Raw genomic sequence first — 104,115 nt, 5'->3', positions numbered from 1 at the left:
ACATTCTAAATAACTTTTCCATACCCCTATTATACTACCAAATTAATCCACATGTCTATATATGTCTATATTTATTGAAACTGCTAAAAACCCTTTTCGCATCTATTATTTCAAATTTTCAACTTTCTCCTCTTTTGTGTAACACCAACCTTAAACTAGGAACAATAATAACACTAGTGCTTCCATCTTATTTAGGCGTGTGCTACTCGTTGCTTTGTTTTCTTGAAGATATGGACGCTATTGCAGAATCATTGAATCCTTTCATAATGAGCCATACTGCTAAAATCATCTCATTGGCTGCTACGGGCAGTGCCAAAATAGCACCCCAAACAGAAATTTGTTGAATGACACCGAACATAACTAACAAGGAACAAAGAAAAACAAGTGCTGCACCTGTCATACCCAAGATAGGGATAAACCTGGGTACGAGCTTGGATTTATAAAATATATAACTGTACATCATTGTATTGATGCCTAGCATGAAAAGAGGACCAAGCATAAATGTCCAGTCATGTATGGCTTTTAATAAAATTCCTGAAGCCTGAAAAGAGGAGGAATCCGGGGCACCGGCTGCAGCAAATTCCTGGCTTAAGGTCAAAAGGGACATTACGCTGATTATGCCAACAGTAATGATAATTGCTTCAAGAAACCTGAAGCAAACATGCCATAGAGCGATCGTTTCATTATATTTTCTTAAAATGGGAAACATCGTCGTTGCCGTACCAATCGCTGAAACGACAAGCATTAACTCCATAACCGCTCCCAATATCACTTGGTTGGCGTGTTTGGAGCCATTAATCAAGTAATCGGGACCCTTTAGGATCGGATCATATAAGGTAAGACCAATTACCGCCGTAACGGCTGCAAGTAAAAACAGGACTCCGACAATCCTTGCTGCTTTTTTCACAGATAGGGAGGTATAACCTTTCCTATCACGCATAAGTGCAACTACGCCTCTGTCTTCGCCTAACGGCTCGCCAATCTGCATGTTTTCTTTATTTGAATTCATCTTTTTATCCCCTTTTTAATAAGGCTGTGTTAAAGAATATTGTTGATTTTGAACACAATGTTGATTGGAGTGGAAGGCGCGAGACTCCTGCGGGAGCAGCGGGACAGGTGAGACCCCGCAGGCGCTTTAGCGCCGAGGAGGCTCACCGCCCGCCCCGCGGAAAGCGAAGCGCCTGGAACGGAAATCAACAGCCAAGTTTAACAGAGCCTTTAATAAATTCAAAAACGGTAAAGCAAAAAACAATCCGAGTTCTTACTTCTTGGTGTTTTCTCCATAAAAGAATACCTCTTCCAACGGTAAGTTAAAGGCGTGTGCTATCCGAAAAGCCAATTCTAGAGATGGGGAGTAGTTTCCCTTTTCGAGAGCCACGATTGTTTGTCTTGTTACACCTGCCTTGTCAGCCAATTGCTGCTGAGTCATTTCATCATGGTTGAATCGTAATTTTCTGATATGATTGCCGACAAGATTTTTTCCCATTGTTAAACTCCTTTCCGATAGTGATAAAGTTTTGTAACGGAGCCAGTCACATCGGATACGAATCCTGAAGTGATTAAAATTAAGAACATCAACTGTGATGGCTGAGAGATGACCAGCGATCCCATTGCAAGAAGAAAGCCGATGATAAACATAAAAAAGGAATTTCTATTCGCTTTCAGAGCAATTAACTTATCCAGTTCATCTTCAAAAGATGGTTTTTTCTCATTGGTCGTTATTCTAAAGACGATGTTAAAAATAATGCTGATGATGATGTGAGCGACGATTGAAACCAAAGTCAAGATGAGGACGAAGGAACCCCAAAAGCGATAGGTTTCGGTCGCATCCAGCCCCCCTTGGGGATAATGCGGGTACATGTATAAACAAAAAGATCCGAAAATGAGGATAGCACTGATCAACGATACGATGCTTTTCTTTTCTTGATAAGTCATTTTCCACACCCTCTTTCCATTTACTTTCACTTAGAGTGAAGTTTGTTATACATAATGTAAAATAAACTATACATCAAGTCAAGTATAATTTACAAAAATGGGCAGAATATCATTTTAGAGCATATAGTGCCGACCTTTGAAGAGATGTGGCTGATTTTAAATATATTGAATATTGAAAATGAACCTCATGTCATTTATTATTATAGATAGAGAATTCATTGATAGGAAGTGATAGGGTTATGCCGAAAGTGTCCGATGAACACAAGGAGCTTCGGATTCAACAAATTCTGCTGGCAGCATCTGCGGTATTCAAAAGTAAAGGGTATGAACGAGCGACATTGAAGGATATTGTTGAGGAAGCAGGGATGAGCCGGGGATGGATCTATTTATATTTCAAGGATAAAACAACTATTTTCCTTGCTTTAATTGATTATTTAGATGCGCAGCTAGAGGAGCGGATATCGACCTTATTAAAAGAAAATAAAGGGACCGCCTACGGGGCATTAATAAGTTATTTTCAAGAGACTAGCCAATCGATTGATCGTCTTGAAGACAGCGTTGTACCTGCCATCTATGAGTTTTGTACCACAGGCTGGAGAGAGCAGCGAGTGCGTGATTATTTTGAGAAACGATATATTCGTGTGACTGCGATATTTATTAATGTAATTAGTAAGGGGGTGGAAAATGGGGAATTCAAACCAACCCGATCTGTCGATGAAATTGTGAAATATATGATTTCTAGTCTTGACGGTATTATGCTGCATAGTTTGGCGTTTGGTTCACAACAAATTAATGCGGTGCAGCAAGTTAACCTCTTGATTAATCAGTTAATGGAAATGCTCTCAGTAAATTTTTTAAAGATAATGGAAAAAAATTCTTGAAAATGAACTCCGTGCCATTTATGATTAATGACATGGAGTTCATTTATTTTTTTCGGGTAGTGATTGGTAAAGGGGGTTTTTGATATGGCAAATGACATCATTAAAGTGGAAGGTTTATGTAAAGAAATGAAAGGCAAGGAAATCGTGAAAAATGTATCATTTTCAGTGAAGGAGGGAAGTATCACAGGACTTCTCGGTCCAAACGGATCTGGAAAAACAACCATCATCCGATTGTTAAGCGGGGTCATTGAGCCTTCAAGTGGAGACATCCGGGTAATGGGTCACAATCCATTAACAAATGGGGAGGAAATTAGGAAGAATTCAGGCATTGTCACTGAAACTGCTAATTTATATGAAGAAATGACAGCTTGGGAGAATCTAATGTTTTTCTCTAAAATTTACGGCGTCCATGATTCAAAAAGAGCAGAAGCACTGCTGATAGCGTTCGGTATGTGGGAGCATAAGGACAGTACGATAAGTACCTTTTCTACAGGAATGAAGAAACGTGTTACCCTTGCTAAAGCTCTGCTTCAAAAACCAAGAATCCTATTTTTAGATGAGCCTACAAACGGACTGGATCCCGAAGGAATTCATCTCGTTCTCAGCTATCTGAAAGCACTGTGTGAGAAAGAAGGTGTTACGGTAATTATCTGTTCCCACGTGCTGCAACAACTCGAGGGTATTTGCGATACGTATCTGTTTATCAAACACGGTGTATTAATGGAAGGCGGTTCGATGGAAGAAATTGAAAAGCGCCACCTCAAAAAAATACGTGTAGACGTCGTAACGGGGTTAACGGTGAAGGAAACAGTCTTCGCTGGTTATCCGTTTCAAACAATCCGAAAGAATACATTAAGATTTGAGCTGAATAGCAAGGAAGACATCTCTCCACTACTTGCTGCATTGCTTAAAAGGACATGGGTTTATAGTTGCACACTTATAAATAATACGTTAGAAGATTATTATTTTCTCATCGGAGGTGGAATCAATGAATAAGGAAATGATCAAGGCAATTGCTCTTAAAGACATAAACATAGTAATGAAAAGCTCGAAAACATGGGTGCCGATCTTTGTCGTTACATTTTTATTTTGTGTCCTGTTTCCTGCCATTCTTGCCTATCTTGGTTTTCGTACTGAGATTATTTCAGGAGAAACCGATGGGGATATTAAGAAAATGACCGAAAAAGTAATGGGAATGCTGTCGGCCGGGGAGATGAAGGACACGTTGCTCGCGCTGGGCAGCACAGGAAAACAGCTCTCGTATTACTTTTTAAATTTCACTTTTATCTCATTATTTTTAATGGTTGCAGTCATAAATTCCACAGTGACTTCAACCAGTAGTTTTGCGACGGAGAAAGAGAGAGGGACGCTGGAAACTTTGCTGTTTTCGCCTATTTCTATTCGAGATCTGTTTATCGGGAAAACGATGGCTTCGTTTCTCCCAACACTTGGAATCACTTATGCGGCCTATATTGTATGCGTTGTCATTGTCAATGCCATTACCTATCCGGTATATTCCAAACTAATTATGTTCAATGAGATGTGGTTTGTGATGATGTTCTGGGTCACCCCGGCTCTCATTTTACTCGTCATTTTGTTCAATGTGTTGGTTTCAGCACGATCGAAAACACTGCAAGAAGCCCAGCAGCTTGGAGGAATCATTATTCTTCCCGCAGTAGGTTTCGTTATTTCTCAAACGGCTGGTCTTTTTTTACTAACGGTATGGATTTGTTTTCTGATTGGCTTGTTTTTGTTTGGCATGGTCGCCCTTTTGTTAGTCTTAACCGCTAAATACAATAATCGCAATGTCTTGTTTGAGAGTCAAATTCGATAGAAAAGGAGCATGTATATGGATACGCAACGAGTAAGGTACCCAAACCAACGAATAGCCGGTCTTTGGTTTATCTGGATGTTGCAGGGACATTCGTTATCATGTTCGTTGGTCTTTTCATGAGGATTTAATAATATAAATAGTAGTATTGTACTAGATAAAAAGAAGTGTATTGAAAAAAGTAGGAAGCGGAGGTAAACGCATTGGCTGATGAAAAAATTGTAATAGGCTCTGAAACCAAGTACCCACTCAATGGAATATTGACAATTCCTAATGAAATGAATGGTTCAGTGCCTGCCGTTGTATTGGTTCACGGATCTGGTCCAAGTAATATGGACGGGAAAGTCGGGAATAACTTCCTTTTTAAAGAATTTGCCAACGGTTTGTCGGAAAAAGGTATTGCCGTGCTGCGTTATGACAAGAGAACATTTGTATACGGTAAAGAGATGAAAAACGATACTGGATTATCAGTTAAAGAAGAAACAATTGAAGATGCCGTCCTTGCAGCAAACTTCTTACGAAATGATTCGCGTATTGATTCGACCAAAATATTTATTATCGGTCATAGTTTTGGAGGGATGTTAGCTCCCCGTATTGATGCAGAAGGTGGAAATTTTACAGGAATTATCATTATGGCCGGCTCTCCACGAAAATTAGAAGAAATTATGATGGACCAAAATAACGATGTTATAAACTCGGTGAATAAATTGGTGAAAATAATCGCTAAGAAACAGGTAGCAGCTTTATCGTCCAAGTTTGATAACATTTATAATCTAAGTGATGATGAGGCACAATCTACTAAAGTTTTGGGGAAAAACCTCAGAGCTTACTATTTTAAAGAAATGGGTGAACATCCATCCAGTCATTATCTTAAAGATTTAGAAAAACCGGTTTTAATCATGCAAGGCGAAAAAGATGTCCAATCAACAGTGGAAAGGGATTTTGAAGTTTACAAAAATATCATGGATGGAAAGCCAAATGCAACATTTAAACTTTATCCTAACTTGAATCATTTGTTTATGCCATCTATTTATGGTGAAATCCTAAAAGTTCAAAAAGAGTATAAGGTTGCACAAAATATCGATAGACAAGTGATAAATGATATGTGCGAATGGATCCTTTCAGTTTAGTTATAGATCGTTTCAAAATCAAAAGGTAGAAGAGTGCTTTCCGCTCTTCTACCTTTTTTTATGTTATGGAACTTAATAATCCTCTTCTCACGGTAACCAGTCTTGGTATGTGCGTTCGTTAATTTCTGATTAGATAATCGAATGCACCTAAGGCTGCGGTAGCACCTGAACCCATTGAAATAATGATTTGCTTATAGGCGCTATCTGTACAGTCACCTGCAGCAAACACACCAGGGATGGTGGTAGCTCCATGCTTATCGACCACGATTTCACCCATTCTCGTGCGTTCAATCGTTTCGTCTAACCAATCGGTATTTGGTACAAGACCAATCTGAACAAATACACCTTGTAATTCAATATGATGCCCTAAGCCTGTTTCACGGTCAATGTAGGTAATACCGTTTACTTTGTCGGTACCGGTAATTTCTTTTGTTTGAGCATTCTTGATGACCGTTACATTTGGAAGGCTGTAAAGGCGATCTTGCAGGACAGAATCAGCTTTCAATTCTGGGGCAAATTCAATAACCGTTACATGCTTCACAATGCCTGCGAGGTCAATAGCTGCCTCAATACCGGAATTACCGCCGCCAATAACGGCTACATGCTTTCCTGTAAATAGCGGACCGTCACAGTGAGGACAGTAGGCTACGCCTTTGTTCTTAAACTCTGCTTCGCCAGGAACACCGACATTACGCCAGCGGGCACCTGTTGAAAGGATAACGGTTTTGCTTTTTAGAACAGCGCCGTTTTCCAATTCGATTTCGATGAGATCCTTCTTTTCTAAGCGCTTGGCACGCTGTAAATTCATGACATCAACAGCATATTCTTTTACATGTTCTTCAAGGCTTGCTGCAAGTTTTGGACCTTCTGTTTGCTTTACGCTAATAAAGTTTTCGATGCCGAGAGTATCCATAACCTGACCGCCAAAGCGTTCAGCCACGATGCCTGTACGAATGCCTTTACGTGCTGCATAGATGGCCGCACTTGCACCCGCCGGCCCGCCGCCAACCACAAGGACATCAAATGGATCTTTATCAGCAAACTCTGATGCATCCGGAGCACTGCTGACTTTTGCAAGAATTTCCTCGAGTGACATCCGGCCGCTGCCAAATGAATCCCCATTTAGGAACACCGTTGGTACTGCCATGATGTTTTTACTCTCTACTTCTTCTTTAAAAGCCGCTCCATCAATCATGGTATGGGTGATGTCAGGATTAAGAATGCTCATCAAGTTTAGTGCTTGTACAACATCAGGACAGTTGTGGCAGCTCAAGCTGATGTAAGATTCAAAGTGATATTCACCCTTAATGCTTTTAATTTGATCAATGACCTTTTGTTCAACCTTCGGAGCTCTTCCGCTCACCTGTAAAAGAGCCAAAACTAAAGAAGTAAATTCGTGACCAAGCGGAACACCGGCAAAAGTTACCCCAGTGTCTTCCCCGATACGGTTTACACTAAAGCTCGGTGTCTTCTGTAATTGTGCATGTTCAACCTTAATATGGGATGACATGGTGGCTAATTCATCCACTAGAGCCACCATGTCACGAGAAACGTCATCAGAACCTGCGCTGACTTTAAGCAGGACATCGCCCTCCAACAATTGAAGATATTGGGCTAATTGTGCTTTAATATCTGCATCTAGTATCATTTGATTGTGCTCCTTAAATTTTTCCTACAAGATCAAGGCTTGGCTTAAGTGTTGCAGAGCCTTCTTTCCATTTTGCCGGGCAAACTTCACCTGGATTGTTACGCACGTATTGTGCTGCTTTAATTTTGTTAATAAGTGTGCTGGCGTCACGGCCAATGCCGTCTGCGTTAATTTCAACCGCTTGGATGATACCGTCTGGGTCGATGATGAATGTACCACGGTCAGCTTGACCTAGTTCTTCAACTAATACGTCGAAGTTACGAGAAAGGACATGTGCAGGGTCACCAATCATGGTATAAGTGATTTTTCCGATTGTTTCTGATGAATCGTGCCATGCTTTATGTGTAAAATGAGAATCTCTAGAAACAGAGAATACTTCAACTCCCAGTTGTTGTAGTGCTGGATACTGATCTTGAAGATCTTCTAACTCGGTTGGGCAAACAAATGTAAAGTCAGCTGGGTAGAAGCAAACGACGCTCCATTGTCCTCTGAAGTCTGCGTCTGAAACCTCAAGAAACTCTCCATTTCTGTATGCTTGTGCTTTGAAGGGTTGTACTTCTTTTCCAATTAGAGACATAATAATAATTCCTCCTAAATGTATTTATTGAGAATTATAGATTGCTAGATGAGAAAAAATCATTGAATTAACCTATCTATAATTACAATCAATTTATAATTATTATTATATAGGGTTGATTATTATTGTCAACAGAAATGCAATAATTATTTTAATTTGATAGTAATTGTTATAGGTTTTTATTCTAGGTAAAATAGAAAAAGCAGGACTATATATAGTTCTGCCTTAAAAGCTACTAGATAAAAATCAATATGTTTCTTTGGAAGTGAAATGACCAATGCCCTTTAATTTATCGTCAAAAAATTGAAGGATTAGTTCATTTTCCGTTTCAATACAGTAATATTGTTCAATGTCAGCTTTTCCGCCTTGAATATAATTTGCAAGTATCGGAGAGAAAAGCGGTAAATCGGTCAAGCTTAAATGATTTGCGCCTTGAAAATGAACAGTAGATGCATTTTTGAAGTGTTCATTATTGAGTTTGTTTGCTACATAAGTGGAGTTGCTATCGAGCTGTCCCCAAACATCGTCGGAATAAATGTTAAGAAGCGGGGTCTTGAAGTCTTCGTCCTTTGCCACAAAATCATTGATTTCTTTCTTATAAACCAGATCACTAAAGAACGGGGCATCAATATTGACAACAGCTTCTATATCATTACGTTCTCTGCCTAGCCAAACGCTCGCAGCTCCGCCCATTGAGTGCCCGAACACGCCAATTTTCTCTGTATTGATCTGTTGATATATCGGGTTATTATCATTTTTAGCCTTATCAAGTATCGTATCAATGACAAAATTCATATCGTCTGTCCGCAGTTTCATCCATTTTTGAATGGCCCCATAGAGTTCTTCCTTCGTGTAAATGCCATCTTTATTCATATCGTTGATTTCATTGTTATAATCTGCATTGATCATAGCTGCAGTTCCATCCTCTGAACGAGTAAAGAAGGAGTGATAGGGATGATCGATTGATACGACTACATAGCCGTGGCTTGCAAGTTCAGTATAGGTAGAGGCATTGCTTGACTTAATACCGTAAGCTCCATGTGAGAACACCAATAGAGGGGATTTTTCATCTGCCTTTTTGGGATACCAAAATTCCACATTAACAAATCTATTGTCACCCTTGTCAGTAAATTCCTCAATCCGGTTCTTGTCAACATATGTGTAAGCAGCGGTTGCGACTTCATAGTCACCTGTCACTTTTGGTGATTTATGCTGTGGAAAAACAATTGCAGGTGCAAGGACAAATACCGAGACAATCATCATCATAATCGATTTCCACACAATTGAAGAAGTTTTGAATTTTTTTGTATTTGTTTTGTTACGGATAAGCGAAATGGCTGCCGTTACCGCTAAGATGAAAAGCAGGACGGCAAGCATTACCCAGCGGAAACTCCACTCAATCACTGATGTCAGAGTGAGCAAGACAAAGGCAATAAATACAGCAATCCTAATCCAATTCTTTATTTTTTTATGGTTTTCCTTCGTTACTACACAGTAGATTGCAAAGGCAATCTCAAAAGTTAAAGCGATCAATAATAGTAAATTTCCCATCGTAATTACCCCTTTTTTTTGAAAAATTTCTTATGAACACATCATAAAAAATTACTAAAAGGAAGTATATAGAAAAACGGTAAGTTGCTTCCACAAGCAAGTAAGATGCAAAAAAGCGGTAAGCTTTAAAGCTTACCGCATCGTTACACAAAAAGCTGCTTTATAATTTTATGAAACGTCTTTCTTAAATGCCTTTAGTTTTTCGTTGATTTGCTGGGCTTCTTTTTTATCTTTTTTCCATGACAGCAGACGAACTAGGGTATAGATCACGGCAATTTGCAGTGCCAAAATGATTCCATCTTCAGCACTATTTACAATACCAAAAACGCTCCCAAGGGCAATCAATACAATCTCCAAAGCGAAAAAATGAAAGGTAATCCTTATTCGCATTTTCTTCTCACTTAGATCAGCAGGAGAATACAAAATAAATCCGATAAATGCACTTATAAATGAAAAAGCCATAATAATATAAATTGACGTCAAATCAAAGACCATATCTGGATAATATATTTGTCGCAAAAAAGTAATAATAATGATGATGGATGCGAAGATGATCAAGAAATCTTTGATAATCTTTTGGATAAATTCGGACATCTTCATACCTATCCCTCCTTTTACAAGCCAAGCATATTTTTAAGGACAGGCACATACTGCCTTGATACAACAGCACGTTCCCCGTTTTCAAGCACCGCTTCGTATCGGCCGCTTATGGACGGATAAATAGATGAAATTTTGGCGATGTTCAAAATAGTTGATTTGGATGCACGAAAACAGTTCTTTGTCTTGAATAATTCCTCTAACTCGTAAAGCTTTTGTTTTACCTCAAAAACGTTGTCCTTGCAGTAACTAAAAACCTTTCCGTCAACTGCCTCGAAATAATAGATATCATTAAGCTTAATCCGATGAACTTTATCATTTTGATATCCTAGTACAATGAGGTTTTCAGTTTTCAGCTTGTTTACGATTTCGTGTATTTCGTCATCTACCTCATGACACCTAATAAGGATTTCTTCTCCCAGTTCTTTGTTTATTTCTTCAATTGAAATTTTCATCTCATCACCCACGAAATTTTGAATATTTCAGGTCGACTACGGATTTTGTCTTTCGTTGCCCTTTTTTCCATTTTATCAAATTATCGTTTGGAATTTATACTATTTTATTATCAGAGTTTATTCAGAATTTAAAGTTTTATGGCTTCTTATAATCCATTCCCTCAAGAAGGGACTGTCCCCGTGTCCCAATATGAATTTACCCGCTTTAAAACCTCGATGATGGGTATAGTAATAATTATTAACCATCAATTTCAGGAGGCATTTAAGGTGGAAAAACTACTTCACAATCAAGTTGCATTTGTTACAGGGGCAGGCTCAGGGATAGGCAGGGCAGCGGCGATAAAGCTTGCCCAAAATGGCGGGAAAATTGCTTTAGTTGATTTGCATAAAGAAAATGTGGAGGAGGTTAAAAATCAAATTGAAGCAATCGGCAGTGAAGCACTTGTCTTGGAAGCCAATGTTTCTAAGCCGGCAGAAGTAGAGAACTGTTATCAAAAAACAATGGATCAGTGGGGTAGACTGGATGTGGTCTTCGCTAATGCGGGAATTAATGGGGAGGTTACACCCATTGAAGATATGGAGCCGAAGGATTGGGACTTGACGATTTCCAATAACTTAACAAGTACCTTTTTAACAGTTAAATATGCCATTCCACATTTGAAGTCAAAAGGCGGCAGCATAATAATAACGAGTTCAATTAATGGAAACAGGATCTTTAAAAATATTGGAATGTCTGCCTATAGTACATCGAAAATTGGCCAGATGGGCTTCGGTAAAATGGCAGCGCTCGAGCTTGCCCATTATCGGATTAGAGTAAACATGATCTGCCCAGGTGCCATTGAAACAAATATCGGTGAAAACACTTGGAGAGAAAATGAGAAATTAAAAAAGGTGCAAGTCCCCATCGAATATCCGGAAGGAGACCAGCCGCTGGAAGATAGACCTGGAAAACCTGAACAAGTGGCTGAGCTCGTCCTATTTTTGGCTTCTAGCCAATCCAGCCACATTACAGGAAGCGAAATCTATATTGACGGAGCGCAATCACTTTTATAACAAAAAGGGACAAGGTCAGGCTCCTTGTCCCTTTTTCAATATTAGCGCTTATTCCAGCGTCCCTAGTAAATGACGACTGGATCGTACGTACTGAGATTTTCGTAGACGGTTTTCATAATGCTAGGGGGTGTGTTGACACAACCGCCTGATCCTGCTGTAAGATAGGCATTACCTGACCAGTTTGTGCGCCAGCTGGCGTCGTGGAATCCTTGTCCGCTGTTTGTAAACGGAGCCCAGTAATCTACCTTAACGGCATAATCACCTTTTCCTACTGCGGTCCCCTTAAGTGTGTACTGTGTTCGTTTATAGAGGATATACCACACTCCTGGTGAAGTATCTTCACCGGTGCTATGTTTGCCTGTGACTACATGCGTTGTGAGTACCAATTTCCCCTTTTTGTAAATCCAAATCCGTTGTTCTGCAATCGATACTTCAGCATACGTATCGCCAATGCCATTATTTGTTGTCGTTTCATAACCAATGCCTTCATTGCTCCAGCCATTTCCGTAAATATTAGAGGCAGGTATGGATTTCTCCCCTTTTTCAAAAGCTTGCTGCACCTGCGTCGTTTCTTTCCCAACGTCTAATGCCCAGCCGTAGCCTTTTCCTTTTACTGAAATAACCGAACCTGAATGGGTTTTGAATGAGAAATTTTTATTTAATGTTGATTGAGCGCTATTAATTTCAGCTATCTTGTTTTTAATGTCACTCATCGTGATGGTAACGTTCATCTCTTTTGTCACGAAGGCATTTTTAATTAACTCACTGGCATTTAAGGTATACACTTTGCCCTGTACATTATAATCAACGGTCCGTCCAAGGAGATCCTGCAGCGTTTTCTCCTCTTCCTTGATAATCGGACTGTCCGCTTTAATTGGTTGTAAGAATACAGGTTTCAGGTGGATATCACTAGTATACTTCTGTTCCGCGTAATCTTTTAATAGACCGGTAATGTCATATTGTTCTCCATCGATGCTATTGGAGATGACAATTTCCCCCTGTTCCAATTTCGCTGACGCATCTATGGGTGCTTTTAAACTCTTATTCATGGATAATAGCTTTTCTTCTACTTCCTTTTTCATCGTTTGGCTTCGGTACTGATCCGCCTTTTGGGGTATCAACGAATAATTTGTTTCCTTTGAGGAAGGGAAAAACGTCCACTGGCTTTTTAATAATTTCTTAACCCTAGGCAAATCTTCTTCGGTAAATCCCATTTGTGTATCTTTTCCGTCAAAAATTTGTTGTTCTCCGACAAAGACTCTGTTTTTTAACACAGAAGTTTTTAATTTCTTTATGGCCTGATCAGCAGTTAGACCGCCGACCTTTGTATCATTAATCGTAATCTGCGAATTGAACCGTGTTGTCTGATAATAGAAAAGTCCTGCAGCTAGTAGTGCAATAATAATGATAATTCCAATGACAACAATATTTCGGCGTGCTGGCCGTTTGGATCGGTTCACCCGCCTATGGTTAATTTCTTCAACTGTTTGGTCAAATGTGCTCATAAGCATCCCCTTCGCTACCTGGTAACCCAGCTATCAGCATCCTCCAACTTACCCTTGTGGGATTTTAAACAAAGACTTTTGCTTCGTTTACCTGACTCTTAAATTATTACTATTATACTACAAGATTTTATAGTGTGGAATTTTCTCTTTTGAATTTCGGAAAAGTACATCTACTAGAAAAAGCAAGCCAGGAGAGCTTTATCTCCAAGCTTGCTTTTTCTAGTAGTTGATTACATTTATTTTTTTAAAAATTATAGTAGCGGCGGAGTAAGTAAGAAATCCATTTGCAATGAGGATGATCGCTGATATTTCCTAGTAATCCTTTTACGATGGCAGGCGATAGAGTCGGTTCAAGCAGTTGCCCTTGCAGCAGGATTAACGATTCTTTTTCAATCGATGTTTCTATTTCTTCTATTCTTTGCCCGATGATTTCGAGGATTTGTTCCTTTGTTATCTCTTCATTCATTGGCTGCTTCACCATTTCAATCAGTTCATGTGAAATAAATGGGACGGTCGTTTGTCTTGCAAGTAAGTTTGTTTTTTCCACAAGTGATTCCGATAGCCGCTTTAAATCCAACGGCACGTTGTAGAAGACAAATAACTGAGAGTAAGTATTCATAAAGCCTTTAATACAATACATTAAATCATATTTTGTCTGTTTAACTTCTTCGCCGTATAAGCGTTCAATCATCGAGAGGATATTGTTCTCGATTAATTTGTCATAGTACTGCATTTTTAATATGAGATCTTTATTAAATGTTTGCGACTGCTCTTTGATGAGTACTTTGGCGAAATCTGAATGCTTATGAAAAGAATGATAAATAGCATAATAAAATTTATATAAAAGTTCCTCGTCATTAGGTGTGCTTCTGACTATATGGTCAATTTCCGTAGTCATCTGCATCATAAAATGGTCAATCAAGGCAATGATTAATTCATCCTTTGACTTGAAGGATAAGTAAAAAGCTCCTTTAGAAATACCGCAATGCTCGGTTATTTGTTGTACTGAGGTGGCTTCGAACCCTTGTTTAGCAAAAAGTTCTAACGCACGCTCCATAATTAATTGTTTTTTAAGCATGTTTGTTGATCGCTCCTATAGTCAAATTATTGACAAATGACCCAGTAGTCATTAGTATAAGGAAATGAGTTTGATTAGTCAATTAAGGGTGGGTGTAATAGTTGAAGGGTTTAGTTAACTTTGTTTTAAGGAATAAACTAGCAGTCTGGCTGCTTACGATTATCATAACAGCATCTGGTATTTATTCGGGGACACGAATGAATATGGAGACGATTCCGAATATCTCGATTCCTTACTTAATGGTCATGGATGTTTATCCTGGAGCAACTCCTAAGAAGGTAATGGAAGATGTGTCCATGCCGATAGAAAAAGCGGTTGAAAACCTTGAACACGTAAAAGCCGTTTATTCAAATTCCTATTCTAACATGTCAAGTATTCAAGTGGAATACGAATATGGCATCGATATGGACGAGGCGAAACGGGCTTTACAATCGGCGTTAGATGCCGTGAAATTGCCAGAAGGGGCACAAGAACCGACAACGACAGCGATTAGTATGAATATGATGCCGGTTGTTGCCTTAAGTGTAAGTAGTTCAAAAGAGGATATCGTTGAATTAACCTCAACCGTACAGGAAAGCTTACTTCCAAAGATTGAGAAAATCGAGGGTGTTGCGTCGGCAACGATTACCGGCCAGCATATTGAAGAAGTGGATCTTACGTATAACAAAGCCAAATTGGCTGAATTTGGTTTAACGGAAGATAAAGTAAAGCAAATGATTCAAGCAAGTAATCTGTCTGTTTCATTAGGCCTTTACCAGTTTAAAGAAAGTGAACAAGCAGTTGCGATTGACGGCAAGTTCACAACGGCGGATGAATTAAAGAACATGCTGATTCCTGTCACACCATCAGCCGCTAATCCATCGCCTTTTGTAAAGCTTGGCGACATCGCGGCCATTAATACAGTTGGTAAAGTACAATCGATATCACGAACAAACGGTAAAGATGCGATTGCCATCCAAATTGTTAAAGGTCAGCAGGCAAACACGGTTGATGTAGTCAACAAGGTGAAGAAGGTCATTAAGGATGAAAAGGAAAAAGTTGATGGCCTTGTGATTGATGTCACCCTTGACCAAGGGAAACCAATCGAAGAATCGGTGGCGACGATGATTGAAAAAGCGGTATTTGGCGGTTTAATTGCCGTTTTAATCATCCTGCTATTCTTGCGTGACTTTAAATCAACAGTTATTTCGATTGTTTCGATTCCAGTGTCGATTTTCATGGCGTTATTGCTGTTACACTGGATGAATATTACCTTAAATATTATGACTCTTGGGGCAATTACTGTTGCCATCGGGCGGGTCATCGATGACTCCATTGTCGTTGTTGAAAATATTTACCGGCGTCTGCATTTGAAAGAAGAGAAATTAAATGGCCGCGCCCTTGTCCGTGAAGCGACGATTGAAATGTTCAAACCGATTATGTCATCAACATTAGTAACAGTTGCGGTTTTCGCGCCGCTGATCTTCGTTGGCGGTATGGTTGGCGAATTGTTCGCACCGTTTGCGTTAACAATGGCATTCGCACTGGGTGCTTCATTACTCGTTGCAATTACCATTGTTCCGGCGCTATCTCACTTCTTATTTAAGAAAAAATTATATGGTGTGAAAACAGCCAAGAGCCACAAAGAAGTCGGTGAAATGGCGAAATGGTATAAATGGTTCCTTGAAAAAACCCTTAACCATAAAGTAATAGCCTCCATCCTTGCGATTGTTTTACTAGCAGGAAGTTTGGCGTTAACGCCGCTTATTGGTTTTAGTTTCATGGGCAGTGAAGAGGATAAAGTGATGTACTTAACGTACACTCCAAAAGCAGGCGAGCTGCCAGAAGATACATTGGCCAACGTTAAAGTGGTCGAAGAGAAGATGCTAAAGCGTGATGATATCAAAATCGTTCAAGTATCTGTCACCAAGGCTGGCGATACGACTGCGGCGATGATGGGCGGCGGCGGATCCGGCGGTGCCTTAATGTACCTCATCTTTGACCCGGAAACAAAGAATTTCCCGGATGTTAAAGAAAAAGTTGAAAAATATGTCGCTGGCATTGGTCAAACAGGTAAATGGAAGAGCCAAGCCTTTGGTTCAATGGGCGGTGCTACTAATGAAGTCAGCTACACCTTCTACAGTGAAGATTTAAATAAACTAAATAAATCAGTTAAACAAGTAGAAAACGTGATGAAAAAACATAGCGATTTGAAAGATGTGACGACAAGTGCCGAGGAAGCGTACGTGGAGTATACATTCAGAGTCGCGCAAGATAAATTGATGCAGGTTGGTTTAACAGCTGGTCAGCTTGTCATGATGTTAAGTCCGCAAAAAACACAAGATGTGTTAACGACGGTTGAAAAGGACGGTAACTCCTTAGATGTCATCGTTCAGCAGGAACAAGCTGCACAGCCAGAATCAATCGATGATCTTTTAGCAAAACAAATCCCGACAGCACTTGGTACGACAATGCCATTATCCGAGCTTGTCACTGTGAAGAAAGGGACAACCCTAAATACGCTTGCACGCAGTAAAGGTGAATACTACGCAACCGTTTCTGGAAAAATTAAAGGTGCTGATATTTCAAAAGTAACCTCTAAAGTTGGGAAAGAAGTCGATAACTTAGATTTACCGAAAGGTGTGACCGTCGGCGTTGCCGGGGTACAGGCAGATATGTCTGACACCTTTACACAGCTTGGTGTCGCTATGGCTGCGGCCGTTGCCATCGTGTACTTCATCCTTGTTGTTACATTCCGAGAAGGTGTCGCGCCATTTTCGGTCCTATTCTCGTTACCATTTGCGGTCATTGGTTCATTTGTTGGCTTATTAATCGCAGGTGAAACCATCTCGGTCTCAGTCATGATGGGGCTATTAATGTTAATCGGTATCGTCGTCACGAACGCCATCGTCCTCGTCGACCGAATTATTCATATGGAACGGGATGGCATGAAAATGCGTGAAGCCATTCTCGAAGCTGGGGCAACCCGTCTTCGTCCAATCCTAATGACAGCCATCGCCACAATCGGTGCGTTAATCCCATTAGCACTAGGCGCAGGCGGCGGAGGCGGTTTAATCTCGAAAGGCCTTGCCATCACCGTAATCGGCGGTCTAACAAGCTCAACCCTATTAACATTAATCGTAGTACCAATCGTCTACGAAATACTATCCAAACTATTCAAGAAAAACCGTAAAGAAATAGAAGAAAACTAAGGGACAGGGGGGACAGGCTTCTGTCCCTCGTTTATTTTCCAGGTATATGAGCCAGTTCCATCTGACCTGACTTTGAATTCCAAATCCGACTATAGCCAATCTCTCTGTAGTATAATAATGAGATAAATAAGAGTTAACAGGAGTAGAGGCCATTGGAAAAGCAGAATAGCAGCTATAGATGGGTCGTTTTGGCCGCAGTTTTTTTTACTTACTTTTTAATCGTCAGTCAACGAACGGCTCCGGGACTGATTTCCGATCAATTGATGAAAGAATTCCATGTAACAGCATCGGTGATTGGGCTGCTTACGAGTATTCAATTTTTGGCTTATGCAGGCTTGCAAATTCCAATTGGAATCTTGTCTGACCGCTACGGTCCTAATCTTTTTCTGGTTTTTGGGGCACTGCTGAATGGTTTAGGTGCGGTAGTGTATAGTCTTGCAGGAAATGAAGCGTTTCTCCTTCTTGCTAGATTATTGGCGGGAATCGGGGATGCGGCCATTTGGGTCAACCTAGTGATCATCTTAAGCCAATGGTTTAAGGTGAAGGAATTTATCGGCTTACTCGGCCTTGCAGGTATGGCTGGCAGCTTTGGTTTCTTAATGGCGACTGTTCCATTTTCTGCATGGATTTCTTTATCAGGCTGGAGACCGCCATTTTTTATCACAGGAATTATTCTATGTTTGAGCGCCGTTCTCCTTTATATTGTCCTTGTAAAAAAGCCAAAGCAGCTATTCCAGGACGATTCTATCAAGGTTAAAAAGGAGAAAAAGCGGGAAAATACGTTGATACTGTTACGGCGCATCTTTTCCACCCGCCAGGCATGGGCTACCTTTTTCTGTCACTTTGGTCTTGTTGGCTCGTATGTTGGGTTTATCGGTTCATGGGCCGTTCCATACGGGATGCATGTTTATGAAATGAGCCGTTCTGCTGCCAGTCAGTTGATTATGGTTGGGCTGATTGGGGCAATCATTGGTGCCCCGCTGACAAGCTGGATTTCCAGCCGATTAGCATCAATCAAACGGCCCTATGTTGTCGTTCATTTTATTGTGTTTCTTTGTTGGATTGCCTTTGTTTTGTTTAGTGGCAAGCCACCCTTCTTTATGCTCGTTATGCTATTCTTCATTATTGGCTATGGAAATGGAGCCAGTGCGTTGACCTTTGCAGTTGTTCGCCAATCTTTTCCGATGAAAGAGGTCGGCGTTATCTCAGGGTTTGCGAATACTGGAGGATTTTTGAGTGCTGTTCTATTACCCATCATTTTTGGGAAAGTATTAGACCATTTTCATTCTTCAGCAAGCAGTGTTGGCTACCACTATGGGTTTATTATCCCCGTCTTATTCGCGCTCCTTGGTTTGATGGGCGGGTTTCTTATTAAAGAACAGCGTCAGGAAGAAAAGCAGCCACGTGAATCAACTGTATAGTTTTAAAAAAAGGCTTTGTTAATGCTCATTAAACAGAGTCAAAAAAAGAGGATGAATCCAAACGAATGTCTTTGTTTAGGTTCATCCTTTAATTTTTTACCACCCCTTAGGCTGATAGTTTAGATCTTCAAATAATTGATTGCGTTCCCTTTTTGAAAGATCTCTCCACTGGCCGATTGGTAAATTGCCTAAATGAATATTCATGATGCGCGTCCGCTGAAGCCTGACAACCCCGAAGCCAAGTGCGGAACACATCCGTCGAATTTGGCGATTTAATCCCTGTGTTAATGTTATTTCCAATACATATTTAGAAAGCTGGTTCACTTTGCATGGAAGCGTTTTTGTATTTAAAATTTCAACGCCCTCTGCCATTCGCTTTAAAAATTCAGCCGTAATCGGCCTGTCGACGGTCACAATATATTCTTTTTCATGCTTATTTTCGGCTCGAAGTATTTCATTGACAATATCGCCATCGTTCGTCAGCAGGATCAATCCATCGGAATCTTTATCCAAACGGCCGATATGGAAAATTCGTAATGGATGGTTGACGAAATCAACAATATTCCCCTTCACATGCCGTTCGGTTGTACTGGTAATCCCGGCGGGTTTATTTAAAGCGATATAGACATAATTCATAGAAACACTAATGGCATTGCCATCGATCCGGACATCATCTCCCGGTTCAACTTGGCTGCCGATTTCGGCGGCCTTGCCATTGATCGTGACTCTTCCCTCACTAATTAATTTATCTGCCCCTCTTCTGGAGGCCTTACCAGACTCGCTAATAAATTTATTAATACGCATATTAAAACCACACCTTAAGCGGATAATTTTAGTCTAAGAATACCCAACTGTCGGCATATTTTCAAGTTCATGGTGTCAGGCACCATTTTTTCTATTTTTACCTAATAGAATAAGAGTGTCGAAGAAAAAAGTGGCAATTATTCTTTTTTTCTATTAAAATCTAAAAATATTACAATTCTTTCTCCAAATTGTGACAAAGTTCTTCTATGTGTCATGTTATTGTAATATAAATAACATATTGGGGAGATAGATAATGAAAAAAATATCGTTAATTTTTGTTTTGATGTTTAGTATCTTTTTCTTTACCACGCAAACAGATGCAGCAGGCAGTTCGCAATTGCTCATTATTAACAAAAAGATTAACACCCTCGCCTATTATGATGGCGGGAAGTTAGTCAAAACCTTTAAGGTGGCAACAGGGAGATCAAGGGATTTAACCCCGGAAGGTAATTTTAGGATTGTAACTAAGATTGTCAATCGTCCGTATTACAAGGAGAATATTCCTGGCGGCGACCCGCGAAACCCGTTAGGCAACCGCTGGATGGGGTTAGAAGCAAGGGGGACATATGGTACAACATATGGCATCCATGGAAATGCAAATGAGAGTTCAATAGGCAAGTATGTCAGTTCCGGCTGTGTGCGGATGCATAATGAAGAGATCCGCTGGCTGTATGACAAAATTCAAATGTATACACCAGTAATTATTACCTATAGTGATAGCAGCTTCGATGCCATTGCTAAAGCAAATGGATATTCTGTCAGCACGAATGGCTGGGTCCTAGCAAATGGTAATTGGTATTTTTATAGTAATGGTGTTGCACAAAAAGGCTGGCTTTCTCAAGGGGGAACTTGGTATTTCTTAGATAACTCCGGTGTGATGAAAACAGGCTGGGTATTAAATAATGGCAAATGGTATTTCCTCGAAAAAAGCGGCGCCATGAAAACAGGCTGGTTGTTAAATGGCGGCAAGTGGTACTACCTAGAAAAGTCCGGGGCGATGAAAACGGGCTGGTTATCAAGCAGCGGCAAGTGGTACTATCTTGAAAAGTCCGGCGCCATGAAGACCGGCTGGCTTAAAACCGGCAAGGATTGGTACTATCTCGATGCAGGCGGGGCGATGAAAACGGGCTGGATTTCCCTAAGTGGTAAATGGTATTACCTAGAATCCAGCGGCGCCATGAAAACAGGCTGGATCGATAAAGCCGGGAAGAAGTACTTCCTTACTGGCAGTGGTGCAATGGCAACAGGCTGGTTAAAAATGGACGGCAAATGGTATTACCTCTATACAAGTGGAGAAATGGCAGCAAAAACAACAATTAATGGGTATATTTTAGGCGAAGATGGCGTCTGGGTTCAGGTTGAATATGTTGCCTTAGGTGATTCCTTGGCAGCTGGAATAACTCCAGATGGAAAAAAAGGTCTAGGCTATCCTGATTATATTGCCAACAACTTTAAGAAATCGTATGACTTACTTGATTTTGCTAACTTTGGTGTTTCCGGATATAAAACAACTGATTTAATTGAGCAATTAAATAAAGCGGATGTTCAAAAGGAAATCAAAGAAGCTACACACATTACCCTTGATATCGGTGCCAATGATTTGCTTCCTGTTCTTCAAACCAATCCGGCACAAGCGCCGGCGGTAATAGGAACGATAGCAGCAAATTTAAACACCATCTTGAGCAAAATTGATCAACTGAATCCGAAGGTAAAGGTATATGTCATGGGCTATTACAACCCATTCCCATACTTGGAAGATGCACAACAGCAAGCACAGTTAGGTCAAATATTACTTGGATTTAATGGACAAATTCAAGCACAGGCTATCCAGCACGGGGACACATTTGTCCCAATTGATACCCTGATTGCAAGCAAATTTAAAGAATACCTGCCAAATCCACAGGATATTCACCTTAGCTTAACTGGATATCAAGCGGTAGCCGGTGAGTTCTGGAAAGTTATGCAGTAGACAGTGTCAGAAAACGTTTGGAATTTATTAGCAGTTTAATAGTTTATGAGGCACCCATTATAGGGTGCCTTATTTTTGTCTTTATTAGGGTTAGGATTGAAATATTTGTAACATTCAGGGCATCGTTTACAAAGTTGTAAACTTGTTTACCTTTCGTATACATTTTGTTTACAAATCTGTTTACATGTATACAAATACGTGTACATCCTTCATTTGCGCCATGTGTACAAAGTTGTCAGTGATGTTTACAAAAATGTTTACACGATTTCCTGTGTTTACAAAATGTTTACTTTTTTACACTTGTATTTCGTTTTGGTCCGCCCTATTGAAGAATCTATTAATCTCCTATAGCCTTAAGAGGACGGACGAGAGATACATAACTGCCTTTACACATAAAACTATTAAATGGGAAGGAATGATTTTTTATGACTAAATCAAGAATTGCTGCAGTCGATGTAGGCAATGACTCCATCAAGGCCATTTTCGGAGAATTAGAGTATGAATTGAATATTCCTAACATTGTCGCAAGAGACACGGAAGACCGGCCTGTAATCGGTATTGAAGAGCTGGACACAAAAGATCCTTTAGATGGGATTCATATCAAGGTGCACTCCCCTGCCCTGAAAGAGAATAATCTCATCTATCGTGTTGGAAATTTAGCGGCTAAAAGTAATAATGCGGCCGAATTAGATCCTGGCAGCAGCAAGTCAGAGGAAGACCAAACGTTAATTATGCTGTTTGCAACACTGGCCTTGGATGCGGTAAAAGGGGAATTTCCGCGCACAAAGAATGTCATTGAGGCCAACTATACGCTGGGAACGGGCCTTCCGTTAAGGGAAGTAAAGGAAGGAAAGGACGCCGGCTACCGCTCCAAATTAATCGGCTCCGTTCATCAGGTCGAATTTCTCGTCACACCGAAATATCAGGGATTAAAGGTAAATATTAAATTTACTGAAGTGAAGGTCTATCCCGAAGGCTTTGCCGCCTTTATTAACCTTGTGATGGATAATAACTTAAAAATTATTAATAAGGATTTAATTGATAAGCGGATATTAATACAAGATATAGGCGGGCTTTCAACAGATATCGCGGTCATTAAGAACCGCAATGTCGACGATGATAAGGCACAAGGATTTAACTTAGGGGTGTCAGAATCATTGGAAGCCATTCGTGAAGAAATTAGGACGAAACATGGCATAGAGCTCGACAGCCGTCGTGATGTCGTTGAAATTATTACCCGGAAAAACAACCGCAATCATATCATGGTCAAAGGAAGCCGGACGAGTGTTCACGATATTACTGACCGCATCCTTCTTGATTTAGCGAAAAAGGAATACCGTTTATTGCGCAATGTGTGGTCCAAGAACTCGCAAACAGAAATTTGTTACTTTGTCGGCGGCGGCTCCCATGTTTTAAAGGATTATCTAAAAACATTAAATAACAATTTGGACGGATATAATATTGAATTCTTTGAAGATGATAAGGAAAGTATTTGGATGATGGCCAATGCCTATTATAAGCTGATTACCGACTTTGTTAGAAGAACGGAGAAACAAAAACCTGAACCGGTAAAGAGTTGAATTAGGGTGATTCGATGAAGAAAACTGCCGCAAATGAAATTAACAGAGGCCAAGCGCTGTCCTTTCGTGTTCCTTCCGATACGCCCGACCATATTTTAAAACAGCTGCAAAAATTAAAGGAAACAGAAAGACGAAACTTTTCCAGTAAACTGGCGGAGTTTGTTGTGCAGGGTGTAAGCAGTTCTTTTTCAAGGGAAAAGGAGTCTATTACCATTCCGCTTCCGAAAAAGTTGACGAAGGTACAGCGAGATTGGTTAAAGCATGAGCATTCCGAGGCGTTATTAGGGAGCATTCTTTATCAGTTGATTTCGGACCCTGTCCGGTCGACTTCCCTGCTCGCTGCCTTAAATAGTAACGCCCTGGATATTGAAGAGGCGTTGTATCTGCAGGAGGAAATATTTCCTGAGGAACTTGCCGCTTCAACTGATGGTGAAATCAGCGGTAACAAGGAAATTGCTCCTTTAACCGATGGAGAAATCAGTGGTCCTGACGAAGAAGCCGCTGTTAGGGAATTCATAGATAGTGCGGATGATCTCGATGACTTTGATTGGGAAAGTGCAAAAAAGAAGCCTCAGCAAACGGATGAAACAGAAGAACCTGATATCGACGACCTGCTTGGCGGGTTTCTGGCGAATATGAATAAATAAAATGTTGCAGCCCCGCCGTTTTAATGGCGGGGCTTTTGTTAAGCTATCATAATTCAGGATAGGAGATCCGTTCGGCTTCGTCATTTAGGCCCATTAATCTCAGTTTCTTTTTCAAGTAGTTTTTGATCTCATCGTTGTCATAAAGAAGCCCTTTTGACTGGGCATTGCGCAAGAATTCTAATTTAGATTCATAAGAAGCCCCTTCGAAAAACTGGATAACGGCATGTAATTCTAAGTCCACTTGCCGTTTTAAAGGGAAGTGTTGATGCTGCTTTTGTTCCTTTTTATTCACAACCCCAATTCCATCCTCGGTCGGCAAAACGGTTGCTTGCATCCTTTCCTTTTTAATCTGTTGTAAATAGTCATAGATGTGTTTAATTGGCTGCAGTTGAAATTCCATTTGAAATACCTTATTTACATCCCGTTGTTGATCATTTTCAATCTGTGACAAGGAGAGACTGGGAATTTCATGCACTAAACGTTCATAATCGGTTTCACTTGTATAAATATCAAGGAATTCCACTGCACCTGGAGAAAAACAGATCATCCGCATGAAATCATAAAGATTTCTAGCGACAATTTTAACAGGTTCATCAAAATCCATTGGAGAAACACGGACAATATAGGCATTTTCTAAATCGTCAACCTGCCCAAAGTCTGTCAGGAATCCAAAATGGATTCCATCAGCGCCAGGATTGGCAAACTCGACGACATCGAGCGGTGTATTCAAGTAACGGGAATCTATATCTGCCAGCGAAAAGTAATATCCTAATAAATTCCCATGTGACAGCTTTCCTTCTTTTTTAAGCTGATTTTTCAAGGAAATGATTTGTTTAAGTGTTTCGGGAATGGGGTATTTTCCATAGTTTAATTCAATCATTTTATTACTCTCCTTTTGACAGCCGGCAGTGACCGTTAAAATAATGAAAATACAAAAAATGGAGTTAAGGCACTTCATTCAAAACCTACCCTTTTGAAAAACGGTTATCTTTCTTTCTATCATAAATGAGAGAATAATATTTTTGAATACTCTGATAGTACTTTTTTGCTAATAGAAATAAATAAACCAAGCCGTATTGGCTTGATTTTGGTTAAGGGATAAGGAAGTATAAATTTTTGACTTCGAGAATTGTCCAGCTCCAGCGCCCTAGCCCCTCGAGGTCAAATAACCTCAACCCAAAAAGTCAAAGAGCAACTTTCCGGGTTGAGAACAATTGCTTGGCTACAGAAAGCTACCGTTTTCTGCACGCATTAAGGGAGACTAAGTCGATTTACAATCGCCCAAGTCTCCCTATATCGGGGCTGACCAAGGCGCTTGCGCTCTTTCAACTAATGCTTATGATTCGGCAGTTTCCCGCTGGGGTTTCCTTTGCCGTGCTGTTCTTTATTTTTCTGGGCCTTTTCCTGATTTTCCTGCAGCTTTTCGACAAATTCATGGGTATCTTTGTTATCCATATCGCAAAACCTCCTTGATAATTGAACCAATGTTAATGTAACCAGCCGCGGTCGAAAACATGCAAACAAAAAAATCTCCTATTAAGGAGATTTTTAAATGATACCCTGGGCGATCATCGTATCAGCAACTTTTATGAATCCAGCAATATTGGCGCCGACCACGAGATTACCTGGGAAGCCGTATTCTTCAGCGGCCTTTACGCTGTTTTTATAAATATTAATCATGATATGGTGGAGTTTGGCATCTACTTTTTCAAACGACCACGACAATTTTGCGCTGTTTTGTGCCATCTCTAAGGCTGAAACAGCGACACCGCCGGCATTGGCTGCTTTTCCAGGACCGAACAGTACTTCGCTATTAAGGAATACATCAATCGCGTCCAGTGTTGACGGCATGTTTGCGCCTTCGCCGATTGCTTTGACGCCATTAGACACAAGGATTTTGGCTGAGGTTTCATCAATTTCATTTTGAGTCGCACATGGTAAGGCAATGTCACATGGGATGGACCATATTCCGGAGCATCCATCAAAGTACTGGGCGTGCGGGTGGAACTTTACATACTCGCTGATTCGTTTGCGATCCACTTCTTTTAATTGTTTGACGGTCTCTAAATCAATCCCATTTTCGTCATAGACATAGCCATTGGAGTCGCTGCAGGCCACGACCTTGGCGCCAAACTGCGCTGCTTTTTCCATCGCATAAATAGAAACATTGCCGGAGCCGGACACGACGACCGTGCTGCCGGCAAAGCTTAACCCTTTGTCCTTTAACATTTCGTGGACAAAATAAACGGTGCCATAGCCTGTCGCTTCTGTTCGTCCTAGGCTGCCGCCGTAGCCGAGTCCTTTTCCTGTCAGCACTCCTGCTTCAAAGCTGCCGCGGATTTTCTTGTATTGGCCAAACATATAGCCGATTTCTCTTGCCCCGACGCCAATGTCCCCTGCCGGAACATCGACATCCGGACCAATATAGCGAGAAAGCTCGGTCATGAAGCTTTGGCAGAAGCGCATAATTTCGCCGTCTGATTTACCCTTTGGATCGAAATCAGCTCCGCCTTTACCACCGCCAATTGGCTGGCCGGTTAAAGAGTTTTTGAAAGTCTGTTCAAAGCCCAAAAATTTAATAATGCTGGCATTCACGGATGGGTGGAAGCGCAATCCCCCTTTATAAGGACCGATAGCGCTATTGAACTGAACACGGAATCCGCGGTTTACCTGGACTCTGCCGCAATCATCTACCCAGGGGACCCGGAAGGTAATGACTCGTTCCGGTTCAACGATTCTTTCCAGTATCCCTTGCTCGATATATTTTGGGTGTTTCGCAAAAACAGGCACAAGGGAATCAAAGATTTCCTTCACCGCTTGCTGAAATTCACTTTCAAAGGCATTGCGATTTTTCACGGTTTCGAACACGTCATTCACATAATCCCTTGCTGCTTGTGTCCCCGATTGTTTTACATCCTCAATTGTTTGCATGGAATTCACCCCTTTTAAAAAAATAATGAGTATTACGGCGTATATATAATCCGAATATTCTTCATATTAGTATCGTTTTATTTTATAATTGATAAATAATCTAAGCAATATGAAAAATAGATAAGATTAATGCCGGAAATAGATTGATTGAAAAAAGAGGTGGAATTGGGTGGAGTTAAGACAAATTCAGTACTTTATCGAGGTGGCCAAAAGAGAACATGTAACGGAGGCTGCTCACGCCCTGCATGTCGCCCAATCGGCAGTGAGCAGGCAAATCGTCAATTTGGAAGCGGAGTTAGGTGTCGATTTATTTATCCGAGAAGGACGAAATGTAAAGCTGACGCCGATTGGAGCCCTATTTTTGGAGCAGATGGAGCAGGCGATGAAGCTGATTGACAATGCAAAACTAGAAGTGGAAGAATTTTTGGACCCGGAGAAAGGAACGATTCGGATCGGCTTCCCGAGCAGTTTGGCGGCCTACACCTTACCAACAGCGATTTCTGCGTTTCGCGAGCGCTATCCTGATGTTAAGTTTCAGCTGAATCAAGGCTCCTACCCCTATTTAATTGATGGTGTAATAAAAGGGGATTTTAACCTTGCCCTGCTTGGCCCGGTGCCGAAAAAGGTAAAGAAAATTAAAGGAAGAACGTTATTTACTGAAAATATTGTTGCACTGCTGCCGCACACTCATCCACTTGCCAGCCAACGCATCTTAACATTAAGTGAATTGCGTGATGATTCCTTTGTCCTGTTTCCAAATGGTTTTGTCTTACGGGAAATTATAGTCAATGCCTGCAGTCAGCTTGGTTTTCAGCCAAGGGTATCATTTGAGGGGCAGGATATTGACGCCATTAAAGGCTTGGTTTCAGCGGGTCTTGGTGTGACGCTGATTCCTGAAATCACCTTAATCGACAGTCTCCCCCGATCGACTGTAAAGATCCCAATTACGGAGCCTAGTGTAAGCCGGACCGTCGGGGTGATTATTCCCAGTGAACGCGAACTGCTCCCAACAGAAAAGCTTTTTTATGAGTTTCTCGGAGAGTTTTTCAGTATTTTAGACAGGTTTCAAAATTAAATATTCCTGCTCGATAGTTGTCCATTGTGATAAAATTAGGATTAAACACATTACTATCGTACATATGTTATTAAAGCGGGATGGTGCCTGACACCCGAGGGGGAAATGAATTTGTTATTGACGGTTATGGTTATTTTATTGGTTGTTTTTATCGGCGGTCCACTTTGTTTGTTTATCTGGCTCCATTTTGTCGCGAAAAAACCGCAGCATTCAATTATCCGCGCCCACCCCTATCTAGGCTGGATGCGTTACCTGTTGGAAAAAATGGGTCCTGAGCTTAGGCAATATTGGTTTGACAGCGATAATGGAAGCGGTCCCTTTTCGCGTGCGGACTTCTTGGGGATTGTTTTTTCCGCCAAATATCGCAGCGACCTGTTAAGTTTTGGTTCCAAACGTGACTTTGAAAAACCAGGCTATTATATCGCCAACGGTTTATTCCCGCTGTTAACTGAAGAATTGAAGGTTGATAATCAAGAAAAAATTCATGCAATGAAATACAAGATTGACCATGAAGGCTTGTTTACCCGAAGAGAACATATTGAAAAAGATGAGGTAACCCGCTGGCTCTTTCCTGAAGAAGAGGCCATTGTCGTTGGTCCGGAGCGTGATTTCCCATGGCGTCTGTGTGGACCATTCGGCGCCTCGGCAACCTCTTACGGGGCGGTTGGGGAACACTATATACTTTCGACAGGCCGTGGCAGCAGTATGGCGGGCGGTTCATGGATTAATACCGGTGAAGGCGGCATTGCGCCGGAACACTTAGAAAGCGGTGCCGATATTGTCGCCCAAATTGGTCCAGGTTTATTTGGCTACCGTGATCTGGATGGGAATTTTTCGCTTGCGGAGTTTAAGTTAAAGGCGCTAGAACCAAATGTGAAAGCATTCGAACTTAAATTTGGCCAGGGGGCAAAAATCCGCGGCGGTCATCTCGAAGGTTCGAAGGTCACGCCAAAAGTGGCCAGTATTCGTAAGGTGCCTGCAGGGCAAACAATTAATTCGCCAAACCGTTTTCCATTTTTGCATAATTCCTACGAAACATTGCAGTTTATCCAAACATTACAAGCTGAAGGCGGCAAACCTGTCGGCATCAAAATCGTCGTCGGCTATCATTCGAACCTCGATGAATTTTTCGAGGCAATGAATCAACTGCAAATCTATCCTGACTTTATCACCGTTGACGGCGGTGAAGGCGGCACGGGTGCCACGTACAAATCGATGGCCGACAGCATGGGACTTCCGCTTTATCCGGCTTTAGTGGCTGTTGTTGACAAGGCATGGCAGTTCGGCGTCCGTGATAAGTTGAAAATTTTTGCCTCCGGGAAACTAATTTCTGCCGATAAAATTGCGATTGCCCTTGGGATTGGTGCCGATGCGGTCAACTCTGCGCGCGGCTTTATGATTGCTAATGGCTGCATTATGGCGATGCAGTGTCATACCGGTAAATGCCCGGCAGGTGTCACGACGACCGACCCGAAATATCAAGAAGCGCTTGTGCCTGAGGAAAAGCAATGGCGTGTGATGAATTATATTATCAATGTCCGCCAGGGGCTTTACGCCCTCGGAGCGGCGTGCGGCATCGATACACCGCGGAAATTCACACGTGAGCATATTGTTTTTAAAGCAGAGGATGGTCAAGTGAAAAGATTGTCCGACCTGTTTCCCCTGCCTGGTACCATGGAGGAATTTCCGAAAAGACAGCTTTTTGCTGAAGCTGATAATTTAGATGTTGGGTAACTTAAAACGAATATGAATAGGTGGGTGGTCTATGGAGCTGCCTGAAAACATTGTCTTGGCCAACGGGATGTTAAATGATGGGTTAATCCTGAAGAAAGAACCCCTCTATCAAGGGATGAATGGAAGATTTGTCGAAAGGTTCTATTTGTCCCCGTCGGCAAGCTATATTTTTAAACCATTAACAAATAACGGTCAATTGGGCCGCGAGGTGTGGGTCCATGAGCATGTTCTCCCCTCATTCCCGGCGATTTTTCCAAAAATTATTTCCTATCAGATTAATGATTCTCCGGATTTAAATTGGATGATTCTCGAGGACCTTGGCCAGCTTTCACACGATTTTAACGAAGAAACTGTTTTAGCTGTGGTCAAATGGGCGGCCTGGTGGCATTCCCTTCCGATTGATCAATTTGCGGATGTGCCGAGTTCTGGCCTGAAACCGCAAATTGAGGAAATTGTTGCTGATATTAGCGGGCAGGAGGATAAATTTTTCCAGCTGCTGCCGGCATTGGAAATGGAGGAGCGGCACGTCCGGCCGATTTTCTCTCTGTTTGATAGATTGGTATTTTCAAAGAAATTGGTTTTGTCGCACGGAGATTTGCATTCGGGGAATTTTGCGGTCACTGCTGATAGGTTTGCGGTGTTAGACTGGGAGCATCTGCACTTAAACACACCCTACTGGGATTTGTACCATGTGCTTGACATGTCCCATCCCCTTTTTCCTAAAAAAATGACCAGCCAGTTTCGGGAGCGCGCCTTGCGATCCTATCTGGAACAGGTGGAGCTGGAGCTTGATGGCGAGGCGTTTTTGCACGAGTATTATTTGTTTTCAGCTATTTTCTCGATTTGGATGATTTTGCTTATTCACAAGGACTTGGAAGCGGATGCTGGAAAATGGCCTGTGGAGCTGCTGAAGGCCCAGCTGGAAGAGACCGTTTCTTGTCTTAAGCAGTGTGCAGCAGCACTTTTTGAAGGATAGGAAGGTTTATGAAAAAGCTAACCCGTGACTTTGCACCGGGTTAGCTTTTATTTTTAAAAAAAATTAAGCTTTTTGTTCGGTCAGTTTGATGATTTCAATCACCGTTTGTGTCGCTTTAATCATGTTATCGACGGAAATAAACTCGTATTTGCCGTGGAAGTTCTCGCCGCCGGTAAAAATGTTCGGTGTCGGTAGCCCCATGTAGGAAAGCTGCGAGCCGTCAGTGCCGCCGCGGATTGGCTTGATAATCGGTTTAATATCAAGGCTCTCCATCGCTTCTTGGGCAATGTCGACAATTTCCATGACCGGTTTGATTTTTTCACCCATGTTGTAATATTGATCGTTCAATTCGAGGAGAATATTGTCACTGCCGTATTGCCCCTTGAATTCATTGACGATGTTTTCAATCGTCGTTTTTCTTGCCTGGAAGATTTCCTTGTTATGGTCTCTGATAATATAGTTCAGTTTTGTCAGTTCTACATCTCCGTTGAAGGAAAGCAGATGGTAGAAACCTTCGTAGCCATCGGTATGTTCCGGTGCCTCTTGTGCTGGCAGCTTACTATGTAAGTCCATCGCAATTTTCATCGAATTGACCATTTTGTCCTTAGCAGAACCGGGGTGGATATTGGTGCCTTTGACCGTGATTTTCGCTGAGGCAGCATTGAAGCTTTCATACTCTAATTCCCCGAGCGGACCGCCGTCGACGGTATAAGCATGGTTTGCTTGGAAAGCCGCAACGTCGAACTTATGTGGCCCCCTGCCAATTTCCTCATCCGGCGTGAACGCAACGCGGACCTTACCGTGCTTGATTTCCGGATGTTTTATGAGGTATGCCATCGCGGTCATGATTTCGGTGACACCCGCCTTGTTGTCGGCGCCAAGGAGCGTCGTGCCGTCGGTGGTGATTAAGGTATGGCCTTTATATTCTTTTAGGCTCGGGAAGTCTGTTGGTGACATAACCACCTTAAGGGCCTCGTTAAGCTTGATTTCTCCGCCGTCATAGTTTTCAACGATTTGCGGATTGACATTCGTGCCGGTGAAATCAGTCGCTGTGTCCACATGGGCGAGGAAGCCGATGGTTGGGACGTCCTTTTCTGTGTTGGATGGCAAAGTCGCCATCACATAGCCATTCTCGTCGATTGTCACCTCTTCCATCCCAATCGTTTTTAATTCATCGACTAGCATGTGAAGCAGCGTCCACTGCCCCTCAGTTGATGGACAGGTTTCACTGTTTTCATCAGACTGCGTATCCACTTTAACATAGGAAGTAAACCTTTCAATCAATTCGTTTTTCAATTTGACGCACTCCCCTTTTGAAGTTTTTTTCATATATATCATATCATTTTGAGAGAGCGGTTACACGTTTTACGGAAATCAATACGATTGAAAAGTGGCCACTGTCGCGAAAAAGGGTTTCACTGTCGCCAAAGGCGGTGCAACTGTCGCCAAGTGCGGCCCAACTGTCGTAAAAAGCATCGTCACTGTCGAAAGTCGTAGCCACTGTCGTGAACCCGGGTTTCACTGTCGTTAAGGGTGGTGCAACTGTCGCCAAGTGCGGCCCAACTGTCGTAAAAAGCATCGTCACTGTCGATAGGCGTAGCCACTGTCGCGAAACCGGGTTTCACTGTCGCGAAAGGTGGAGCAACTGTCGGCAAATACTGCCCAACTGTCGCTAAAGCCACCCTCACTGTCGAATTTCAAATTTCCCCTTGTTTGATGATCCGATGTTAATGTGACTGAAGTCCATTTTATATCTTAGGTATCGAAATGCTCCTTCAGTTTCCCAATTCATACTTTGTAATATACGTTTGGCGACTTGTATATCCTCAATCCCCAAAAACTCCCGACACTCCCGATTAGTAATATCCCTCTTATAAATCAAAAACCACTCCAATAATGTCCTTTGATGCGCCGTACAATCTGTCGACTTGCAAAAAGGGCACGACCATGTCCTTGGCAGTTTAGTCATCCCGAATCGGCCGCACGTCTCGCACCTTACCCCTGTTTGAAAGTCCCCAAAAGGTATCTTATACGTCTCACATATTAGATTCGGAATAAAACGCTGGTGACTATTTAGAAGTTCCGCCGATAGCCAATTAAAAGTGTCAATATCCAACTTTTTCGCTTGATGTGGGATGCTTTTAATAAAAGAAGGAATTAAGTAAGGATATAAAAGCTTGGTTTTTGCGGGAGGAACGCCGACCATTTGTTTCGGATAAGCGAGTACGACTGCACCATAGATCGGGAGATGGATATTCCGGCTCCTAAGCCAATCGGTTAAACATTCACGGTTTCGTTCTAATTGGACAACAGGGCTTTCAAAGCCATCTCTGGTTCCGTCGTCCCGGGTGCGGATTAACTGTGGAGGATTGTCCTTAAACTCGAGCGTGCCGGCAATATTTTTAACCTCTAAAACGTTACCATACCAAGGAGTCAACATAAAGGAGTCCATTTGAAACTTTTCATCTGCTGAGGGCGATAAGTCGTGAAAATTGTGGTTGTCGAAGGGAAATGAATGCTTCCGGAAAATCTCAGCGACCCTTTCCTCTCCGCCAATTCCGGCCTCTAAGGATGCTTGCTTAGCGGCTAAGACAGGCAAGATTTGGTGACCTGCCGGCAAGCGGTTTTGCGCTGCAATTAATCCTTCTAACTTCAATGATGGATCTCTAGCTTTAACTTCATTAATCATCTTTCACCTCCAAAAAAAATAACGTCCACCTGCATCGTAGCACACCCTGAAAAGCCATACTATCCCGATTACAAACAGTTCATAATTTTGTAAAAAAATATACTTGCCACCTATTGACCACAGGGGTCAGCGGGAATATAATGACCCTATTGACTGACGTGGTCAATAGCGTTAAAAGGAGGAAACACAACAATGTATTCGAAATTTCTCAACCTAGATAAAGAAAAACAAGACCGAATCATCAATGCTGCCATAAAGGAATTTGCCCAGAAAGGATATTCATCTGCCTCGACAAATGAAATGGTAAAGGAAGCAGGAATATCAAAAGGATTGCTGTTTCATTATTTTCAAAACAAAAAGCAGCTTTACTTATTTTTGTTTGACTATTGTTATCAATTGCTTGCGGATGAATTTTACAAAAAAATCAATTTTTCCGAAGTAGATTTTTTTAAGAGAATTCGGCATGCAGTTTTAATCAAAATGGAATTACTCAGCCAGTATCCGGACATCTTTAAGTTTATCGAAGAGGCTTATTTTGAGGAATCAACTGTAATTAAAGTGGAATTAGGAAAAAGGATAAAGGAACTGACTGATATTAACTTTGGGAAAATTTACGAAGGCATTGATTTGTCGAAATTCCGAGATGATGTCGATGTCAAAAAAATCCTCAAGATTATTACCTGGACCTTTGAAAAATTAAGCGAAGAGGAGCTTAACAAAGTAAAGCTGTCACCCGAACACGAAATCGATTTTCAACAACTCCAAATCAAAGCAGAAGAGTATTTCGAGGTTTTAACGACATGTTTTTATAAATAAGGGGGGCGCAAAGATGAATGTAATTGAAATTAACAACCTGACAAAAACGTACGGCAAGGCAAGAGGAATTACCGACATCAGCTTTCATGTTGAAGAAGGGGAAATTTTTGGGTTCATAGGCCCGAACGGTGCCGGTAAATCGACAACCATCCGCACCCTGTTGTCACTCATTTACCCAACGAGCGGCAGTGCGACAATTTTTGGCAAGGACTGCATTCAATTTGCCCCGGAAATAAAAAAGGAGATCGGCTATCTGCCGTCAGAAGTTTTTTACTACGACAATATGAAAGTAAAGGACCTATTAAAATACTCAGCTAGTTTTTATAAAAAGGATTGCAGTAAGCGAATCAAAGAATTGGCGGAAATCATGGACCTCGACCTTAATAAAAAAATCGATGACCTCTCCCTGGGAAATAAAAAGAAGGTCGGGATTGTTCAGGGGATGCTTCATGAGCCGAAACTGATTATTCTTGATGAACCAACGAGCGGCCTTGACCCATTAATGCAGCAAAAATTCTTTGAACTCCTCGAGGAAGAGAATAAAAAAGGTGCGACGATTCTCTTTTCGTCACACATCCTCAGCGAGGTGCAAAGACTATGCAATCGCGTTGCCATTATTAAGGAAGGCAAGATTGTCACCGTTGAAAAGATTAGTACCTTGCAAGAAAACAACTATAAAAAGTTTAAAATTGAAACAAAAACCCAACTTGACAGAAATTACTTCAACATCAGCGGCGTTAACAATTTAGAGGTTAACAATAACTTTACCAGCTTTATTTTTAAAGGAAATATTAACGATGTCATGAAAAAAATCGCTGCGACAGAAATTGCCAACCTCTGGATTGAAGAGCCGGACCTTGAGGAGATCTTTATGCACTATTACGAAAAGGAGGTCTAGTAAGCTATGAATATCTTTTTGCATGAGTTGAGGGCTTACCGGAAGTCGACAATGATTTGGTCGATATCATTAGCTGCAATCGTCGTCTTTTATATGTCGCTTTATCCTTCATTTGCGCGTGATGCAGCGGAGTTTACCAAAATCCTTGAAGGGTATCCGGAGGCAATCCGCAATGCACTCGGAATCAACCTGGGCGGCTTCTTTACGATTCTAGGATTCTACTGCTTTCCGCTCGCGTTTATTACCTTGTGCGGCGCTATTCAGGCGATGAATCTGGGCACATTCATTGTCAGCAAGGAAGTCCGGGAAAAAACAGCTGATTTTCTGTTAACAAAACCGGTAACCCGCACCCAGGTTTTGACAGCCAAGCTGCTGGCAGCACTCACCTCACTTGTCATCACCAATATTGTTTATATAGCGGCTGCGAGCATCATGATGTTTCAAGTGAAGACAGAAGACTTTAGCTTCAAACTTTTTATCTTGCTGTCACTCACGCTGTTGTTTATCCAGCTGATATTTCTAGCACTAGGCATCATCATTTCTGTCATTGTTCCAAAAATCAAATCGGTACTGACTGTCTCACTTGCAACCGTGTTTGGCTTTTACTTTTTAGGGATGCTTAGCGGCACATCCGGTGAGGAAGCGAAACGCTATCTTTCGCCGTTTAAATACTTTGAAACCGCCTATATCCTGAAAAATAAAGGCTTCGAGGCATCCTTCTTAGTTACTGGCGCGATCATTATCATTCTTGCCATCGCAGCGAGTTATTTGGTTTATGCGAAAAAGGATATTCATGCTGTCTAATATGGAGGTGGATCAACCGTGAATATATTTTTAAAAGAATTGAAGTCCCACCGGAAATCACTCATCTTTTGGAGCATCGGTATCTTCTTTATGGTCGCATCAGGGATGGCTAAATTTGAGGCGTTTTCATCTTCAGGCCAATCGATTAATACGATGATGGCCGACTTACCAAAATCACTAAAGGTGGTCTTAGGTATGAGCGACTTGGATTTATCGAAGGCCAGCGGGTATTATGGCATGCTCTTCCTCTATTTGTTATTGATGGCCACCATCCATGCAGCGATGCTCGGGGCAACAATTATGGCGAAAGAAGAGCGTGATAAAACGTCGGAGTTCTTATTTGTCAAGCCGGTATCAAGAACGACCATCATTACCGCAAAATTATTGGCCGCATTCGTGAATATCGTCATTTTTAATCTTGTAACGCTTGTTTCGTCCATCATTCTTATGGGGAAATACAGCCATGGTGAGGCTGTCACTGGTGAAATTGCCGTGTTAATGATGGGAATGTTTATTTTGCAAATCTTATTTATGGTCATCGGTAGTGCCCTCGCTGCGGTCAAAAGGAAACCTAAGACGGCGGCATCGCAAGCGACAGCCATTCTTTTACTGACATATGGGTTATCGGTCGCCGTCGATTTGAACGAACACCTCAAGGGATTAAAATACTTGACGCCGTTTAAATATTTTGAAGCGAAAAATGTCATGTATGGCGGCGGGCTCAAGACAAGCTTCATTGTTCTCTCTGCCGTTTTAATCGGCGCACTTGCGTTTGCCACCTTTTTCTTTTATAAAAAAAGAGATTTGAATGTGTAAGGGAAATCCTCAGCGGCTTTTATTACGCTGATAATAGTGTTAATATAGGTAAATCAGTTGGTAAAAGGAGGATTTTAACATGACACAAAATGAAAACAATACGCTGCCGCCGAAAACCTGTTCCGTTGAGCGGTTAGTGACGATGGAAGCAGATGTTAAGAAGGTGCTGGCAGGAGAAAAAACGGCAACACGCCGGAATGGCAGATATGCTGACCCGGGTGAAATCATGACGCTTGAAGGCCGTCAGTTCGTCGTTGAAAATGTTTATTCGCAAAGCCTTGGTGAGCTGACCGACGCTGATGCCCGCCGCGAGGGCTTCGAAACGGTGGAGGATTATAAACAATCCATCCTTGCTTACCATCCAGGAATGCCATGGCTCCCGCAAATGCGTGTCTGGGTCCATGAATTTCGTCCTGTTCAAGATTAATATTACTAACAAGTGGTCCATGTTTATGGGCCATTTTTTATTCCCTTTTATTAGTAATAGACTCCGATCATTTACTCTTATCAATGATCTCGCCAATTTGTGCTGGAATATCGCCAAACTGGACGGGAATCTCGCCAAACTTCGGATTTATTTCGCCAACTTTCTCATTAATATCGCCAAACTGGCCACGGATTTCGCCAAACCCTTATTTTTCAAACTAATTAATTGTTTAATTGCCCAAAACGAAATTATAATATGACTATTACGAGAGCCGAAACTCTGGGGTGGGAAGATGAAGTTTTTATCAAAATACATAAAGAAATATTGGAAGTCTTTCAGCATTGCCGTCTTATTTCTCACCTTTGAAGCGATTAGTGACTTGCTGCAGCCGACGATTATGGCGAAAATCATTGATGAAGGTGTGGCCAATAAGGATATTCATTATGTCTTGAAAATGGGGGGGCTGATGCTTGCGATTACCGCATTTGGGGCAGTGGCTGCCTCAACAAGAAGCATTATGGCAAGCATCGTATCACAAAATTTTGGGACAGAATTACGCTCGGATTTATTTAAGAAAATTCAAACTCTCTCCTTTAAAAGCCTTGATAAGTTTGACCGCGCTTCGCTCATTACCCGGCTGACAAACGACGTCACACAGGTGCAGGTGTTTGTCAATGGACTGATGCGGATCTTTGTGAAGGCCCCGCTGCTGGCGATTGGCGGCCTCATCATGGCAACGCGACTCAATCTCCATTTATCCGTGGTGCTCGCGGTTGTGGTGCCAATTGTTGCCTTGTTAATTATCGTCAATTTGCGCTTAGGGTTTCCGCTCTTCGCCAAGGTGCAAAAGGCATTGGACCGGGTGAACGGTGTGATGCGTGAGTATTTATCAGGTGTCCGTGTCGTGAAGGCGTTCAATCGCTTTGATGTCGAGATTGGCAAGTTTACCAAGGTAAATGAACAGTTTAAGCAGCAATCGATCGCTGCCGGACGCCTGATGGCTACCTTTAGCCCGGCGATTATGCTGACGGTTAACCTCGGCATTGTCGTCGTCCTTTGGATTGGCGGATTAGGGGTCAGCAACGGAAACATTCAGGTCGGCCATATTATTGCGTTCATCAACTATATGACGCAAATCTTATTTTCACTGATGATGATTTCCATGGTTTTTAATATGTTTGTCCGCGCCAAGGCATCAGCAGGCAGAATTGACGAAGTCTTTTCACAGCAAGATGACATCACTTGGGAAAACGAGGCTGTAACGCCAACTTACAAGGAAAAAGGCAGAATCGATTTTGAACATGTCTCCTTTGCGTATGACGGGACCACCGGTGAAGCCGTATTAAAAGATATTAACCTTACCATCCTGCCCGGCGAAACGGTCGGCATCATCGGTTCAACCGGTTCAGGGAAAAGCACCCTCGTCGGACTCATCCCCCGCTTTTACGATGTCGCGGGCGGTACCATTAAAGTAGATGGTGAGGATATTAAACTAGTGAATCCGAAGATGTTAAGGGAGAAAATTGCCTTTGTGCCCCAGAAGAATATTTTATTTACCGGCAGTGTCGCGGAAAATATTCAGTGGGGGAAGGAGGATGCCTCCCATGAAGAAGTTGAAGCCGCGGCGGTCATTGCTGGTGCCCATGAGTTTATTACTGCTGCTCCTGAAGGCTATCAAACGAGAATCGGTCAGGGCGGGGTTAATTTTTCCGGCGGGCAGAAGCAGCGGATTGCGATTGCCAGAGCTTTAGTGAAGAAACCGGAGATATTAATCTTGGATGACAGCACAAGTGCCGTTGATGTAGCTACGGAGGCAAAGATAAAGGCGGGATTGAAGACATATGCCCAGGGGCTTACCTGTCTCCTGATTGCCCAGCGGATTACTTCAATTATCGATGCGGACAAAATTGTTGTGCTTGACCAAGGTGAAGTAGTCGGGTTTGGAGCCCATCAAGAATTAATCAACACATGTACCGTGTATCAGGAAATCTATCAATCGCAGATGGGCAAGGAGGTGCTGTAAATGTCCAAGGGAACGGAACAAACCGGGAGCAGCCCTTCTACTCCTCCCCCATTGAGACCCGGCGGTGCCCAGCGGCTTCGTGGCCCTGTCGTTAAGCCGAAGAACTTTAAGGCGACATTGAAGCGTCTTTGGCATTATTTTGGCAATGAGCGCAAAATGCTATCGCTAATTTTTCTTTTTATCGTGATTGATTCAGTCCTCATGCTCCTCGCCCCGTTCTTAATCGGGAAAGCAGTGGATGCGATGAGCATTCATAATGGAAAAGTAGATTTTTCATTCCTGGAAATCATGATAGTCGTTCTAACCTGCGCTTATGTTGCGGATGCCGGGCTGACATTTTTACAGGGATGGCTGATGGCCGGTGTTGCCGGGAGGGTGGTCATGCGCCTCCGCGATGCCCTGTTTAAAAAGCTGCAAAAGCTGCCGGTTTCCTTTTTTGATTCGCGAACACACGGGGAACTGATGAGCAGGCTTTCGAATGATGTCGATAACGTCAGCAATACAATCTCACAATCAACAACACAGCTGATGTCAGGGCTGATTGTCATTGCCGGTTCGTTAATCATGATGTTAATCCTAAGTCCTGTGTTAACAGTAGCAAGCTTAGTTACCGTCCCGCTCGTCTTCTTGCTGACACGGACGATTGCGAAAAGAACGAGTGTCTTTTTTAAAAATCAACAAGTGCAGCTTGGGAAATTAAATGGCCATATTGAGGAGACCATTTCCGGTATTGAAGTGGTCAAAGCGTTTAATCATGAGGATAAGGTGATTGAAGAGTTTGAAGTGGTCAATACAAAGCTCCGTGCGGTTGGCCTTAAGGCACAAATTTGGTCGGGATTTCTGATGCCGATTATGAACGTGATTAATAATCTTGGCTTTGCAATTGTCGCCGTCATTGGCGGGATGCTTGCCGCTAAGAGCTTAATTACTGTTGGGGCCATCGCTAGCTTTATCACCTACTCGAGGCAGTTTGTCAGGCCGCTTAATGACCTTGCCAACATCTTTAACATCCTCCAATCAGGTGTTGCCGGGGCTGAGCGTGTCTTTGAAGTCATCGATGAACAGGAAGAGACGGCAGATACAGCTAATGCGAAGGACTTAGAAAACCCGAAAGGCCATGTTGTCTTTGAGAATGTCAGCTTCGGTTATCGGCCGGATGTGCCCATTCTAAAAAATGTCAGTTTTGAGGCGCAGGTCGGCAGCAGTACCGCCCTGGTCGGTCCAACAGGAGCGGGAAAAACGACGATCGTCAACCTGCTGACACGTTTCTACGATGTCACCGAGGGGAGAATTCTTCTAGACGGCCGCGATATTCGTACCTATACAAGAGACAGCTTAAGAAGCTGCTTTGGTTTTGTCCTCCAGGATACCTATTTATTTTCCGGAACGATTAAGGAGAATATTAAGTACGGGAAACCCGATGCAGGCGATGATGAGGTCGAAACGGCGGCGCGAATGGCTAATGCCGATGGTTTTATCAGACGGCTCCCCCAGCAATATGAAACCATCCTTTCAGAAAATGGCGGCAACCTCAGCCAAGGGGAGCGCCAGCTGTTAGCGATTGCCAGGGTAATGCTCGCCAAACCGTCGCTGCTGATTTTAGATGAAGCGACCAGCAGTATTGATACGAGAACCGAGCTCCATATTCAAGCAGCCCTGCTCAAGCTGATGGAGGACCGAACAAGCTTTATCATTGCCCACCGCTTAAATACGATTCGCGATGCCGATACGATTATGGTGATTGACGGCGGGCAAATCGTCGAACGAGGAAGCCATGACGAGTTAATGAACGCCCAAGGCCGATATTATCAAATGTTTTTTAACCAATTTAAAAATGTGGAAGAAGCGCTGGATTAACGTGCTGACCAAAGGCCCCTGCTGTTTTCATGAAGTGGGGGTCTTTTTACCCAGGGAGAATAGCACTAGCGAATTTTGTCGTAATTATTTTTCAAATGGAAAAAAATATGTCGCAAAAATGCCGAAATATGTTAATGTGAAGAAGGAGATTATTGAAAAGTAAAAGGTGGACATAACGTGAAAAAGTGGAAAATTATCTTAAGTGTTGTTGTTTTACTGTTGGCAGCGGGGGCTGGTACTCTTTATTATTTTCTTAACATAAAAGATTATAAAACTGCTGATGCAAAAGTGGATGAGATTGTTAAAAATGATTTCAATGTCAAATTGCCTAGTGAGGATGTTTCTGAGGATGGTTCTGGTGCGGAAGTAACAGAGCAAAGTTCCGATCTTACGGCAGATGCATCTGGAGCAGCTGACCCGGCTGACTCAGCGACAGGGACCACACAGAGTCAAAGCACCAATAAAAATCCGGGTCAGGTCAAAAAAACGTCAGTTGTGAAACCGACTGCTGGCGCTATTTTGGAAAAATACCAGCCGGCTTTCAATGATTTACAAGCACAGGCAGACGGCAAGCTGAATGCCCTCTTATCCTATGCGTTCAGCGAGTATCAAACAAAGAAATCCAATGGTGATGAAATTTCTTATTTTTACTTTTACTCAAAGTACAATGGGGCAGCGAAAAAGCTTGAAGCAAGCACCGATCAATCATTTGACTATATTTACAACGCACTTGTTAAAGAATTAGAGAAAAACGGCTACAGTTCCAATGAAGCCAAGTCCATTAAAGACCATTACCAAAATCTAAAAAAGCAGCGAAGATCTGCATTAATGGATAAAGCGGTTGCTTATTTAAAATAATTTGTTGAAAAATACAGAAAAATGTTGTATAAAATGGTAGTTTTATGTAAAATATTAGTATTGCATCTTATAGTAAGCTAGTAATCTAGTTCTATTTGCATGGGGTCATCACATTCACCAAGGAGGATTATTGTGAAAAAGATTATTGCATTATCAAGCTTTTTGTTACTTTTGCTGATGGCAGTGCTTCCAGCAGGCGTTTCGCACGCGGCATCAACGACTGCTTCATCTGTTCAAGTAGATGGAATCACGTTTTATTTAGCTAATGGTGAAAAAATCACGGCAACTAAGAATGGAAGCAACTTTACATTAGACTTAGTTGGCGATGAAGCATTTGGGGAAAAACTTGTTAAAAAAATCGAGATAACTTCAAAAACAGCTGTTAGGCTTTCTGTTCTTCCGGCCAATTTTGATTATCGTGAAGTAGCACCATTAACAAAAGATGATTTTGATATTCAATTTGTAAATGGTGTGGCAGTTTTAGATGCTCCAAAGCTATTAAATTGGGCTAAAAGGATAGGTGGCAATGAGGACGTTCCTGTAGGGGAAACACCTGACACCCTGTTTTCAATTGGTGAGATAAAATACTTTTGGGCACCGTTTTTAGCTAGTGTATTTGATTATGGCGAAGAATCTCCGTTTGTATTCTCAGGTTATGTAGTTGATAAAGACGGAAAAGAGTCTACTGTTACTTTAACGATTAAAACAAAAGGCTGGGTATCGACAGGTAAAGCTTGGAAGTACCTTGATGAGTTTGGCGAGTATCAAACAGGCTGGTTATTAGATGGAAACAAATGGTATTACTTTGGCGCGGATGGCGTTATGAAGACTGGCTGGATTAAGTCAGGCAGCAAATGGTATTTCTTAAACCCAAGTGGTGCAATGGCTACAGGCTGGGTTCAGGATAAAGGAAAATGGTATTACCTTAATGTGAAAAATGGCGACATGGCAACAGGCTGGGCGAAAGTATCGAACAAGTGGTACTTCCTTGACGCTAGTGGCGCAATGCAAACTGGCTGGGTTAAATCAGGCGGTAAGTGGTACTTCTTAAATTCAAGCGGCGCAATGGCAACAGGCTGGGCAAAAGTATCGAACAAGTGGTACTACCTTGATGCTTCTGGTGCAATGAAGACTGGCTGGGTTAAAGTATCGAACAAATGGTACTACCTTGATGGCTCTGGAGCAATGAAAACAGGCTGGGTTGAAGTATCAAAAAAATGGTACTACCTATACAGCGACGGCCACATGGCAGCTAATACAAAAATCGGCTCATACCGCGTAGGTGCAGATGGAGCTTGGATTAAATAATTGAGTAAAAGAGAGAATACGAGATTCGTATTCTCTCTTTTTTTGGCTGTGTTAAAGAATATTGTTGATTTTGATCACAATGTTGATTGGAGTGGAAGGTGCGAGACTCCTGCGGGAGCAGCGGGACAGGTGAGACCCCGCAGGCGCTTTAGCGACGAGGAGGCTCACCGCCCGCCCCGCGAACCGCTCGCGCCTGGAACGGAAATCAACATTCACTTTTAACACAGCCTTTTTTTTAGTAGTGACATCTGTAAAGACAAGGGTTAAAATACCTTTATGGCTGATAGATTTACAGTCCGTCTCTAAAAAATTGTTTTTGGGGAATAATGTAATCAGATATAGCAGCATAAGGGGGATCCAATGAACAACAAGAAGGAAATATCAGGACGGAAATTACTTGGAATTGCCGGGATGGGCTGGATGTTCGATGCCATGGATGTAGGCATGCTCAGCTTCATCATCGCGGCTTTAAAGCTGGAATGGGATTTAACTCCGGGTCAGATGGGTTGGATTGGCAGCATTAATTCAATTGGAATGGCAGTTGGGGCCCTCGTTTTTGGGTTAATGGCTGATCGGATTGGCCGTAAACATGTTTTTATCATTACGTTATTATTATTTTCGGTTGGGAGCGGTGCCTCAGCCTTTACGTCAACGTTAACGGTCTTTTTAGTGTTAAGATTCTTTGTTGGAGCCGGTTTAGGCGGGGAGCTTCCGGTTGCCTCGACACTTGTTTCTGAAAGTGTCCCGGTTGAAAAGCGCGGCCGGATTGTCGTCCTCCTAGAAAGCTTTTGGGCAGGAGGCTGGCTGATTGCGGCTGTCATTTCCTATTTTGTCATACCAAAGTTTGGCTGGCAGGCTGCTTTGTTAATCAGTGCCATTCCGGCGTTCTATGCTTTATTTTTACGTATCGGTCTGCCCGATTCGCCGCGCTTTTCAGCCATCAAGGAGAGGGAGAAAATCTCGGCCCTCCAAAGTATGAAGAAGCTGTGGTCCAAAGAATACAGCCGCCAGACAGCAATGCTATGGATTGTTTGGTTCTGCGTTGTCTTCTCCTATTACGGGATGTTCTTATGGCTCCCAAGCGTGATGGTCATGAAAGGCTTTAGCTTAATTAAGAGTTTTGAATATGTACTAATCATGACACTTGCGCAGCTGCCGGGCTATTTTACCGCTGCCTGGTGTATTGAACGGTTCGGACGGAAATTTGTGTTGGTCGTCTATTTAACGGGTACGGCTGTAAGTGCCTACCTTTTTGGGTCAGCCGAAACAACGGCGATGTTAATGACGGCGGGAATTCTGCTGTCATTCTTTAACCTCGGTGCCTGGGGCGGCCTTTATGCCTATACACCGGAACAATATCCAACGGTTATCCGTGGTACAGGCACAGGGATGGCCGCTTCCTTTGGGCGGATTGGCGGTGTGTTGGGGCCTTTATTGGTTGGTTATCTTGTTGCGCAAAATATTTCCATTTCGGTCATTTTTACGATCTTCTGTATTTCAGTCCTAATAGGGGCATTTACCGTTCTCTTTTTGGGAAAGGAAACGAAGAGCAAAGAATTGCTTTAACAATTAGAAGCAGGAGATTCCTAAATCAGGAGTCTCCTTTATTTTTTTTAGCGAAGAAATTATATTTCGACAAAATAATGGAAAAGCAGTTTTATTTTTCATTAAAAATAAATCCTTATTCACTTTATGGGAGTAAACTCTATAAAACACGTAGTTAAGGTAATTATTGTTATATTCCAAATTATTTTAAAATAACGTACTTTATGACTAGACGAACTCCAAAATATTAGGTACAATATTTTCAGAATATTATCTTTTTTGAAAACAGTAAGACAACTAGTTGGGAAAACTTTTAAAAAAAACAGGGGGTAAAGCCATGAGAAAGAAAAAGGTAGCTGGTATTTTCATGTCGCTTATGGTAGCGGCAGGTGTGATGGCAGGATGCGGATCTTCGAGTACAAGCGGGGACGCGGACAAGGATGGCGTGATTAAGATTGGAGCCAACCTTGAGTTATCCGGAGGAGTTGCCTCATACGGACAATCCATTAAAGAAGGGATTGAACTGGCACTCGAAGAGATTAATAAAGATGGCGTTAATGGCAAGAAGCTGAAGCTTGTTCCGTTTGACAATAAATCTGATGCACCTGAAGCAATCAACGGTGCTACAAAGCTGATCAGCCAAGATAAAGTTGCTGCTATTATCGGTGCCGCCACAAGCGGAAATACTAAAGCACAGATCGAAATTGCCCAAAGTAACAGCATTCCGCTCTTGACGCCAACCGGGACAAGCGCTGACGTGACCGTGCAAAAAGGCAAATTGAATGATTTCGTCTTCCGTACTTGCTTCATTGACCCATTCCAAGGGACAGTGGCAGCGAACTTTGCCGCGAAGGAATTAAAGGTTAAAACAGCTGCTGTCTTCATTGACAGTGCAAGTGATTATTCTAAGGGTCTTGCTGCCTCCTTTAAGGAATTATTTTCAAAAGAGGGCGGAAATATAGTCATTGAAGAAGCATATTTAGCGAAGGATACTGACTTCCACGCTCAATTAACGAATATTAAAGGGAAAAATCCCGATTTCATCTTTGTTCCTGGATATTATGAAGAGGTTGGTCTCATTGTTAAGCAGGCTCGTGAATTAGGAATGAAGGTTCCAATGATGGGCGCAGATGGCTGGGATTCTCCTAAACTAGTAGAACTTGCCGGCAAGGATGCCTTAAACAATACGTTTATTACCAACCACTATTCTTCTGGGGATTCTGATCCGAAGGTTCAAGATTTCGTGAAAGCCTTCAAAGCAAAATACAAAGATAAGTCACCAGATGCTTTCAACGCTTTAGGTTATGATTCTGCTTATTTCATTGCCGATGCCATCAAGCGTGCCGGCAGCAGCGATCCAAAGAAAATCCAAAAGGCTCTTGCTGAGACAGATGGGCTTGACCTTGTCACTGGAAAAATGAAGCTTGATAAGAACCATGACCCAATCAAATCAGCTGTTATTTTAGAGTATCAAAACGGCGAACAAACATTTAAAACGAAGGTCAATCCTTAATAAGAAGGCTGGTTAAAGCACATTGTTGATTGGAGTGGAAGGCGCGAGACTCCTGGGGGAGCAGCGGGACAGGTGAGACCCCGGAGGCGCTTTAGCGCCGAGGAGGCTCACCGCCCGCCCCGCGGAAAGCGAAGCGCCTGGAACGGAAATCAACATTCCCTTTTAACACAGCCAATTAGAAAAGTGTAAGCGTACAAACTTTATAGTTTTCAAAAAGAATAGGGAGAATTGATGTCTCCCTATTCACTTTTACAGAGTCCTTTCTAAGGAGTGTTTTGGACATGGAACAATTTATTCAGCAGCTTGTCAACGGAATTTCCATCGGTAGTATTTATGCCCTGATTGCCCTCGGGTACACAATGGTATACGGGATTGTCAAACTCATTAATTTTGCCCATGGGGATGTCTTCATGGTGGGTGCATTTATCGGCTTTTATTCTATTACTATTTTTCATTTCGGATTTTTTCCAGCTTTACTTATTTCGATGGCAGCCTGCGCCATCTTTGGCGTTTTAATCGAGCGGATTGCCTACAAACCGCTAAGGAATGCAACGAGGATTGCTGCTCTGATTACGGCGATCGGGGTGTCCTTATTTATCGAATACGGCACGATTTATATTCGCGGTGCCCAGCTCGAGTCCTATCCGGATAATATTGTTCCATTGAAGAACTTTGAAATTTTCGGTGTGACCATTAGCGGCAAGTCGATCCTTATTTTAGCTGTATCGATCTTCTTAATGATTTTGCTCCAATTTATCGTTCATAAGACCAAAATCGGTAAAGCGATGCGCGCCGTTTCCCATGACATGGACGCCGCAAGGTTGATGGGGATTAATGTCAATAACACGATATCTGCCACGTTTGCGATTGGTTCGGCCCTTGCCGGTGCAGCCGGAGTGATTTTCGGGATGTATTATACAAAAATTGAACCACTTATGGGAATTATCCCCGGACTTAAAGCCTTCGTCGCCGCCGTATTTGGCGGAATAGGGATTATCCCTGGAGCAATGACCGGCGGATTAATATTGGGTGTGATTGAGGCGCTTGTAAGTGCGACTGGAGGCTCTCTATGGCGAGACGCCGTTGCCTTTGTTGTGCTGATTCTGATCTTAATTTTCCGTCCTGCAGGCCTATTAGGCAAAAATGTCAGGGAAAAGGTCTAGGGGGGCATGACGCGATGAATCTATTAAAAAAAGCAAAAGGTTTTTGGGGCACAATCGTTCTAGTCGTTATCTTTTCGGTTGTCACGCAATTACTCATTAACGGGGGGACCTTAAACTCCTTCTATGTCAACACGTTATTTTCGATTGGCATCAATATCATCCTTGCTGCCAGTCTTCATTTAATTATCGGCGTTACCGGGCAGTTTTCGATTGGACATGCTGGTTTCCTTGCGGTTGGGGCCTATGCTTCCGCCATCATAACGATGAAATTAGGACTGCCCTTCCCAGTGGCCATCCTCGCTGGCGGTGCGGCGGCAGCGATTGCCGGTCTGATTATCGGGATTCCAACTCTGAGACTGAGAGGGGACTATTTGGCGATTGCCACCCTTGGTTTTGGTGAGATTGTCAAGATTGTCTTTTTAAATATTGATTATATCGGCGGGGCCAGCGGAATGACGGTAACCCATCTAACAACATGGCCATGGCTGATTGCCTGTGTCGTCATTACGATTGTTGTCATCGTCAACTTCACGAACTCGACGCATGGACGAGCCTGTATTTCCATTAGGGAAAATGAAATTGCTGCAGATGCGATGGGGATTAATACGACATTTTATAAGGTAATGGCGTTTATCATTGGTGCCTTCTTTGCCGGTGTTGCCGGTGCGCTTCATGCCCATAACTTTTATATTATCCAGCCGCCAAATTTCGGGTTTCTGAAATCGTTTGATATTTTGATTTTAGTCGTGATCGGCGGTTTGGGAAGTATGTCGGGAGCAGTGATTGCAGCTATTGCTTTAACGATCATTTCAACCTTCCTTTCCAGTTATCCAGAAGTACGGATGGTTATTTACAGCCTTGTCCTAATTGTAATGATGCTTTTCCGTCCGCAGGGATTGATGGGCTCGAAAGAAATTACCTCTTTCTTGAAACTAGGCAAAGCTGCTAAAGGAGGAGTACATCATGACGGAAAAAACACCGTTGCTTAAAGTCGAAAATGTCGGCATCCGTTTTGGGGGCTTAAAGGCCGTTTCGGACGTTAATTTAGAATTAAATCAGGGAGAACTCGTCGGGTTAATTGGCCCGAACGGTGCTGGCAAAACAACCTTTTTCAACCTGTTAACAGGCGTCTATGTTCCGACTGAAGGAATGATTTCGCTGGGCAGCGAAAAATTAAATGGGCTGGCCCCTTATAAAATTAATCAAAAAGGAATCAGCCGGACGTTCCAGAATATCCGACTGTTTAGCGATTTATCTGTGCTTGATAATGTAAAGGTTGCCTATCATTCGCTTGCCAAGCATTCGATTGTCAGCTCCCTCCTCCGCCTCCCTTCCCATTTTTCCGGTGAGAAGGAAATGGAGGAAAAGGCGATTGAATTCTTAAAAATCTTTAAGCTTGAGTCGGTCATGCATGAACAGGCAAAGAACCTGCCATATGGGCAGCAGCGCCGGCTTGAAATTGCCAGGGCGCTGGCGGCCAATCCAAAATTATTGCTCCTTGATGAACCTGCTGCCGGGATGAACCCACAGGAAACCGAGGAGCTGATGAATTTAATTGCCCTGATCCGTGAACGTTTTTCGTTAACGATTCTATTAATTGAACATGACATGCTTCTTGTTATGGGCGTGTGTGAACGAATATATGTGCTTGACCACGGTCAATTGATTGCCCAGGGCACCCCGGAACAAATCAGAAATAACCCAAAAGTCATCGAAGCGTATCTTGGCGAGGAGGTCTCTTAACATGCTGAAAATAAATGATATTAATGTTTACTATGGAAATATTCATGCATTGAAAGGAGTTTCCCTCGACATCAAACAGGGTGAAATTGTCACACTGATTGGTGCCAATGGCGCCGGGAAAAGTACGCTGTTAAAAACCATTTCTGGATTATTAAAGCCGAAGAACGGAGAAATCTTGTTAGAGAGCGAGCATTTGGCTGGAAAGGTCCCGCAATTAATTGTGAAGCGGGGGATTTCGCAGGTACCGGAAGGCCGTCGTGTATTTGCCAACATGTCGGTTGAGGAAAACCTGGAATTAGGAGCTTTCTTAAGGAAAGATAAAAAAGGGATCCGTGATGACTTTGAAAAAGTGTTTCAGCTTTTTCCTCGTCTGCAGGAACGCCGTAAGCAGCTGTCAGGAACGCTATCAGGCGGCGAGCAGCAAATGCTTGCCATGGGGCGGGCATTGATGGCCAGACCGCGCCTATTGCTGTTAGATGAGCCTTCCATGGGTCTTGCCCCGCTGCTCGTGAAAACAATTTTCCGGATTATAGAGGAAATTAATCAAACGGGCACAACCATCCTTTTGGTTGAGCAAAATGCCAATATGGCATTATCCATCGCCGACCGTGCCTATGTCATTGAGACGGGAAAAATTGTCGCTTCCGGTACATCGGAGGAACTGCACCAAAGCGATCAAATTAGAGCTGCCTACTTGGGCGGGCATTAAGAAAAGAAGCGGAAGCGCCTAAGTCAGGAGTTCCCGCTTCTTTTTTTACATTTTCATTTCTCTTTGTTTAGCATCAAGCTGGAATTGCTGGCGTCTTTTTGGACGTAAGCGATTTCTAATGATGTTTACGTAATCCTCATAAAGCTGTTCTAAACCGACTAAGGCCAGCGAAAAGAAATTAGCATAATTCTTTTGGACTTCCCACTTTAATTCGTTCTTCCCACAGATACTATATTTATTTAATTCTTCAATCTCCTTTTGAATTTTTGCTAATTCCTCCGCCTGCTGCTCTTCAGGCAGTGAGAGAAGATAATCAATTTTTTCGATATATTCCATCGATTTTTCGATTTTCACTTTAATATCATCATAGCCGGCTTGATCGATGAGATTGTATTTTAATTTAAACTCATTTAGCTTTTGCGCAGCTTCGTAGGTCGAATTCACAATATCATCACGGGTCATATCCTTTGTTTCATAACTAAGCATATGCTTCCATGATGGCTGGGTAATCGCCGTGCTGTGGTCCTCCAAGGTATGGCAGAGTTTTTTATAGCCATGGATTTCCGGATGTTCAAAGGCAGGACTCGCCGGGTCAAGGAACGGTGCTAGCGGTGCCACAAAGTAAAAAATTCTTGGGTCCTGCTGACAGGCTAAATGAATCGTTTCGCAGAAATCAATGTTTTCAACGGCACTTTTGTAGGTCTGGCCGGGAATTCCGACCATGAAGAACAGGTCAATTTTTTTACAGCCGTTCTTTAAGGAAAAATTAAGCGTATCGATGACTTTTTGATTGGTACAACTGAATTTCCCGTTATAGCGTCGGATGTTTTCATCATGGGTTTCAAGGGTAATTTCAATGCTATATTTTGGGACACTGTCATTCATTTGCTTGAAGAATTCTTCATCGGCATATTGGAATAATTCAAAGACGATTTCATTTTTCAGATTCAGTTTTTTCAGCCGGCTGAAAAATTCAGTGACATATTCACGTCCGCCCTGCCTTAGGTCATGGAGAATGAAAATCGGTGCCCGGCTGAATCTTGAAATAAATTGAATATCTTCAACAAGCTTCTTGGGCGACCGTAATGCCAGCGTATTACGGTTGCAGTTTTGGTCATAGGCCTCCCGGGAACCACCGCAGATGAGGCAGTTTTGCGAACAGCCGCGCGCGGTTAATAAAGCGGTGTTCGGGTATTGGAGCCAGCCGTTGTAGGGGAGCGGGTCAAGGAAATTACGATATTTAAATACGGAACGAATCGTATAGCGGTAGCCCGGAACGTCGATATCATCCAAATCCTTTGGCACATATGTAATCGGATTGAAGCCGCATTCGCTGCCCTTTTTCCAGGTTAAATTAGGGATGTCGGCATAATGGGTATTCCCCGCTTCAAGTTTATTCATCAGCAGGAGCATTAGCTTTTCGGTTGAGTCGCCGCGCATGACAAAGTCGATACACGGATATTCAATTAATTCTTTATGATAATACGTCGCCGACAAGCCGCCGAAGATGATGGGTGTTTCGGGATGGATGGCTTTAACAATTTTTGCAAGTTCAATACTGCCATGGGCATGCGGGAGCCAATGAAGGTCGATGCCGAATGCCTTTGTTTGAATTTTCTTTAGCTTCGCTTCGACATCGAATTTCTCACTCATCAGCATCCGGTTAGCGATATTGATGATCTTCACCCGCAGCCCGTAGCGCTCTAAATAGTCAGCAATACTTGTCAGCCCAATGGGATACATTTCAAACACAGGTGATGACGGCACCACATCACTGATCGGGCCGGCGAGCAGGGAGTTTTTTCGAAAGTCATAAACACTTGGCGCATGGAGGAGAACTAAATCGTATTTCATCTTAACCACCTCAAATTGTTTTCTATGTATTTTTTGAAAAATGATTTGTGAACAAGTTCACAATATTGGATGTAAGTATATTGGATAATTTTAGTTTACTATATTAGTGGATTGATAGAGTGACAAAAGGGTGACAAAATTTGGTGGATTTTGTGTATTCTCACTTTTTTAGTATGCTGTTGTTAGAGGATGTTAGGGGGAATGGAGCGATGGCACAGGTAAAAACGAATGCAATGCGCATTTTGGATGCAAAAAAGGTCAGTTATGAGATGCTGACATATGATAATAAAGATGGAAAAATAGATGGCGTTTCGGTGGCGGAGAAGATTGGCCGCGACGTAAACGAGGTATATAAAACGCTTGTTGCCCAAGGACATAGCAAAAATATCTATGTTTTTGTTATTCCAGTTGCTGCAGAACTGGATTTAAAAAAGGCCGCTAAAGCAGCCGCTGAAAAGAATATCGAAATGATTCCTGTGAAGGATATTCAAAAATGGACGGGTTATATCCGCGGCGGCTGTTCACCGATTGGGATGAAAAAGGAGTATCAGACCTTCCTCGATGAAAACTGCCTGCTCCTTGATTCAATCGTTGTCAGTGCCGGGAAAATTGGCGTTCAAATCGTGCTCAAGCCGGAGGACTTAAAGGAAATAACGAAAGCAGAAATCGCCGATTTGAAGAAATGAAATTTTAGCATGGGCACTCACCTATAAATGACAGTAGCATAAGATAAGGTGAAATTAATCTTTCTGATTGTTATGTAAAAGGGAGTGTTGATGAGTGGCAGGGAAAATTAAAAATTATTTTGCCGGCGGTAATACAGCTAGGGGGTTCCATAATCTGTACGATTCCAACCTCCAGGGACTTGATCGCTTATTCATTTTAAAAGGCGGTCCGGGAACAGGTAAATCCTCACTAATGAAGAAAATTGGCCATGAGTGGATTGAAAAGGGCTATAATGTTGAATTTCTGCATTGTTCTTCTGATAATAATTCGATTGATGGCGTGTTAATCCCGGTGTTGAAGGTTGGAATCGTTGATGGGACCGCGCCGCATGTGATTGAACCGAAAGCACCAGGAGCAGTGGAAGAATATATAAACTTGGGCGAGGCTTGGAATGCAAGGGCGCTTGCGGTTCAAAAGAAACCAATCCAGCAGCTGACGGATCAGATTAGTCAGTTGTTCCAGAAGGCGTACGCGACCTTTAAGGAAGCGTTGGAAATTCATGATGACTGGGAAAAAATTTATATTAACAGCATGGATTTTAACAAGGCCGACCAATTGACAAGAAAGCTCATTGACACCTTTTTTGGAAAAATGAAGTTGAATAAGACTGCGGATGTCCGCCATCGGTTCTTAGGGGCCGCCACGCCAAAAGGTGCTGTTGATTTTGTCCCGAATTTAACGGAGGGGATTCCGAAACGCTATTTCATTAAAGGACGCCCTGGCTCCGGAAAATCGACGATGCTGAAAAAATTGGCCGCTGCCGCTGAGGAGCGCGGTGTCGATGTCGAAGTGTATCATTGCGGCTTCGATCCGCATAGTCTGGATATGCTCATTTTCAGAGAGCTGGGTGTGGCTATTTTTGATAGTACGGCCCCGCATGAATATTTTCCGAGCAGGGACGGCGATGAAATCATCGATATGTACGAAATTTTGATTGACCCGGGAACGGATGATCTTTTTGCCGAGATCATTAGTAAAATAGCGGCGAGATATAAAAGCAAAATGACGGAGGCAACCAGCTATCTTGCAAAGGCAAAAGAGCTCCATGATGAGCTTGAAGCGATTTATATTGCGGCGATGGATTTTTCCGTTGTCGAAGGGATTCAGGCCAAGATTGCGGAGGAAATCAAGGAATTAGCGGAGGCAAATGGTCAATAGCCGCTTATTCATATAAAAGGTGCCGGAATAATCCCGGCACCTTTTCACTGTGGATTGGTCTTGCTTTTCTGGGCTTTCGTGTTGCGCTTATTGCCCTTGCTGTTATCGCCGCTGACAAACTCACTGGCAAATTCCGCCTCGGCGTTTCCTGCCTGCGGGGAATTTTGATTACGGCTGCCCTTGTTAAACTTTTTTGTCAATGGTATCCCTCCTTATCTGCATATTTTAGTGTGGCATCTGGAGATTTGTTTATGCGGAAAAAATAAAGGGGAAAATGGGAGATAATAGAATTAATAAATAAGACTATTTGGAGAGGATGGATGTGGTTGACATTAAATGTGGATTTGTTATCTGAGTTGTTCATTGAAAATCGTCATGACGCGGAAGCAGAACCGATGAAAAAGTATATGAAGAGTCATTTTGAATTTTTAGGGATTAAATCCCCTTTGCGAAAAGAATTAGAAAAGCAATTTTTCAAGGAAACGGGGATTTTGAAGGAGCCGTTTAACAAGGAATTTGTGATGGCGCTTTGGGAAAAGGAGGAGCGGGAATACCAGTATACGGCCCTGACTTATCTGGAAAAATCGCTGAATAAGCTGGAAAAATCAGATTTGCCGTTTATGGAGAAGTTAATTACCACGAAATCGTGGTGGGATACTGTCGATGCGATTGCACCAAAGCCAGTTGGCAAGATTGCTGAAAAGTTTCCAGAAGTGATTGCGGAAACGATTAATGGCTGGGCTGTTCATGAAAATATGTGGCTCCGGCGGGCAGCGCTTCTTTTTCAATTAAAATATAAAGGTAAAACGAATGATGCTCTGCTCTATCACTACATACGGCAAAATGCCGATAGTAAGGAATTTTTTATCCAAAAGGCAATTGGCTGGGCGCTGCGCGAATACTCGAAGACCAATCCGGCTTCCGTCAAGAAGTTCATCGAAGCTCTGCCGCTCGCGCCATTAAGTGTTCGCGAAGGCAGTAAGTATCTGGACTGAGCAAAAGGGAATCATGTTTAGGTCGTTCGTGTTAGAATGGCACTAATGAAAACTAAGAAAAGGTGGATTTTGACAGCATGATAAAATGCATTGCATCAGACATGGATGGAACATTATTAAATTCGATTCAACAAATTAGTGAGGAAAATAAACAAGCTATTATTACAGCACAAGCTCAAGGAGTAGAATTTGTCGTAGCGACGGGCAGGTCCTATCAAGAGGCGACCTATGTCTTGGCTGAGGCGGGGGTAAACTGTCCGGTCATTTGCGTCAACGGCGCTGAGGTCCGTTCGAAGGCTGGGGACGTTATTTCAGCAACGCCAATCAGCAAGCAATTGACAAGAGAAGTTGCGGCGAAATTAGGGGAACAAGATGTGTATTTTGAGGTGTATACCAATAAGGGTGCCTTCACGGTTGACGCGGATAAGGCCGTTTCGACGCTCGTTGACATTATCGTCAGCGCCAATCCCGAAGTAAACCGTGAAGAGATTATCTTTGCTGCCGGAGCACGGCTGCGTGATGGCTTAGTTCATACGGTTGAAGATTATGAAATTCTCTTTAGTGACGATGAGTATCAAATTTATAAGCTGCTTGTCTTCTCGTTTGATACTGACAAGCTGGAAGCAGCCGGCAAATCGCTGTCAGCTTTTGACGACCTCGCTGTTTCCGCTTCAGGCAGAGAAAACCTTGAAGTAACCAATAAGAAGGCGCAAAAAGGACTGGCGCTTGAAGCATTTGCCAAAGCAAAAGGGATTTCCATGGCGGAGACAATGGCGATTGGCGATAACTATAACGACGTTTCCATGTTTGAAAAAGCCGGCAGATCGGTGGCGATGGGAAATGCTAATTATGAAATTAAGTCACTATGTGATGTGATAACGGACACCAACGAGGAAAGCGGCGTCGCGAAGGCGATTTTGGAAGTGTTATAGGAGGGAAGAGGTGTCTATGTACCGCGTTGGTTCTATTTTACTGGTGCTGATGTTGCTGCTTTCAGGCTGTTCTTTTTTTGAAAAAAAGGAGGATGGCGGGCAAGCGGATGAGGCGGCTGTCATTGAGCCTGAAGTGGATGTTGTGGCTGTAAATTTAGCTGTCCCATGGTCGATTGATAAGCTTGGGCAAACCTTCTATCTTAGTGAACGAACTGGAAGTATCGTAAAAGTGGAAGACGGTAAAATCGAACGTCAGCGAGTGCGTTTAGAAAAGCCGCTGGCCGAGGCGGCTGAAGCAGGGCTGCTTGGCTTTGTTCTTAACCCTCAGTTTTCTGAAAATCAAAAGGCATTTGCTTATTATACATATACGGATGATGGCGGGGGGCAATTTAATCGTGTTGTTGTTTTAGGGCATAACGCCGGTATATGGACAGAGGAGCGGATTCTGATTGATCGCATTCCGAGTGCGGCCTATCATCATGGCGGCAGGATGAAGATTGGTCCTGATGGGAAGCTCTATATTACGACGGGTGATGCGACGACGCCCTCTGTTGCTCAAAATCTCAGTTCGTTAAATGGGAAAATTTTAAGAACGAATTTAGATGGGTCGATTCCAGCGGATAATCCGTACCCGAATTCATATGTTTATAGTTATGGTCACCGAAATCCGCAGGGGTTAGCGTGGATTGGAGAGACGTTATATGCGAGCGAACATGGTCAATCGGCACATGATGAAATCAATCGTATTAAGGCTGCCGGGAATTTTGGCTGGCCGGTTATAGAGGGGCAAGAGAAAAAGGCGGAGATGGAAACACCTTTGTTCCAGTCAGGTGCCGAGGTAACTTGGGCTCCTTCCGGGATGGCGGCAGTTGACGGCAAGCTCTATGTGGCGGAGTTAAGAGGGAATGCTGTTCGAGTGTTTGATGTGGAACAGAAGCAGAGTCGGGTGGTTATTAGTGATTTGGGGCGAATACGTGATGTGTTTGTTGACGGAAATTATTTATACTTTGTCAGCAACAACACTGACGGCCGAGGAAATCCCGATGAGAAGGACGACAAAATGTATCGGGTTCGGGTGGATGAGATGAAATGATTCATGAGGACAGAACCCGGTGGAATTTTGCCTTTTCGACAATTGGGAAGGGGTTTCCGACAGTTGACTCATCTAATTCGACAGTTGGAAAGCGTTATCCGACAGTTGACTCAGCTTATTCGACAGTTGGGAAGCGTTATCCGACAGTTGGCTCAGCTAATTCGACAGTTGGGAAGCGTTACTCGACAGTTGATTCATCTTATTCGACAGTTGGGAAGCGTTATCCGACAGTTGACTCAGCTAATTCGACAGTTGGAGCCTGTTATCCGCCAATTGAAACGCCAAAACTCCCTAAAGAATTTCGATCTTTAAGGAGTTTACTTGGGAGACGAGGAGTTCTTCGTATTTTTGCTGGGCTTGGTAGAGGACATCTTGCTCGCCGGCCTTCGGATTTTCCTTTTTCACTTGCGCAACAATATCCTCTTGGACCTTCCGGGATAACACAATCATCTTATATTGCTGCTTTTCCGTTGCCCAAAACTTGTCCTCGCCGTAGTCACGAATCAACTTTTTAGCAGATGGGAATCGATTATATTGCTCGCGCGCCTTGCTTACTGCCGCGTCAACCTCGGTATCCGCCGCCTTGTGCCCCTTTTCATCGGCAAGTAGGGCCATGGAGCGCAGGCGGATAATCTGTGTTAATAATTGATTTTTATCATCGCTAATTTTCTCCTGTGAGTCTAAATAGGCAAGCTCTTCCTCCAACTGTTTACCCGTATATTTTTGCTGCGCCGTTTCCCGGTTAATTGCCAGCTGAAGCTGATTAATCAATTGATAAAAAGCTAAATCCTCATTCGTAATCCATTCTCCGTTTATCGTGGCAACCCCTTTAGCCTTCACAACGTTGAGGTTAATGACTTCTTCAGATTTCTTCCCGTCCTTTTCCAACGTAAAAGCGACCTCATACTTTCCGCTCATTGGCAGCGCCACATTGCCGGAATAAGTACCGTCTTTGCCCTCCGCTAACTTCACATCCGTTGTGCCGTGATCCATATTGGCCATCGAAAATTCCGCGGAGACATCGAGGCCTTTAACCGCCTTTTTCCCTTCGGTTACTTTAATTTCAAACGGTGCCTCGGTATCCTGCTGGTAATAAAGCTCCTTTGTTACTTTGATTGTAAAATCAGGTCCCGAACTGCAGCCAGTCAGCATCGCCATCAGCATTAGCAGCAAAGTCGCAAACAACGTCTGCCTCTTCATGATTCAATCCCCCCTAAATGGTGTGTTTCCAAAAATTCCTCTACCGTAAATTTCTCCATTTTTCCTTCATTTAGATAGGCCACATGGGTACAAACCTGGCGGATTTCATCGAGATGATGCGACGACAGCAGAATCGTTTTATCCTGAAGTGATTTCAGGACCTCGAGGATCTCCTTTCTTCCCATCGGGTCAATGCCGCTTGTCGGCTCATCCAAAATCAAGATGCTGGATTCCTGATAAAGCGTAATCGCCAAGCCGAGGCGCTGGAGCATTCCCTTTGAATAGGACTTCACTTGGACATTGCGGTCGTCCCACAAACTGACCGATCGAAGTGCACGCTCGATTCGTTTCAAATCGGCGGTTTTCTCAACAGCTTCGGCAAAAAAGGTCATATTCTCGAGCCCGGTCAGCATCGGATAAAGCATAAATTTTTCCGGCAAGTAGGCGATTGCCTTTTTCCAAGCCTTGTTTTTCTTAGTGACTTCCATCCCGTTAATCGCGATTGAGCCTTGTTTAACAGGCAGCAAGCCTAGGAGACTATTAATAAACGTTGATTTCCCGGCACCATTTCGGCCAACCAGGGCACAGATTTCATTTTTATGAATTTCAATCGTAACGTTGTCTAACACTGCTTTTTTTCCGAACGATTGGTCTAAATGCGCCACCTTAATCATTCATAGCCCTCCTTACGGTTGAAGACAATTGCGGTACCAACAGAAACCGCAAGCCAGACAAGTAAATTTCCGAGCAAAAAGAAGACCGGCTTCGTCCACATAAAGGCCTGCATAAGCCTCGACATGTGACCGAACGAATACACACCCATCCCGGTTTCCAGATACATCCTTACAGACTGAAGCGGATTTAAATAGTAAATCGCGGAAAAGAATTTTACATTTTCATAGGTAACATCAGGTAAAAACGATAGCAGAATAAAATCGTGCAGGAAGAAAAAGTAAAACCAAACAAAGATCGTATAGCCGATGATTTGCATCCGTGAGCGGCTGAAGCTCCCGATCGCTGCGCCCATCTGCAAGAATAGAAGCGTCATCAGGACAATCGCTGTCACAAACACCAAATAGCTTTTGATATCGAGTTGCAAGGTAAACTTCAATAGCAGCAAATAGACGAAAAACCAGACGATAAGCGGGACAAGCACAACCGTATAAAGCCCGAGGCTTTTTTTAACTAAAAAGCTTGGATAATTGTCCTTCTTCGTGAGCAGCATGATCAGCGTCTTTTGTTCCTTTTCTTGAAAAATCGAGAACGCCCCGATAAACAGGCAGAGAATCGGAATAAAGTAGATGAGCGTATCAAATAGATTGATTAACAAAACATAAAAGCCTTTATCAAAGGAAAGAGCTGTGGAACGGAACAAAATACTGACAGATATGAGCACAATAATGCTTATTGAAAGCCAGAGCCCTTTACCCCTTATATTTTCCTTCCATTCCTTCCAAATATAATGCATAGTCGATGTCTCCCCTTTCGGAAAATCAACGCGGCAGCTCCCGCGATGACAAGATATAGAATCCAAGAATGCTGAGCTTTTGCAGCCGCTAGTGGGTGTGAATCTTGAAACATAACTTCGTCGTCCTTTAATGTCGCATTGATTTTTTCATAAATTGAAATCGCCGGGCTTTTTAAAAATAGATTGGTCAGTTCTTGGTCCTCAATCAGCTGATGGAGGGAAGAATGATAGATCACCGGAAAGTCGCCGATCCCGTCTTGGTTGAAATCGGTGAGTGGAAAGGCGGCGCCCCAGTCGTTGCCTTTGCCATTCTTGCTCCAAGCATTGTGTTCGCTATTGCCGCCAAGGGTAACAGCAGGGATGGTATTTTCGGAAATTCGGTTCAGCGTGAACGTTTGCTCGTTAGAACTGGCCCACAGTTCAATGCCAATCTGGTTTTGAATGATCCGGTTACTCTTAAACGTGTTCCTCGTCGCCTGGTCAATATACAAGCCCCGCTGGTTCATGTAAAAGGTGTTGTTTCTTATATCATTATCATTGGCTTGCAACAGTAACAGGCCAAACGATTGGTTTTCATAGTTAATGATGAATTGGTTGTCTTCTAGTTTCAGGTGATTCGAGTTCATGACAGCAGCGCCGCCAGTATTCATTGTAAACACATTTCGTTTAAAAATATTTTCGTCTGAGTACATGTAATGCAGACCGTATCTTGTATGGGTGATGTTGTTGTCATAGCTTTTGTTTCGATTGGCATAATCAAAGAACATCCCGTCCCTGGTGCCGTCGACGGTGTTATGCTCTAAGAGATTATCATTGGCGTAAAAAACATGAATGCCATTGCCCTGGGCGGCGATTTCCCCTTTTCCCATCCCTTTAATATCGGCATAGCGGATAGTATTATCGTGGGCCTTACTTAAATAAACACCGTGAAAGGAATGGCGGATGGTGACGTGTTCAACCACATTATGATCTGTGTAGATTTTGATGGCTGCGTATTCCTCGCTGGAGTTGCGGTCCATACTTCCGCCTGACACCGTTAACTGGCTCAACTTTACATGCGGTGCCTTGACCGAAATCACGTTCCCGGTTCCGTCTCCTTTGATCACGGTTTTGGCTTTGCCAGTCATCGTCAGTGGTTTATTGATGACGATATTGCCTTCATAGGTTTTATTTTCAAGCTTTAATACCGCCCCCTCTTTCATGGAGTCGATGATTGCTTGTAAGTTTTCGGCTGCCATATTTTTCTCAGGTTTCATGACTAAAAACAGGGAAAAAATGAAAGATAAGAGCATTAGTTTTTTCATTTTTTTCGATCCTTCCATACCGGAATCAGTAATAGAATAAAGGCGGCGATGACAAAATAGATGCCTGTACCTAGTAAACTGTGGGTGACAAAGTTGGCCACTGTATTTTGACCAATAATCGGCGGAACAAATGGGTCAATTTTTATCGGCGCCTTTGGACTTAAATTAGTTCCGTATTTTTGTAAGGCAAAATGGAGGTCCATTACGCCGGCGAGACCGCCAATCGCGAAGATGCTAATCAGCCCGTAAAGCACTTTCTTATTGCGAAGAATCGCCGTTAATAGGGTTATAACGGCTAATCCGCCAACAAGATAGGCAAGGTAGGATAATTCAGGGAAATTTTCCGCACCGAAATTCGACATCCCGATATAGTGGTTCAGCCCGTTAATAATATCAATTTCTCCTTCGAGCTTGTTCGGATAGACGATAATATTTAAGCCTTCCGGGTATTGCGGTGCATAAAAGACCATCTTCCACCACGGAAAAAATAAGGAAACGACGATTAAAATAGCTGATAGTCCAATTAGCAAGGAAGACGTAATCGATAATTTACTGTTTTTTCTGCTGCTATCATTCAAGTTAACCACTCCTTTTATAGTGCAAATAAAGATAAATGGAGGTGGGTACCAATTTTTCTAATTGATACCCACTGAAATCATTTATTGTTTCGGTTTTACTAAGAAGTAGCCGTTCATTTCCTGGTGCAGTGCTGAGCAGAAGTTTGTACAATAGAGTGGGAAGGTCCCCGCTTTATCGGCGGTAAACTCAATCGTATTTGTTTGGCCAGGCTGAACTTCTATATTCAAGTCATAGCTGTTAATTGCAAAACCGTGGGTAATATCTTCATCAAAGTCAATATTGGTTAAATGGATGAAGACGTGATCTCCTTCGTTAACCTCAATTACGTCCGGGCGTTTTGCTTTTGCGTCGAAAATGAATCTTGAGCGCATCGCGATGCCATATACGTGTACTTCATTGCCTTTACGGACAATTTTTGTATCATTTTGCTTATAAACGGCATCTTTATTCTTTTCGTCCTTTGGATAAACGTTGATTGTTTTAATCTTATCGGCCTTAATCATCTGGGCATAGTGAGGCTCTGGGTCAACCGGTGCCGATTGAATGACCTTCATCTTGCCGCTGATGTCAATTAACTGCATCGATTCAGGATGTGACGGGCCGACTGACAAGTAGCTGTCCTTGGCAATTTTGTTGAGAGCAACGAGCCAGTGTCCATCAGGTGAGACGGTGTCGCCTTCTGCAGCAACAGAGTGTCCCGGCGAATATTGAACAGGGACACGGTCTAATGTTTTCCCCGTTTTCGGATCCCATTTTACGACTTCTGAAGAAATGAACATTGTTGTGTAGGCCATGCCTTTGTCATCAAATTGAGTATGAAGCGGTCCAAGGGCATTTTCCGGGTTTACTTCTCTTTCCATTACAGATTTGTAATTAAGAATCGGAATCCCGTTACGCTCACCGGCAAAATCTTTGTTTTCAACAGCTTTAAATGCTTTTTCAAACGAAAAGACCGTCATCGCAGGGGCCAGTTTCCCGGAGGCGATGAAATATTTCCCATCAGGAGTAACATCGACTCCGTGCGGTGATTTAGCGACCGGCACTAAATAAATGCCGCCCTTTTGTTTCTCCGGATAAATCATCTTTTGCCCATCGACATCTTCGTACTTGCCTTCTTTGACCATTTTCTCAAGCTCTTTCCAGTTGAAAAGCACGATATAGTCACGGTCTGCTTGCGAAGCATTTACTTCTAATGTGGTTGTTGCTTCTTCCGTATTATAAGTGGTCATCACGGCCCAATCGGCGGAGCCTTTTTTACCCGCATCAGAAAGGTCATAGGACCAAGGCGGAAGGGCAACCTGGTAAGCAATGTTTAACTTTACATTCTTTTCATCAAAGGTTACCGCTGACATAACCCCGCGATAGTTTTGGCTGTAGTTATCAAGTGATTCATATTTTTGCCCGACCGGTACAGCGAAACGAGTCGGCAGGAACATGTACTCGGTATTTTCCGTTACGAATGCGGCACAGTGCGGACCGGCTGTGTTTGGAACATTGATGATATCTTTTGTCGTGAAGGTTTCCAAATCAACGACGGCGGCGCGGCTGTTGCCGACATCAGTCGCGAACATCCACTTTCCATCATAGTCGCCTTTTGTTTCCGAGAAGGCCGGATGGTGCAGGTCCCCCCACGTATAACCGCCCATTAATTTTTTCGAGTGCTCATCAAAACCATAACCTGTTGCAGAATCCTGCGAGAAGACCGGAATTGTTCGGATTTTGCGCAATGATGGCACACCATAGATAAACATCTGTCCAGAGTGGCCGCCGGATGCGAATAAATAATAATCATCTTTTTGTCCGAATGGTACATAAACCTTTTCAGCATCGCTCTTGTTGCTTGAAGCAGCTTCCGTGTTTGTCTTTGCGGAAAAGTCAGCGAATGTGATTGTTGCGGCAATAAAGCCGGCAAGCAAACCGGAGGCAATTGGGATCCATTTTTTCATTTACTTACACTCTCCTTTCTATTTGTCGAGCTCCAGCGCCTTGCGACTAGTGTATTGGCCCTCTCCTCCTTACGATAAGTCAAGCACGAATGCGCTAACGCTCTTCGTGTTTCCTTTATCTCATACGGAGCGGATCCAATCCATACGTCGCAGAACAGGCGCTTCCGCTTTTCTATTTGGCTTCAGATGCTTGCTTTAATAGGTCTAGAACCTGCTTGCGCTCGTCATCTGTTAATGGACTTTTACTAATAACGCCTGACATCACGGCAGATGTAGGCTCTTTTAAGAATTCCTCAATCGGCTTGCCATGCTTTCCTTCTACGTTAACAAACGCTTGTGAAAGGTCAGGTCCGACTGCCCCGCCTTTTATGTTGAGTGCTTCCACACTATGGCAGCCAAGGCATCCCTTTTGATTAAGGATATTGTCTTCATTCGCGGAAGAAGTGGCTGCTGCATTTTCTTCCTTCGTTGTCGCTTCGTCGTTTGTTTCTGTTTGCCCCACCTGCGGTTGTTTCGAAGAGTCCCCCATGATGACTCCAAATACGAGGTACCCAAGGCCAAAACCGAGTAATGCAAAGATAACAAAGCTAATGATTGCTTTTTGCAATGAAAGTCCCCCTCCTTTTAATAAAAATGAACAACTTCATCCTACCCGCTGGTCAACAGTAAAATTGTGATGTAGAGCACATCTTTATCGAGATTTTTGAACGTTTTGTGAAGAGGTTGGTAAGAACTAGGGAAATCGCGGTTTTGAAAAAATGAACGTTTTGTGAAAGTGTTTTGAAAAAATGGCAACGCTCTGTTTTTGAAAAAGGGTGAACTTTTTGTGAATCTCGTCACTACATGATGGAAAAAAGTTGGTTACAATGGATGGTAATTATCGATGTGGGATAGGAGGTGGGTAATGTGAATCGTTCCGATTGTATGGAGAATCCGCATCTTTTAGTCTATCAAGAGGTAAAACATGAAAATTTACTTCGGAGAATTAGCATTTTCAAGGATTTATCACGTAAGTCGCTCCAGGTAATTGAAAAGCGAATTCAAACATTTGAATTAAAAAAGGGCGATAAGATTATTTCTGAGGATGAAGTGGCAAGAGGGGTTTATTTCGTTCATTCGGGGGCAGTTAAGCTGACGAAAGAAGATGAAAATGGCAATGAAATCATTGTCTGCGTCAAACAAAAGGGAGATGCCTTTGCCGAGGCCTGCTTGTTTACCCAAAAGACAGAGCGTTATCCGGCGACAGCAACGATGCTTCAGGATGGCAGGGTCATCTTTTTGGACAAGTTGGAATTAGAGCGGGATTTAGCCGATCACCCTGAGCTTGCGATGCAAATGATCAGCTATATGAGTGATGCCTTAAGGGAAATGACCACACAGCTGCGGGATGTGGCCCTGCTCGATGTCTATGCGAAAACGGTGAAGACGCTTGAGCGGCTGGGGAACAAGTTTAACACCGGCCAGAACCGCTGGAACATCGAAATTCCGTTGACGGTTCAGGAATTTGCGACGGTTGTCGGCACAACGCGGGAAAGTGTCAGCCGTGTGTTTTCAAAGTTGAAGAAGGAATCGATTATTGATTTAAAATCACGGAAAATTGTCATTTTGGATTGGTGTGGACTGTGCACACTGCTGCATCGGGAATATTAAAAGTGGTGGGTTCTCCTTAAAAGCGCTTTTTTGAGTTTTGGCTATTTTTCAAAGGGTTTTGGCTACTTTTCAAGAGGTTTTGGCTATTTTTTTCGCTGTTTTGGCTACTTTTTAAGGGGTTTTGGCTATTTAGACATTATTTGGTAAAACAAACTTGATTTTAATGAGAAAAAGCCCTTCGGATGAAAGGGCTTTTTCCTATTAAAAGGTATACGTCCAAAACCGTTCATTATTAATCCAGACCATGACTTGCGGGTCTTGATTTTTTAACTTTTCTTCCAAATCAGTCAACATCTGCTCGGTTTGCGAGCGGTGTGCGCGAATGGCGCCCAATTTTTTGTCAGCGACAGGGGTTATATTATTGACAATGTCTGCTTCCCCAAGCTCCTCGACGCAATTATTCGAGAAGGCGACGCAGTGTAAGACAGGACGTTCGCCCGCAGGCATTCTTTCAACTGCACGGACGACGGCCGCACCGGTGGCGTCATGGTCAGGATGGACCGAATAGCCGGGATAAAAGGTAATGATGAGGGAAGGATTGACTTCCTCGATTAAAGCCAGCATCGTGTTGGCAAGTTTATCCTCATCTTCAAATTCAATCGTTTTATCACGGAATCCGAGCATCCTTAGGTCCTGGATGCCTAAAACTCGGGCTGCCTCCTGTAATTCTTTCTTTCTGATTTTCGGCAGGTTTTCCCGGTTGGTAAATGGGGGATTTCCCATGTTGCGTCCCATTTCTCCTAAGGTTAAACAAGCATAGGTGACAGGCGTTCCATTCTGTACATGGGTCGCAATCGTCCCGGATACACCAAAGGCCTCATCATCAGGGTGAGGGAAAACAACCAAAACATGGCGCTCTTTTTCCATAGTTCATGCTCCTTTCTGGTTAAGCAAATGGTGTACTGCTGATTTCCAGCGCTACGGCAAGTTTACCTTTACTGTCGTGGCCGGCTAGTAATAGGTGATTCTCTTCATCTATTTCAAAATGTGTAAGGCCTTCAGCATAAATCCAGCCGAGGTTTATTTTTAGGCCGACACGGTAAGGGCCAGTTCCGGTGATTTTTCCTAATTCGTAACGGACAAGCGCATTACGGAAATAGGCGCCAGCGGAAAAGAAAGATTGATCATGGTGTGATGCATAGGCACCGTTGGTCGTTTCCAGGTGAATGTAGACATCCTTATTCGCAAAGCGGTTAATAGCGTCTTGTACGTATTTAACATCAATATATTCCAAAACACGGCCTCCTTTCCCTATGACTATTTTTATTTTAGGCTGTGTTAAAGCACATTGTTGATTTTGAGCACAATGTTGATTGGAGTGGAAGGCGCGAGACTCCTGCGGGAGCAGCGGGACAGGTGAGACCCCGCAGGCGCTTTAGCGCCGAGGAGGCTCACCGCCCGCCCCGCGGAAAGCGAAGCGCCTGGAACGGAAATCAACATTCACTTTTAACAAAGCCTTATTTAATAATGTAACTATCATACTAAAATCAGTTCCAAATTGCGAAATGATTGCTTAGAAAAAAATAGCAATTGGAAACAATTAGCTTTAATAAGAAATATTAACTTGGAAATCCTTAATTTTAGGGCATAGTTTTTAGATATGCCAGAAGGGATAAGGATCCGTGAAAATGTGGTTTCGAAAACAACCTGCTGAACAACAACAAAACAACCTTGCTGCCTTAATAAATATGTACAAGCAATCGGGTGATTTTGTTCATTTTCATCATCCACAGTCGCCGCAGCCATATTGGGTTGCTTATTTTGGCACCTTAATTGATGTCGAGATTTTGCATCGTGATATTCTTCCCTATTTAAATAAATCAGCAATCACAACATTAGAAGAGATTAAGGCCGCGCTTCCGTTTGAGGATGTCTTAATTACTAGTGATTTACAAAAAATTCAAGATGACATCCTGCAAGGGTCTGTCCTGATTCAACTCGATGAAAGAAATCCAACATGCCTCCTTGTCCGCGCGGAAATGAAAAAGGCCCGTGAGGTTACCATTCCGGAAGAGGAGTATAGCGTTGTCGGCCCGAAAGAGGCATTTGTGGAGTCGATAACGACGAATTTAAATCTCGTTCGCAAACGCTTGCCGATATCAGAATTAAAAGTAAAAGAATTTACAATTGGAACACTTTCAAAAACAAAAGTGGCCGTGTTGTACATTGAAGGAATCACGAATGAAGAAAACATCAACACCGTTTGTCAGCGTCTTTCCGATTTGCAATTCAATCAAATTCTTGATAGTTCCATTATTGCCCAGCTAATTGCTGATAATGGACATTCTCTCTTTCCGCAATTAATTGATACCGAGCGGCCTGACCGGGTCGCAGGTGTGCTGGCAGAAGGCAGTGTGGTGATTCTTGCTGATGGTTCCTCCCATGCCTTAATTGGCCCGATTTCAGTCATGGAATTATTTAATGCCTTTGAAGACTATTATGTCAATTGGCAGACGGCTTCGGCGTTAAGGATCATTCGGATCTTTGCCGTGTCTTTTTCTATTTTGGTTACCCCGATTTATGTGGCCGTTTTAACCTATCATTATCAATTAATACCGAAGGATTTAATGGTGACACTAGTTTCATCAAGAAGGAATATACCTTTACCGCCTATCCTTGAAGCCATCATTCTAGAGTTAACGATTGAACTGCTCCGGGAAGCCGGGGCAAGACTGCCGTCAAAGGTTGGACAGACGATCGGTATCGTAGGTGGTATCGTGATTGGAACAGCAGCGGTTGATGCAGGATTAACGAGCAATGTACTCTTGATTATTATCGCACTTGCTGCGTTAGCGTCTTTTACTACCCCGGTATACCGCATGGGTAATACGATTCGCTTACTGCGGTTTCCGTTTCTCTTGCTTGCGGATTTGTGGGGACTGTTAGGGATTGCGGTCGCTTTTATCTTTTTAATCATCCATTTACTGAAATTAACGTCATTGGGGAGACCATACCTAGAACCAATCTATCCGCCAAGACTTAAGGATTTTAAAGATTCATTTATTCGCTTTCCCTTCTCCTTTCAAGCAAAAAGACCTGGATATTTGCAAACAAAAGATCAAATACGCTTCTCAAAAAATAAAGCTAGCGAGGTGCATGATATCGATGAGTAGCAGTCAAATGTAAAGGAGGGAACCTATGAAAACGGTGATTAAAGACCAGTTTCTTGTCTCACCATTCCTTGTTTTATTCCTCATCCATGGTATGCAATATGGTGTGGGGGTTTTAAGCTTTCAACGGGATATCGCCAATGTTGCCGGTCATGATGCCTGGATTTCTATATTAATAACCGGAATTCTTATTCATATTTTAATTTGGATGATGTACACGATGCTCAATAAGACCAAGGGCGATTTAATAACGATTCACCAGCAAACATTCGGAAAATGGCTCGGTAATTTGTTAAGCCTTCTTTTCATTCTTTATGTTCTAGCAGAGAGTACAACGGTATTGCGTTCGTATATAGAAATTGTTCAAGTATGGATGTTTCCATTACTAAAAACATGGCCCATTGCCTTAGTCTTGCTTCTCAGTGTTTACTATGTCGTTTCAGGTGGATTTCGCATCGTGACCGGTGTTTGCTTCTTGGCAGTTGTGTTACCTTCCTATTTGATTTTTACTTATATTGTACCAATTGAATTTTCAAATTTTCGTAATCTGCTGCCAATCTTCGATCATTCCTTTTTAGAAATGGCTCAATCAATAAAGGGGTCGATACTCTCTTTTTCCGGCTTTGAATACTTATTGTTCTATTATCCTTTTATTAAACGGCCAGAGAGTTCGCAAAAGTGGGCCCATTTTGGAAATCTTGTAACGACCCTCCTATATCTGCTGATCATGATTGTCACATTAGCTTTCTTTGATCAGGGGTATTTACAAAAAGTAATCTGGCCGACGTTAATGATGTGGAAGATTATTGAATTACCTTTTGTGGAGCGCTTCGAAATAATTGGAGTTACCTCCTGGGCTGTAGTCATGTTACCTATCATTTGCTTGATGTTTTGGTCGGCAAGCCGCGGCATAAAGGAAATATTTAAGTTAAAACAGCGGAGTGTCCTCGTTTTCCTTTTACTTCTTAGTTTTATTGTTTGCTGTTTATTAATCGATAGAGAAACGATTCAACAATATAATATATTTGTGGCGGAAATTGGCTTTTACCTAATGTTAGGCTATATACCTTTCCTATTTATCTGTTGTCATCTTCGTTTAAAAATGAGGGGAAAAGGATGAAGAATAAGATAAAAATAGCGGTAGTGATGATCATCATTATTTGCGCTTATATGTTTGGACGTGTACAAAGGCAGATTTTAGATGACATTAACATGGCATCAGCTGTAGGGTATGACTATATCGATAAAGATAAGATTAAAGCCACGGCGGTCATGCCTATTTATAAACCTGACAAGAACGTTGGGAATGAAACCTATACAGCTAGTAATGAAATAAGTAAAAAGACACTTAGTAAAATCAATCGGCAATCCTCCCGTCAAGTGGTAAACGGCAAATTAGAAGTGGCAGTATATAGCAAAGAAGTGGCAAAACATGGGATTGGTGAATTGGTTGACTCTTTGCAAAGGGATCCTTCAATCAGTGAACGATTGTTTGTGGCGGTGGCGGAAGGGGAAACGCATGAACTTTTAAAGAAGAGGTACGGTGATCGGGATACAGGTGTTTATTTATCGATGCTAATCGAACAAAATATGAAGGAAGGATTAGTGCCAACGACCAACCTGCACCAATTCTTAAACGATTACAATTCCCATTTAAGGGATCCCTTTTTACCATTAATCGAGCAAAAAGGGAAGGATGTTAATCTAAAGGGGATTGCCTTATTTAAGGATGATCATTATGTGAAAAATCTCCGTCAAGACCAGCAATTTATTTTTCAAGCATTGTTGGAAAACCTTCAGTTAGGGACCTATAAACTAAAGTTGAAAGATAAGGAATATGTGGCCATCGAGAATATTAATTCAAATAGTAGTTATCGTGTTGTTAACTTAAAAAACACTCCAGAGATTCAAATCCAGGTAAAGTTGAGAGGGATCATTAGGGAATACACGGGAAAGAGGACAGACAAAAAAGAGATTGAACAAATAAAGAAAAAAATGGAAAAACAGTTAGAAAAGGAAGCCGCTGCCATGATTCGCTCGTTTCAAAAGTTAAAGATTGATCCCATTGGTTTTGGAAATCAAGTTCGCAGCCGGACAAGAAACTTTCGTTATCAAAAGTGGGTAGACCAGTATCCGAATGTATTGATCAGGGTAAAGGTAAATGTATTAATTCTCGAAAAAGGTGTGGTTGATTAAAGGTTTTGACCGCACAAAAGAGCCGATCGACCCCGACCGGCTCTTTTGCTATTTGCTATTCTTCACAATCCTCACAATACTCCGTTACTGCCTCAGCGCTGCGGTAAGCCCCATGCCAGGTAGGACCAACATATTCGTTTAAGCGGAAGCCTTGCTGGATTGCTGCTGTAATAAATGCCTTCGCTATATCGACTGCTTCATAAACTGATTTCCCTTTAGCGAGTTCTGCGGTAATCGCCGAGGAATAGGTACAGCCTGCACCGTGGGTGTAGGTTGTTTCAAATTTCTCAGACTCGTACAGCTTGAATTCCTCGCCATCATATAAGAGGTCGACGGCTTTTTCTTCAGAATGAAGCTTGCTGCCGCCTTTAATTAACACGAACTTTGCTCCTTGTTCGTGAATTTTCACAGCTGCTGCTTTCATTTCGTCGAGTGAATGAGGTGTTTTCGTGCCTGCCAGCTGCCCCGCTTCAAAAAGGTTTGGCGTAACGACTAAAGCACGCGGCAATAGAAGCTCGCGCATCGCTTCGGTTGTTTCCGGGTGTAAGGCCTCGTCTTCACCTTTGCAAACCATGACAGGGTCAATCACAACACGGTCAAGCTTGTTTTCATCAATCACCTTTGCCGCTAATTCAATAATTTCAACGGTTCCCAGCATTCCTGTTTTCATCGCGTCGATGCCGACGGAAAGAATCGTATCAATTTGTGTTTTCAGTGTCTCGATGGCAATTGGGAACACACTGTGGCGCCAATCTTTTGGATCCATCGTGACGATGGTTGTAAGGGCCGTCATCCCATAGACGCCGAGCTCCTGGAACGTCTTCAAATCCGCTTGAATCCCGGCGCCGCCGCTTGTATCCGAGCCGGCAATCGTCATTACCTTTTTGATTGTCATTATGTACTCCTCCTTCTAAAACCCTACTTATTATTATAAAACATTTTTTAAAAATTAACAGATATTGCGAACGAAAGGCCAATAGTTGACAGAAAAATGACATTTCCCCGGTTTTTCCTATTTCCAAGCATTTAGCGTGATAAATATTACTTTCAAAAGAAATGTAGCGGCGTAGGATGGGGGTATGTGGCGGACAGTTTCGGAACCGCTTACAATTATTCTGTTTTCCATACCTGCAATTGTTGGAAATCTGACACAAATTAGAAAGAGAAGGGTACTCCTTGCTTTTTGCAGGAAAAATCCCTTTTTAAAAGATTACAAATTTCGACAATGTGACAAATGTCGCTGAGTGGAATGGATCCTATTTCTACAATGAAAAGATAAGGAAAATATCCTGGAGTGGAGGAAAAACCATGAACCGCAAAGGTTGTCCGGATGAATATCCGATTTCGTTAATCATTAACGGATATGAAATGGCCGTTTTTCAACTGACAAATTCCAACCTTGATGATTGGACATATGGATATTTGTTTTCTGAAGGATTTATTCAGGAGGCAAGCGATATTGAATCGGTCCACATCAACGAAGACATGGGCACCATCAACGTATCACTCCGCACCGATTTTGATGAGACCCACGTTTTTTCAAAAAAGAAACATTACACCGCGGGCTGCGGCAGGGGTGTCACCTTCTTTTCGATGACAGATGTGAAGAGCTTTGCCAAAGTGACATCAAACAAGGCCTATCCACTAAGTTATCTGTTAAAAAAGCGCAGTCAATTCGCGCAAAACTCAGAACTTTATCTCGAAACAGGCGGGATGCATGGAGCCTGTATTGTTGATGAACAGGGCGGAATCACGATTCGCGAAGATATCGGCCGCCACAATGCCGTCGACAAGATTATTGGTCATGCGCTTCGAAATTGTTTACAACCCGAAAGGCTAATTTTACTGACAACCGGCCGGGTTTCATATGAAATGCTCTCCAAAGCAGCTAAATTTGGCTTCCCTGTTATCGGTTCGAGGACAGCGGCCACCAAACAGGCAGTACAGCTGGCAAAATATTTAAATATTGAGGTAATCGGCTATTTAAGAGGGAAAATGGCGACGATTTATACTTCGTTAGGCAGAGTCGAAAACGACTTAAACGTCGAGCTGGCTGTAGAGATGCATTGAAAGGGGTGAATGAAAAGCAAGGAATCAAATAGAGAGAAAAAGAGTGTCTAGCACCTGCTTAAGGGGCTTTCACATTTTTAAGGGATGTTCTAATCAATATGTTTGGGAAGGAGAATAGTGATGGTTGAAATGAACCTAAATCGCCGGCAATTTTTAAAGCTATCAGGCGCAACGGCAGCAACACTTGCAGTTGTCGAGCTCGGCTTTAATGAGAAAAAGGCTTATGCTGCATCAAAAGAATTCAAAATTGCCAAAGCAACTGTAACACCAACCATTTGCTGCTACTGTGGTGTCGGATGCGGAATCCTCGTTCACACCAAAAACAATACTGTGGTTTATACGGAAGGGGATCCGGATAACCCAATTAACGAAGGTAAACTATGCAGCAAGGGAACAACATTAAGACAGCTTTATACATCTGAAAAACGCTTAACCAAACCGCTTTATCGTGCACCAGGAAGCAATAAATGGGAAGAGAAAGAGTGGGAATGGATGCTTGATACCATTGCCAAACGCACCAAAGAAACACGCGATCGTTCGTTTGTCGAAGTAGAAAATGGAGTAACCGTCAATAAAACAGAAAGAATTGCCAGCCTTGGCGGGGCGGCACTTGATAATGAAGAAACGTATTTGCTCGCGAAACTAATGAGAGGGCTTGGTGTCACCTATTTAGAACACCAGGCACGAATATGACATAGTTCAACGGTTGCCGGTCTGGCACCTACATTTGGTCGTGGAGCAATGACTAACCATTGGAATGATCTGCAGCATACTGATTGTGCGTTGATCATTGGCGCGAACCCTGCAGAAAATCACCCGATTAGCTTTAGATGGCTGACGAAAGCAAAGGAAAACGGCGGAAAAATCGTTTCGGTGGACCCGCGTTATACACGTACATCCGCACAGGCTGATGTGTACGCTGCCCTTCGTTCCGGTACGGATATTCCGTTTATCGGCGGGATGATTAATTATGCGCTCGAAAACAATCTCATCCACAAAGAGTATGTTGCTAACTATACAAACGCCTCCTTTATCGTCAAAGAAGGCTATGACTTTAACGATGGCCTATTCTCAGGCTATGACGAAACAAAAAGAGCCTACGATAAAACAAAATGGGCAATTGAAACAACGGAAGACGGCAAGCCGGTTAAAGACGGAACATTAGCGCATCCGCGTTCTGTTTTCCAATTGATGAAAAAACACTATTCCCGTTATGATGTCAACACGGTCACAGCTGTAACTGGAACAGCAAAAGAAGATTACTTAAATGTTTGTAAAACCTTCTGTGAAACAGGCAAGGTTGGCAAAGCAGGAACGATCATGTATGCAATGGGAACCACTCAGCATACCGTCGGCTCACAAAACGTCCGCATTTATGCGATTCTGCAATTGCTGTTAGGAAACATCGGCTTACCAGGCGGTGGAATCAACGCGATGCGCGGCGAATCCAACGTTCAAGGCTCAACTGACTTCGGCTTATTGTATGACAACCTGACAGGGTACCTTGGTTCACCAAAGGCTACCGTTCCAGAGCATGCCACCCTGAAAGGCTATTTGGAAAAAGAAACACCAAAAACAGGCTACTGGAGCAACAAGCCAAAATTCGTTGTCAGCTTACTGAAGGCATGGTATGGCGCGAATGCGACAGCAGAAAATGAGTTTGGCTATCAATTTTTACCAAAAGGAAATAAAAACTACTCACATATCAACTTATTTAATGCGATGTACAAGGGTGAACTGGACGGAACCTTCTTATTTGGAACAAACCCAGTTGTCGGCGGTCCAAATGCCGGTAAGGAAAAAGAGGCACTTGGAAATCTGAAGTGGATGGTTGCAGTTGACCTTTGGGAAACGGAAACATCATCGTTCTGGCAAAAAGAGGCCGGCAGCGACCCTGCGAAAATCAATACGGAGGTATTCCTGCTCCCAGCTAGCGCTTCGTTTGAAAAAGAGGGCAGTGTTTCCAACAGCTCACGCTGGATGCAATACCGCTGGAAGGCAATTGATTCAAGAGGCGAAGCAAGACCAGACCTTGATATCATTCATGAGCTTGCATTAAAACTGAAGAAGCTATATGCGAACAGTCCAAAATCGGCCGACAAACCATTCTTAGCGCTTGATTGGAATTACGGAACAGGAGAAGAACCAGATATTGACCTTGTTGCCAAAGAAATCAACGGCTATGACCTGAAGACCGGTAAATTAATCGCGAGCTTCGGCGCTTTGTTAGATGACGGGACCACTTCAAGCGGCAACTGGATTTATTCCGGCTTCTATCCTGAAGAAGGCAAGAACAAATCGAAGAACCGTGACAACAAGGACACAGGCGGCGATCACTATTTGAACTGGTCCTATGCTTGGCCGATGAACCGCCGGATTCTTTACAACCGTGCCTCAGCAGACCCAAGCGGTAAGCCATGGAGCAAGGAAAAAGCGGTTATCTGGTGGGATGGTGCCGAGAAGAAATGGGTCGGCAATGATGTACCGGACTTTAAGGCAGTTACAGCACCAACTGAACCAGGCGGTACCGGTGCGTTCATGATGAATAAAGATGGTGTAGGCTTATTGTTTGCCCCGACGTTGAATGATGGACCATTCCCTGAACACTATGAACCATTTGAAAGCCCTGTTCCAAATGCGTTTTCCAATACGCAATTGAACCCGGCTGCCGTGGTAATCGAGGGCGATTTTAATAAAAAAGGCGATAAGAAAAACTTCCCGATTGTTGCAACAACCTACCGGGTGAGTGAACACTGGCAATCTGGCTCAATGACACGGAACCAAGAATGGCTCTCAGAGCTTGCCGGCCATATGTTTGTCGAAATGAGTGAAGAACTTGCCAAAGAAAAAGGCATCAAGAATAAGGATAAAATCATTGTCAGCTCAGCACGTGGAGAAATCAAAGCCTATGCAATGGTGACAAAACGCTTTAAGCCTTATCATGTTAGCGGCAAAAAAGTTCATCAAATTGGAATGCCATGGCACTTCGGCTATAAAGGATTTGCCACAGGCGATACAGCGAATCGTCTAACACCGCATATTGGCGATGCCAATACGACGATTCCGGAATTCAAAGCATTCCTCTGCAATGTTAGGAGGGCTGACTAATGGCGAAAGAATATGTAAAATATGTCGATGTCACAAAGTGTGACGGCTGCCGTGCCTGTATGGTTGCCTGTAAAAACTGGAATGACCTGCCGGCAGAGCCGACGGAATTCCTTGGCAGTGTTCAATCACATGCGAAAACAACAGCGGATACATGGAATGTCCTGCAATACATCGAGCACGAAAATAGTAAAGGTGATTTAGACTACCTGTTCCGTCATACTTCCTGCTTCCATTGTACCGACGCTGCCTGTGAAAAGGTTTGTCCTGAAAATGCGATTAGCTATACGAAGTATGGAACGGTTGTCATTGATCATGACAAGTGTGTCGGCTGCGGTTATTGTGTGCAAAACTGTCCGTTTGAAGTGATTTCCTTAAAGGAATATAAAGATAAGCACGGCAAGGAGTATCGCAAAGCCCATAAGTGTACGATGTGTACAGACCGAATCGATGAGGGCTTACAGCCTGCCTGCGTAACAACCTGTCACACGGGCGCGATGGAGTTTGGCGATAAAGACGCCATGATTCAAAAAGCAGAGCAGCGCGTCAAGGAAATTAAGGATCGTTACCCGAACGCAATGGTCTATAATCCGCAGGGCGTTGGCGGAACGCATACGGTTTACGTGCTAGCAGAAAAGCCAAGTGTTTATGGACTTCCTGAAAATCCTAAAGTGCCAACCTCAGCTGTTTTATGGAAGGATTATGCACAGCCAATCGGAAAAGCAATGATTGGCGCCACAACGATGGCAGTTGTCGGTGCATTTGTCGCTAACAAGTTTTTCAGTAAAAAAGCGGGTAATGACGCAGAAGATGGAGGTGGCAGCCATGAGTAATTATCAAAAGCACCCAAAAGCTGATGTCAAGATTCGCCGCTTTCCAAAGGCGTTTGTTTGGGCGCACGCAATCAATGGACTTGCATTCTTTGCTCTTTACATCACGGCCCTGCCAATGTATACCGACTTCTTTAACTGGCTGTATCCGGTTTTTGGCGGCCCGGCCATGGCACGGCTCCTGCACCGAATCTTTGCGGTAGCGTTCATAACGCCTACCTTTATCTTGTTAATCTTTAGTCCGAAATTCTTTTTCCAATGGATGAAAGAACTAATCACATGGAAGAAGCGCGACCTTCAATTCTTCAGTGAATTCGTTAAAGAATTATTCGGCTTCAAGTTTAAGCATATTAAACAAACCTTCTTTAACGCTGGGGAAAAAATTAACTCGATTCTTCAGATTTTCTGTGCCATCTTGGTTATTGTTTCAGGTTTCACCATGTGGTTCCCTGAGTACTTTCCAAGAGCGCTTGTACAATGGGGCTACTTCCTTCATAACGTTGGTTTTGGCTTGGGAATTGCCGTAATCGTTGGACACATATACTTATCTGTCGTTCATAAACACTCTAGACCAGGATATTCCGGCGTCGTCAACGGAAAAGTCCCTGCCTGGTGGGCAAAAGGCCACTATGGCGACTGGTATGATGAAGAAGTGAAAAAGGGTAACTTCCCTGACTTAGATGATCCAAAGCATAAAAAAGGTGCTTGATATAGACGATTGTAAAACATATATAAACCGTGGCTGTCTGTAACAGGACAGCCATTCCTTTAAAAAATTTGCTGTGTTAAAGAACATTGTTGATTTTGGCCACAATGTTGATTGGAGTGGAAGGCGCGAGACTCCTGCGGGATCAGCGGGACAGGTGAGACCCCGCAGGCGCGCAATTCGCCGAGGAGGCTCACCGCCCGCCCCGCGAACCGCTCGCGCCTGGAACGGAAATCAACATTCACCTTTAACACAGCCAAAAAATTAAAAAAAGAGGTGCGACAACGATGATTAAATCCGTTGTTTCAAAAGAATACCAGGAACTGCACAAGGAAATCGTCAAGCTTCAGCAACAGTGGAAACTACAGCTTAACCCGGAAACAATCAGGCCCAATCTTGATAAAGCGGCCATGGAAGCAGGAGTGCCTGCAGCCGCACTTACGGCTATTGATTTTGAAATTTCACTATTCCTACAGTGGATAGAGGAAATAAATGCCATCCTTATAAACAGCCATCCTGAACTTGAACCAAAGCTTTCCGGCATCACCAGCCTGCTAAATGAAGAAACGGCGATTCGCTGGATTGAAGAGGCATTTGCTTTCAATCATGTATATTTCGCCAGCTTTGCCGATAGTCACGGCCTCGAAGGATGGATCCCGCAATTCCTCGCAGAAACCGCCCTTCGTCCATACTTACAATTGACCGCTGAAAAGGTCCAGCACGAAATCCATCATTCAACCCCAGGGGCAGGCTGTCCTGTTTGCGGCGAACCAGTAAGATTAGCCACTCTTAAAGAAGAGGGAAAAAAGGTCATCCATTGCCCGCGCTGCCTTGCACACTGGCATGCCAAGCGTCTCGAATGCTCCCATTGCGGTAATGAAGACCATAAGACCATCCAGTTTCTCACGGTTGAAGGCGATGCGGTTTCGCAAATACAAGTTTGCGATACTTGCCGCGGCTATACTAAAATTATTGATACAAGACAATATATCAGCAAGCCCTCCGCTGCTTTACTCGATTTGAACTCGATTCATCTAGATTTTGTAGCACAGGAGAATGGCTATCATGCGGTTGGAGAGAAAAGCGGAAGCGCCTTGTCCAGGGGCGACAAGCATAAGACGAGCCGGTGAGAAGGTTGCTTTTTAACCTTCTTGCCGGATTGGCTTATGACTCGAGCCCCTAGGCGCTGGAGCTAGACAAAGAAAAAAAGTACGAATTAAGTAGGTGGAATTTCATGAAAGCTGCCGCGATTATTTTAGCAGGCGGAAAGTCGAGCAGGATGGGCACGAATAAAGCACTCTTAAAAATTAACGAGAAAACCAATATCGAACGAACCCGGGATGCGCTTAAACTGCTCTTTGATGATATAATTCTCGTAACGAATGAACCTGAGACCTATGAATTTTTAGAAATGAACATGACCTCGGACCATTATCCAGGAATGGGACCGCTGGCAGGCGTTCATGCAGGCTTAACCGCTTCTGATTACGATGTGAATTTTATCGTTGCCTGTGACATGCCGTTTGTTTCCGTCGAGCTCGCCGAGGCCCTTGTCCATGCTTGCGGCCATTATGATGCCGTTATCCCTGTCATCAATGGCAGGCAGCACCCATTATTTGCTGCTTTTCATAAAAAAATAGCAGGAGAAGCGGCCAGGAGTATCGAAGAAGGTAGTTTGCGGATGAAACATCTGCTTGATCGCTTAAATGTTCTCTATGTGACAGAAAGCGAGCTCCAGACTTATAGCCAACATGACCTTGAACGAGTTTTTTTCAATATGAATCACCCAAATGAGTATGAAGATGCCAAGAAGTGGGCCGAAGCAGATAATTAAGGGGGAAAAGAGGAACCATGCAATTTTTCAAAGTAAAAACAGTGGAAGAGACATTTAGCTTAATCGCCGAAAAAATTGCGGCCATTAAGCAGACAGAGGTGAGGGAGCTTGATGCCGCCCTCCATTATATTCTCGCCGAGCCGGTGATGGCGCAGGAAAATGTCCCTGGTTTTGACCGCTCGACTGTCGACGGCTATGCTGTCCGGGCCAAGGATACGTATGGTTCCTCCGAATCGATGCCCGGCTTTTTAACGCTTGCTGGGGAAGTGCATATGGGCGAGGTTCCGACTGTGACTGTCAGCTCCGGGAAGGCCGTATATGTCCCCACAGGAGGCATGCTTCCGGCCGGCAGCGACTCCGTTCTCATGATTGAACACTGTGAAGACTTGGATGGCCTCCTCAATACGTACAAGCAAATCGCCCCCGGGGAAAATGTCATCCGTAAAGGCGAAGACATTCGCGAAGGGGAAATTCTCCTGGCGGCCGGGACGAAGCTTCGACCCCAGGAATTAGGGGCGCTCGCCTCGTTAGGAATTACTCACGTGACCGTTTTTCGAAAAATAACAGCCGGCTACCTTTCCTCCGGCGACGAAATTGTGCCCTATCAAACGGAAACACTTCAAGTAGGGCAGATTCGTGATATTAACTATTTAACGATTGCCGGACTTGCAAGCGTTTGGAATGTTGACGTTGTTTACGGAGGAATTGTTAAGGATGACTTTGCTGAATTTCAGCAAAAGGCGTTTGAACTTTATCAGCAATGCGATTGTTTAATCCTCTCCGGCGGCAGCTCAGTCGGGGCCAAGGATTATACAACCGATGTGATTCAATCCTTAGGCGACCCTGGAGTTTTCGTTCATGGGATTTCAATCAAGCCGGGGAAACCGACGATTTTAGCAGTGGCGGACGGAAAACCGGTGATTGGGCTGCCGGGACACCCGGCCTCGGCGATGATTATTTTTAAGCTGTTTGGTGAGCGGATATTGCGGACGCTGACAGGTGAAGTCCTCGAGCGGAAGCCGGAGCGTGTTTTTGCAAAAATAACGAAAAACATCCCATCCTCGCCAGGACGGTCGGATTATATCCGCGTCCGTTTGTTCGAGGTTGACGGTGACTGGTGGGCCGAGCCGATTATCGGAAAATCAGGCTTAATCACCACGCTTGTAAAAAGTGATGGCATTGTCGAGATTAGTTCAGAAAAAGAAGGCGTATCACAGGGTGAATATGTACCTGTGATTCCGTCGCGGTAAGGGGGCATCAGGGAAAATGAATCAAACACCGTACAAACGAAAAATTTACTTAGAAGACAAACCCCGTGCCGAAGCCAGGGAGGAAATTCTTGCAGCTTTCAGGCTGACCCCGGAGATCGAGCATCTCGCTGTCGCTGAAGCCTTGGGCCGTGTGACCGCCGAGCCGATTTTTGCCCGGGTGTCAATGCCGCACTACCACGCCTCGGCGATGGATGGGATTGCTGTTGTTGCCGAACGTACCTATCAGGCCCATGAGCAAAATCCGCTTTATCTGAAAATCGGTGCGGAGTTTTGCTTTGTCGACACAGGGAATGCGATTCCCTCGCCATTCAATGCCGTGATTATGATTGAACATGTTCATATCGTCGATGAGGAAACGATTGAAATTATCGAACCTGCAACACCTTGGCAGCACATCCGCCCAATTGGCGAGGACATTGTTCAAGAGGAAATGCTTTTTCCACAGGGGCATCAGTTACGGCCGGCGGATTTAGGCGTCCTGCTTGCCGCCCAGCAGCTGGTTATTCCTGTTGTGAAAAAACCAGTAGTGGCGATCATCCCAACAGGTAATGAGTTGGTTGAGGCGGATGCAGAGCTGTCGTCTGGAAAAATTATTGAATTTAACGGTACGGTATTTTCCGGCTTTATTAAGGATTGGGGCGGCGAGCCTAGGCTCCATTCCATCGTAAAGGACGAGCCGGAAAAAATTAAGGAAGTGTTATTGGAGGCTGCGGAAACCGCGGATATTATCGTGATTAATGCCGGCTCTTCGGCTGGCAGGAAGGACTTCACGGTCCACATTATCGGCGAACTCGGCGAGGTCTATACCCATGGGGTCGCCGCACGGCCCGGAAAACCAACAGTTTTAGGAAAAATAAATGGAAAAATCGTCGTCGGTGTTCCAGGCTATCCTGTTTCCGCGTATCTTGCCCTAGAGTGGTTTGTCCAGCCGCTTGTCTGTCAATATTTAGGGATACCTGTACCCGAGCGGCAGAAAGTAACCGTCAAGCTAGGGCGCCGGATTGTTTCAGCAATGGGTGCTGAGGATTTTGTCCGAATGAATATCGGCTATGTCGATGGACAATTTGTCGCCAATCCGTTGACAAGAGCAGCGGGGGTAACGATGTCCTATGTCAGGGCAGACGGGCTGTTAATTGTCCCGCCGAACGTCATTGGCTATGAGCAGGGAGAGTTCGCCGAGGTTGAATTGCTGCGCCCTCTTGAGGAAATCAAGCAGGCCATCGTATTTTCCGGAAGCCACGATTTAACGATTGACTTGTTATCGTCACAGTTAAAGCGGACGCGGACCGACATGAAAATTGTCTCCTCGCATGTTGGCAGTATGGCCGGCATCATGGCAATTCGCAAGGGCGAGGCCCATGTAGCGGGCATTCATTTGCTGGACCCAGACACAAAGCAATATAATATTTCATATGTTCGAAAAATTTTAGCGGGTCAAGATGTGGTTCTCTATCCATTTTTAAAAAGAAAGCAAGGCTGGATTCTGCCTAAAGGCAATCCGCTTGAAATTTCCGGTATCGCCGATTTAGTCCGGGCCGGGGCAAACTTCGTCAATCGGCAAAAAGGCGCAGGCACTCGAATCCTGTTCGATCTGTTTTTAGAAGAAGCTGGTTTGGAGCCCGAAGAGATTACTGGTTATGACCGGGAAATGTTTTCCCATTTAGCAGTTGCGGCGGAAGTGAATGGTGATCCCTGCGGCGCAGGGATTGGGATTTATCCGGCGGCAAAGGCGATGGACTTAGACTTTATCCCGGTTGCCGACGAGGAATACGATTTACTGATGAAGCGCAGCTTTTTTGAAAGTGAACATGGGCGGCTGCTCGTGGAGATCATTCAATCGGCAGCCTTCCGCGAGCAGGTTGAAAAAATCGGCGGCTATGAAGTCGTTGAAAATCCCGTGCTGAAGTGTTTGGATGAAGAGGTGAAATCATGAGGATGTACGAAATTTCCAAAGAACCGATTGAGATTCAAGCGGTAATCGATAAAGTCGTTCAGCGTGAGGCTGGTGCTATCACGACTTTTATCGGTACCGTCCGCGAATTAACGCACGGCAAAAAGACGTTATTTTTAATTTATGAAGCGTATGAAGCGATGGCGGTGAAAAAGCTTGAGCAGATCGGCGCAGAGATTGAGGAGCGCTGGGCCGGTTCTCAGGTGGCGATTACACACCGGGTCGGGCGCTTAGATATTACCGATATCGCGGTTGTGATTGCGGTTTCGACGCCGCACCGAGCCGATGCCTATGAAGCGAACCGCTATGCAATTGAGAGGATAAAGGAAATCGTTCCAATCTGGAAGAAAGAGCATTGGGAAGACGGCGAATCATGGATGGGCAACCAGCTCGAGACGGTCTCGTACCCAAGCGGTAAGCCTGAGGCAGGTGATCTAGATGAATAAGGTATTGTTCTTTGCCCACTTGCGAGATGCGGTTGGCGCGGAGTTTTTAACATTGGATGCCGGTGGAAAAACAGTTGCCGAGTTAAAGGCGGAGTTAGCAGCGAAGTATGACCTACCACGAATGGAAACCGTGATGACGGCAATTAACGAGGAGTTTGCTGGGAACGACGAAATCATTGGCGAAGGCGACGAGATTGCGTTTATTCCGCCGGTGAGCGGCGGTTGATTTCTTGTGGGCAAGGTGGAATTTTTAGATTCGCAAATAAAACGGGGTTATTCGCAAATAAAACACTAGAATTTGCAAATAAAACCGGAAAATTCGCAAATAAAACTGGAAGATCTGCAAATAAACTTAAATTTTCATTAAATTGTTTTTCAATATCTCCTGAAAGCTCGCCAATCGGCGGGTTTTCTGTTAGAAAAGGGGAAAAAGTATGAACGAACGCTATTCACGGCAAGTCCTTTTCCCGGGAATCGGCAAAGAAGGACAAGCGAAAATCAACAGCAAACATGTACTCATTATAGGCGCCGGTGCCTTGGGCTCAGGCAGTTCCGAAATCCTCACGCGTGCCGGGGTTGGCAAACTTACCATCATTGACCGCGATTATGTCGAAGCCAGCAATCTCCAGCGCCAGCAGCTCTACACCGAAGAGGATGTAGCTGAAAAGCTGCCGAAAGCAGCGGCAGCAGAAAAACGCTTGCGGGCGATTAACAGCGATGTCGATATCCGCGCGATTATCGGCGATGCAACACCTGAATTGCTGGAAGAACTTGTCGGTGATGTTGACTTGATGCTCGATGCCACCGATAACTTTGAAACGCGGATGATGATGAACGATATTTCGCAAAAATACAAGATACCGTGGATTTACGGGGCCTGCGTCAGCAGCTTTGGGATGAGTTTTTCGATCATTCCCGGGAAAACGCCGTGCCTAAACTGCTTGCTGCGGACGATTCCACTGCAGGGGATGACCTGTGACACCGGCGGGATTATTTCTCCGGCGGTGCAAATGGTCATTGCCCACCAAACGGCGGAGGCATTGAAAATGTTAGTCGAGGACTGGGCTGCTGTCCGGACTTCGTTTGTCAGCTTTGATTTATGGCGGAATCAATACACAAGTATGAAAATGTCGAAGGCGAAGTTTGCCGGCTGCTTGTCTTGCGGCGAAGTGCGGACATATCCGTATTTGGATCATGAGAATATGACGAAGACGACGGTGCTGTGCGGCCGCGATACCGTGCAAATTCGCCCGTCTTCTGCCGGGGAAATTTCACTCGATCAGCTCGCCGGTCAGCTGAGCGCGCTTGGTTATTTGGTAAAAGGTAACCCTTATTTATTGTCGGTAGAAATCGGCGCCGAACGGATGGTTATTTTTCAAGATGGCCGTGCCCTGATACACGGAACAAAGGATTTAACCCACGCCAAGTCGCTTTATCAGCGGATTTTGGGGTAAAAAAATGAGAAAGCCCGTACCAACATTGGTACGGGTTTTCTATATAGATAACTTAGTTTTTCCCCCTCGAAAGTTGAACGCAGACTAACATCAGAAAGGAGATGCCAATCATGCAGAAAACCCAAAGCCAGGCCATCTTTATGTTGCCCGAGTCGATGGCGACATAGATGGCGGTAGGGGTGGTTTGCGTTTTTCCGGGGATATTTCCGGCGAACATGAGCGTGGCGCCAAACTCACCTAACGCGCGGGCAAAACTTAAGATTCCGCCTGAGATAATCGATTTCAAGGCGAGGGGGATGGAAACAAACAGGAAGATTTGGAACCCACTTGCTCCGTCTACCCGGGCCGCGTCCTCGACGTCACCATCGACCTCTTCAAATCCGGTCTTTGCTGATTGGTACATGAGCGGAAATGCAACAACAACAGCCGCAAGAACGGCTGCCCACCAAGTAAAAATAATCGGCTGCTTAAAGATCGATTCGATGAATTGGCCAATGGGACTCTTTTTTCCAAAGATCACAAGTAACAAGAATCCAACAACCGTTGGCGGTAGCACTAATGGTAACAGGAAGACCGTTTCGATAACGGCCTTTCCTTTGAACCTTGCCTTCGCCATCCATTTTCCTAAAAATAACCCCAAAATTAGTACAATGAATCCTGAAACAACAGCAATCTCAAGTGAGAGTTTAACAGGATCCCAAAAGTGGTCTGTCATGTTAGCTTTTTACAGTCCTTTAAATCCGTATTTTTCAAAAACGTCCATTGCTGCTTTCGTTTGTAGATAATCATAGAATAGCATAGCTTCTTTTTGATGGCTACTTGCGGTGATGACTCCTACAGGATAGATGATAGGCGTATGAGTCAATTCACTCGCCGTTGCGGCAATCTCTACTTTTTTCGATGTCAACGCATCTGTTTTATACACCATTCCAGCATCAACATTCCCTGTTTCCACATATGTAAGCACCTGGCGGACATCCTTGGCATAAACAATTTTTCCTTCAACAGTGCCCCAGATATTTAAGTTTCCTAATACCTCTTTCCCATACTTACCGGCTGGTACCGATTCAGGGGTACCGATTGAAATCTTATCTGCTTTTGGCAGGTCTTCAAACGTTTTAATTCCTTTTGCGGAGTCTTTGGGAACAACTAGAACCAATTCATTTCCGACAAGATTCATGCCATTTTTCTTGTCAATTAGATCTTCTGCCACTAATTGCTGGAATTTATCTTCCGCTGCCGAGAAGAACAGGTCAACCGGTGCTCCTTGAGAAATTTGCTGCTGCAATGCTCCGGAAGCACCGTAATTGTAGTTGATTTTCATATTACTATGTTCATGATTAAAGTTCGCGGTAATTTCGGTTAAGGCGTCTTGTAAACTTGCGGCTGCAGAAATCGTTAATTCAACCTTTTCTTCAGGTGCTGCTTGTTTTTCTTCGGCCGGTTTTTTACTTTGATCAGTAGTGGAGCATCCAGTAATGACAAGTAAAAACATCATTACCGATAAAAATAATAAATAACCTTTTTTCAAATTCATCTCGCTCCTTATAATTAGATATAACCAATTATAACTAGTTATAATTGGTTATTCTATGAAAAACATCACAAATTTTTTGCAATATGTTTTTAAAAAGTAATGAGATACAATAGAATGAGGAGGGGATGGACATGTCTAAGGAAATTTCCTATACGATTGAAGAGGTTTCGCAGCTGTTAAAAGTATCGAAACTAACGATCTATGATTTGATAAAAAAAGGGGAGCTTCCCGTATTCCGAGTCGGCAGACAGATGCGGATGGATGCAGCCGATTTAGACCGGTATATAAAAAATCAGAAGTCTGCGCAAATGCCCGCTTCCGCAGTTCCTGCTCCGGAATCACACAGAACGGAAATGAGGGAATCCCACAACATCGTCATTAGCGGACAGGATATCGTCCTTGATATCCTCGGAAAACAGATCGAGAAATGTTCTCCCTATAAGTCACTCCGGTCGTATTCCGGCAGCTTAAACAGCCTCATCTCTTTATATAATGGAGACTGTGATATTGTGAGTTTACATATGTTTGATGGCGACACTGGAGAATATAATCTGCCATATGTTAAAAGAATTTTAACCGGGAACCGATACATTGTCCTCAATCTTGTTGCCAGAAAAGCAGGATTATATGTTAAAAAAGGAAACCCGCTCAACATCACATCCTGGACGGATTTAAGTCAGCCGCACATCACGATGATCAATCGTGAAAAAGGGTCGGGAGCAAGAATCCTGCTTGATGAGCAGCTTAGAATTCACAACCTTTCAACGCAGTCGATTATCGGGTATGAGCACGAGGAGACGAATCATTTAAGTGTCGCTTCTGCCGTTGCCACCGGCAAGGCCGATGTCGGCGTAGGAATTGAAAAGGCGGCAAAAATGGTCGGTATTGACTTTGTCCCGTTAATTACCGAACGGTATGATCTCGTCCTGTTAAAAACGCCTGAAAATGAAGCGCTTATCCGGATTGTCAAAGAGATTTTATCGTCTTCATTGTTTCAAACAGAAATCAACTCTCTGGGCGATTATGATCAATCGCAAACAGGTTCAGTAATATATGAAACCTTTTAGTGCTGACAAATTTTGACTTGTTTCACGTGGAACAGGAGAATATTGTCGAAAGAAGAGAAACAAAAGGGAATCAGAAGGGAAATGTTCGAAGTGAATATACCTGTGCAGACATTATTAGCAAAAATCGAAGAAGAATTAAAGCTGGCAAAAGGCAGTGCCAAGCAGGAAAGCTTGCGGGAAAAAGTTTACTCGATTAAAATATTATGCGAATTGATTCTCGACGAAAAAACGGCAGCAAAAATGGAAGTGCCAGTGATTCAACCGACTCCGGTTATTGGGCAGCAAGATTATCAACAACCTGCGATGAATCAACAAATATTCCAACAGCCCATCCTGAATCAACAAGTTTTCCAGCAGCCGTCCACGCTGCAACAAGGGAAAAAAATAGAGATGGACGACGAGGCAAACGGCGATTCGTTACTTGATTTTTAATCGAGTAGTTTGGCGCTGAAGCTAGAAAAGAATGGAGGAATTGTAGATGAAAGCATTTATTATTGTGGGCGCTATCAATGCCTTTGTGGCCGTTGCGCTTGGTGCCTTCGGTGCACACGGGTTAAAGGACAGGCTCGATGCGCATTATTTAGAGATTTGGAAAACCGGTGTTACCTATCAAATGTTCCATGCGACAGGGATTTTAATCATTGGGATTCTCCTTGGGAAGGCGGGTGCCAGCTCGTTATTCAGCTGGTCCGGCTGGCTGATGCTTGCAGGGATTATTTTGTTCAGCGGCAGCTTGTACCTATTGAGCTTAACGAAAGTAGGCGTCCTTGGCGCAATTACACCAATTGGCGGCGTTTGCTTCTTAGCAGCATGGGTCTTGATGATCGTCGGCGCAGTGAAGAACTTTTAAACTTTTTAAAAAGGCTGTGTTAAAGAATATTGTTGCTTTTGATTACAATGTTGATCTTCGTTTCAGGCGCGAGACTCCTGCGGGAGCAGCGGGACAGGTGAGACCCCGCAGGCGCATTAGCGCCGAGGAGGCTCACCGCCCGCCCCGCGGAAAGCGAAGCGCCTGGAACGGAAATCAACATTCCCTTTTAACACAGCCTTTAAAAAAGAAAACACCAATTGGCGGACAATTGGTGTTTTTGCAGTTTCGCTTATCTTGGCGGGAACGTGCTTAAGGACGGGGCACCACCGAATGAAGATTCATACTCGATTTCTTCCGCAAATGTAATGTAGTCAACGGCGACCATCGGAATAAGGTAACGTGTTCCTTTCTGCGGATCACTTAAAATGACATGATCCCTTCCTGCCGCTTCAATAATCCCGGTAAATTCCTTCGCATTCCATTGGCTGTTCCCTTCAAAGGTTGTAAAGACGTGGACGAGTTTTCCTTTGTTTAAACGTAAAATGTTTTCGATGTATGACTGCTCAATTGGCAGCATGCCTGGCACTTGGGCCCCTCCAGCTGGTGGAGCCGGGAACGTCACGGGCCCACCAGCTGGTGGCGGGAATCCCCCAGATGCAGCTGGTGGAAATTGCTGAAATCCCTGCTGTTGTACGGGCATAAATCCCTGCCCCCCGCCTGAAATCGGCTGAGCGCCCTGCTGTCCGGCAGCGCCGGTATAGGGCTGAAAACCTTGTGGATTGTAATATTGGCTCATCTTTTTTCCCTCCTAAACTAGTTTGGCGTTTGACGCCAACAAATAAAATGGAACTACAACACATTCAAAGGACCAAACTAACCTAATAAAGGCGGTGTGAGCAAAGCTGAACAACATCCAATACGATGCGATAAACGTAAACTTCCCACTAAAATTTGTAGTACAGCAACGTTTATGCGGCGCTCCGCCCCTTTTCCGAAATATAAACATAAACGAATGGCCCAACATTCTATTGATACTCCCCTTACTCCAAAAAGTGACTGCTGGAAAGAATAAAAATCTCTTCTCTTTAGTTGGGGGTCAATCATTAAGACTCGCTGTTTTATTTGTATGAGGGAAAGTCCGAATATATGACTTGAGGATAAACGGCGAGATGAAAAAAAAAGCTCCCAGCATCTGCTGAGAACTTTTTATATATGCTGCTTCTTAAACGTGAAGGAATGTTGCCACGCGTTCTTCCTCTAAAATATTGCCGACAAAGAAGGCACCGAATTCACCGTATCGGGCACTCACTTCATCAAAACGCATTTCATAGACAAGCTTTTTAAATTGGAGGACATCCTCGGCAAACAAGGTCACGCCCCATTCATAGTCGTCAAAACCAACGGATCCAGTGATAATTTGCTTCACTTTCCCTGCATATGTACGGCCGATCATCCCGTGGCTGCGCATCATGCCGCGGCGCTCTTCCATCGGCAGCATGTACCAGTTATCGTTACCTTGGCGGCGTTTGTCCATTGGATAGAAACAGACATGCTTTGTTTTTGGTAATGTTGGATACAGGCGTGCAAGGACTTGCGGATTTTGGTATGGATCCTCTCCTGCTGGCAGGTAGTTGCTGAGCTCAACAACCGAAACATAGGAATGAGCCGGAATTGTAAATTCAGCCAGTTTCGTTTTGTTGAATTCGGTTTCAATTTCATTCAACTCTTCCATTGTTGGACGAAGGATCATCATCATAAAATCAGCCTTTTGACCGACAATTGTATATAAAGCATGGCTGCCTTCTTTACGCTCCTGTTTTTGATTCCATTTTTCTATTAGGCTTAAAAACTCATGAATGGCTGCCTGGCGCTCGTCACTAGAAATCATTTTCCAAGTCGTCCAATCCACCGTACGGAAATCATGAAGGCAATACCAGCCATCAAGTGTTTGTGCTGCTTCACTCATTATAATCACTCCTAAATGATAATTCTGTTTATAACTATATCATAGTTTGACCAAGAGGCGAATGAATAAACCTCTTGGTCACCGTAAGTGGTTATTTTTATCAAAAAAGGGTAATAGTAAAACGGAGTTGCCATTTTTTAAAAAATAAATTTATAAATGAAAGCGCTGACTGTGACTACTTTGCTTGAAATTTTACCACGGTAAAGTATGCTAATAATGGAGTTTGTTTAAGGAGGGTTTAGTGTGAGTGATTTATTTGAAGGTTTAAAGGGTAAAATTTCCGGTCGCGAGTTGAAAATTGTTTTTCCAGAAGGATTGGACGAGCGGGTTGTCCGTGCAGCCGGCCGCTTGGCTGCGGAAAAATTAATGACGCCGATTTTGATTGGCAATATTGAACAGGTACAGGCAAAAGCGGCAGAGGTCGGCGTTTCGCTAGAGTCTGCGGAAATCTATGATCCGGCGAGCTATGCAGGCATGGACGAGCTGGTTGCCGCCTTTGTTGAACGCCGCAAAGGGAAAGCTACAGAGGAAGATGCGCGCAAGATTCTCCTCGATGAAAACTATTTCGGCACGATGCTTGTGTACTTAAATAAAGCACATGGTTTAGTGAGCGGCGCGGCCCATTCAACTGCGGACACGGTGCGCCCGGCACTGCAAATTATTAAAACAAAGGCCGGCGTTAAGAAAACTTCCGGTGTGTTCATCATGGTACGCAACGATGAAAAATATGTGTTCGCCGACTGTGCGATTAATATTGCTCCTGATAGCAATGATTTAGCGGAAATCGCTGTGGAAAGCGCGAAAACGGCGGAGATGTTCGATATCGAGCCGCGGATTGCGATGTTGAGTTTTTCAACGAAGGGTTCAGCCAAATCGGAGGAAACGGAACGAGTGGCTGAGGCAGTAGCGGAAGCGAAACGCCGTGATGCAACGCTTGTGGTGGACGGAGAATTTCAGTTCGATGCAGCATTTGTTCCATCTGTGGCAAAAAGTAAGGCGCCGGGTTCCGTGCTGCAGGGCGATGCGAATGTGTTTATCTTCCCTAGCCTCGAAGCTGGTAACATTGGTTATAAAATTGCTCAGCGTTTGGGTGGATTTGAGGCGGTTGGCCCGATTTTGCAAGGCTTAAATGCGCCAGTAAATGATTTATCACGCGGTTGTAATGAAGAAGATGTGTACAAGCTCGCGTTAATTACCGCGGGTCAGGGTTTGTAAGAGATTTGGGGCTGGTCCGAGTGTGGGCTGGCTCCTTTTTATTTGGGTTTTTAGGACCGAAATTTGGTTTTGTCTATTTTTTGGGGTGTTTTGTCTTTTTTTTTGAGGTTTTGTCTATTTTTTCGTCCAGTTTGTCTATTTTTTTGCCCCTTTTGTCGATTTTTCAATGGGTTTTGTCTATTTAGACATTTTATGGAAAATTAAATCAGAAATCTGATAACGACAAGGCGTCCGGCGTTTTGATACAATAATCTTATCAATTCATTAAGGAGTAACCAACATGGAAGACTTACTGCGCCAGCCCGAGTGGCGGATCATTGACCAATCCGCGGTCGGGATGCACTTTCAAGCAATTCAATCGTTCGGTACCGACGATACTATCTGTGCCTCGGTCGGGGCGGGCGAGGCGCCGGCGACGGCAAGGACATGGGTTCATCACAATACGATTGTCCTTGGCATCCAGGATACAAAATTGCCGTATTTACGAGAAGGGATTGAATTTTTACAACAGCAGGGCTACGAAGTGATCGTCCGGAATTCCGGCGGCCTAGCGGTCATTTTGGACGAAGGTGTCCTTAATATCTCGTTAATTTTTCCAGAGGCTGAAAAAGGGATTGATATCAATCGCGGCTATGACGCGATGTGGCTTCTGATTCAAAAGATGTTTGCTGATTTCCCGTACGAGATTGAGGCCAGGGAAATTGTCGGCTCCTACTGTCCGGGCAGCTTTGACCTTAGTATTAATGGAAAAAAGTTTGCCGGCATCTCCCAGCGCCGCCTCAAAAAAGGGGTCGCAGTTCAGATTTATCTCTGTGTCAATGGCAGCGGCAGAAACCGGGCCGAGCTTGTGAAGCAATTTTACCAGCGGGCGAAACAAGCCGAACAAACAAAATTCGTCTTCCCGGAAATTGTCCCTGAGGTTATGGCCTCGCTCTCGGAATTGCTTGAGACCGATTTCACGATTGCCGATGTGATGCTGCGTTTATTAAACCAGTTAAAGGCGAATAGTGATTTTTTATATGCGGGGCAATTGAATGAGTTCGAGCTGGGATTATTTCCTGGTTATTTCCAAAGAATTGCTGAACGGAACGAACAGGTAAAAAGGCCGTAAACCCATTGAACAGGGATTTACGGCCTTTCTATGATAAAGATGCTGCACTTTATTCTCTTCTCCCAATGCTATCTCTTATTCAGCGACTTTCTCTAGATTCCCATTGCGATCCATTTTGAATTTCGTTGCTGGTCTTTCCTCTTCTTCAAATAAAACAAGCTTTCTGGCCCGGTTCATGATTTTCATGAGTGTCTCGTAGTCTTCCTGAATGGTTTCGGAATTCTGTTCGAGTCCGGCAATCTTTGCTGCCATTTCCTCGTTTTGCTTTCTTAGCTCTGCCATTTCCCTTTTCAATCTTTCATTCTCACTTTTTAATGCTTCATTTTGCAGATTGGCATGATGAAAGTTTTGCAAATAATGAATGACTGAATCGAGCGTGAGTCCTGTTGTCGCCGGCTGTCTGTAAGTCTGAGTTACAGCTGGTTTTACATATGTTTCAGCGGCGAATTCGAGGTTCATTTCCGGCACTTCAACAGTAGTTTCCAGCGGCATTTCGGCTGGCAGCGGCAAGGTTTCCATTTCCTCTGACGCGGCGGTAACGGTTACCGGCGGACTGTACAGCAGCTTTTTCTTGCCGCCCTGGTCCTTGCCTAAAACTCTTTGTCTTTGTTTCCGCTGCTTTTTGGCTAACTGTAATGCTTTTTCATAGCGGTGGCGGACAACGGCGTTCCATCTGAAGCCGCAGGCCGCGGAGGTTCGGTTCAGCTTGTCCCCTACCTCTTCAAAGGCGTTCAGCTGTGTACTGCCTTCGCGGACATGGCGGAGGACAGTTTCGGCCAACAGCAGATCATTCTCATCTGTCCATGCGTCTTGACGAACTTTCATATTTTTTCAACTCCCTAATAAAATTTTCCAATTAACGGTGTCAGGCATGATCCTGACGATTTTTAAAAGTTCTAGTCTTATCATGGACAAGTTTTTCAAGCTTTATACCAAAAGGAATGAAAGGATAGTAGATTTTTTAACTAAAAGATTTATTATCGCTCGGGCGTATTGCTAAAGATTGCAACTTGCATTGGCAAATGAGAAAATGTAAAATACCAATGGAGTTAACCGGTTTTTAAAATCCTTGAAGGATTAAATAAATATAGAGATTGACCGTAGAAAGGGTTGTAACGAATGTCGAATGAATTTCGTGTTTGTGATGATTGCCAGGCCGTAAATTTGAAGACATTAATCCCTCGCTTGAAAGATATCGATCCGGATGCCGACATCAAGATTGGCTGCCAGTCCTATTGCGGACCCGGCCGGAAAAAAACCTTTGCCTTCGTTAATAACCGCCCAGTTGCCGCATTAACGGAAGAGGAATTAATGGAGAAAGTTAGTAAAAAGGTAAAATAATCACCTCAGTCTGAGAGCTTGGGTGATTTTTACTTTTTATAGGATTTGGTGCCTGACACCCTTTTCCTTTTTATGGAACGTGGTGCCTGACACCCAAAGCAGGTTGTCGAAAAATCCTGCGGAATTTTGCTGAAAAATAGGTGGATTTTAGGATATAATAGGAGCAAGAAAAGCGGAAGCGCCTTGCTCAGCCCCGACAAGCACAAGACGAGCCGGACGAAAGGTTGCTTTTTAACCTTTTGGCCGGATTGGCTTGTGACCTCGTGGGGCTAGGCGCTGGAGCTAGCCAAGCAAGTATATGAGGAAGAGGGAAAGCAATGGCATATTCGGCGGAAAAACTTATCGAAGAAAAGGTATTTAAAGACCCTGTCCATCGCTACGTCCATGTGCGCGACCGGGCGATTTGGGATTTAATTGGAACGAAGGAGTTTCAGCGCCTCCGCCGGATTAAACAGCTTGGAACGACCTTCTTGACCTTTCACGGAGCGGAGCACAGCCGCTTTAACCATTCTCTCGGGGTCTATGAAATTGTCCGGCGCATCATTGATGATGTGTTTGCCGGCAGGCCGGAATGGGACGACAATGACCGGCTTCTGACCCTGTGTGCCGCCCTGCTCCACGACCTCGGGCACGGCCCCTTTTCTCATTCCTTTGAAAAGGTGTTTGATTTTGATCATGAGGACTTTACCAGGAAGATTATTTTAGGAGAAACAGAGGTAAACGAGATTCTCTTGAAGGTCGGGCCTGATTTCCCTGCTAAAGTAGCCGAAGTGATTGCGAAAACGTCGGAAAAGAAGCTCGTCATCAGCCTGATTTCAAGCCAGATTGATGCCGACCGGATGGATTATTTGCAGCGGGATGCGTATTTCACCGGTGTCAGCTACGGCCATTTTGACATGGAAAGAATCCTAAGGGTGATGCGGCCGCGGGAAGACCAAGTCGTGATTAAAAAGAGCGGGATGCATGCGGTTGAGGATTATATCATGAGCCGCTACCAGATGTACTGGCAGGTATACTTCCATCCGGTATCAAGGAGCGCCGAGGTGATCTTGACGAAAATCCTTCACCGCGCCAAGCAATTGTTTGAAGAAAACTATGCTTTTAAATACGAGCCGCTCCACTTTACGTCCATTTTTCATGGCCAGGTAACATTAGAAGACTATTTAAAATTAGATGAATCTGTTATTTTATATTATTTTCAAATTTGGCAGGAGGAAGAAGACGCTATTTTACGCGACCTTTGCCGGCGCTTTGTCAATCGCAATCTGTTCAAGTTTGCCGAATTTGATCCTGCGAAAGAATACAAGAAGCTCGCCGAACTGAATTCCTTATTCAAAAAGGCAGGGATTGATCCGGAATATTATTTGGTTGTCGATTCGTCATCGGATTTGCCGTATGACTTTTACCGCCCCGGTGAGGAAGAGGAGCGGCTGCCGATTCATTTGTTGATGAAAAATGGAGATTTACGGGAGTTATCACGGGAGTCGGAGATTGTCGATGCGATTTCGGGAAAAAGAAGAACCGATCATAAGCTTTATTACCCGGCTGATTTTCTTTGGGATGACTCGACGAAAAAGAATCTTAAAAGACAAATACGGGCGCTTTTAGAGATAGAATGAGTGTTGGTTAATTGGAGTAGGAGATGACGAACATTGTTAAATGATCATGCGAAGCTGATGCAGGCGATTATGGTTTCCGGTGAAATTACCGGCAGAAAAAAGCTGCAAAAGATGATATATATTGCCAAGAAGATTGCCTTTCCCTTTCAGGAGCGGTTTCAGTTTCACTTTTATGGTCCGTACTCGGAGGAGTTGACGACAAGGGTGGAGGAACTTTGTAATATGGGGTTTCTCGATGAAGTGAAGGAGAAAAAGGGCGGCTATTTTCAATATCGCTACACGTTGACGGACTCAGGGAAAGAGTTTTTGAGCCTGAATGAGGTGGAAATGCCGTTTTTGCAGGAGTGCCTGACCGATATGAACGGGCAGAATGCTAGATTCCTCGAGCTGGTTTCAACGGTTTTATATTTTGATAATCTTTCAAAAGCGGACGTTGCGAACAAGGTGTTTACATTAAAAAGCAGCCAGCGCTACACCGAGGCCGAAATTGATGAGGCCTATTGCTATATTGAAACGTTGAAAACAAAAATTCAATAAGTTTGGTCAAAGCCGCTTGGAGCGATAAATTCCGGGCGGTTTTTTTGTGGCGGAATCTTCAGTCAAACCCATATTCATTTTTTTGAATATTTGTTATGATTTGTATATAGAATAAATGAGGAAGGCGGGAGAGCAGTGATTATTTGGGTTAGTATTTTTTTAATAATACCACTTGCCGGAATTATTACGAGTCATTTAGAGAAACAGTCTAAAATAAAGCATGAAATAATTAAAGATCAAATCGAACTTGAAAAGATAAAGCATGAAAACTATTTAATCGAAACCGACAAAATGAGACTAGAACTCGAAAAAATGAAGATTGGAAATTTAAATAATGAGTCAAAATTTATAGGATGAAATAAGTGTGAATTCCAAACTTGGATTCACACTCTTTTTTTGTCCACCCCAGGAAGACAAATGTCCACGGAGGGTGTCAGGCACCATGTGAAATTTTCACATGGTGCCTGACACCCTTACCGCTTTTCTTATTTGTCGCTTGCACGGACGCCGCCGACTGCGTAATGGTTTTTGCTCATTTCTTCGATGAAGACGGTAATGTTTTCTGTTGGGGCGCCTGTGGTTTCGCTGACGGCTGCAGTTACTTTTTCAACTAACGCCCGCTTTTGGTCCTCGGAACGGCCTTCGATCATTTTTACGGTTACATATGGCATGATGTGTTTCCTCCTTTAAAAAGTCACTATAAGTAGTTTTTCACAAACAAAGAAAAAGTGCAATCACCGTCAGCGCATTTGCTTTTCTTTTTTGAAGCCGTTTCATGTATACTAAAGGAAAACTAGTGGCGGTCCCTAGGCCGTTTCCATGAGGAAGGAGAAACACTATTGGAACGATTTCTTGCCTACCCGCTGCAGGAGATTCCCTATGTAGCGATTACGCTGATCTTTGCGTTTACGTTTCACGAACTTGCCCATGCCTATGTTGCCTATAAGTTCGGCGACATGACAGCGAAAAACCAAGGACGGCTGACGTTGAATCCAATCAAACATCTTGACCCGTTCGGAACCATCTTAATTTTGATTGCCGGCTTTGGCTGGGCCCGTCCGGTGCCGGTCAATCGTTTTTACTTTAAAAAGCCGCGCTTGGCAGGTGTGCTCGTGTCAGTTGCAGGACCACTCTCCAATTTGGTATTGGCGGTTATCGGGTTTATGATTGCCAACGGGATTAATCGATTCGGCGCCGCGGCATCAGACAATTTTTATCTGTTTCTCGAGATATTCATTCAGCTTAACATCGTCTTATTCGTGTTTAACCTGCTTCCGCTCCCGCCGCTTGACGGCTATCGGATTCTAGAGGATCTTGCCCCTAATCATCTCCGGGCAAAAATGACGCAATATGAACAATATGGAATCTTAATTTTTTTAATTTTAGTGATTACACCATTAAATAGTTATACCATTCAGCCAATGTTTTATAAGGTCGTTCCCTGGGTGTGGAATGTCCTCGGTTCTTTCATTATGGGGTAAATTTAATTAAGGAGGCCTGCACCAGCAATGGATGAAAAAAAGAAGAAGTTAGCTTTTAATATTATCAAAAGTGACCCGACAGACGGGCATAAGGGCTATGGCAAGGGTGCATTAAGTCTTGATAATGTCTCGCCTGTTATAATTGATGTCAACGAAGGCACCGCCGAAATTGATGTCGGCGCCATGCATGCCCGCAGTGTCGTCGAAAAAGGGATAAAATTTTTAAAAACGGAAGAAGAAGTGCCGAACGGGAAACCGTATTGGCTTGTGTGGGTGACAATTGACCGCAAGCCGGAAGGACCGTATTATGCCGGGGTGACCGCCTGCTATATGACCGTAGACCGGGAAATCCGCCGCGGCTTCAAATCACTGCCGGTACATGTGAACCGGATGGATAAGTCATTAAAGCGCCATATCATCGTCGACGAGATGGATGCGAAGTCGAAGCAAGTGCTGGCGGATTTCCTCCGTAGGCATAATGAGGTATTGTGGAATAATTCCAATGATGAACTGAAAAATGGATTAGCAGCAAGGTAAACATTTTTCAAAAGTGGATAATTACTTATGGTTTTTTTGAAAAATAGATAGTATTATTAGCATTGTGTGAATACACGTAAAACTAGGACAGGAAAAGCTCCGGGGAAATTCTCCGGAGCTTTTCTATTTTAGCATATTAACTCCATGGCATTATTTTTTTATACCATGGTACTTTTTTGTTATTCTTCTGTTTCTTAGTGTCTGGTTCTGCATTCTTTAGGTGATCGGTGCAATATTCTGTTGGCTCGGTGCCGGCGACAAAATAGGTGAAGCGCCGGACCGGGCAGTCTTTTGTTGCCAGCTTGCCATTCGCGGGGTCAACGTAAACGCCGATAACTCCCTCTTTTGGTGCTGTAAAAGCCTTGACCGGCTTGCCTTCTAACGCCTCTTCCATAAAGCCCGCCCAGATGTTTTTCGCGTACGTCTTTTCCGCCGTGAGCTCAATCGGTTTGCCAATATCATAGCCCGCCCATACAGCCGTAACGAGCTGCGGCGAATAGCCAATCATCCAGCTGTCTGTTTCCGTTGATCCCGATTTTCCCGCATAAGGACGCGTTAGGTCGTTCATGATCGTGCTGCCGGTGACCTTGGCGTAGCCGTTCAGCTTTTTATCGAAAATACCCGTCAGCATTTGCGTCAGCACAAAAGCCTTGGCCGGATCTAATACCTTTTTTGCCTCCTGCTTTTTTTCAAAAATAACATGGCCATTATAATCCTCGACTCTTGTAATCAAGGTCGGATTAACCCGTTTCCCGCCGTTAGCAAGCAGGCTGTAAGCATTGGCCATTTCAATCACTCGAACGCCTGAAGTCCCTAATGCCAGCGACGGAACCTGCGCCATTTTTGTCGACAGGCCAAAACGCTTGGCCGTTTCGATTAACGACTCCTCACCTAAAAATAAATGTGTCTTGACGGCAAAGATATTATCGGAGACGGCGAGCGCCTGTGCCAGCGTTATTTCGCCGTCTGCATATTTGTTGTTAAAGTTATGAGGTGTATAGTCGGCCTGTCCATCATCAAAATGAAAGGTCGTATATTCGCTTCTCATTGTCGACGATGGGGTAAAGCCCTGCTCAAGCGCCGCGTAATAAAGCAGCGGCTTGATGGTCGATCCCGGCTGCCTTACCGCTTGGACGGCCCGGTTAAACGGACTTTTTTCATAGTCCCGTCCGCCGACCATCGCTTTTAGATAGCCATTTTTCGGATCCATTGCGACTAATCCGACCTGAATTTCCGACGAGCTGGAAACGTATTGCTGGATTTGCCTTTCCGCTGCTTCCTGCTGTTTCAAGTCAAGGGTGGTAAAAACCTTTAAACCGCCGAGGGCAATCGTGCGGTCGTCAAGATGTAATTGATTTTTCAAGGCATTTTTGACCGCATCCTGAAAATAAGGGGCGACCTTAACCTTTTGGGTTGTGTGGATGCCAGTTAACGTTAACGCCTGTGCTGACGCCGTTTTAGCCGTATCTTTTTGGATATAGCCATTTTTCACCATCGTTGCTAAAATAATCGCCTGGCGCCGTTTGGCGTTTTCCATTGAGGCAAGCGGTGAGTAGAGGCCGGGCCCCTTCGGAATTCCCGCCAGCATGCTTGCTTCAGCAAGGGTTAAATCCGCTGCTTTTTTGCCAAAATAATATTTACTCGCCGCTTCGACACCATATGCACCGTTGCCATAATAGATCGTATTTAAATAGCCTTCAAGAATGTCGTCTTTCGAGTAATTCATTTCAAGGCGGATGGTATAAAATGCTTCGTGCAGTTTGCGGTTCCACGTTTTATCGTGTTCGAGAAACAGATTCCGTGCGTATTGCTGGGTGATTGTGCTCGCACCCTGTACCTTTGCAAAGGCTTGAATATCGGCAAGGACAGCACCGGCAATCCGTTTAAGGTCAAAACCATGATGACTGTAAAAACTTTTGTCCTCAATCGAAACGGTCGCATTCACTAAATCCGGTGAAATATCCTTGAGTCCGACCCAGTAGCGCTTTTGACCGCTGTTACTCTCACCAATCAGCGTCCCGTCATCGGCGTAGAAAAGCGTTGATTGCGGAACAGCGAGCGGCGGCGCCCCCAAAATTTTTGCATAGGCAAGAATGCCAAGGAATAGAACAAGCATACAAATCATGCCTATCAAACTGATGATAATAAATGCCCGCAAATATTTAACTGTCTTCCGAAACCCGTGATCAGTCATGATTTCCACTATGTTCACCCCCGGCTAAAAATTTAGATAGTAATAGTATTGAAAAAATAGACTCATTTTAAACATTTTCTGAGGGATTTCATAAAATTTTGCTAGACTTTTTTTTCCGTTTGTAATTCAATAGGTTGGGTAGTATAAAAAAGAAAAGTGAACCTACGGGGTCTGAACCGAGGATAATATGGAAGGAAGATGAAGATGTCAATTTGGTTTACAGAAAAGCAAACTGAAAACTTTGGTATCACAATGAAAGTAAATAAAACCTTACATACAGAGCAAACGGAATTTCAAAAGCTGGATATGATTGAAACCGAAGAGTGGGGCAACATGCTGTTATTAGACGACATGGTAATGACTTCTGTAAAAGACGAGTTTGTTTATCATGAAATGGTGGCGCACGTTCCATTATTTACGCACCCAAATCCTGAGAATGTGCTTGTTGTCGGCGGCGGCGACGGCGGTGTGATCCGCGAAGTGTTAAAGCACCCAAGTGTGAAGAAAGCCACACTTGTTGATATTGATGGCAAAGTAATCGAGTATTCAAAGAAATTCTTGCCGGAGATTGCCGGCTGGCTTGAGGACGAGCGTGTCGACGTTCAGGTGGGCGATGGCTTTATGCATATTGCTGAAAGCGAAAATGCTTATGATGTGATTATGGTGGATTCAACTGAGCCGGTTGGTCCTGCCGTCAACTTATTTACAAAAGGCTTCTATGCCGGTATTTCCAAGGCGTTAAAGGAAGACGGCATCTTTGTAGCACAATCTGATAACCCGTGGTTTAAGGCAGATCTAATCCGAAGTGTACAGCGCGACGTGAAGGAAATCTTCCCGATTACCAATTTGTACGTAGCCAATATCCCAACGTACCCAAGCGGCCTCTGGGCATTCACCATCGGTTCAAAGAAATATGACCCATTAGCAGTAAGCGAAGACCGCTTCCACGAAATTGAAACAAAATACTACACAAAAGAGCTGCACAAAGCCGCCTTCGTATTGCCAAAGTTTGTTGGCGATTTAGTGAAGTAACATGTCGGGGGTCAGACCCCTGACAAGGTTATGCGGTAAAGCGATGGGGGTCTGACCCCATGAAAAAAGGAGATGCAATAATGCGTTTTGATGAAGCGTATTCGGGAAATGTGTTTATTAAAAGCCACCCGAATTTTGAAGAAAGTCAGGTTGTGTTGTACGGAATGCCGATGGATTGGACGGTCAGCTACCGCCCGGGGTCTCGCTTCGGTCCAGCGCGAATTCGCGAAGTGTCGATAGGTCTCGAGGAGTACAGTGCCTATCTTGACCGCGAACTTGACGATGTAAAATATTTCGATGCCGGCGACATTCCGCTGCCGTTTGGGAATGCCCAGCGCAGCTTGGATTTAATTGAAGAGTTTGTTGATCAAATTCTTGCAGCAGGCAAGTTCCCGCTTGGAATGGGCGGCGAGCACCTTGTATCATGGCCAGTAATGAAAGCTGTTTATAAAAAATATCCGGATTTGGCAATTATTCATTTTGACGCCCATACCGACCTGCGTGAGAATTATGAAGGCGAGCCGCTGTCACACTCGACTCCGATTCGAAAAATTGCCGAATTGATTGGGCCGAAAAACGTCTATTCTTTCGGCATCCGTTCCGGGATGAAGGAAGAATTTGAATGGGCAAAACAAAACGGCATGCACATTTCCAAATTTGATGTGCTTGAGCCATTAAAAGAAATCCTGCCAACGCTTGCAGGAAGGCCAGTCTATGTCACGATTGACATCGACGTATTGGATCCTGCGCATGCCCCTGGAACTGGGACAGTCGATTGCGGCGGCATCACATCGAAAGAGCTGCTTGCCTCCATCCATGCAATTGCTCGTTCCGAGGTAAACGTAGTCGGCGGCGACCTTGTAGAAGTAGCGCCAATTTACGACTCCTCCGAGCAAACAGCAAACACAGCAAGCAAACTACTTCGCGAAATGCTCCTCGGCTGGGTAAAATAGGAAAATGGTGCCTGACACCAAAGGTTTGATGCCCTCCCCCTCGCAGGGGCGGGCATCTTTTGATTTGTGTGGTGGCAATGTTTATAATAGATAAAGTATGCGTTGTGGCGCGTATGTTAATGATGAATTTTAGGACGAATAAAGAGAGCTGACTCCGAGTTCCTTTTAAGAAGGAAGTGCAATACTTTTGTTGATTACGGAAATACCTGTAAAAATTAATGTGAAAACGACGATTGATGACCAGGAGACGTTCGAACTGGTGGTGTTTGGCCGCGCTTATCATAAAGGAGATGCGTTTTTTCTTCGGTATGAGGAAGTGCTCGAGGAAGGGACGGTTCGCACGATTGTAAAGGTGGCAACTGAGGAAGCGCTGATTTTACGCGCAGGTGCGGTGAAAATGCGCCTGCCGTTTCGCTTGCATAAAAAATTGCGCGGCAGCTACGAAATGCCGTTTGGTACGTTTGAAACGTTGACTTTGGCGAGAAGGATTGAGCATAAGGAAGGTCTGATTGACATTGTTTATGATTTCACGATGCAGGGCACGCCATCCGGTACATACCATTTAGAAATTACCTTTCAGGAGGATATAAAATGAATATAGTAGAACAAGTTCAAAGTAAAATAAAGGAAGAAATTCGTGCGGCGGTGCTGAAGGCAGGGCTTGCGACTGAAGAGCAAATTCCCGATGTCATCCTAGAAATTCCAAAGGAAAAAGCGCATGGCGATTACTCAACGAATATGGCGATGCAGCTCGCACGGGTGGCGAAGAAGGCGCCGCGGATGATTGCCGAGGCGTTGGTAGCCAATTTTGACCGGTCGCAGGCTTCAATTGAAAAAATTGAACTGGCGGGGCCGGGGTTTATTAATTTTTACATGAATAATAGCTATTTAACTGACTTGATTCCTACAGTCTTGGAGGCTGCGGACAAGTACGGCGAAACGACGGTTGGCGGCGGCCAGAAAATTCAGATCGAGTTCGTGTCGGCCAATCCAACGGGCGACTTGCACCTCGGACATGCCCGCGGTGCGGCGGTGGGTGATTCGCTCTGCAATATTTTAGCGAAAGCCGGCTACGATGTGTCCCGCGAATACTATATTAATGATGCCGGCAACCAGATTAATAATCTCGCATTGTCTGTCGAGGCCCGCTATTTCCAGGCGCTTGGGCTGGAAAAAGAAATGCCGGCGGATGGTTACCACGGGGCTGATATTATTGGCATCGGCAAGACGCTGGCGGAGGAGTTTGGCGATAAGTACGTTGGGGTGCCGGATGCGGAGCGTTTTGAATTTTTCCGCGAGTACGGTTTGAACTATGAAATGGCAAAGTTGAAGAAGGATCTCGCGGATTTCCGCGTCGGCTTTGATGTCTGGTATTCGGAAACCTCACTTTATAAAAATGGAAAAATTGACGAGGCCTTGAAGGCGTTACGTGCGAGCGGCTATGTGTATGAAGAGGACGGTGCGACGTGGCTGCGTTCAACCGATTTCGGTGATGACAAGGACCGCGTGCTGATTAAGCAGGATGGTTCTTACACGTATCTGACTCCGGATATTGCTTATCATAAGGACAAGCTCGGCCGCGGCTTTGAAAAGCTGATCAATATTTGGGGTGCTGACCACCACGGTTATATTCCAAGGATGAAGGCGGCAATCCAGGCGCTCGGCTATGACCGCGAGGCGCTCGAGGTCGAAATCATCCAGCTTGTTCACCTTTATAAAAACGGCGAGAAGATGAAGATGAGCAAGCGGACCGGAAAAGCAGTCACGATGCGCGATTTGGTCGATGAGGTCGGCCTCGATGCGACTCGTTATTTCTTTGCGATGCGCAGCTCGGATACCCATATGGATTTTGACCTCGATTTAGCGGTGTCGGAATCAAATGAAAATCCGGTTTATTACGCACAGTACGCCCATGCGCGGATTTCGAGCATTTTACGTTCCGGCGAGGAGCAAGGTGTGACGGCTGATGCCGATGTTGATTTTTCGCTAGCGGCCTCTTCGGAAAAGGAAATCGACTTGTTGAAAAAGCTGGGCGAGTTCCCGTCGGCCGTCGGCGAAGCAGCGCTGAAACGCGTGCCGCACCGGATTACGAATTATATCTTTGAGTTAGCGTCGACATTCCATAGTTTTTATAATGCGGAAAAGGTGCTGGATAGCGAACAGCCGGAGCGGACAAAGGCCCGCCTCGCATTGGTGAGAGCGGTGCAAATCTCATTGAAAAATGCGCTGGCATTAATCGGCGTTTCAGCACCGGAAAAAATGTAATATTGGTTGGTTGGATTTGGTCCCCTTACTTGGATAAGGGGGCCTTGTTTTTTGAAGTGGACAGTAAATCATGAAAAGTGGACAGTAAATCGATAAAACCGGACAGTAAAAGTAGCAAAGTGGACAGTAAATTACTAAAATCGGATAGTAAATCGGCGAAACCGGACAGTAAATCATCCAAACATGCCAACAGAGGATTTCCCAATCAGCCGGCGGATTTATTTTCTCAAAAAACAGTCCATAAAAATGAATACATCCCAAAAAAATACAAATATTAATAGAGAATTTTCAATGAGGAGTGAACCGAACCCATGAATATAGGAAGAGCAAAGGAGATTGCCGAATCCGCCGATATGATCAATGTGACCTATGACGGGAACCCTGTCATCATCCAGCATGTTGACGAAGCCACAAAAATGGCGCGGATTTATTCAAAGAAGGATCCCGAAAATGAGCGCGATGTTCCAGTGCTCAATCTTATTGAGGAATAATGTTAACAGAGTCCCCGACATTGGTTCGGGGACTCTATTCATTTATAAAAAATAAGAAAAGATCCGGTAACGGTTCGAGGACGCTATTCAATTTTACATATAAATGGGTCTCCGACAGCGGTTTCCATTTTTATAAAAGGCTTTGTTAAAGCACATTGTTGATTTTGAGCACAATGTTGATTGGAGTGGAAGGCGCGAGACTCCTGCGGGACCAGCGGGACAGGTGAGACCCCGCAGGCGCTTTAGCGAGGGCACTGAAAAACTTACGTTTTTTTGTCTTTTCATTTTGAGGGAATATAAAAAAGGTGTCATTTCGTCTAAAATTAGCTGAAATGGCACCTT

General features: G+C 43.7%; 102 protein-coding genes and 1 pseudogene. 65 read left to right on the top strand and 38 right to left on the bottom strand.

Going from position 1 to position 104,115, the window contains the following annotated elements:
- Nucleotides 1–202 precede the first annotated feature (202 nt).
- The 3 genes from ACIQCO_RS21605 to ACIQCO_RS21595 form a co-directional block, all read right to left on the bottom strand.
- Entirely contained in the window at nt 203–1,009 is an 807-nt protein-coding gene (locus tag ACIQCO_RS21605) for a DUF4386 domain-containing protein (RefSeq protein WP_400432450.1), read from the bottom strand.
- A gap of 252 nt (nt 1,010–1,261) precedes the next feature.
- On the bottom strand, nt 1,262–1,486 hold the full coding sequence (locus tag ACIQCO_RS21600; protein ID WP_066094271.1) for a helix-turn-helix transcriptional regulator: 225 nt from the start codon (nt 1,484–1,486) through the stop codon (nt 1,262–1,264).
- A 2-nt stretch (nt 1,487–1,488) separates the two neighbouring features.
- Nucleotides 1,489–1,935 (bottom strand): hypothetical protein, encoded by a 447-nt coding sequence (locus ACIQCO_RS21595; protein WP_400432447.1) that lies wholly within the window; start codon nt 1,933–1,935, stop codon nt 1,489–1,491.
- A 239-nt stretch (nt 1,936–2,174) separates the two neighbouring features.
- On the opposite strand from ACIQCO_RS21595, the gene ACIQCO_RS21590 reads away from it, so the two are divergent.
- From ACIQCO_RS21590 to ACIQCO_RS21575, 4 genes are all read left to right on the top strand, one after another.
- Nucleotides 2,175–2,816 (top strand): TetR/AcrR family transcriptional regulator, encoded by a 642-nt coding sequence (locus ACIQCO_RS21590; RefSeq protein ID WP_400432444.1) that lies wholly within the window; start codon nt 2,175–2,177, stop codon nt 2,814–2,816.
- An 84-nt stretch (nt 2,817–2,900) separates the two neighbouring features.
- Entirely contained in the window at nt 2,901–3,812 is a 912-nt protein-coding gene (locus tag ACIQCO_RS21585) for an ABC transporter ATP-binding protein (protein WP_400432441.1), read from the top strand.
- Nucleotides 3,805–4,650, top strand: a complete 846-nt coding sequence (locus tag ACIQCO_RS21580) for an ABC transporter permease subunit (RefSeq protein ID WP_400432438.1) — start codon at nt 3,805–3,807, stop codon at nt 4,648–4,650. The genes ACIQCO_RS21585 and ACIQCO_RS21580 overlap by 8 nt, the downstream gene beginning before the upstream one ends.
- A 200-nt stretch (nt 4,651–4,850) precedes the next feature.
- Nucleotides 4,851–5,777, top strand: a complete 927-nt coding sequence (locus tag ACIQCO_RS21575; RefSeq protein WP_400432435.1) for an alpha/beta hydrolase family protein — start codon at nt 4,851–4,853, stop codon at nt 5,775–5,777.
- A gap of 118 nt (nt 5,778–5,895) precedes the next feature.
- On the opposite strand, the gene ahpF is transcribed toward ACIQCO_RS21575, so the two are convergent.
- The 5 genes from ahpF to ACIQCO_RS21550 form a co-directional block, all read right to left on the bottom strand.
- Nucleotides 5,896–7,425: an alkyl hydroperoxide reductase subunit F gene (ahpF, locus tag ACIQCO_RS21570; RefSeq protein ID WP_400432432.1), complete on the bottom strand. Its 1,530-nt coding sequence runs from the start codon at nt 7,423–7,425 to the stop codon at nt 5,896–5,898.
- 13 nt (nt 7,426–7,438) lie between these two features.
- Nucleotides 7,439–8,002, bottom strand: coding sequence for an alkyl hydroperoxide reductase subunit C (gene ahpC, locus ACIQCO_RS21565; protein ID WP_400432429.1), 564 nt, complete (start codon nt 8,000–8,002; stop codon nt 7,439–7,441).
- A gap of 246 nt (nt 8,003–8,248) precedes the next feature.
- Nucleotides 8,249–9,553, bottom strand: coding sequence for an alpha/beta hydrolase family protein (locus ACIQCO_RS21560; protein WP_400432426.1), 1,305 nt, complete (start codon nt 9,551–9,553; stop codon nt 8,249–8,251).
- A gap of 168 nt (nt 9,554–9,721) precedes the next feature.
- Entirely contained in the window at nt 9,722–10,153 is a 432-nt protein-coding gene (locus ACIQCO_RS21555) for a DUF3021 family protein (RefSeq protein ID WP_400432423.1), read from the bottom strand.
- A 14-nt stretch (nt 10,154–10,167) separates the two neighbouring features.
- Entirely contained in the window at nt 10,168–10,605 is a 438-nt protein-coding gene (locus ACIQCO_RS21550; protein WP_400432421.1) for a LytTR family DNA-binding domain-containing protein, read from the bottom strand.
- 219 nt (nt 10,606–10,824) lie between these two features.
- Between ACIQCO_RS21550 and ACIQCO_RS21545 the strand changes: the two genes are divergently transcribed.
- Nucleotides 10,825–11,658 (top strand): SDR family oxidoreductase, encoded by an 834-nt coding sequence (locus ACIQCO_RS21545; RefSeq protein ID WP_400432471.1) that lies wholly within the window; start codon nt 10,825–10,827, stop codon nt 11,656–11,658.
- A gap of 62 nt (nt 11,659–11,720) precedes the next feature.
- Here the strand turns inward: ACIQCO_RS21545 and ACIQCO_RS21540 are convergent, their stop codons facing one another.
- Both ACIQCO_RS21540 and ACIQCO_RS21535 read right to left on the bottom strand, forming a co-directional pair.
- Entirely contained in the window at nt 11,721–13,163 is a 1,443-nt protein-coding gene (locus ACIQCO_RS21540) for a L,D-transpeptidase family protein (protein WP_400432418.1), read from the bottom strand.
- 244 nt (nt 13,164–13,407) lie between these two features.
- Nucleotides 13,408–14,241 (bottom strand): TetR/AcrR family transcriptional regulator, encoded by an 834-nt coding sequence (locus tag ACIQCO_RS21535; protein WP_400432415.1) that lies wholly within the window; start codon nt 14,239–14,241, stop codon nt 13,408–13,410.
- Nucleotides 14,242–14,342: 101 nt separating this feature from the next.
- On the opposite strand from ACIQCO_RS21535, the gene ACIQCO_RS21530 reads away from it, so the two are divergent.
- On the top strand, nt 14,343–17,432 hold the full coding sequence (locus ACIQCO_RS21530; protein ID WP_400432412.1) for an efflux RND transporter permease subunit: 3,090 nt from the start codon (nt 14,343–14,345) through the stop codon (nt 17,430–17,432).
- 152 nt (nt 17,433–17,584) lie between these two features.
- A complete protein-coding gene (locus ACIQCO_RS21525) occupies nt 17,585–18,853 on the top strand; it encodes an MFS transporter (protein ID WP_400432409.1) in 1,269 nt (422 codons plus the stop codon).
- A gap of 96 nt (nt 18,854–18,949) precedes the next feature.
- Here ACIQCO_RS21525 and rluF read toward each other — a convergent pair whose 3' ends face one another.
- The gene (gene rluF / locus ACIQCO_RS21520; RefSeq protein WP_400432406.1) at nt 18,950–19,657 is read right to left on the bottom strand and encodes a 23S rRNA pseudouridine(2604) synthase RluF; all 708 of its coding nucleotides are present in this window, start codon (nt 19,655–19,657) and stop codon (nt 18,950–18,952) included.
- 253 nt (nt 19,658–19,910) lie between these two features.
- Between rluF and ACIQCO_RS21515 the strand changes: the two genes are divergently transcribed.
- From ACIQCO_RS21515 to ACIQCO_RS21505, 3 genes are all read left to right on the top strand, one after another.
- Nucleotides 19,911–21,626, top strand: a complete 1,716-nt coding sequence (locus ACIQCO_RS21515) for a L,D-transpeptidase family protein (RefSeq protein WP_400432403.1) — start codon at nt 19,911–19,913, stop codon at nt 21,624–21,626.
- A 425-nt stretch (nt 21,627–22,051) separates the two neighbouring features.
- Nucleotides 22,052–23,206 (top strand): Alp7A family actin-like protein, encoded by a 1,155-nt coding sequence (locus ACIQCO_RS21510; RefSeq protein WP_400432400.1) that lies wholly within the window; start codon nt 22,052–22,054, stop codon nt 23,204–23,206.
- Nucleotides 23,207–23,220: 14 nt separating this feature from the next.
- Nucleotides 23,221–23,853, top strand: coding sequence for a hypothetical protein (locus tag ACIQCO_RS21505; RefSeq protein ID WP_400432397.1), 633 nt, complete (start codon nt 23,221–23,223; stop codon nt 23,851–23,853).
- Between the two features lie 46 nt (nt 23,854–23,899).
- On the opposite strand, the gene ACIQCO_RS21500 is transcribed toward ACIQCO_RS21505, so the two are convergent.
- From ACIQCO_RS21500 to gdhA, 3 genes are all read right to left on the bottom strand, one after another.
- Entirely contained in the window at nt 23,900–24,733 is an 834-nt protein-coding gene (locus tag ACIQCO_RS21500; protein ID WP_400432394.1) for a hypothetical protein, read from the bottom strand.
- 449 nt (nt 24,734–25,182) lie between these two features.
- On the bottom strand, nt 25,183–25,308 hold the full coding sequence (locus ACIQCO_RS21495; RefSeq protein WP_400432391.1) for a DUF4023 domain-containing protein: 126 nt from the start codon (nt 25,306–25,308) through the stop codon (nt 25,183–25,185).
- A gap of 93 nt (nt 25,309–25,401) precedes the next feature.
- Entirely contained in the window at nt 25,402–26,784 is a 1,383-nt protein-coding gene (gene gdhA, locus ACIQCO_RS21490; RefSeq protein WP_400432388.1) for an NADP-specific glutamate dehydrogenase, read from the bottom strand.
- 169 nt (nt 26,785–26,953) lie between these two features.
- Between gdhA and gltC the strand changes: the two genes are divergently transcribed.
- The 3 genes from gltC to ACIQCO_RS21475 all read left to right on the top strand — a co-directional run bounded on the left by gltC (nt 26,954) and on the right by ACIQCO_RS21475 (nt 30,569).
- Nucleotides 26,954–27,859, top strand: a complete 906-nt coding sequence (gene gltC, locus ACIQCO_RS21485; protein WP_400432385.1) for a glutamate biosynthesis transcriptional regulator GltC — start codon at nt 26,954–26,956, stop codon at nt 27,857–27,859.
- Between the two features lie 105 nt (nt 27,860–27,964).
- Nucleotides 27,965–29,593 carry a glutamate synthase-related protein gene (locus ACIQCO_RS21480; RefSeq protein ID WP_400432382.1) on the top strand — a complete coding sequence of 543 codons (1,629 nt, stop codon included), beginning with the start codon at nt 27,965–27,967 and terminating at the stop codon, nt 29,591–29,593.
- Between the two features lie 31 nt (nt 29,594–29,624).
- Nucleotides 29,625–30,569: a phosphotransferase gene (locus ACIQCO_RS21475; protein WP_400432379.1), complete on the top strand. Its 945-nt coding sequence runs from the start codon at nt 29,625–29,627 to the stop codon at nt 30,567–30,569.
- Nucleotides 30,570–30,632: 63 nt separating this feature from the next.
- On the opposite strand, the gene pepT is transcribed toward ACIQCO_RS21475, so the two are convergent.
- Complete coding sequence (gene pepT / locus ACIQCO_RS21470; RefSeq protein ID WP_400432468.1) at nt 30,633–31,865, bottom strand: peptidase T; 1,233 nt, start codon at nt 31,863–31,865, stop codon at nt 30,633–30,635.
- Nucleotides 31,866–32,253: 388 nt separating this feature from the next.
- Nucleotides 32,254–33,258: a nuclease-related domain-containing protein gene (locus ACIQCO_RS21465; protein WP_400432376.1), complete on the bottom strand. Its 1,005-nt coding sequence runs from the start codon at nt 33,256–33,258 to the stop codon at nt 32,254–32,256.
- Between the two features lie 192 nt (nt 33,259–33,450).
- Between ACIQCO_RS21465 and ACIQCO_RS21460 the strand changes: the two genes are divergently transcribed.
- The 15 genes from ACIQCO_RS21460 to ACIQCO_RS21390 all read left to right on the top strand — a co-directional run bounded on the left by ACIQCO_RS21460 (nt 33,451) and on the right by ACIQCO_RS21390 (nt 49,738).
- Nucleotides 33,451–34,074 carry a TetR/AcrR family transcriptional regulator gene (locus tag ACIQCO_RS21460; RefSeq protein ID WP_400432373.1) on the top strand — a complete coding sequence of 208 codons (624 nt, stop codon included), beginning with the start codon at nt 33,451–33,453 and terminating at the stop codon, nt 34,072–34,074.
- 13 nt (nt 34,075–34,087) lie between these two features.
- A complete protein-coding gene (locus ACIQCO_RS21455; protein WP_400432370.1) occupies nt 34,088–34,972 on the top strand; it encodes an ABC transporter ATP-binding protein in 885 nt (294 codons plus the stop codon).
- A gap of 6 nt (nt 34,973–34,978) precedes the next feature.
- Complete coding sequence (locus tag ACIQCO_RS21450) at nt 34,979–35,776, top strand: ABC transporter permease subunit (protein WP_400432367.1); 798 nt, start codon at nt 34,979–34,981, stop codon at nt 35,774–35,776.
- Nucleotides 35,777–35,794: 18 nt separating this feature from the next.
- Nucleotides 35,795–36,592, top strand: coding sequence for an ABC transporter permease subunit (locus ACIQCO_RS21445; protein ID WP_400432364.1), 798 nt, complete (start codon nt 35,795–35,797; stop codon nt 36,590–36,592).
- A 79-nt stretch (nt 36,593–36,671) separates the two neighbouring features.
- The gene (locus ACIQCO_RS21440) at nt 36,672–37,019 is read left to right on the top strand and encodes an ASCH domain-containing protein (protein ID WP_400432361.1); all 348 of its coding nucleotides are present in this window, start codon (nt 36,672–36,674) and stop codon (nt 37,017–37,019) included.
- 292 nt (nt 37,020–37,311) lie between these two features.
- Entirely contained in the window at nt 37,312–39,042 is a 1,731-nt protein-coding gene (locus ACIQCO_RS21435) for an ABC transporter ATP-binding protein (protein WP_400432358.1), read from the top strand.
- Entirely contained in the window at nt 39,043–40,899 is a 1,857-nt protein-coding gene (locus ACIQCO_RS21430) for an ABC transporter ATP-binding protein (RefSeq protein ID WP_400432355.1), read from the top strand.
- 177 nt (nt 40,900–41,076) lie between these two features.
- Nucleotides 41,077–41,757 carry a hypothetical protein gene (locus ACIQCO_RS21425; RefSeq protein ID WP_400432352.1) on the top strand — a complete coding sequence of 227 codons (681 nt, stop codon included), beginning with the start codon at nt 41,077–41,079 and terminating at the stop codon, nt 41,755–41,757.
- Nucleotides 41,758–41,889: 132 nt separating this feature from the next.
- A complete protein-coding gene (locus tag ACIQCO_RS21420) occupies nt 41,890–43,065 on the top strand; it encodes a cell wall-binding repeat-containing protein (RefSeq protein WP_400432349.1) in 1,176 nt (391 codons plus the stop codon).
- Nucleotides 43,066–43,425: 360 nt separating this feature from the next.
- Complete coding sequence (locus ACIQCO_RS21415) at nt 43,426–44,631, top strand: MFS transporter (protein WP_400432346.1); 1,206 nt, start codon at nt 43,426–43,428, stop codon at nt 44,629–44,631.
- Nucleotides 44,632–44,947: 316 nt separating this feature from the next.
- Nucleotides 44,948–46,123, top strand: coding sequence for an ABC transporter substrate-binding protein (locus ACIQCO_RS21410; protein ID WP_400432343.1), 1,176 nt, complete (start codon nt 44,948–44,950; stop codon nt 46,121–46,123).
- A gap of 281 nt (nt 46,124–46,404) precedes the next feature.
- The gene (locus ACIQCO_RS21405) at nt 46,405–47,286 is read left to right on the top strand and encodes a branched-chain amino acid ABC transporter permease (protein ID WP_400432340.1); all 882 of its coding nucleotides are present in this window, start codon (nt 46,405–46,407) and stop codon (nt 47,284–47,286) included.
- A gap of 14 nt (nt 47,287–47,300) precedes the next feature.
- Nucleotides 47,301–48,275, top strand: a complete 975-nt coding sequence (locus ACIQCO_RS21400; RefSeq protein ID WP_400432337.1) for a branched-chain amino acid ABC transporter permease — start codon at nt 47,301–47,303, stop codon at nt 48,273–48,275.
- Nucleotides 48,250–49,029: an ABC transporter ATP-binding protein gene (locus ACIQCO_RS21395; protein ID WP_400432334.1), complete on the top strand. Its 780-nt coding sequence runs from the start codon at nt 48,250–48,252 to the stop codon at nt 49,027–49,029. The genes ACIQCO_RS21400 and ACIQCO_RS21395 overlap by 26 nt, the downstream gene beginning before the upstream one ends.
- A 1-nt stretch (nt 49,030) precedes the next feature.
- Nucleotides 49,031–49,738, top strand: coding sequence for an ABC transporter ATP-binding protein (locus ACIQCO_RS21390; RefSeq protein ID WP_400432331.1), 708 nt, complete (start codon nt 49,031–49,033; stop codon nt 49,736–49,738).
- A 45-nt stretch (nt 49,739–49,783) separates the two neighbouring features.
- Here ACIQCO_RS21390 and ACIQCO_RS21385 read toward each other — a convergent pair whose 3' ends face one another.
- Entirely contained in the window at nt 49,784–51,592 is a 1,809-nt protein-coding gene (locus tag ACIQCO_RS21385; RefSeq protein ID WP_400432327.1) for a TIGR04190 family B12-binding domain/radical SAM domain protein, read from the bottom strand.
- 209 nt (nt 51,593–51,801) lie between these two features.
- On the opposite strand from ACIQCO_RS21385, the gene ybaK reads away from it, so the two are divergent.
- Both ybaK and ACIQCO_RS21375 read left to right on the top strand, forming a co-directional pair.
- On the top strand, nt 51,802–52,278 hold the full coding sequence (ybaK, locus tag ACIQCO_RS21380) for a Cys-tRNA(Pro) deacylase (protein WP_400432324.1): 477 nt from the start codon (nt 51,802–51,804) through the stop codon (nt 52,276–52,278).
- Between the two features lie 94 nt (nt 52,279–52,372).
- Nucleotides 52,373–53,476, top strand: coding sequence for a PRK06851 family protein (locus ACIQCO_RS21375; protein WP_400432321.1), 1,104 nt, complete (start codon nt 52,373–52,375; stop codon nt 53,474–53,476).
- Nucleotides 53,477–53,520: 44 nt separating this feature from the next.
- Here the strand turns inward: ACIQCO_RS21375 and ACIQCO_RS21370 are convergent, their stop codons facing one another.
- Nucleotides 53,521–53,676 carry a hypothetical protein gene (locus ACIQCO_RS21370; protein WP_400432318.1) on the bottom strand — a complete coding sequence of 52 codons (156 nt, stop codon included), beginning with the start codon at nt 53,674–53,676 and terminating at the stop codon, nt 53,521–53,523.
- A 120-nt stretch (nt 53,677–53,796) separates the two neighbouring features.
- Here ACIQCO_RS21370 and ACIQCO_RS21365 point away from each other — a divergent pair, with 120 nt between their 5' ends.
- From ACIQCO_RS21365 to ACIQCO_RS21355, 3 genes are all read left to right on the top strand, one after another.
- Nucleotides 53,797–54,471: a DNA alkylation repair protein gene (locus tag ACIQCO_RS21365; RefSeq protein ID WP_400432315.1), complete on the top strand. Its 675-nt coding sequence runs from the start codon at nt 53,797–53,799 to the stop codon at nt 54,469–54,471.
- 77 nt (nt 54,472–54,548) lie between these two features.
- Nucleotides 54,549–55,403, top strand: coding sequence for a Cof-type HAD-IIB family hydrolase (locus tag ACIQCO_RS21360; RefSeq protein ID WP_400432312.1), 855 nt, complete (start codon nt 54,549–54,551; stop codon nt 55,401–55,403).
- Nucleotides 55,404–55,419: 16 nt separating this feature from the next.
- Complete coding sequence (locus tag ACIQCO_RS21355; protein WP_400432465.1) at nt 55,420–56,496, top strand: PQQ-dependent sugar dehydrogenase; 1,077 nt, start codon at nt 55,420–55,422, stop codon at nt 56,494–56,496.
- 72 nt (nt 56,497–56,568) lie between these two features.
- On the opposite strand, the gene ACIQCO_RS21350 is transcribed toward ACIQCO_RS21355, so the two are convergent.
- The 9 genes from ACIQCO_RS21350 to ACIQCO_RS21310 form a co-directional block, all read right to left on the bottom strand.
- Nucleotides 56,569–56,643, bottom strand: a complete 75-nt coding sequence (locus ACIQCO_RS21350; RefSeq protein WP_400432462.1) for a hypothetical protein — start codon at nt 56,641–56,643, stop codon at nt 56,569–56,571.
- 9 nt (nt 56,644–56,652) lie between these two features.
- Nucleotides 56,653–56,727 carry a hypothetical protein gene (locus tag ACIQCO_RS21345; RefSeq protein ID WP_400432459.1) on the bottom strand — a complete coding sequence of 25 codons (75 nt, stop codon included), beginning with the start codon at nt 56,725–56,727 and terminating at the stop codon, nt 56,653–56,655.
- 60 nt (nt 56,728–56,787) lie between these two features.
- On the bottom strand, nt 56,788–57,696 hold the full coding sequence (locus tag ACIQCO_RS21340; RefSeq protein WP_400432309.1) for a FixH family protein: 909 nt from the start codon (nt 57,694–57,696) through the stop codon (nt 56,788–56,790).
- On the bottom strand, nt 57,693–58,370 hold the full coding sequence (locus ACIQCO_RS21335) for an ABC transporter ATP-binding protein (RefSeq protein ID WP_400432306.1): 678 nt from the start codon (nt 58,368–58,370) through the stop codon (nt 57,693–57,695). Before ACIQCO_RS21335 ends, ACIQCO_RS21340 begins: the two co-directional genes overlap by 4 nt.
- A complete protein-coding gene (locus ACIQCO_RS21330) occupies nt 58,367–59,164 on the bottom strand; it encodes an ABC transporter permease (RefSeq protein ID WP_400432303.1) in 798 nt (265 codons plus the stop codon). The genes ACIQCO_RS21335 and ACIQCO_RS21330 overlap by 4 nt, the downstream gene beginning before the upstream one ends.
- Nucleotides 59,128–60,468, bottom strand: a complete 1,341-nt coding sequence (gene nosD, locus ACIQCO_RS21325) for a nitrous oxide reductase family maturation protein NosD (protein WP_400432300.1) — start codon at nt 60,466–60,468, stop codon at nt 59,128–59,130. The genes ACIQCO_RS21330 and nosD overlap by 37 nt, the downstream gene beginning before the upstream one ends.
- Entirely contained in the window at nt 60,465–61,046 is a 582-nt protein-coding gene (locus ACIQCO_RS21320; RefSeq protein WP_400432297.1) for a hypothetical protein, read from the bottom strand. Before ACIQCO_RS21320 ends, nosD begins: the two co-directional genes overlap by 4 nt.
- Before the next feature lie 81 nt (nt 61,047–61,127).
- Nucleotides 61,128–62,993 (bottom strand): Sec-dependent nitrous-oxide reductase, encoded by a 1,866-nt coding sequence (gene nosZ, locus ACIQCO_RS21315; protein WP_400432294.1) that lies wholly within the window; start codon nt 62,991–62,993, stop codon nt 61,128–61,130.
- 172 nt (nt 62,994–63,165) lie between these two features.
- Nucleotides 63,166–63,600, bottom strand: coding sequence for a cytochrome C (locus ACIQCO_RS21310; protein ID WP_400432291.1), 435 nt, complete (start codon nt 63,598–63,600; stop codon nt 63,166–63,168).
- A 299-nt stretch (nt 63,601–63,899) separates the two neighbouring features.
- Between ACIQCO_RS21310 and ACIQCO_RS21305 the strand changes: the two genes are divergently transcribed.
- Nucleotides 63,900–64,643 carry a Crp/Fnr family transcriptional regulator gene (locus tag ACIQCO_RS21305; protein WP_400432288.1) on the top strand — a complete coding sequence of 248 codons (744 nt, stop codon included), beginning with the start codon at nt 63,900–63,902 and terminating at the stop codon, nt 64,641–64,643.
- Between the two features lie 201 nt (nt 64,644–64,844).
- Here ACIQCO_RS21305 and bshB2 read toward each other — a convergent pair whose 3' ends face one another.
- Both bshB2 and ACIQCO_RS21295 read right to left on the bottom strand, forming a co-directional pair.
- On the bottom strand, nt 64,845–65,510 hold the full coding sequence (gene bshB2, locus ACIQCO_RS21300) for a bacillithiol biosynthesis deacetylase BshB2 (RefSeq protein WP_400432285.1): 666 nt from the start codon (nt 65,508–65,510) through the stop codon (nt 64,845–64,847).
- A 19-nt stretch (nt 65,511–65,529) separates the two neighbouring features.
- Nucleotides 65,530–65,877: a YojF family protein gene (locus ACIQCO_RS21295; protein ID WP_400432282.1), complete on the bottom strand. Its 348-nt coding sequence runs from the start codon at nt 65,875–65,877 to the stop codon at nt 65,530–65,532.
- 394 nt (nt 65,878–66,271) lie between these two features.
- Here ACIQCO_RS21295 and ACIQCO_RS21290 point away from each other — a divergent pair, with 394 nt between their 5' ends.
- The 3 genes from ACIQCO_RS21290 to ACIQCO_RS21280 are packed head-to-tail and all read left to right on the top strand — an operon-like array spanning nt 66,272 to nt 69,949.
- The gene (locus ACIQCO_RS21290) at nt 66,272–67,756 is read left to right on the top strand and encodes a spore germination protein (protein ID WP_400432277.1); all 1,485 of its coding nucleotides are present in this window, start codon (nt 66,272–66,274) and stop codon (nt 67,754–67,756) included.
- 25 nt (nt 67,757–67,781) lie between these two features.
- Nucleotides 67,782–68,873, top strand: coding sequence for a GerAB/ArcD/ProY family transporter (locus tag ACIQCO_RS21285; RefSeq protein ID WP_400432274.1), 1,092 nt, complete (start codon nt 67,782–67,784; stop codon nt 68,871–68,873).
- Nucleotides 68,870–69,949, top strand: coding sequence for a Ger(x)C family spore germination protein (locus ACIQCO_RS21280; RefSeq protein ID WP_400432271.1), 1,080 nt, complete (start codon nt 68,870–68,872; stop codon nt 69,947–69,949). The genes ACIQCO_RS21285 and ACIQCO_RS21280 overlap by 4 nt, the downstream gene beginning before the upstream one ends.
- A 55-nt stretch (nt 69,950–70,004) precedes the next feature.
- Here the strand turns inward: ACIQCO_RS21280 and pdxK are convergent, their stop codons facing one another.
- Nucleotides 70,005–70,844, bottom strand: a complete 840-nt coding sequence (gene pdxK / locus ACIQCO_RS21275; protein WP_400432268.1) for a pyridoxine/pyridoxal/pyridoxamine kinase — start codon at nt 70,842–70,844, stop codon at nt 70,005–70,007.
- A 413-nt stretch (nt 70,845–71,257) separates the two neighbouring features.
- Here pdxK and fdhD point away from each other — a divergent pair, with 413 nt between their 5' ends.
- The 12 genes and pseudogenes from fdhD to ACIQCO_RS21220 all read left to right on the top strand — a co-directional run bounded on the left by fdhD (nt 71,258) and on the right by ACIQCO_RS21220 (nt 83,616).
- Nucleotides 71,258–72,019 (top strand): formate dehydrogenase accessory sulfurtransferase FdhD, encoded by a 762-nt coding sequence (gene fdhD / locus ACIQCO_RS21270; protein ID WP_400432266.1) that lies wholly within the window; start codon nt 71,258–71,260, stop codon nt 72,017–72,019.
- A gap of 120 nt (nt 72,020–72,139) precedes the next feature.
- The gene (locus tag ACIQCO_RS28225) at nt 72,140–72,712 is read left to right on the top strand and encodes a twin-arginine translocation signal domain-containing protein (protein WP_483874174.1); all 573 of its coding nucleotides are present in this window, start codon (nt 72,140–72,142) and stop codon (nt 72,710–72,712) included.
- A gap of 12 nt (nt 72,713–72,724) precedes the next feature.
- A pseudogene (fdnG, locus tag ACIQCO_RS21265) lies at nt 72,725–75,127 on the top strand (formate dehydrogenase-N subunit alpha); the annotation flags it as partial.
- The gene (locus ACIQCO_RS21260) at nt 75,127–75,957 is read left to right on the top strand and encodes a 4Fe-4S dicluster domain-containing protein (RefSeq protein ID WP_400432264.1); all 831 of its coding nucleotides are present in this window, start codon (nt 75,127–75,129) and stop codon (nt 75,955–75,957) included. The pseudogene fdnG and the gene ACIQCO_RS21260, both read left to right, overlap by 1 nt.
- Nucleotides 75,950–76,663 (top strand): formate dehydrogenase subunit gamma, encoded by a 714-nt coding sequence (locus tag ACIQCO_RS21255; RefSeq protein WP_400432261.1) that lies wholly within the window; start codon nt 75,950–75,952, stop codon nt 76,661–76,663. The genes ACIQCO_RS21260 and ACIQCO_RS21255 overlap by 8 nt, the downstream gene beginning before the upstream one ends.
- 284 nt (nt 76,664–76,947) lie before the next feature.
- Complete coding sequence (locus ACIQCO_RS21250) at nt 76,948–77,790, top strand: formate dehydrogenase accessory protein FdhE (protein WP_400432258.1); 843 nt, start codon at nt 76,948–76,950, stop codon at nt 77,788–77,790.
- Nucleotides 77,791–77,894: 104 nt separating this feature from the next.
- Nucleotides 77,895–78,494 (top strand): molybdenum cofactor guanylyltransferase, encoded by a 600-nt coding sequence (gene mobA, locus ACIQCO_RS21245; RefSeq protein ID WP_400432255.1) that lies wholly within the window; start codon nt 77,895–77,897, stop codon nt 78,492–78,494.
- A 17-nt stretch (nt 78,495–78,511) separates the two neighbouring features.
- On the top strand, nt 78,512–79,744 hold the full coding sequence (locus ACIQCO_RS21240; protein WP_400432252.1) for a molybdopterin molybdotransferase MoeA: 1,233 nt from the start codon (nt 78,512–78,514) through the stop codon (nt 79,742–79,744).
- 16 nt (nt 79,745–79,760) lie between these two features.
- Complete coding sequence (locus tag ACIQCO_RS21235) at nt 79,761–81,698, top strand: molybdopterin biosynthesis protein (RefSeq protein WP_400432249.1); 1,938 nt, start codon at nt 79,761–79,763, stop codon at nt 81,696–81,698.
- Nucleotides 81,695–82,162, top strand: coding sequence for a molybdenum cofactor biosynthesis protein MoaE (locus ACIQCO_RS21230; protein ID WP_400432247.1), 468 nt, complete (start codon nt 81,695–81,697; stop codon nt 82,160–82,162). The genes ACIQCO_RS21235 and ACIQCO_RS21230 overlap by 4 nt, the downstream gene beginning before the upstream one ends.
- A complete protein-coding gene (gene moaD / locus ACIQCO_RS21225) occupies nt 82,155–82,388 on the top strand; it encodes a molybdopterin converting factor subunit 1 (protein ID WP_400432245.1) in 234 nt (77 codons plus the stop codon). Before ACIQCO_RS21230 ends, moaD begins: the two co-directional genes overlap by 8 nt.
- 208 nt (nt 82,389–82,596) lie before the next feature.
- Nucleotides 82,597–83,616: a thiazole biosynthesis adenylyltransferase ThiF gene (locus tag ACIQCO_RS21220; protein ID WP_400432242.1), complete on the top strand. Its 1,020-nt coding sequence runs from the start codon at nt 82,597–82,599 to the stop codon at nt 83,614–83,616.
- A gap of 52 nt (nt 83,617–83,668) precedes the next feature.
- Here the strand turns inward: ACIQCO_RS21220 and modB are convergent, their stop codons facing one another.
- Both modB and modA read right to left on the bottom strand, forming a co-directional pair.
- Nucleotides 83,669–84,331 carry a molybdate ABC transporter permease subunit gene (gene modB, locus ACIQCO_RS21215; protein WP_400432239.1) on the bottom strand — a complete coding sequence of 221 codons (663 nt, stop codon included), beginning with the start codon at nt 84,329–84,331 and terminating at the stop codon, nt 83,669–83,671.
- A 9-nt stretch (nt 84,332–84,340) separates the two neighbouring features.
- Nucleotides 84,341–85,147, bottom strand: a complete 807-nt coding sequence (modA, locus tag ACIQCO_RS21210; RefSeq protein ID WP_400432236.1) for a molybdate ABC transporter substrate-binding protein — start codon at nt 85,145–85,147, stop codon at nt 84,341–84,343.
- Between the two features lie 137 nt (nt 85,148–85,284).
- Between modA and ACIQCO_RS21205 the strand changes: the two genes are divergently transcribed.
- From ACIQCO_RS21205 to ACIQCO_RS21195, 3 genes are read left to right on the top strand one after another with little or no spacing between them, the layout of a single operon-like run.
- A complete protein-coding gene (locus ACIQCO_RS21205; protein ID WP_400432233.1) occupies nt 85,285–86,220 on the top strand; it encodes a substrate-binding domain-containing protein in 936 nt (311 codons plus the stop codon).
- 42 nt (nt 86,221–86,262) lie between these two features.
- A complete protein-coding gene (locus tag ACIQCO_RS21200) occupies nt 86,263–86,652 on the top strand; it encodes a YwdI family protein (protein WP_400432230.1) in 390 nt (129 codons plus the stop codon).
- 46 nt (nt 86,653–86,698) lie between these two features.
- Entirely contained in the window at nt 86,699–87,070 is a 372-nt protein-coding gene (locus tag ACIQCO_RS21195) for a DUF423 domain-containing protein (RefSeq protein ID WP_400432227.1), read from the top strand.
- 250 nt (nt 87,071–87,320) lie between these two features.
- On the opposite strand, the gene gerQ is transcribed toward ACIQCO_RS21195, so the two are convergent.
- Together gerQ and hemQ are read right to left on the bottom strand one after the other, a co-directional pair.
- On the bottom strand, nt 87,321–87,827 hold the full coding sequence (gerQ, locus tag ACIQCO_RS21190; RefSeq protein ID WP_400432224.1) for a spore coat protein GerQ: 507 nt from the start codon (nt 87,825–87,827) through the stop codon (nt 87,321–87,323).
- Nucleotides 87,828–88,253: 426 nt separating this feature from the next.
- The gene (hemQ, locus tag ACIQCO_RS21185; protein ID WP_400432222.1) at nt 88,254–88,997 is read right to left on the bottom strand and encodes a hydrogen peroxide-dependent heme synthase; all 744 of its coding nucleotides are present in this window, start codon (nt 88,995–88,997) and stop codon (nt 88,254–88,256) included.
- A 243-nt stretch (nt 88,998–89,240) separates the two neighbouring features.
- On the opposite strand from hemQ, the gene pta reads away from it, so the two are divergent.
- Nucleotides 89,241–90,212 (top strand): phosphate acetyltransferase, encoded by a 972-nt coding sequence (gene pta / locus ACIQCO_RS21180; protein WP_400432219.1) that lies wholly within the window; start codon nt 89,241–89,243, stop codon nt 90,210–90,212.
- Between the two features lie 280 nt (nt 90,213–90,492).
- The gene (gene lipL / locus ACIQCO_RS21175; protein ID WP_400432216.1) at nt 90,493–91,323 is read left to right on the top strand and encodes an octanoyl-[GcvH]:protein N-octanoyltransferase; all 831 of its coding nucleotides are present in this window, start codon (nt 90,493–90,495) and stop codon (nt 91,321–91,323) included.
- Between the two features lie 75 nt (nt 91,324–91,398).
- Here lipL and ACIQCO_RS21170 read toward each other — a convergent pair whose 3' ends face one another.
- The gene (locus tag ACIQCO_RS21170; RefSeq protein ID WP_400432213.1) at nt 91,399–92,148 is read right to left on the bottom strand and encodes an RsfA family transcriptional regulator; all 750 of its coding nucleotides are present in this window, start codon (nt 92,146–92,148) and stop codon (nt 91,399–91,401) included.
- A gap of 294 nt (nt 92,149–92,442) precedes the next feature.
- On the opposite strand from ACIQCO_RS21170, the gene ACIQCO_RS21165 reads away from it, so the two are divergent.
- The 4 genes from ACIQCO_RS21165 (at nt 92,443) to ACIQCO_RS21150 (ending at nt 95,177) form a co-directional block, all read left to right on the top strand.
- Complete coding sequence (locus ACIQCO_RS21165; protein ID WP_024027438.1) at nt 92,443–92,664, top strand: YuzB family protein; 222 nt, start codon at nt 92,443–92,445, stop codon at nt 92,662–92,664.
- A 317-nt stretch (nt 92,665–92,981) separates the two neighbouring features.
- On the top strand, nt 92,982–94,283 hold the full coding sequence (locus ACIQCO_RS21160; RefSeq protein WP_400432209.1) for an HD domain-containing protein: 1,302 nt from the start codon (nt 92,982–92,984) through the stop codon (nt 94,281–94,283).
- 33 nt (nt 94,284–94,316) lie between these two features.
- Nucleotides 94,317–94,820 carry a YwgA family protein gene (locus ACIQCO_RS21155; protein WP_400432206.1) on the top strand — a complete coding sequence of 168 codons (504 nt, stop codon included), beginning with the start codon at nt 94,317–94,319 and terminating at the stop codon, nt 94,818–94,820.
- Between the two features lie 135 nt (nt 94,821–94,955).
- On the top strand, nt 94,956–95,177 hold the full coding sequence (locus tag ACIQCO_RS21150; RefSeq protein WP_400432203.1) for a hypothetical protein: 222 nt from the start codon (nt 94,956–94,958) through the stop codon (nt 95,175–95,177).
- Nucleotides 95,178–95,305: 128 nt separating this feature from the next.
- Here ACIQCO_RS21150 and ACIQCO_RS21145 read toward each other — a convergent pair whose 3' ends face one another.
- Nucleotides 95,306–95,491 carry a 2-hydroxymuconate tautomerase gene (locus ACIQCO_RS21145; RefSeq protein ID WP_066093998.1) on the bottom strand — a complete coding sequence of 62 codons (186 nt, stop codon included), beginning with the start codon at nt 95,489–95,491 and terminating at the stop codon, nt 95,306–95,308.
- A gap of 168 nt (nt 95,492–95,659) precedes the next feature.
- On the opposite strand from ACIQCO_RS21145, the gene ACIQCO_RS21140 reads away from it, so the two are divergent.
- Nucleotides 95,660–96,301 carry a site-2 protease family protein gene (locus ACIQCO_RS21140; RefSeq protein ID WP_400432201.1) on the top strand — a complete coding sequence of 214 codons (642 nt, stop codon included), beginning with the start codon at nt 95,660–95,662 and terminating at the stop codon, nt 96,299–96,301.
- Between the two features lie 27 nt (nt 96,302–96,328).
- On the top strand, nt 96,329–96,838 hold the full coding sequence (locus ACIQCO_RS21135; protein WP_400432198.1) for a YwhD family protein: 510 nt from the start codon (nt 96,329–96,331) through the stop codon (nt 96,836–96,838).
- Between the two features lie 136 nt (nt 96,839–96,974).
- On the opposite strand, the gene ACIQCO_RS21130 is transcribed toward ACIQCO_RS21135, so the two are convergent.
- The gene (locus tag ACIQCO_RS21130) at nt 96,975–99,041 is read right to left on the bottom strand and encodes a transglycosylase domain-containing protein (protein WP_400432196.1); all 2,067 of its coding nucleotides are present in this window, start codon (nt 99,039–99,041) and stop codon (nt 96,975–96,977) included.
- Between the two features lie 195 nt (nt 99,042–99,236).
- Between ACIQCO_RS21130 and speE the strand changes: the two genes are divergently transcribed.
- The 5 genes from speE to ACIQCO_RS21105 all read left to right on the top strand — a co-directional run bounded on the left by speE (nt 99,237) and on the right by ACIQCO_RS21105 (nt 103,773).
- Complete coding sequence (speE, locus tag ACIQCO_RS21125; protein ID WP_066093988.1) at nt 99,237–100,064, top strand: spermidine synthase; 828 nt, start codon at nt 99,237–99,239, stop codon at nt 100,062–100,064.
- Between the two features lie 80 nt (nt 100,065–100,144).
- A complete protein-coding gene (speB, locus tag ACIQCO_RS21120) occupies nt 100,145–101,017 on the top strand; it encodes an agmatinase (protein WP_400432453.1) in 873 nt (290 codons plus the stop codon).
- 190 nt (nt 101,018–101,207) lie between these two features.
- A complete protein-coding gene (locus ACIQCO_RS21115; protein ID WP_400432193.1) occupies nt 101,208–101,612 on the top strand; it encodes a YwiB family protein in 405 nt (134 codons plus the stop codon).
- Nucleotides 101,609–103,282 (top strand): arginine--tRNA ligase, encoded by a 1,674-nt coding sequence (gene argS / locus ACIQCO_RS21110; RefSeq protein WP_400432190.1) that lies wholly within the window; start codon nt 101,609–101,611, stop codon nt 103,280–103,282. Before ACIQCO_RS21115 ends, argS begins: the two co-directional genes overlap by 4 nt.
- A 311-nt stretch (nt 103,283–103,593) precedes the next feature.
- A complete protein-coding gene (locus ACIQCO_RS21105) occupies nt 103,594–103,773 on the top strand; it encodes an H-type small acid-soluble spore protein (protein WP_066093981.1) in 180 nt (59 codons plus the stop codon).
- A 145-nt stretch (nt 103,774–103,918) separates the two neighbouring features.
- Here ACIQCO_RS21105 and ACIQCO_RS21100 read toward each other — a convergent pair.
- Nucleotides 103,919–104,115: hypothetical protein (locus ACIQCO_RS21100; RefSeq protein WP_400432186.1), on the bottom strand; the 197-nt coding region annotated here is incomplete at its 5' end.

It is taken from the genome of Neobacillus sp. NPDC093127, from assembly GCF_044754175.1.
Taxonomy (GTDB): domain Bacteria; phylum Bacillota; class Bacilli; order Bacillales; family Cytobacillaceae; genus Neobacillus.
The sequence above is the reverse complement of the archived record's forward strand: the minus strand, read 5'-3'. Positions and strand labels throughout refer to the sequence as shown.

Excerpts from the sequence above, each read along its gene's own strand:
- ACIQCO_RS21605 (WP_400432450.1), bottom strand. The coding sequence starts at position 1,009 with ATGAATTCAAATAAAGAAAACATGCAGATTGGCGAGCCGTTAGGCGAA.
- ACIQCO_RS21600 (WP_066094271.1), bottom strand. The coding sequence starts at position 1,486 with ATGGGAAAAAATCTTGTCGGCAATCATATCAGAAAATTACGATTCAAC.
- ACIQCO_RS21595 (WP_400432447.1), bottom strand. The coding sequence starts at position 1,935 with ATGACTTATCAAGAAAAGAAAAGCATCGTATCGTTGATCAGTGCTATC.
- ACIQCO_RS21590 (WP_400432444.1), top strand. The coding sequence starts at position 2,175 with ATGCCGAAAGTGTCCGATGAACACAAGGAGCTTCGGATTCAACAAATT.
- ACIQCO_RS21585 (WP_400432441.1), top strand. The coding sequence starts at position 2,901 with ATGGCAAATGACATCATTAAAGTGGAAGGTTTATGTAAAGAAATGAAA.
- ACIQCO_RS21580 (WP_400432438.1), top strand. The coding sequence starts at position 3,805 with ATGAATAAGGAAATGATCAAGGCAATTGCTCTTAAAGACATAAACATA.
- ahpF (WP_400432432.1), bottom strand. The coding sequence starts at position 7,425 with ATGATACTAGATGCAGATATTAAAGCACAATTAGCCCAATATCTTCAA.
- ahpC (WP_400432429.1), bottom strand. The coding sequence starts at position 8,002 with ATGTCTCTAATTGGAAAAGAAGTACAACCCTTCAAAGCACAAGCATAC.
- ACIQCO_RS21560 (WP_400432426.1), bottom strand. The coding sequence starts at position 9,553 with ATGGGAAATTTACTATTATTGATCGCTTTAACTTTTGAGATTGCCTTT.
- ACIQCO_RS21555 (WP_400432423.1), bottom strand. The coding sequence starts at position 10,153 with ATGAAGATGTCCGAATTTATCCAAAAGATTATCAAAGATTTCTTGATC.
- ACIQCO_RS21550 (WP_400432421.1), bottom strand. The coding sequence starts at position 10,605 with ATGAAAATTTCAATTGAAGAAATAAACAAAGAACTGGGAGAAGAAATC.
- ACIQCO_RS21545 (WP_400432471.1), top strand. The coding sequence starts at position 10,825 with ATGGGTATAGTAATAATTATTAACCATCAATTTCAGGAGGCATTTAAG.
- ACIQCO_RS21540 (WP_400432418.1), bottom strand. The coding sequence starts at position 13,163 with ATGAGCACATTTGACCAAACAGTTGAAGAAATTAACCATAGGCGGGTG.
- ACIQCO_RS21535 (WP_400432415.1), bottom strand. The coding sequence starts at position 14,241 with ATGCTTAAAAAACAATTAATTATGGAGCGTGCGTTAGAACTTTTTGCT.
- rluF (WP_400432406.1), bottom strand. The coding sequence starts at position 19,657 with ATGCGTATTAATAAATTTATTAGCGAGTCTGGTAAGGCCTCCAGAAGA.
- ACIQCO_RS21515 (WP_400432403.1), top strand. The coding sequence starts at position 19,911 with ATGAAAAAAATATCGTTAATTTTTGTTTTGATGTTTAGTATCTTTTTC.
- ACIQCO_RS21510 (WP_400432400.1), top strand. The coding sequence starts at position 22,052 with ATGACTAAATCAAGAATTGCTGCAGTCGATGTAGGCAATGACTCCATC.
- ACIQCO_RS21505 (WP_400432397.1), top strand. The coding sequence starts at position 23,221 with ATGAAGAAAACTGCCGCAAATGAAATTAACAGAGGCCAAGCGCTGTCC.
- ACIQCO_RS21500 (WP_400432394.1), bottom strand. The coding sequence starts at position 24,733 with ATGATTGAATTAAACTATGGAAAATACCCCATTCCCGAAACACTTAAA.
- ACIQCO_RS21495 (WP_400432391.1), bottom strand. The coding sequence starts at position 25,308 with ATGGATAACAAAGATACCCATGAATTTGTCGAAAAGCTGCAGGAAAAT.
- gdhA (WP_400432388.1), bottom strand. The coding sequence starts at position 26,784 with ATGCAAACAATTGAGGATGTAAAACAATCGGGGACACAAGCAGCAAGG.
- ACIQCO_RS21480 (WP_400432382.1), top strand. The coding sequence starts at position 27,965 with ATGAATTTGTTATTGACGGTTATGGTTATTTTATTGGTTGTTTTTATC.
- ACIQCO_RS21475 (WP_400432379.1), top strand. The coding sequence starts at position 29,625 with ATGGAGCTGCCTGAAAACATTGTCTTGGCCAACGGGATGTTAAATGAT.
- ACIQCO_RS21465 (WP_400432376.1), bottom strand. The coding sequence starts at position 33,258 with ATGATTAATGAAGTTAAAGCTAGAGATCCATCATTGAAGTTAGAAGGA.
- ACIQCO_RS21460 (WP_400432373.1), top strand. The coding sequence starts at position 33,451 with ATGTATTCGAAATTTCTCAACCTAGATAAAGAAAAACAAGACCGAATC.
- ACIQCO_RS21455 (WP_400432370.1), top strand. The coding sequence starts at position 34,088 with ATGAATGTAATTGAAATTAACAACCTGACAAAAACGTACGGCAAGGCA.
- ACIQCO_RS21450 (WP_400432367.1), top strand. The coding sequence starts at position 34,979 with ATGAATATCTTTTTGCATGAGTTGAGGGCTTACCGGAAGTCGACAATG.
- ACIQCO_RS21440 (WP_400432361.1), top strand. The coding sequence starts at position 36,672 with ATGACACAAAATGAAAACAATACGCTGCCGCCGAAAACCTGTTCCGTT.
- ACIQCO_RS21435 (WP_400432358.1), top strand. The coding sequence starts at position 37,312 with ATGAAGTTTTTATCAAAATACATAAAGAAATATTGGAAGTCTTTCAGC.
- ACIQCO_RS21430 (WP_400432355.1), top strand. The coding sequence starts at position 39,043 with ATGTCCAAGGGAACGGAACAAACCGGGAGCAGCCCTTCTACTCCTCCC.
- ACIQCO_RS21415 (WP_400432346.1), top strand. The coding sequence starts at position 43,426 with ATGAACAACAAGAAGGAAATATCAGGACGGAAATTACTTGGAATTGCC.
- ACIQCO_RS21410 (WP_400432343.1), top strand. The coding sequence starts at position 44,948 with ATGAGAAAGAAAAAGGTAGCTGGTATTTTCATGTCGCTTATGGTAGCG.
- ACIQCO_RS21405 (WP_400432340.1), top strand. The coding sequence starts at position 46,405 with ATGGAACAATTTATTCAGCAGCTTGTCAACGGAATTTCCATCGGTAGT.
- ACIQCO_RS21400 (WP_400432337.1), top strand. The coding sequence starts at position 47,301 with ATGAATCTATTAAAAAAAGCAAAAGGTTTTTGGGGCACAATCGTTCTA.
- ACIQCO_RS21395 (WP_400432334.1), top strand. The coding sequence starts at position 48,250 with ATGACGGAAAAAACACCGTTGCTTAAAGTCGAAAATGTCGGCATCCGT.
- ACIQCO_RS21390 (WP_400432331.1), top strand. The coding sequence starts at position 49,031 with ATGCTGAAAATAAATGATATTAATGTTTACTATGGAAATATTCATGCA.
- ACIQCO_RS21385 (WP_400432327.1), bottom strand. The coding sequence starts at position 51,592 with ATGAAATACGATTTAGTTCTCCTCCATGCGCCAAGTGTTTATGACTTT.
- ybaK (WP_400432324.1), top strand. The coding sequence starts at position 51,802 with ATGGCACAGGTAAAAACGAATGCAATGCGCATTTTGGATGCAAAAAAG.
- ACIQCO_RS21365 (WP_400432315.1), top strand. The coding sequence starts at position 53,797 with ATGTGGTTGACATTAAATGTGGATTTGTTATCTGAGTTGTTCATTGAA.
- ACIQCO_RS21360 (WP_400432312.1), top strand. The coding sequence starts at position 54,549 with ATGATAAAATGCATTGCATCAGACATGGATGGAACATTATTAAATTCG.
- ACIQCO_RS21355 (WP_400432465.1), top strand. The coding sequence starts at position 55,420 with ATGTACCGCGTTGGTTCTATTTTACTGGTGCTGATGTTGCTGCTTTCA.
- ACIQCO_RS21340 (WP_400432309.1), bottom strand. The coding sequence starts at position 57,696 with ATGAAGAGGCAGACGTTGTTTGCGACTTTGCTGCTAATGCTGATGGCG.
- ACIQCO_RS21335 (WP_400432306.1), bottom strand. The coding sequence starts at position 58,370 with ATGATTAAGGTGGCGCATTTAGACCAATCGTTCGGAAAAAAAGCAGTG.
- ACIQCO_RS21330 (WP_400432303.1), bottom strand. The coding sequence starts at position 59,164 with ATGCATTATATTTGGAAGGAATGGAAGGAAAATATAAGGGGTAAAGGG.
- nosD (WP_400432300.1), bottom strand. The coding sequence starts at position 60,468 with ATGAAAAAACTAATGCTCTTATCTTTCATTTTTTCCCTGTTTTTAGTC.
- nosZ (WP_400432294.1), bottom strand. The coding sequence starts at position 62,993 with ATGAAAAAATGGATCCCAATTGCCTCCGGTTTGCTTGCCGGCTTTATT.
- bshB2 (WP_400432285.1), bottom strand. The coding sequence starts at position 65,510 with ATGGAAAAAGAGCGCCATGTTTTGGTTGTTTTCCCTCACCCTGATGAT.
- ACIQCO_RS21290 (WP_400432277.1), top strand. The coding sequence starts at position 66,272 with ATGTGGTTTCGAAAACAACCTGCTGAACAACAACAAAACAACCTTGCT.
- ACIQCO_RS21285 (WP_400432274.1), top strand. The coding sequence starts at position 67,782 with ATGAAAACGGTGATTAAAGACCAGTTTCTTGTCTCACCATTCCTTGTT.
- ACIQCO_RS21280 (WP_400432271.1), top strand. The coding sequence starts at position 68,870 with ATGAAGAATAAGATAAAAATAGCGGTAGTGATGATCATCATTATTTGC.
- pdxK (WP_400432268.1), bottom strand. The coding sequence starts at position 70,844 with ATGACAATCAAAAAGGTAATGACGATTGCCGGCTCGGATACAAGCGGC.
- fdhD (WP_400432266.1), top strand. The coding sequence starts at position 71,258 with ATGAACCGCAAAGGTTGTCCGGATGAATATCCGATTTCGTTAATCATT.
- ACIQCO_RS28225 (WP_483874174.1), top strand. The coding sequence starts at position 72,140 with ATGGTTGAAATGAACCTAAATCGCCGGCAATTTTTAAAGCTATCAGGC.
- ACIQCO_RS21260 (WP_400432264.1), top strand. The coding sequence starts at position 75,127 with ATGGCGAAAGAATATGTAAAATATGTCGATGTCACAAAGTGTGACGGC.
- ACIQCO_RS21255 (WP_400432261.1), top strand. The coding sequence starts at position 75,950 with ATGAGTAATTATCAAAAGCACCCAAAAGCTGATGTCAAGATTCGCCGC.
- ACIQCO_RS21250 (WP_400432258.1), top strand. The coding sequence starts at position 76,948 with ATGATTAAATCCGTTGTTTCAAAAGAATACCAGGAACTGCACAAGGAA.
- mobA (WP_400432255.1), top strand. The coding sequence starts at position 77,895 with ATGAAAGCTGCCGCGATTATTTTAGCAGGCGGAAAGTCGAGCAGGATG.
- ACIQCO_RS21240 (WP_400432252.1), top strand. The coding sequence starts at position 78,512 with ATGCAATTTTTCAAAGTAAAAACAGTGGAAGAGACATTTAGCTTAATC.
- ACIQCO_RS21235 (WP_400432249.1), top strand. The coding sequence starts at position 79,761 with ATGAATCAAACACCGTACAAACGAAAAATTTACTTAGAAGACAAACCC.
- ACIQCO_RS21230 (WP_400432247.1), top strand. The coding sequence starts at position 81,695 with ATGAGGATGTACGAAATTTCCAAAGAACCGATTGAGATTCAAGCGGTA.
- moaD (WP_400432245.1), top strand. The coding sequence starts at position 82,155 with ATGAATAAGGTATTGTTCTTTGCCCACTTGCGAGATGCGGTTGGCGCG.
- ACIQCO_RS21220 (WP_400432242.1), top strand. The coding sequence starts at position 82,597 with ATGAACGAACGCTATTCACGGCAAGTCCTTTTCCCGGGAATCGGCAAA.
- modB (WP_400432239.1), bottom strand. The coding sequence starts at position 84,331 with ATGACAGACCACTTTTGGGATCCTGTTAAACTCTCACTTGAGATTGCT.
- ACIQCO_RS21205 (WP_400432233.1), top strand. The coding sequence starts at position 85,285 with ATGTCTAAGGAAATTTCCTATACGATTGAAGAGGTTTCGCAGCTGTTA.
- ACIQCO_RS21195 (WP_400432227.1), top strand. The coding sequence starts at position 86,699 with ATGAAAGCATTTATTATTGTGGGCGCTATCAATGCCTTTGTGGCCGTT.
- gerQ (WP_400432224.1), bottom strand. The coding sequence starts at position 87,827 with ATGAGCCAATATTACAATCCACAAGGTTTTCAGCCCTATACCGGCGCT.
- hemQ (WP_400432222.1), bottom strand. The coding sequence starts at position 88,997 with ATGAGTGAAGCAGCACAAACACTTGATGGCTGGTATTGCCTTCATGAT.
- lipL (WP_400432216.1), top strand. The coding sequence starts at position 90,493 with ATGGAAGACTTACTGCGCCAGCCCGAGTGGCGGATCATTGACCAATCC.
- ACIQCO_RS21170 (WP_400432213.1), bottom strand. The coding sequence starts at position 92,148 with ATGAAAGTTCGTCAAGACGCATGGACAGATGAGAATGATCTGCTGTTG.
- ACIQCO_RS21165 (WP_024027438.1), top strand. The coding sequence starts at position 92,443 with ATGTCGAATGAATTTCGTGTTTGTGATGATTGCCAGGCCGTAAATTTG.
- ACIQCO_RS21160 (WP_400432209.1), top strand. The coding sequence starts at position 92,982 with ATGGCATATTCGGCGGAAAAACTTATCGAAGAAAAGGTATTTAAAGAC.
- ACIQCO_RS21145 (WP_066093998.1), bottom strand. The coding sequence starts at position 95,491 with ATGCCATATGTAACCGTAAAAATGATCGAAGGCCGTTCCGAGGACCAA.
- ACIQCO_RS21135 (WP_400432198.1), top strand. The coding sequence starts at position 96,329 with ATGGATGAAAAAAAGAAGAAGTTAGCTTTTAATATTATCAAAAGTGAC.
- speE (WP_066093988.1), top strand. The coding sequence starts at position 99,237 with ATGTCAATTTGGTTTACAGAAAAGCAAACTGAAAACTTTGGTATCACA.
- speB (WP_400432453.1), top strand. The coding sequence starts at position 100,145 with ATGCGTTTTGATGAAGCGTATTCGGGAAATGTGTTTATTAAAAGCCAC.
- argS (WP_400432190.1), top strand. The coding sequence starts at position 101,609 with ATGAATATAGTAGAACAAGTTCAAAGTAAAATAAAGGAAGAAATTCGT.
- ACIQCO_RS21105 (WP_066093981.1), top strand. The coding sequence starts at position 103,594 with ATGAATATAGGAAGAGCAAAGGAGATTGCCGAATCCGCCGATATGATC.